The 114,760-nt window shown below is 71.2% G+C and carries 98 protein-coding genes and 1 pseudogene; 41 read left to right on the top strand and 58 right to left on the bottom strand.

All coding sequences use genetic code 11. The features are described from left to right. Positions 1 to 64: 64 nt before the first annotated feature. Complete coding sequence (gene gcvT / locus AC1DE0_RS09685; protein ID WP_478099772.1) at positions 65 to 1,183, bottom strand: glycine cleavage system aminomethyltransferase GcvT; 1,119 nt, start codon at positions 1,181 to 1,183, stop codon at positions 65 to 67. Between the two features lie 167 nt (positions 1,184 to 1,350). Here gcvT and AC1DE0_RS09680 point away from each other — a divergent pair, with 167 nt between their 5' ends. Beyond that, complete coding sequence (locus AC1DE0_RS09680; protein ID WP_478099770.1) at positions 1,351 to 2,820, top strand: leucyl aminopeptidase; 1,470 nt, start codon at positions 1,351 to 1,353, stop codon at positions 2,818 to 2,820. Between the two features lie 138 nt (positions 2,821 to 2,958). Here the strand turns inward: AC1DE0_RS09680 and AC1DE0_RS09675 are convergent, their stop codons facing one another. Next, positions 2,959 to 3,147 carry a DUF5302 domain-containing protein gene (locus AC1DE0_RS09675; protein ID WP_442292472.1) on the bottom strand — a complete coding sequence of 63 codons (189 nt, stop codon included), beginning with the start codon at positions 3,145 to 3,147 and terminating at the stop codon, positions 2,959 to 2,961. Between the two features lie 94 nt (positions 3,148 to 3,241). After that, entirely contained in the window at positions 3,242 to 3,589 is a 348-nt protein-coding gene (locus AC1DE0_RS09670; RefSeq protein WP_478099768.1) for a hypothetical protein, read from the bottom strand. Between the two features lie 186 nt (positions 3,590 to 3,775). Between AC1DE0_RS09670 and lpdA the strand changes: the two genes are divergently transcribed. From lpdA to AC1DE0_RS09655, 3 genes are read left to right on the top strand one after another with little or no spacing between them, the layout of a single operon-like run. After that, positions 3,776 to 5,155: a dihydrolipoyl dehydrogenase gene (gene lpdA, locus AC1DE0_RS09665; protein ID WP_478099766.1), complete on the top strand. Its 1,380-nt coding sequence runs from the start codon at positions 3,776 to 3,778 to the stop codon at positions 5,153 to 5,155. Between the two features lie 31 nt (positions 5,156 to 5,186). Further along, a complete protein-coding gene (sucB, locus tag AC1DE0_RS09660) occupies positions 5,187 to 7,082 on the top strand; it encodes a 2-oxoglutarate dehydrogenase, E2 component, dihydrolipoamide succinyltransferase (RefSeq protein ID WP_478099764.1) in 1,896 nt (631 codons plus the stop codon). Between the two features lie 25 nt (positions 7,083 to 7,107). Continuing rightward, positions 7,108 to 8,016 (top strand): TIGR01777 family oxidoreductase, encoded by a 909-nt coding sequence (locus AC1DE0_RS09655; RefSeq protein ID WP_478099763.1) that lies wholly within the window; start codon positions 7,108 to 7,110, stop codon positions 8,014 to 8,016. Here the strand turns inward: AC1DE0_RS09655 and AC1DE0_RS09650 are convergent. Together AC1DE0_RS09650 and AC1DE0_RS09645 are read right to left on the bottom strand one after the other, a co-directional pair. Then, positions 7,994 to 9,631 carry a serine/threonine-protein kinase gene (locus AC1DE0_RS09650; RefSeq protein ID WP_478099761.1) on the bottom strand — a complete coding sequence of 546 codons (1,638 nt, stop codon included), beginning with the start codon at positions 9,629 to 9,631 and terminating at the stop codon, positions 7,994 to 7,996. The two genes, AC1DE0_RS09655 and AC1DE0_RS09650, sit on opposite strands and share 23 nt — an antisense overlap. Positions 9,632 to 9,686: 55 nt before the next feature. Next, positions 9,687 to 10,754 (bottom strand): Gfo/Idh/MocA family protein, encoded by a 1,068-nt coding sequence (locus AC1DE0_RS09645; protein WP_478099759.1) that lies wholly within the window; start codon positions 10,752 to 10,754, stop codon positions 9,687 to 9,689. A 36-nt stretch (positions 10,755 to 10,790) separates the two neighbouring features. Here AC1DE0_RS09645 and lipB point away from each other — a divergent pair, with 36 nt between their 5' ends. The 7 genes from lipB to AC1DE0_RS09610 all read left to right on the top strand — a co-directional run bounded on the left by lipB (position 10,791) and on the right by AC1DE0_RS09610 (position 17,157). Continuing rightward, complete coding sequence (gene lipB, locus AC1DE0_RS09640; RefSeq protein WP_478099757.1) at positions 10,791 to 11,450, top strand: lipoyl(octanoyl) transferase LipB; 660 nt, start codon at positions 10,791 to 10,793, stop codon at positions 11,448 to 11,450. A gap of 48 nt (positions 11,451 to 11,498) precedes the next feature. Further along, positions 11,499 to 12,476 (top strand): ABC transporter ATP-binding protein, encoded by a 978-nt coding sequence (locus tag AC1DE0_RS09635; RefSeq protein ID WP_478099755.1) that lies wholly within the window; start codon positions 11,499 to 11,501, stop codon positions 12,474 to 12,476. After that, the gene (locus AC1DE0_RS09630) at positions 12,473 to 13,561 is read left to right on the top strand and encodes an ABC transporter permease subunit (protein ID WP_478099753.1); all 1,089 of its coding nucleotides are present in this window, start codon (positions 12,473 to 12,475) and stop codon (positions 13,559 to 13,561) included. Before AC1DE0_RS09635 ends, AC1DE0_RS09630 begins: the two co-directional genes overlap by 4 nt. A 102-nt stretch (positions 13,562 to 13,663) precedes the next feature. Then, complete coding sequence (locus AC1DE0_RS09625) at positions 13,664 to 14,020, top strand: YciI family protein (protein ID WP_478099751.1); 357 nt, start codon at positions 13,664 to 13,666, stop codon at positions 14,018 to 14,020. A gap of 10 nt (positions 14,021 to 14,030) precedes the next feature. Beyond that, complete coding sequence (locus AC1DE0_RS09620; protein WP_478099749.1) at positions 14,031 to 15,302, top strand: RNA polymerase sigma factor; 1,272 nt, start codon at positions 14,031 to 14,033, stop codon at positions 15,300 to 15,302. An 89-nt stretch (positions 15,303 to 15,391) separates the two neighbouring features. Continuing rightward, the gene (gene lipA, locus AC1DE0_RS09615; RefSeq protein ID WP_478099747.1) at positions 15,392 to 16,417 is read left to right on the top strand and encodes a lipoyl synthase; all 1,026 of its coding nucleotides are present in this window, start codon (positions 15,392 to 15,394) and stop codon (positions 16,415 to 16,417) included. A 5-nt stretch (positions 16,418 to 16,422) separates the two neighbouring features. Beyond that, positions 16,423 to 17,157, top strand: coding sequence for a DUF4191 domain-containing protein (locus tag AC1DE0_RS09610; protein ID WP_478099745.1), 735 nt, complete (start codon positions 16,423 to 16,425; stop codon positions 17,155 to 17,157). A gap of 142 nt (positions 17,158 to 17,299) precedes the next feature. Here AC1DE0_RS09610 and AC1DE0_RS09605 read toward each other — a convergent pair whose 3' ends face one another. Then, positions 17,300 to 17,782: an RDD family protein gene (locus AC1DE0_RS09605; protein WP_478099743.1), complete on the bottom strand. Its 483-nt coding sequence runs from the start codon at positions 17,780 to 17,782 to the stop codon at positions 17,300 to 17,302. 200 nt (positions 17,783 to 17,982) lie between these two features. Here AC1DE0_RS09605 and glnA (AC1DE0_RS09600) point away from each other — a divergent pair, with 200 nt between their 5' ends. The 3 genes from glnA (AC1DE0_RS09600) (at position 17,983) to AC1DE0_RS09590 (ending at position 22,000) form a co-directional block, all read left to right on the top strand. Continuing rightward, complete coding sequence (glnA, locus tag AC1DE0_RS09600) at positions 17,983 to 19,407, top strand: type I glutamate--ammonia ligase (protein WP_478099741.1); 1,425 nt, start codon at positions 17,983 to 17,985, stop codon at positions 19,405 to 19,407. A 345-nt stretch (positions 19,408 to 19,752) separates the two neighbouring features. After that, positions 19,753 to 20,085 (top strand): DUF1810 domain-containing protein, encoded by a 333-nt coding sequence (locus AC1DE0_RS09595; protein WP_478099739.1) that lies wholly within the window; start codon positions 19,753 to 19,755, stop codon positions 20,083 to 20,085. A gap of 274 nt (positions 20,086 to 20,359) precedes the next feature. After that, a complete protein-coding gene (locus tag AC1DE0_RS09590; RefSeq protein ID WP_478099737.1) occupies positions 20,360 to 22,000 on the top strand; it encodes a Rieske 2Fe-2S domain-containing protein in 1,641 nt (546 codons plus the stop codon). Here the strand turns inward: AC1DE0_RS09590 and AC1DE0_RS09585 are convergent. The 16 genes from AC1DE0_RS09585 to AC1DE0_RS09510 all read right to left on the bottom strand — a co-directional run bounded on the left by AC1DE0_RS09585 (position 21,963) and on the right by AC1DE0_RS09510 (position 42,874). Then, on the bottom strand, positions 21,963 to 22,745 hold the full coding sequence (locus AC1DE0_RS09585) for a sugar transferase (RefSeq protein WP_478099735.1): 783 nt from the start codon (positions 22,743 to 22,745) through the stop codon (positions 21,963 to 21,965). The genes AC1DE0_RS09590 and AC1DE0_RS09585 overlap by 38 nt on opposite strands. 4 nt (positions 22,746 to 22,749) lie before the next feature. Beyond that, positions 22,750 to 23,808 (bottom strand): hypothetical protein, encoded by a 1,059-nt coding sequence (locus AC1DE0_RS09580; RefSeq protein WP_478099733.1) that lies wholly within the window; start codon positions 23,806 to 23,808, stop codon positions 22,750 to 22,752. Next, positions 23,805 to 25,088: a lipopolysaccharide biosynthesis protein gene (locus AC1DE0_RS09575; RefSeq protein WP_478099731.1), complete on the bottom strand. Its 1,284-nt coding sequence runs from the start codon at positions 25,086 to 25,088 to the stop codon at positions 23,805 to 23,807. Before AC1DE0_RS09575 ends, AC1DE0_RS09580 begins: the two co-directional genes overlap by 4 nt. Next, on the bottom strand, positions 25,085 to 26,434 hold the full coding sequence (locus AC1DE0_RS09570; RefSeq protein ID WP_478099729.1) for an O-antigen ligase family protein: 1,350 nt from the start codon (positions 26,432 to 26,434) through the stop codon (positions 25,085 to 25,087). Before AC1DE0_RS09570 ends, AC1DE0_RS09575 begins: the two co-directional genes overlap by 4 nt. Next, entirely contained in the window at positions 26,428 to 27,471 is a 1,044-nt protein-coding gene (locus AC1DE0_RS09565; protein WP_478099727.1) for a phosphotransferase family protein, read from the bottom strand. Before AC1DE0_RS09565 ends, AC1DE0_RS09570 begins: the two co-directional genes overlap by 7 nt. Next, entirely contained in the window at positions 27,468 to 27,905 is a 438-nt protein-coding gene (locus AC1DE0_RS09560; RefSeq protein WP_478099725.1) for a hypothetical protein, read from the bottom strand. The genes AC1DE0_RS09565 and AC1DE0_RS09560 overlap by 4 nt, the downstream gene beginning before the upstream one ends. Further along, the gene (locus tag AC1DE0_RS09555) at positions 27,902 to 29,077 is read right to left on the bottom strand and encodes a glycosyltransferase (RefSeq protein WP_478099723.1); all 1,176 of its coding nucleotides are present in this window, start codon (positions 29,075 to 29,077) and stop codon (positions 27,902 to 27,904) included. The genes AC1DE0_RS09560 and AC1DE0_RS09555 overlap by 4 nt, the downstream gene beginning before the upstream one ends. After that, positions 29,074 to 30,150, bottom strand: a complete 1,077-nt coding sequence (locus AC1DE0_RS09550) for a hypothetical protein (RefSeq protein ID WP_478099721.1) — start codon at positions 30,148 to 30,150, stop codon at positions 29,074 to 29,076. Before AC1DE0_RS09550 ends, AC1DE0_RS09555 begins: the two co-directional genes overlap by 4 nt. A gap of 8 nt (positions 30,151 to 30,158) precedes the next feature. Continuing rightward, a complete protein-coding gene (locus AC1DE0_RS09545) occupies positions 30,159 to 31,571 on the bottom strand; it encodes a YveK family protein (protein ID WP_478099720.1) in 1,413 nt (470 codons plus the stop codon). Positions 31,572 to 31,932: 361 nt separating this feature from the next. Continuing rightward, complete coding sequence (locus AC1DE0_RS09540) at positions 31,933 to 36,432, bottom strand: right-handed parallel beta-helix repeat-containing protein (protein ID WP_478099718.1); 4,500 nt, start codon at positions 36,430 to 36,432, stop codon at positions 31,933 to 31,935. Between the two features lie 60 nt (positions 36,433 to 36,492). After that, positions 36,493 to 37,965 (bottom strand): RtcB family protein, encoded by a 1,473-nt coding sequence (locus tag AC1DE0_RS09535; RefSeq protein WP_478099716.1) that lies wholly within the window; start codon positions 37,963 to 37,965, stop codon positions 36,493 to 36,495. 24 nt (positions 37,966 to 37,989) lie between these two features. Continuing rightward, positions 37,990 to 39,498: a polysaccharide biosynthesis protein gene (locus tag AC1DE0_RS09530; protein ID WP_478099714.1), complete on the bottom strand. Its 1,509-nt coding sequence runs from the start codon at positions 39,496 to 39,498 to the stop codon at positions 37,990 to 37,992. Further along, entirely contained in the window at positions 39,495 to 40,658 is a 1,164-nt protein-coding gene (locus AC1DE0_RS09525; protein WP_478099712.1) for a DegT/DnrJ/EryC1/StrS family aminotransferase, read from the bottom strand. The genes AC1DE0_RS09530 and AC1DE0_RS09525 overlap by 4 nt, the downstream gene beginning before the upstream one ends. A gap of 133 nt (positions 40,659 to 40,791) precedes the next feature. After that, entirely contained in the window at positions 40,792 to 41,433 is a 642-nt protein-coding gene (locus AC1DE0_RS09520; protein ID WP_478099710.1) for a LuxR C-terminal-related transcriptional regulator, read from the bottom strand. 111 nt (positions 41,434 to 41,544) lie between these two features. After that, positions 41,545 to 42,198, bottom strand: a complete 654-nt coding sequence (locus AC1DE0_RS09515; protein WP_478099708.1) for a response regulator — start codon at positions 42,196 to 42,198, stop codon at positions 41,545 to 41,547. 13 nt (positions 42,199 to 42,211) lie between these two features. After that, positions 42,212 to 42,874, bottom strand: a complete 663-nt coding sequence (locus tag AC1DE0_RS09510) for a sensor histidine kinase (protein WP_478099706.1) — start codon at positions 42,872 to 42,874, stop codon at positions 42,212 to 42,214. 467 nt (positions 42,875 to 43,341) lie between these two features. Here AC1DE0_RS09510 and AC1DE0_RS09505 point away from each other — a divergent pair, with 467 nt between their 5' ends. Beyond that, positions 43,342 to 44,340, top strand: coding sequence for a peptidoglycan-binding domain-containing protein (locus tag AC1DE0_RS09505; protein ID WP_478099704.1), 999 nt, complete (start codon positions 43,342 to 43,344; stop codon positions 44,338 to 44,340). A 57-nt stretch (positions 44,341 to 44,397) separates the two neighbouring features. Here AC1DE0_RS09505 and AC1DE0_RS09500 read toward each other — a convergent pair whose 3' ends face one another. The 4 genes from AC1DE0_RS09500 to AC1DE0_RS09485 all read right to left on the bottom strand — a co-directional run bounded on the left by AC1DE0_RS09500 (position 44,398) and on the right by AC1DE0_RS09485 (position 52,679). Further along, positions 44,398 to 45,666, bottom strand: coding sequence for an MFS transporter (locus tag AC1DE0_RS09500; protein ID WP_478099702.1), 1,269 nt, complete (start codon positions 45,664 to 45,666; stop codon positions 44,398 to 44,400). After that, positions 45,663 to 48,695, bottom strand: coding sequence for a bifunctional [glutamine synthetase] adenylyltransferase/[glutamine synthetase]-adenylyl-L-tyrosine phosphorylase (locus tag AC1DE0_RS09495; protein ID WP_478099700.1), 3,033 nt, complete (start codon positions 48,693 to 48,695; stop codon positions 45,663 to 45,665). The genes AC1DE0_RS09500 and AC1DE0_RS09495 overlap by 4 nt, the downstream gene beginning before the upstream one ends. Positions 48,696 to 48,709: 14 nt before the next feature. Further along, positions 48,710 to 50,047, bottom strand: a complete 1,338-nt coding sequence (gene glnA, locus AC1DE0_RS09490) for a type I glutamate--ammonia ligase (protein WP_442292510.1) — start codon at positions 50,045 to 50,047, stop codon at positions 48,710 to 48,712. 289 nt (positions 50,048 to 50,336) lie between these two features. Then, complete coding sequence (locus AC1DE0_RS09485) at positions 50,337 to 52,679, bottom strand: immune inhibitor A domain-containing protein (protein ID WP_478099698.1); 2,343 nt, start codon at positions 52,677 to 52,679, stop codon at positions 50,337 to 50,339. A 270-nt stretch (positions 52,680 to 52,949) separates the two neighbouring features. Here AC1DE0_RS09485 and panB point away from each other — a divergent pair, with 270 nt between their 5' ends. Then, positions 52,950 to 53,831 (top strand): 3-methyl-2-oxobutanoate hydroxymethyltransferase, encoded by an 882-nt coding sequence (gene panB / locus AC1DE0_RS09480; RefSeq protein ID WP_478099697.1) that lies wholly within the window; start codon positions 52,950 to 52,952, stop codon positions 53,829 to 53,831. Between the two features lie 55 nt (positions 53,832 to 53,886). Here the strand turns inward: panB and AC1DE0_RS09475 are convergent, their stop codons facing one another. Next, positions 53,887 to 54,102, bottom strand: coding sequence for a methionine aminopeptidase (locus AC1DE0_RS09475; protein WP_478099695.1), 216 nt, complete (start codon positions 54,100 to 54,102; stop codon positions 53,887 to 53,889). A gap of 110 nt (positions 54,103 to 54,212) precedes the next feature. Between AC1DE0_RS09475 and map the strand changes: the two genes are divergently transcribed. The 3 genes from map (at position 54,213) to AC1DE0_RS09460 (ending at position 57,638) form a co-directional block, all read left to right on the top strand. After that, positions 54,213 to 55,091 carry a type I methionyl aminopeptidase gene (gene map / locus AC1DE0_RS09470; RefSeq protein WP_478099693.1) on the top strand — a complete coding sequence of 293 codons (879 nt, stop codon included), beginning with the start codon at positions 54,213 to 54,215 and terminating at the stop codon, positions 55,089 to 55,091. Positions 55,092 to 55,182: 91 nt separating this feature from the next. After that, positions 55,183 to 55,941: a polyphosphate--glucose phosphotransferase gene (gene ppgK / locus AC1DE0_RS09465; RefSeq protein WP_478099691.1), complete on the top strand. Its 759-nt coding sequence runs from the start codon at positions 55,183 to 55,185 to the stop codon at positions 55,939 to 55,941. Between the two features lie 104 nt (positions 55,942 to 56,045). Next, positions 56,046 to 57,638, top strand: a complete 1,593-nt coding sequence (locus AC1DE0_RS09460) for a serine/threonine-protein kinase (protein WP_478099690.1) — start codon at positions 56,046 to 56,048, stop codon at positions 57,636 to 57,638. A 209-nt stretch (positions 57,639 to 57,847) separates the two neighbouring features. On the opposite strand, the gene AC1DE0_RS09455 is transcribed toward AC1DE0_RS09460, so the two are convergent. The 10 genes from AC1DE0_RS09455 to AC1DE0_RS09410 form a co-directional block, all read right to left on the bottom strand. Then, complete coding sequence (locus AC1DE0_RS09455) at positions 57,848 to 63,742, bottom strand: peroxidase family protein (protein WP_478099688.1); 5,895 nt, start codon at positions 63,740 to 63,742, stop codon at positions 57,848 to 57,850. Between the two features lie 100 nt (positions 63,743 to 63,842). Then, positions 63,843 to 64,919, bottom strand: coding sequence for an AfsR/SARP family transcriptional regulator (locus AC1DE0_RS09450; protein ID WP_478099686.1), 1,077 nt, complete (start codon positions 64,917 to 64,919; stop codon positions 63,843 to 63,845). A 494-nt stretch (positions 64,920 to 65,413) separates the two neighbouring features. Next, a complete protein-coding gene (locus AC1DE0_RS09445; RefSeq protein ID WP_478099683.1) occupies positions 65,414 to 66,925 on the bottom strand; it encodes a hypothetical protein in 1,512 nt (503 codons plus the stop codon). Between the two features lie 47 nt (positions 66,926 to 66,972). Continuing rightward, positions 66,973 to 67,767: an ABC transporter ATP-binding protein gene (locus AC1DE0_RS09440; protein ID WP_478099681.1), complete on the bottom strand. Its 795-nt coding sequence runs from the start codon at positions 67,765 to 67,767 to the stop codon at positions 66,973 to 66,975. Between the two features lie 31 nt (positions 67,768 to 67,798). Then, positions 67,799 to 68,452 carry an MBL fold metallo-hydrolase gene (locus AC1DE0_RS09435; RefSeq protein ID WP_478099680.1) on the bottom strand — a complete coding sequence of 218 codons (654 nt, stop codon included), beginning with the start codon at positions 68,450 to 68,452 and terminating at the stop codon, positions 67,799 to 67,801. Positions 68,453 to 68,810: 358 nt separating this feature from the next. After that, the gene (locus AC1DE0_RS09430; RefSeq protein WP_478099678.1) at positions 68,811 to 69,848 is read right to left on the bottom strand and encodes a YihY/virulence factor BrkB family protein; all 1,038 of its coding nucleotides are present in this window, start codon (positions 69,846 to 69,848) and stop codon (positions 68,811 to 68,813) included. 75 nt (positions 69,849 to 69,923) lie between these two features. After that, positions 69,924 to 70,106: a hypothetical protein gene (locus AC1DE0_RS09425; protein ID WP_478099676.1), complete on the bottom strand. Its 183-nt coding sequence runs from the start codon at positions 70,104 to 70,106 to the stop codon at positions 69,924 to 69,926. A gap of 821 nt (positions 70,107 to 70,927) precedes the next feature. Then, positions 70,928 to 72,562 carry a copper resistance CopC/CopD family protein gene (locus AC1DE0_RS09420; RefSeq protein WP_478099674.1) on the bottom strand — a complete coding sequence of 545 codons (1,635 nt, stop codon included), beginning with the start codon at positions 72,560 to 72,562 and terminating at the stop codon, positions 70,928 to 70,930. A 19-nt stretch (positions 72,563 to 72,581) separates the two neighbouring features. Then, positions 72,582 to 73,451, bottom strand: a complete 870-nt coding sequence (locus tag AC1DE0_RS09415; protein WP_478099671.1) for a YcnI family copper-binding membrane protein — start codon at positions 73,449 to 73,451, stop codon at positions 72,582 to 72,584. Positions 73,452 to 73,542: 91 nt separating this feature from the next. Continuing rightward, a complete protein-coding gene (locus AC1DE0_RS09410) occupies positions 73,543 to 74,190 on the bottom strand; it encodes a hypothetical protein (RefSeq protein ID WP_478099669.1) in 648 nt (215 codons plus the stop codon). A 337-nt stretch (positions 74,191 to 74,527) separates the two neighbouring features. Here AC1DE0_RS09410 and AC1DE0_RS09405 point away from each other — a divergent pair, with 337 nt between their 5' ends. The 4 genes from AC1DE0_RS09405 to AC1DE0_RS09390 all read left to right on the top strand — a co-directional run bounded on the left by AC1DE0_RS09405 (position 74,528) and on the right by AC1DE0_RS09390 (position 78,164). Further along, complete coding sequence (locus tag AC1DE0_RS09405; protein WP_478099668.1) at positions 74,528 to 75,358, top strand: ABC transporter substrate-binding protein; 831 nt, start codon at positions 74,528 to 74,530, stop codon at positions 75,356 to 75,358. Between the two features lie 38 nt (positions 75,359 to 75,396). Further along, the gene (locus AC1DE0_RS09400; protein WP_478099666.1) at positions 75,397 to 76,188 is read left to right on the top strand and encodes an amino acid ABC transporter permease; all 792 of its coding nucleotides are present in this window, start codon (positions 75,397 to 75,399) and stop codon (positions 76,186 to 76,188) included. Next, on the top strand, positions 76,185 to 76,961 hold the full coding sequence (locus AC1DE0_RS09395) for an amino acid ABC transporter ATP-binding protein (protein WP_478099664.1): 777 nt from the start codon (positions 76,185 to 76,187) through the stop codon (positions 76,959 to 76,961). The genes AC1DE0_RS09400 and AC1DE0_RS09395 overlap by 4 nt, the downstream gene beginning before the upstream one ends. 102 nt (positions 76,962 to 77,063) lie before the next feature. Next, complete coding sequence (locus AC1DE0_RS09390) at positions 77,064 to 78,164, top strand: DUF3800 domain-containing protein (protein ID WP_478099663.1); 1,101 nt, start codon at positions 77,064 to 77,066, stop codon at positions 78,162 to 78,164. A gap of 36 nt (positions 78,165 to 78,200) precedes the next feature. Here the strand turns inward: AC1DE0_RS09390 and AC1DE0_RS09385 are convergent, their stop codons facing one another. Next, a complete protein-coding gene (locus AC1DE0_RS09385) occupies positions 78,201 to 79,472 on the bottom strand; it encodes a sensor histidine kinase (protein ID WP_478099661.1) in 1,272 nt (423 codons plus the stop codon). Between the two features lie 68 nt (positions 79,473 to 79,540). Then, the gene (locus AC1DE0_RS09380) at positions 79,541 to 80,257 is read right to left on the bottom strand and encodes a response regulator transcription factor (protein ID WP_478099659.1); all 717 of its coding nucleotides are present in this window, start codon (positions 80,255 to 80,257) and stop codon (positions 79,541 to 79,543) included. Between the two features lie 61 nt (positions 80,258 to 80,318). Between AC1DE0_RS09380 and AC1DE0_RS09375 the strand changes: the two genes are divergently transcribed. From AC1DE0_RS09375 to AC1DE0_RS09360, 4 genes are all read left to right on the top strand, one after another. Continuing rightward, positions 80,319 to 81,785 (top strand): ferredoxin reductase family protein, encoded by a 1,467-nt coding sequence (locus AC1DE0_RS09375; protein ID WP_478099657.1) that lies wholly within the window; start codon positions 80,319 to 80,321, stop codon positions 81,783 to 81,785. Continuing rightward, complete coding sequence (locus AC1DE0_RS09370; protein ID WP_478099655.1) at positions 81,782 to 82,315, top strand: FMN-binding protein; 534 nt, start codon at positions 81,782 to 81,784, stop codon at positions 82,313 to 82,315. The genes AC1DE0_RS09375 and AC1DE0_RS09370 overlap by 4 nt, the downstream gene beginning before the upstream one ends. 136 nt (positions 82,316 to 82,451) lie before the next feature. Further along, positions 82,452 to 83,048: a phosphatase PAP2 family protein gene (locus tag AC1DE0_RS09365; protein WP_478099653.1), complete on the top strand. Its 597-nt coding sequence runs from the start codon at positions 82,452 to 82,454 to the stop codon at positions 83,046 to 83,048. Between the two features lie 103 nt (positions 83,049 to 83,151). Then, complete coding sequence (locus AC1DE0_RS09360) at positions 83,152 to 83,916, top strand: phosphodiesterase (protein ID WP_478099651.1); 765 nt, start codon at positions 83,152 to 83,154, stop codon at positions 83,914 to 83,916. Here AC1DE0_RS09360 and AC1DE0_RS09355 read toward each other — a convergent pair. The 3 genes from AC1DE0_RS09355 to AC1DE0_RS09345 form a co-directional block, all read right to left on the bottom strand. Then, a complete protein-coding gene (locus tag AC1DE0_RS09355) occupies positions 83,913 to 84,527 on the bottom strand; it encodes a flavodoxin family protein (protein ID WP_478099649.1) in 615 nt (204 codons plus the stop codon). The genes AC1DE0_RS09360 and AC1DE0_RS09355 overlap by 4 nt on opposite strands. Positions 84,528 to 84,619: 92 nt before the next feature. Beyond that, positions 84,620 to 85,051, bottom strand: coding sequence for a VOC family protein (locus tag AC1DE0_RS09350; protein ID WP_478099647.1), 432 nt, complete (start codon positions 85,049 to 85,051; stop codon positions 84,620 to 84,622). A gap of 181 nt (positions 85,052 to 85,232) precedes the next feature. Continuing rightward, positions 85,233 to 86,210: an SDR family NAD(P)-dependent oxidoreductase gene (locus AC1DE0_RS09345; RefSeq protein WP_478099645.1), complete on the bottom strand. Its 978-nt coding sequence runs from the start codon at positions 86,208 to 86,210 to the stop codon at positions 85,233 to 85,235. Between the two features lie 85 nt (positions 86,211 to 86,295). Here AC1DE0_RS09345 and AC1DE0_RS09340 point away from each other — a divergent pair, with 85 nt between their 5' ends. Beyond that, positions 86,296 to 87,477, top strand: a complete 1,182-nt coding sequence (locus AC1DE0_RS09340; RefSeq protein WP_478099643.1) for a zinc-dependent alcohol dehydrogenase — start codon at positions 86,296 to 86,298, stop codon at positions 87,475 to 87,477. A 73-nt stretch (positions 87,478 to 87,550) separates the two neighbouring features. After that, positions 87,551 to 87,925 carry a hypothetical protein gene (locus AC1DE0_RS09335; RefSeq protein WP_478099641.1) on the top strand — a complete coding sequence of 125 codons (375 nt, stop codon included), beginning with the start codon at positions 87,551 to 87,553 and terminating at the stop codon, positions 87,923 to 87,925. Between the two features lie 60 nt (positions 87,926 to 87,985). On the opposite strand, the gene AC1DE0_RS09330 is transcribed toward AC1DE0_RS09335, so the two are convergent. Further along, positions 87,986 to 88,888 (bottom strand): SDR family oxidoreductase, encoded by a 903-nt coding sequence (locus tag AC1DE0_RS09330; protein WP_478099639.1) that lies wholly within the window; start codon positions 88,886 to 88,888, stop codon positions 87,986 to 87,988. Between the two features lie 187 nt (positions 88,889 to 89,075). On the opposite strand from AC1DE0_RS09330, the gene AC1DE0_RS09325 reads away from it, so the two are divergent. After that, positions 89,076 to 89,924: a sigma-70 family RNA polymerase sigma factor gene (locus AC1DE0_RS09325; protein ID WP_478099637.1), complete on the top strand. Its 849-nt coding sequence runs from the start codon at positions 89,076 to 89,078 to the stop codon at positions 89,922 to 89,924. Between the two features lie 124 nt (positions 89,925 to 90,048). Here the strand turns inward: AC1DE0_RS09325 and AC1DE0_RS09320 are convergent, their stop codons facing one another. Next, the gene (locus AC1DE0_RS09320; protein WP_478099635.1) at positions 90,049 to 90,729 is read right to left on the bottom strand and encodes a DUF6766 family protein; all 681 of its coding nucleotides are present in this window, start codon (positions 90,727 to 90,729) and stop codon (positions 90,049 to 90,051) included. A gap of 81 nt (positions 90,730 to 90,810) precedes the next feature. Then, on the bottom strand, positions 90,811 to 91,044 hold the full coding sequence (locus tag AC1DE0_RS09315) for a hypothetical protein (RefSeq protein ID WP_478099633.1): 234 nt from the start codon (positions 91,042 to 91,044) through the stop codon (positions 90,811 to 90,813). 331 nt (positions 91,045 to 91,375) lie between these two features. Here AC1DE0_RS09315 and AC1DE0_RS09310 point away from each other — a divergent pair, with 331 nt between their 5' ends. Beyond that, positions 91,376 to 91,834, top strand: coding sequence for an SRPBCC family protein (locus AC1DE0_RS09310; protein ID WP_478099631.1), 459 nt, complete (start codon positions 91,376 to 91,378; stop codon positions 91,832 to 91,834). 38 nt (positions 91,835 to 91,872) lie between these two features. On the opposite strand, the gene AC1DE0_RS09305 is transcribed toward AC1DE0_RS09310, so the two are convergent. Beyond that, positions 91,873 to 92,319, bottom strand: a complete 447-nt coding sequence (locus tag AC1DE0_RS09305) for an SRPBCC family protein (protein ID WP_478099628.1) — start codon at positions 92,317 to 92,319, stop codon at positions 91,873 to 91,875. Then, positions 92,316 to 93,914: a phytoene desaturase family protein gene (locus AC1DE0_RS09300; RefSeq protein WP_478099626.1), complete on the bottom strand. Its 1,599-nt coding sequence runs from the start codon at positions 93,912 to 93,914 to the stop codon at positions 92,316 to 92,318. The genes AC1DE0_RS09305 and AC1DE0_RS09300 overlap by 4 nt, the downstream gene beginning before the upstream one ends. Positions 93,915 to 94,015: 101 nt before the next feature. On the opposite strand from AC1DE0_RS09300, the gene AC1DE0_RS09295 reads away from it, so the two are divergent. Continuing rightward, positions 94,016 to 95,026: an SDR family NAD(P)-dependent oxidoreductase gene (locus AC1DE0_RS09295; protein WP_478099624.1), complete on the top strand. Its 1,011-nt coding sequence runs from the start codon at positions 94,016 to 94,018 to the stop codon at positions 95,024 to 95,026. Here the strand turns inward: AC1DE0_RS09295 and AC1DE0_RS09290 are convergent. The 7 genes from AC1DE0_RS09290 to AC1DE0_RS09260 form a co-directional block, all read right to left on the bottom strand. Next, positions 94,992 to 95,474 (bottom strand): hypothetical protein, encoded by a 483-nt coding sequence (locus AC1DE0_RS09290; protein ID WP_478099622.1) that lies wholly within the window; start codon positions 95,472 to 95,474, stop codon positions 94,992 to 94,994. The two genes, AC1DE0_RS09295 and AC1DE0_RS09290, sit on opposite strands and share 35 nt — an antisense overlap. Further along, positions 95,471 to 97,900: a molybdopterin oxidoreductase family protein gene (locus AC1DE0_RS09285; protein ID WP_478099620.1), complete on the bottom strand. Its 2,430-nt coding sequence runs from the start codon at positions 97,898 to 97,900 to the stop codon at positions 95,471 to 95,473. Before AC1DE0_RS09285 ends, AC1DE0_RS09290 begins: the two co-directional genes overlap by 4 nt. A gap of 148 nt (positions 97,901 to 98,048) precedes the next feature. Further along, a complete protein-coding gene (locus AC1DE0_RS09280; protein WP_478099618.1) occupies positions 98,049 to 98,774 on the bottom strand; it encodes a GAF and ANTAR domain-containing protein in 726 nt (241 codons plus the stop codon). Between the two features lie 138 nt (positions 98,775 to 98,912). Further along, positions 98,913 to 99,422, bottom strand: coding sequence for a DUF4383 domain-containing protein (locus tag AC1DE0_RS09275; protein WP_478099616.1), 510 nt, complete (start codon positions 99,420 to 99,422; stop codon positions 98,913 to 98,915). Positions 99,423 to 99,495: 73 nt separating this feature from the next. After that, complete coding sequence (locus AC1DE0_RS09270; protein ID WP_478099613.1) at positions 99,496 to 100,188, bottom strand: DUF3618 domain-containing protein; 693 nt, start codon at positions 100,186 to 100,188, stop codon at positions 99,496 to 99,498. After that, the gene (locus AC1DE0_RS09265) at positions 100,185 to 100,673 is read right to left on the bottom strand and encodes a phage holin family protein (RefSeq protein WP_478099611.1); all 489 of its coding nucleotides are present in this window, start codon (positions 100,671 to 100,673) and stop codon (positions 100,185 to 100,187) included. Before AC1DE0_RS09265 ends, AC1DE0_RS09270 begins: the two co-directional genes overlap by 4 nt. Next, positions 100,670 to 101,569, bottom strand: coding sequence for a hypothetical protein (locus tag AC1DE0_RS09260; RefSeq protein WP_478099610.1), 900 nt, complete (start codon positions 101,567 to 101,569; stop codon positions 100,670 to 100,672). Before AC1DE0_RS09260 ends, AC1DE0_RS09265 begins: the two co-directional genes overlap by 4 nt. Positions 101,570 to 101,865: 296 nt before the next feature. Here AC1DE0_RS09260 and AC1DE0_RS09255 point away from each other — a divergent pair, with 296 nt between their 5' ends. The 4 genes and pseudogenes from AC1DE0_RS09255 (at position 101,866) to AC1DE0_RS09240 (ending at position 105,900) form a co-directional block, all read left to right on the top strand. Continuing rightward, the gene (locus AC1DE0_RS09255; protein WP_478099608.1) at positions 101,866 to 102,708 is read left to right on the top strand and encodes an MBL fold metallo-hydrolase; all 843 of its coding nucleotides are present in this window, start codon (positions 101,866 to 101,868) and stop codon (positions 102,706 to 102,708) included. A gap of 230 nt (positions 102,709 to 102,938) precedes the next feature. Then, positions 102,939 to 103,436, top strand: a complete 498-nt coding sequence (locus AC1DE0_RS09250; RefSeq protein WP_478099606.1) for a hemerythrin domain-containing protein — start codon at positions 102,939 to 102,941, stop codon at positions 103,434 to 103,436. 43 nt (positions 103,437 to 103,479) lie between these two features. Further along, on the top strand, positions 103,480 to 104,064 hold the full coding sequence (locus AC1DE0_RS09245) for a DUF2231 domain-containing protein (RefSeq protein WP_478099604.1): 585 nt from the start codon (positions 103,480 to 103,482) through the stop codon (positions 104,062 to 104,064). Beyond that, a pseudogene (locus AC1DE0_RS09240) lies at positions 104,028 to 105,900 on the top strand (catalase). Before AC1DE0_RS09245 ends, AC1DE0_RS09240 begins: the two are co-directional and overlap by 37 nt. Positions 105,901 to 105,910: 10 nt before the next feature. Here the strand turns inward: AC1DE0_RS09240 and AC1DE0_RS09235 are convergent. Next, positions 105,911 to 106,636 carry an ANTAR domain-containing protein gene (locus AC1DE0_RS09235; protein WP_478099602.1) on the bottom strand — a complete coding sequence of 242 codons (726 nt, stop codon included), beginning with the start codon at positions 106,634 to 106,636 and terminating at the stop codon, positions 105,911 to 105,913. A gap of 158 nt (positions 106,637 to 106,794) precedes the next feature. On the opposite strand from AC1DE0_RS09235, the gene AC1DE0_RS09230 reads away from it, so the two are divergent. The 4 genes from AC1DE0_RS09230 to AC1DE0_RS09215 all read left to right on the top strand — a co-directional run bounded on the left by AC1DE0_RS09230 (position 106,795) and on the right by AC1DE0_RS09215 (position 110,907). Further along, positions 106,795 to 107,892: a glycosyltransferase family protein gene (locus AC1DE0_RS09230; RefSeq protein WP_478099600.1), complete on the top strand. Its 1,098-nt coding sequence runs from the start codon at positions 106,795 to 106,797 to the stop codon at positions 107,890 to 107,892. After that, on the top strand, positions 107,880 to 108,959 hold the full coding sequence (locus tag AC1DE0_RS09225) for a glycosyltransferase (RefSeq protein WP_478099598.1): 1,080 nt from the start codon (positions 107,880 to 107,882) through the stop codon (positions 108,957 to 108,959). Before AC1DE0_RS09230 ends, AC1DE0_RS09225 begins: the two co-directional genes overlap by 13 nt. Positions 108,960 to 109,087: 128 nt before the next feature. After that, positions 109,088 to 110,047: a glycosyltransferase gene (locus AC1DE0_RS09220; protein WP_478099596.1), complete on the top strand. Its 960-nt coding sequence runs from the start codon at positions 109,088 to 109,090 to the stop codon at positions 110,045 to 110,047. Beyond that, on the top strand, positions 110,044 to 110,907 hold the full coding sequence (locus AC1DE0_RS09215; RefSeq protein ID WP_478099595.1) for a glycosyltransferase family 2 protein: 864 nt from the start codon (positions 110,044 to 110,046) through the stop codon (positions 110,905 to 110,907). The genes AC1DE0_RS09220 and AC1DE0_RS09215 overlap by 4 nt, the downstream gene beginning before the upstream one ends. A 201-nt stretch (positions 110,908 to 111,108) precedes the next feature. On the opposite strand, the gene AC1DE0_RS09210 is transcribed toward AC1DE0_RS09215, so the two are convergent. Beyond that, positions 111,109 to 112,347 carry an FUSC family protein gene (locus tag AC1DE0_RS09210; protein ID WP_478099593.1) on the bottom strand — a complete coding sequence of 413 codons (1,239 nt, stop codon included), beginning with the start codon at positions 112,345 to 112,347 and terminating at the stop codon, positions 111,109 to 111,111. A 281-nt stretch (positions 112,348 to 112,628) separates the two neighbouring features. Here AC1DE0_RS09210 and AC1DE0_RS09205 point away from each other — a divergent pair, with 281 nt between their 5' ends. Continuing rightward, on the top strand, positions 112,629 to 113,363 hold the full coding sequence (locus tag AC1DE0_RS09205; RefSeq protein WP_478099592.1) for a GAF and ANTAR domain-containing protein: 735 nt from the start codon (positions 112,629 to 112,631) through the stop codon (positions 113,361 to 113,363). Here AC1DE0_RS09205 and AC1DE0_RS09200 read toward each other — a convergent pair whose 3' ends face one another. Together AC1DE0_RS09200 and AC1DE0_RS09195 are read right to left on the bottom strand one after the other, a co-directional pair. Then, positions 113,364 to 114,023: a GPR1/FUN34/YaaH family transporter gene (locus AC1DE0_RS09200; protein WP_478099590.1), complete on the bottom strand. Its 660-nt coding sequence runs from the start codon at positions 114,021 to 114,023 to the stop codon at positions 113,364 to 113,366. Positions 114,024 to 114,247: 224 nt separating this feature from the next. Continuing rightward, positions 114,248 to 114,760 (bottom strand): FadR/GntR family transcriptional regulator (locus AC1DE0_RS09195; protein WP_478099589.1); only part of this gene is annotated, 513 nt, incomplete at its 5' end.

Below are 114,760 nucleotides of genomic sequence, written 5' to 3'. Positions count from 1 at the left end.
ATCGTCGAGAGGTCACGGGTGGGCGCAGAGGGCGCCCACCCGGCATACGTCTTGGGTCGGCGGCTCAGGCCTCGCGGACCTGCACCTGGACGAAGGGCGGCTTGACGACCGTCGCCTCGAGTGGGCGACCGCGCACGTCGATCGAGAGCGTCTCGCCGTCAGCGACGTCGGGGTGAAGGAGCGCCAGGGCGATGCCCTGCTTGAGGGTCGGCGAGAACGTGCCCGACGTGACCTCGCCGACCGCCTCACCGTCGCGCGAGACCGCGCAGTGCGCCCGAGGGATACCGCGTCCCGTCACGAGAAGGCCGCGCATGAGCCGGGTGGGGTTGGCCTTCTCGGCCGCGAGGGCCTCCTTGCCCCAGAAGGCGTCCTTCTTCCAGCCGACGGCCCAGCCGGCCCGAGCCTGGACCGGAGAGATGTCGAGCGAAAGGTCCTGTCCGTGAAGGGGATAGCCCATCTCGGTGCGCAGGGTGTCACGCGACCCGAGGCCGCACGGCTTGCCCTCGAACGGCTCCATGGCAGTGGCGAGCGCGTCCCAGAGCGCGGGGGCGTCGTCCCAGCGCGGGACGAGCTCGTAGCCACGCTCACCGGTGTAGCCGGTGCGGCAGACGATGACCGGGTGGCCCTGCCAGTCGGCCTCGACGAACGACATGTAGTCGTGGCCCGTCGGCAGCCCCAGCGACTCGAGCACCTCGTCGCTCCTGGTGCCCTGGACCGCGATGACGCCGTAGTCCTGGTGCAGGTTGGTCACGGTGATCCCCTCGGGTGCCGCCGCCTGGAGGCGACGCACGACCTCGGCGGTGTTGGCGGCGTTGGGGATGAGGAAGACGTCGTCGTCGGACTTGAGGTAGACGATGAGGTCGTCGACCACGCCACCCGACTCGTCGCAGCAGAGCGTGTACTGCGCCGAGCCCGGCTGGATGCGGCGCACGTCGTTGGTCAGGCAGGAGTTGACGAAGTCCGCCGCGCCGGGCCCCACGACCGACGCCTTGCCGAGGTGGCTCACGTCGAAGATGCCGACGCGCTCCCTCACCGCGGTGTGCTCGGCGACGACGCCGCCACCGGGGTACTCGATCGGCATGTCCCAGCCACCGAAGTCGGCCATCTTCGCGCCGAGGGCGACGTGGCGGTCGTGCAGGGGTGAGGTCAGCGGGGAGGCGGTCCCCGACGTCGCTGTCGTCATGGGCGCCAACCTACCGCTCGCCGGGTGGCGCCCTTGCGCTCGTTATCATCGAACGCCGCCACCAGCGGCAGCGTGGTGCGCACGACCCCGAGCGCACGCGCACGCCGACTCATCCTGAGGGCGCGACGTCATCGCGCGTCCTGATGCACACCGACAAAGGAGTCCTCGTGGCCAACCTGACCATCTCGAACCGCTCGGCCGCCGACACGCCCTGTGACGCGCTCGTCGTCGCGATCGTGCCGGGCGAGAGCGGCGCCGGCCTGGCTCCCGGGCACGGGCTGCCGCGCAAGACGGTCTCGCACCTCAAGTCGGTCGTCGCCGACCTCGAGCTCGCCGGCAAGGTGGGCGAGGTCACGACCCTTGCTGCCGTGCCGGAGGTGACGGCCAAGCTCGTGGTCCTCGCCGGCGTGGGCGCCCTGTCGTCCGCGCCCGCCGCTCTCGAGGAGGTGCGCAAGGGACTCGGCGCCGCCATCCGAGCCCTGGGCAAGAAGAAGAAGGTCGCGGTCGTCGTTCCGGGCACGTCGGTCGAGCTGGTCTCGGCCGTCGCCGAGGGTGTTGCCCTCGGGGCGTATGCGGTCTCGAAGGCCGGCACGACCAGCACCGACGTCGTCGCTGCGGTCGCGCTGGTCGGTCCGGCCGACGCGGCCTCACGCAAGGCGGTCAAGAGGGCGGCCGCGCTCGGTGACGCGGTCGCGTACACCCGCGACCTGGTGAACCTCCCGCCCAACCTGCTCTACCCCGAGACGTTCGTCGACTCCCTCGCCGAGCGCATCAAGGGCAGCAAGGTGAAGCTGAAGTCCTACGACATGAAGGCCCTTCGCGCCGGCGGCTTCGGCGGCACGGTCGGCGTCGGGCAGGGTTCGGCGAACGAGCCGCGCATCGCCGTCCTGAGCTACGCCCCCAGCCGCCCGAAGGCGTCGATCGCCTTCGTGGGCAAGGGCATCACGTTCGACTCCGGCGGCCTCTGCATCAAGCCGGCCAACGGCATGATCACGATGAAGTGCGACATGGCCGGTGCCGCAGCCGTCGCCGGGGCCGTCCTGGCCATCGCCGAGCTCGGCCTGCCGATCGCCGTCACCGGCTACCTCGGTCTCGCCGAGAACATGCCGAGCTCGACGGCCCAGCGGCCGAGCGACGTCGTGACGATGCGCGGCGGCAAGACGGTCGAGGTGCTCAACACCGACGCCGAGGGCCGCATGGTGCTCGGCGACTGCATCGCACTGGCCTCAGAGACCACCCCGGACGCGATCGTCGACGTCGCCACGCTGACCGGCGCCCAGGTCGTCGCCCTGGCCAACACGGCGGCCGTCATGTCGAACGACGACGCGTTCCGCGCTCGCGTGCTGGAGGCGGCTCAGACGGTCGGCGAGGCGATGTGGCCGATGCCCCTGCCGGCCGAGCTGCGCCCCGGTCTGGAGTCGATCAACGCCGACCTCGCCCACAAGGGCGGCCCCGAAGGTGGCATGCTCACGGCCGGCCTGTTCCTGCAGGAGTTCGTCGGCGAGGGCATCCCGTGGAGCCACCTCGACATCGCCGGGCCGGCGTTCAACGACAAGGCCCCCGCCGGCTACTGGCCCAAGGGCGGCACCGGCTTCGGCGTGCGCACCCTGGTCGGTGTCGCCGAGTCCTATCTCTGACAGCCACCACTACCGGCGAGAGGCCACTCGTGGCCCCCTCGTGACCGTCGAAAGGCCAGGACGCGCGGCGCGTCCTGGCCTTTCGACATCGGTGAGGCGGCACATCGTGGCCGCTCGCCGGTTGACGAGGTGGGGCCCTCAGCCGCCTGACTTGCGGCGGAACATCTGCTGCGCCTTGGCGGGCCCGTGCGCCCCGTGCACCTTCGAGCGGTCGTTGTCGTCGGAGACGTCCTTGCCGCCGTGCGCATGCTTCTTGTCGAGCGCCGCACGGAACTTGGCCTTCATCTCTTCGCTCGGGCCGCTCTCTGAGCCGTCCTGCTGGGACATCGGTGGACCTCCTGTGTGCTGTGGCGCCGGATCCGGCACGGACTGAACTCTTTTCACCCTGTCAGGCAGAGGCGGACGGGTCCACCCCTTTAGGTCACGCGTCGCCCTGACGGCGACGTTTGCTCCACTCGCGCATGCGGTTGGGGTAGCCGGTCTTGTTGACGTCGTAGACCGGGACACCCAGCTTCTGGCTGATCTCGAAGCCGTCCTTCGCGGAACCGACCGCACGACGGGTCCACTCGCCGTCCCAGGCGATGAGGACGATGGTCGTCGTGGTGACGCTGGTGGCCGGTTCGACGTACGCCTCCACGCCACGCTTGGACTCGACGAAGGCACGCAGGTGCACCTCGACCGCCTTGCGGTCGATCGCCATCTGCGGACCGTCCGAGCGGCCCTGACGGCCGTCGCCCTTACGGCTGCCGCGTCGCGAGAACCAGCCCATGGCGGCACTGTACGTGGTCTGACGGTGCGTACGAGCGGACCTCGCCGCGAGGCGTGACCTGCCTGTGACGTCCCAGACGATCAATGACAAGATGCTGTGTGCACGCCCACCCGTACGTCCATCCGCACGTCCCGGACTCCGCTGCACGACGGTCGGACCCGGCGATCCACCAGAAGGAGCCCATGCATGTCGGCTGATGCCGCAGGCGACTACGACGTCGTCATCCTCGGTGGGGGGTCGGGCGGCTACGCCTGTGCCCTCCGGTCGGCAGAGCTGGGCCTCTCGGTGGCCCTCGTCGAGAAGGGCCGGCTGGGCGGCACCTGCCTGCACCAGGGGTGCATCCCCACCAAGGCCCTGCTGCACGCCGCAGAGGTCGCCGATGTCGCTCGCGAGGGGTCGTCGTTCGGCGTCAAGACGACCTTCGAGTCCGTCGACATGTCCGGCGTCAACGCCTACAAGGACGGCGTCGTCGGCCGCCTCTACAAGGGCCTGCAGGGGCTCGTGAAGGCCGCCAAGATCGAGTACGTCGAGGGCGAGGGCGTCCTCGACGGCCCCCACACCGTCGTCGTCGGCGACCGCCGTGTCACCGGCCGCAACATCGTGCTCGCCACCGGCAGCTACGCGAAGTCGCTGCCCGGCCTCGAGATCGGCGGCCGCATCATGACGAGCGAGCAGGCGCTCGCGATCGACCACGTTCCGGCACGGGTGGTCGTGCTCGGCGGCGGGGTCATCGGCGTCGAGTTCGCCTCTGTCTTCAAGAGCTTCGGCTCCGAGGTGACGATCGTCGAGGCGCTGCCGCGTCTCGTGGCCGCCGAGGACGAAGCCATCAGCAAGCAGCTCGAGCGCTCCTTCCGCAAGCGCAAGATCGCCTTCAAGACGGGCGTCCGCTTCGCCGGCGCGACCCAGCACGGCGACGTCGTCACGGTGTCGCTCGAGTCGGGCGAGACCATCGACGCAGACCTGCTGCTCGTTGCCGTCGGGCGAGGCCCGGTCACCGAGGGCCTGGGCTATGAGGCCGCCGGCGTGAACGTCGACCGCGGGTTCGTGCCCACCGACGAGCGGCTGCGCACCGACGTCCCGGGCGTGTATGCCGTCGGCGACATCGTTCCCGGGCTCCAGCTCGCCCACCGGGGCTTCGCCCAGGGCATCTTCGTCGCCGAGGAGATCGCGGGCCTCGCACCCGCCGTCATCGACGAGTCGGGCATCCCGCGCGTCACCTACTGCGACCCCGAGATCGCCAGCGTCGGCCTCACCGAGGCCCAGGCGCGCGAGAAGCACGGCGACGTCTCGACCTACGAGTACAACCTCGGCGGCAACGGCAAGTCGCAGATCCTCGGCACCCAGGGCTTCGTCAAGCTGGTCCGCCAGGTCGACGGCCCCGTGGTCGGGGTCCACATGATCGGCGCCCGCATGGGCGAGCAGATCGGCGAGGCACAGCTCATCGTGAACTGGGAAGCGCACCCCGAGGACGTCGCCGGTCTCATCCACGCGCACCCCACACAGAACGAGGCGCTCGGCGAGGCACACTTGGCCTTGGCGGGGAAGCCCCTGCACGCACACGCTTGAGCCAGACACTGGGAAGAGGAGAAAACACGTCATGTCAGAACGCGTGACCATGCCGGCCCTGGGTGAGTCAGTCACCGAGGGGACCGTCACCCGCTGGCTGAAGAACGTCGGTGACCAGGTCGAGGTCGACGAGCCACTGCTCGAGGTCTCCACCGACAAGGTCGACACCGAGATCCCGTCTCCCGTGGCGGGAACGCTGCAGGAGATCCTGGCCCAGGAGGACGACACCGTCCCCGTGGGCGCCGACCTCGCAGTCATCGGCGACGGCGCTGCCCCCTCCGGCGGGGGCGATGCGCCAGCAGCCGAGTCGGCTCCCGAGCCCGAGGCAGCTCCCGCTCCGGCCGTCCCCGAGGCGCCCAGCACCGAGCAGGAGCCCCAGGCGGCGACGAGCGAGCCCGAGGCGGCGCAGGCGGAGCAGCCGCAGGCGAGTGCGTCGTCGTCCGAGGGTGGCGAGGGCCAGACGGTCACGATGCCGGCGCTCGGCGAGTCCGTCACCGAGGGCACCGTCACGCGATGGCTCAAGGCCGAGGGCGACGAGGTAGCCGTCGACGAGCCGCTGCTCGAGGTCTCGACCGACAAGGTCGACACCGAGATCCCCTCTCCCGTTGCCGGCACCCTGACCAAGATCCTCGTCCAGGAGGACGACACCGTCCCGGTCGGCGCCGACCTTGCCGTCATCGGCGGCGCCCCGGCGTCTGCCCCTGCCCAGGAGGCCCCGAAACAGGAGGCCCCGGAGCAGGAGGCCCCGGAGCAGGAGGCCCCCAAGCAGGAGGCCCCGAAGCAGGAGTCGGTTCCTCAGCAGTCAGCACCCGCGCAGGCAGCACCCGCGCAGGCAGCACCCGCGCAGGAGAAGGCCGAGGAGGCCAGCACTGCTGCCAGTGACGCGCCCGAGCCGGCCGGCAAGCCGGCGGACGCCGAGCGTCCCCCGGCACAGCAGTCGCCCGAGTCCGCGGCACCTGCCGGGGGCTCGTCGCGTGACGACGCTGCCGCGTACGTCACCCCCCTCGTGCGCAAGCTCGCCTCCCAGCACGGTGTCGACCTCGGCTCGATCACGGGCACCGGTGTCGGCGGGCGCATCCGCAAGCAGGACGTGCTCGACGCCGCCGAGGCCGCGAAGGCCGCCCAGGCACCAGCCGAGCCCGCCCCCGCAGCGGCCCCGGCTGCTGCTGCCCCTTCGGCCGCCCCGAGCGCTCCGGCAGCCGCGGCGTCGCAGGTCTCGCCCAAGCGCGGCACCCGCGAGAAGATGAGCCGGCTGCGCAAGGTCATCGCCACGCGCATGGTCGAGTCGCTCCAGGTGTCGGCACAGCTGACCACCGTGGTCGAGGTCGACCTCACCAAGGTGGCTCGCCTACGAGCCAAGGTCAAGAACGACTTCGAGGCCCGCGAGGGCACGAAGCTCAGCTTCCTGCCGTTCCTGGCCCTGGCCGCCACCGAGGCACTCAAGGCGCACCCGATGGTCAACGCGAGCATCGACGGCGACGAGATCGTCTACCACGGCACCGAGAACCTCTCGATCGCCGTCGACACGGAGAAGGGCCTGATCGTCCCCGTCGTCAAGAACGCCGGTGACCTCAACATCGCCGGGCTCGCCCGCGCGATCGCCGACGTCGCGGCGCGCACGCGCAGCAACAAGATCACGCCTGACGACCTCGCTGGTGGCACCTTCACCATCACCAACACCGGCAGCCGAGGCGCCTTGTTCGACACGCCGATCATCAACCAGCCGCAGGTCGCGATCCTCGGCACCGGTGCGATCGTCAAGCGTCCCGTGGTCGTCACCGACGCCGACGGCGGCGAGACGATCGCGATCCGCTCGATGATGTACCTCGCCCTGTCCTACGACCACCGCATCGTCGACGGTGCCGACGCCGCCCGCTTCCTCGGAACGATGAAGGCGCGGCTGGAAGAGGGTCGCTTCGAGGCCTGAGGCCCGATCGCATGAGGAGCACGCCATGACGAGGCGCGTCGCCATCACCGGTTCGTCCGGACTGATCGGCGGCGCGCTTCGCCGTCATCTCGAGGCTCGGGGCGACGAGGTGCTGCGCCTGGTGCGACGCCAGCCGAGCGGGCCCGGTGAGGTCGAATGGGACCCCGCGCACGGTCGGCTCGACGAGTCCGCCCTCGAGGGCATCGACGCCGTGGTCAACCTCGCCGGCGTCGGCATCGGCGACCGGCGCTGGAACGACGACCACAAGCGAGCGATCGGACAGTCCCGCACCGATGCCACCAGCACCGTGGCCCGCGCGCTCGTGGCCCACCGAGAGCGCACCGGCCGGTCCATCCGGCTCGTCAACGGGTCGGCGGTGGGCTACTACGGCGACCGCGGCGATGAGGTGCTCACCGAGAAGAGCCCACCGGGTCAGGACTTCCTCGCCGGCCTCGTGACCGGCTGGGAGCACGCGGCCCAGCCCGCCGTCGACGCCGGCATCCCGGTGGCCTACGTGCGCACCGGCCTGGTCATGGCGCCGGACGGCGGCGCGTTCAAGCCGGTGCTGCTGCTCGGCCGGCTCGGCCTGGGAGGCCCCATGGGCTCAGGTCGGGAGTGGTGGCCGTGGATCACCCTCGACGACGAGGCACGCGTGCTCACCCACCTCGTCGACCATCCCGAGCTGGTCGGGCCCTTCAACGCCGCCGCGCCGGGCGCCGCTCGGCAGAAGGAGATCGCGGCAACCATCGGTGCGGTGCTGTCACGACCTGCGATCCTGCCCGCTCCACGCTTCGCGCTGCGTGCCGTCATCGGTGAGTTCGCCGACTACGTCGTCGCGAGCCAGAGACTCGAGCCGGCGGCGCTGCTCGCCAGCGGCTTCACCTTCGAGCACCCCGACCTCTCGGAGGCCGTCAGGTGGCTGGTGCGCTCGTGATTCCCGTGAGCCGCCAGCCCTGAGGACCCCGGGCCAGGCCGAAGTCGAGCAGGCGGCCGGTGTCGGCCGGCCGGTGCGCACGCGCACCGTCGCCTGACACGACGACGTATGCCGTCCAGTCCACTCGGGCCCGGAGCACCGCGTGGGCGCCGTCACCCGAGACGTAGGTCGCCTCGGCCACCTCGAGGCGTAGGCCCTCCCACCGCACCCGGGACTCGCGCAGTCGCGTCAGCAGCGCCACATCGCTGGTGGCGCTCGCCGAGTGGGGCGCATGGACGGCGGCAAGTGCAGGCTCGTCGAGGCTGAGCAGCGCGCGCGCCCGTCGGTCGCTCAGCGCCTGGAGGAGGTCCTCGGGGTGCTGCTCGGGACTCGTGGGCTCGAGGACCAACCGGTCGGATGGACGCGGGGTCGGCTCCCCCGCTGGGCCTCGGGCGGCGCTCGTCGTGCGCGGGAGGGCCTGGGCAATGACGCCCGTCGCGGCTGCGGCCGCCGTTGCCGGGCGTGGCGGTGCGGGGGCCGTCGCCGGCGAGCTCGAGGGCCTCGGGGGCTGTTGCACCGTCGCGGGCGTCGTGACCACCACGTGGGGGGCGGCAGGCCCCTGCTGTCTGGCGGCCAGCGCCCACCCGGCGACGCCCAGAGCCGGAACGGCCACGAGCGCAGCAGCAAGGATGCGCTTGCGCCAACGCGCACCGACGGGGACGGCCACCGGCGGAGCGTCCCGCTCGGCCTCGGCGCGAAGTCGGTGGGTGAGGGCCGAGGCCTGGTCGGCTCCCACCACGACCTCGACCGGCTCGGCGGGCGCCGCCTCGTAGAACCGGATCGCGAGCTCGGCGGCGCCTGGACGACGCTCGGGTTCGGGGTCGATGGCCTGGGCGATGACCTCGGCCAGCTCGACACCCACGTGGCTCACGACCGTCTCGAGGTCGAGCCGGGCCATCGTGTCAGGGGCACCGTTGCCGGTCAGGCAGAACCACGCGACGGCCCCGAGCGCATAGACGTCTGCAGCGTCGCCCGGTTCGTCGCCGAGCAGCACCTCGGGTGCCACGAAGCCAGGAGTGCCGTGGACAGCGCCCGGCCCGCCGCCGGCGACGCGGGCCGCCCCGAGGTCGAGCAGGACGGGTCGGCCGGCCGGGGTGATGGTGATGTTGGAGGGCGAGATGTCGGAGTGGATGCCGCCGGCCGAGTGCAGGTGGGCCACTGCCTCGCAGACGGGAGTGAGGACGGTGACCACCTCGCCCGGGCGCAGGTGGCCGCGGCTGCCCACCATCCCTCGCAGCAGCGCGCCCCGAACGAGGTCGAACACGAGCGCCTCGCGCCCATCAGGCAGCGGGACGACCGAGCGCAGGGGCACGAGGTGCTCGTGGTGCACCGCCGTCAGGACCTGTTGCTCGACCAGGGCCTGGCGGGCGTCGACCTCGTCGCGGACCCGGTGCGGCACCTTGACGGCCACCGGGCGGCCGGTGGCATCGACGCCCGACCAGACGACGGCCGACGCTCCCGCTCCGATCACCGCGTCGAGGCGGTGACCCGGCACGTCGGGGACGTCCGGCACGTCACCCTTGTCAGCGATGTCGTCGTGCAGGTTCCGGGTCGCCTCTGACGCGCTCTCGATCACCCGCTCATGCAACCAGCGTCGGCGCCACCCGAGAGCGCGCCATCCACAGGGTCGCTCAGGGAGTCTGCCCGGGCGTGACCACGTCGACCACGCGCCGGTCGCGCGCGCTGATCCGGGCGGCGTCGATGATCGCGAGCACGTGGACGGCGTCACGCGGGTCGACCGGCATGGTCGCCTGGGGGTCGTGGTCGGCCAGGGCAGCGGCGACAGCCCGGTAGAAGTCGGCCTGGTCGGCGCCGGTCACGACCGGCCCCGGCTCACGCTCGTCACCCCTGACGACCCAGCCCACGTGGTCGCCGTCGTTCTCGAAGTCGCTGAACGAGCTCACCTCGTCGAACTGGCGGCCGATGACGTAGGCACCGCCCGACCCGCTCACTCGGGCACGCGGCCCCGGCGCACCGTTGACGGCGCTCGACATGATGTGGCTGACGACGCCAGAGGTGTGGCGGCAGGCGAGGAACGTGTCGTCCTCGGCCACCGTGGTGCGCGAGTCCACCTCGGCGTAGACGGACTCCACCTCACCGTGGAGCAGCACGGCCTGGTCGACGAGGTGGCTCTGCAGGTCGAGCATCACACCCCCGCCCTCGCTCGCGGGGATCTGGTCGCGCCAGACCTGCCTGGCCACGGGGCGCCAACGGTCCCAACGGTATTCGGCACGCCAGATCTCACCGACGAGCTCGCCGTCGCGGACAGCGCGCAGCGCGGCCAGCTCGGGGTCGAAGCGCCGGTTGTTGAACACGGTCAGCGGCACTCCGTGGTGAGCCGCCTGGTCGACGACGTCGAGCGCCGCGCTCGCTTCGACCGCCAGCGGCTTGTCGACGACGAGCGGCAGGCCCGCCTCGATGACCTGCTGGGCCTGCTCGGCGTGCACCCCGCTCGGCGACGCGAGCACGACGAGGTCGAGGCCGTCGACGCCGAGCAGCGTCTCGAGATCCGGCACGACGTCGGCATCGGGCAGCTCGGCCCGCACCTGGTCGGCCCGAGCCGCGTCGGACGTCGACACGGCCGCGACAGTGAGCCCGGCGCGCGAAAGAAGAGGGGCGTGGATGCGCCGGCCGGCCATGCCGTAGCCGACGAGCCCGACACGGAGGGTGGTGGACGGGGCCGGATCGACTGGAGGCATTCCGGCATCGTATGCCGCACGGCGTACCCTGACCGCATGCGTCTCGTGCACCTCGGCCTCGACCCCGACTTCGTCGACTACGAGCAGGCCTGGCAGGTGCAGCGCGACACGCACGCAAGGGTGGTCGCCGGCGAGGAGCCCGACACCGTCTACCTGCTCGAGCACCGCGCGGTCTACACGGCGGGCAAGCGCACCGAGCCCCAGGAACGGCCCAACGACGGCACCCCCGTCATCGACGTCGACCGCGGCGGCAAGATCACCTGGCACGGTCCGGGACAGATCACCGGCTATCCCATCGTGCGGCTCCCCGCGCCGATCGACGTCGTCGGCTACGTGCGCCACCTGGAGGAGATGATGATCCGGGTCTGCGCCGACTTCGGCGTCGAGGCCGGTCGTGTCCAGGGCGAGAGCGGCACGTGGATCGCCGAGGACGACCGCGGGCCGCGACGCAAGATCGGGGCCATCGGCATCCGCGTCAGCCGCCAGGTGGCGATGCACGGCTTCGCCTTCAACTGCAACCCCGACCTGTCGTGGGGCGAGGTGATCATCCCGTGCGGCATCGTCGGGGCGGGCGTCACCTCCCTGTCGTTCGAGCTGGGCCGTGACGTTCCGGTGACCGAGGTCCTCCCCCACGTCGAGAAGCACCTCACCGACATCCTGCCGACACTGCAGCCCAACCGCCGCGCACTCGCCTGAGCGACCCCTTATGGTGGCGACCACCAACCGGTCGAACCAGGGGGATCGATGGACGCCGCCGTCCGCACCGTCAACCTACGCAAGACGTACCTGTCCCGTGGCTCGCGGCGGGTCGCCGTCACCGGCCTGTCGATGGCGGTGCCGCTCGGAGGGGTGCACGGCTTCCTCGGGCCCAACGGGTCCGGCAAGACGACGACCATCCGGATGCTCCTCGGCCTCGTTCGGGCAGACTCCGGCACGGCCGAGCTCTTCGGTGAGCCGGTGCCGAGGCGACTCCCCCACGTCATCGACCGTGTCGGCGCCATCGTGGAGTCCCCGAAGTTCTTCCCCGCCTTCACCGCCCGGCAGAACCTCAATCTCCTCGCCGGCGCCATCGGAAGCCCCCGACAGCGCGTCGACGATGTGCTCGAGGCCACCCACCTCGGTGACCGCGGTCGAGACCGGTATGCCGGTTTCTCCCTCGGCATGAAGCAGCGCCTCGCGATCGCGGCGACTCTTCTCAAGGACCCCGACCTGCTCATCTTCGACGAGCCGACCAACGGGCTCGACCCAGCCGGCATCCGCGAGGTCCGAGACACCATGAAGTCGCTCGGGGCACAAGGCAAGACGGTTCTCGTCAGCTCGCACATCCTGGCCGAGGTCGAGCAGGTCGCCGACACCGTCTCGATCATCGGCCACGGCACCCTGCTGGCCGAGGGACACGTGGCCGACATCCTCGGCAGGCAGGGGCAGACGCAGGTGCGCGTCGGGGTGGCCTCCCCCGAGCGCGCCGCGCAGATCCTCCAGGCCGAAGGCTTCACCCTGACCCGTGACGGGCACGAGCTCCTCGTCGGCGCCGAGGACCCCTCCGCCATCACGCGGTCCCTCGCCGGCCACGGCCTGTACGTCAGCGCGCTCGTGCCGGTTCGCCCCGACCTCGAGTCGGCCTTCCTGGCCCTCACCGAGGACCAGGGGCTCGGGAGCCAAGCCGACCGGGCGGCGGGTGGCGCGACTGCGACCGCCGAGACGAGAGGCGGTGCGGCATGAGCGAGACCCTGCTCCCCTCGGACGAGCGACCGCGCACGCAGCGGCGGCCGGCCGGCACCTCTTTCGCCGGTCTCGTCGGGGTCGAGCTGCGACGGCTCTGGTGGCGGCGCCTGACCAAGGTGGCCGTCGTCGCGCTCGTGCTCTTCACCGGGGCCGCCGTCTACAACGCCTACAGCTCGAGCACGCCGGAGCGCCTCGCGCAGCAGATCGACGACTACAAGGCCCTCGTCGCGGACACCAAGCGCCAGCAGGCCGACTTCAAGGAGCAGCTGCCCCAGATGCTGGCCCAGTGCCGGCAGGACCAGGCGGCCGAACGGGAACGGTCGGGCGACCAGTCCATCGACTTCGGGTGCGACTCGATCACCGCGCCCACCGAGCCCACCCTCGAGCAGTTCGGCCTGGTGCCACCCGTGGCCGACGTCATCACGGCCGGCATCGCGACCTCCGCCGCCTACCTCGTCGCCTTCCTCGCGTTCGTGCTCGGTGCGAGTGCCATCGGGGCCGAGTTCACCACCGGCTCGATGGGCAACTGGCTGACCTTCCAGCCACGGCGCACCAAGGTCGCGCTGAGCAAGCTCTCCGCAGTCGCTCTCGGCGGAGCCGCCCTGGCCGTGGTGTTCGCGCTGCTCACCAACCTCGGCGCGCGCATGGTCGCGGTGGTCAACCGGCCGGGCGAGGAGCTCGTGCTGCCCGAGCCCGCCACCGTCACGGACTCGGTCCCCCAGCTGCTCCTGCGCGTCGTGGCGATCGCGGTCCTCGCCGGGGTCTGTGGCGCCGCCCTGGCGCTCGTGCTCCGCTACACCGCCGGTGTCGTCGGCGTGCTTCTCGCGTATGCCGTCGGCGTCGAGCTCATCGCGGCGCAGGCCTTCCTCCAGGGCCGGCTCAAGCCCTGGACCGTCAGCACGAACATCGAGGCCTTCCTGGGCAAGGGCTCGACGTACTTCGCCCAGACGTGCGAGGGCAGCACCTGCTCGTTCGCCCCGCAGCCGCTCTCGTACACCCATTCCTGGGTCTTCCTGCTGGTGGTCGGGGTCGCCCTCGCGGTCGTGGGCGTGCTCACGTTTCGCCGGCGCGACGTGGCCTGAGCGGAGCGAGATCGTCCTGCGGGACCTGTCGATGGCGGCGCGAGCCGTTCGTCGTTGGGGTAGCCGGACAGTCCGGCAGACACGAACCAAGGAGTGACCGACATGGCCAAGTACCTCGTCCTCATCTACGGCAGCGAGCAGGAGTGGGACGCCCAGACTCCCCCGGAGCTCGAGGCCAAGGAGGCGGGCCACATCGCCTTCTCCCGCGCTGCGGGCGCGGGGCGTCTCAGCGGTGAGGAGCTCGAGTCGGCGACGACCGCCACGACCCTGCGGGCGTCGGGCAACGGCACGCCGATCGTCACCGACGGGCCGTTCATGGAGACGAAAGAGGCGCTCGGCGGCTTCTACATCGTCGACGTGCCCGACCTCGACGCCGCCGTCACCCTCGCTCGGATGTTGCCCGAGCTGCGAGAGCAGCACGGGGCCGTCGAGGTGCGCCCCATCGTCGACCACGGCTGAACAGTCCGTCATGACGTCCGTGCCACCGCCCGAGGTCGCCGCCGCCGTGGCGCGCGCGCACCGGGACGAGTGGGCCCGGGTGCTCGCCTCGACCGCGAGGGTGACGCGCGACCTCGACCTCGCGGAGGAGTGCACCCAGGACGCCTTCGAGCGAGCGCTCGAGCGGTGGCCGACCGACGGCATACCCCGGCGGCCGGGGGGCTGGCTGACGACGGTCGCGGGCAACCGCGCCCGCGACGTCGTCCGCCGCGAGGCGCACGGGCGCCGCCTGCTCCCGATGCTCGTCGTCGACGAGCAGGACGAGGGAGCAACAGAGCCGTATGCCATGGGCGACCACCCGGTGCCGGACGACCGGCTGCGCCTGGTGTTCACCTGCTGCCATCCGGCGCTCGCGCCGGAGGCCCAGGTGGCACTCACCCTGCGCCTGGTCTGCGGCCTGTCGACGGCCGAGGTGGCTCGGGCATTCCTCGTGCAGGAGTCGACGATGGCCGCACGGATCACCCGTGCCAAGAAGAAGATCGCGGCCGCCCGCATCCCGTACCGCGTGCCTCCTCCCGACGAGCTGGCGGCCCGCCTCGGACCTGTCACGGACGTTCTCCACCTCGTGTTCACGACGGGTCACACTGCGCCGAGCGGCAGCCGCCTCGTGCGGCAGGACCTCGTGGACGTCGCGATCCGGATGGGGTGGATGCTGCACGGACTGTTGCCCGAGGCGACCGGCGTGACCGGCCTGCTCGCGCTCATGCTGCTCGCCGATGCCCGACGCGACACCCGGGTCGACCACCACGGGGCGCTCGTGCTGCTGGCCGACCAGGACCGGTCACGGTGGGACCGCGAGCTCGTCGCCGAGGGCGCCGCACTCGTCGGTGAGGCCCTCGCCGAGGGGCCGCCCGACCGGTTCACGGTCGAGGCGGCCATCGCCGCGGTCCACGCGGAGGCGCCGACCTGGGAGGAGACCGACTGGGCCGAGGTCGTCGGCCTCTACGACGTGCTCCTCGGCCTCTGGCCCTCCCCGGTCGTGGCGCTCGGCCGAGCCGCCGCGCTCGGTTTCCGCGACGGACCGGAGGCCGGGCTCGCGGCGCTCGCCCCGCTCCTCGACGACCCGACCGTGGCGACCTACCCCTACCTCAGCGCCACCCGGGCCGACCTGCTGCGCCGCCTCGGGGCCTGGTCGGATGCCGCGACCGCCTACGAGGAGGCGCTCGCCCTCGCGGGCAACGACGCCGAGCACGCGTTCCTGTCCGCGCGTCTCACCGAGGTGCGCGCGCACGGAGACTGCTGACCCGGCCCCACGGCATACGGGCGTGGTCGGGGGCGTTGTCGATCAGGCGTAACCTGTCCGGAGCAGCAAATCCCGACCAAGGAGCCCCTGTGTCTGTCGTTCCCGACGGCCGTCGTCTGCTGCGCGTCGAGGCGCGCAACGCCGAGACCCCCATCGAGCGCAAGCCCTCGTGGATCCGCACCACGGCGAAGATGGGCCCCGAGTACACCGCACTCCACTCGATGGTGAAGTCCGAGGGCCTGCACACGGTCTGCCAGGAGGCCGCCTGCCCCAACATCTTCGAGTGCTGGGAGGACAAGGAGGCCACCTTCCTCATCGGTGGCGACGTCTGCACCCGACGCTGCGACTTCTGCGACATCGCCACGGGGCGCCCGACCTCCCTCGACCTCGACGAGCCCCGCCGCGTGGCGGAGTCCGTGGCCCAGATGGGCCTGCGCTACTCGACCGTCACAGGCGTCGCCCGCGACGACCAGCCCGACGGCGCCGCCGGCCTCTACGCCGAGACGATCCGCCAGATCCACCTGCTCAACCCGAACACGGGCGTCGAGATCCTGCCGCCCGACTTCGGCGCCAAGCCCGAGCTCGTCGGCCAGGTCTTCGACGCGCGCCCGGAGGTGTTCGCGCACAACCTCGAGACGGTGCCGCGCATCTTCAAGCGCATCCGCCCCGCCTTCACCTACGAGAAGTCGCTCAAGGTGCTCTCGATGGCGCGCGAGGCGCAGCTCGTCACGAAGTCCAACCTCATCCTCGGCATGGGCGAGACCGACGTCGAGATCGAGGAGGCCATCCGCGACCTCCACGACGCCGGCTGCGACATCCTGACGATCACGCAGTACCTCCGGCCCTCGAAGCTGCACCACCCGATCGACCGGTGGGTCAAGCCCGAGGAGTTCGTGCACTGGTCCCAGGTCGCCGAGGAGATGGGCTTCAAGGGCGTCATGGCCGGACCGCTCGTCCGCTCGTCCTACCGCGCCGGCCGCCTCTGGGCGACTGCGATGCGCAAGTGGGGCCGCGAGATCCCGGCCCACCTGTCGCACCTCGCCGAGGCTGCCGAGTCCCCCGCCCGCCAGGAGGCGGCGTCGTTGGTGGCCCGCGCGCAGAGCGCCGTATCCTGAGCACCATGGCACGCAACAAGGACGGCGACGCGAGCAGCGCGCCCCAGGAGAAGAAGCAGGGACGGCTGTCCCAGATCCGTGACGTCTACCGGGTCTCCAAGCAGGCTGACCCGGTCATCGGCTGGTACATGCTGCTGACGTTCCTCGTCGTCTTCGGGGTGCTCCTCGTCGTCGGCTTCATCGTCAAGCTGCCCTGGATCTTCGGCATCTTCGGCGTGCTCTTCGGCGTCCTCGCCGCCACGATCATCATGAGCCGTCGTGCCGAACGCGCCGCCTACAGCCAGATCGAGGGCCAGGCCGGCGCCGCCGGCGCCGCGCTCACCTCGATCCGCCGCGGCTGGTACACCGACCGCGAGCCGGTCGCCGCCGACGTCGCCCGTGCGGGCGACATCAGCTCGGCCGCCATGGTCTACCGCGCACTGGGCCGCCCCGGCGTGGTGCTCGTGGGCGAGGGCCCCACCTCCCGCGTGCAGAAGCTGCTCGCTGCCGAGAAGAAGCGCGTCGAGCGCGTGGCCCCCGGCGTGCCGGTCACCACCCTGCGCGTGGGCTCCGGCGAGAACGAGGTGCCCCTGCCCAAGCTCGCGAGCAAGGTCCAGCGCCTCAAGCCGCAGATCACCAAGGACGAGATGGCCATGGTCAACAAGCGCCTCAAGGCGCTCGGCGGCATGCGCGCTCCCCTGCCGCCCGGCGTCGACCCGGCGCGCGCCCGGATGGACCGGAAGGCCCTGCGCGGCAAGTGAGTCCACCGGGCGGCATACGCAAGCCCACCCGGCTGGCGACTTCTCCCTGTTCATCGAGAAAGCGATCCGTCCGATCGGACGGATCGCTTTCTCGATGTTGGGTTGGGAAGCGGGGTATCGCATTCTCGATTCGTCCAGATGGTCAGCGGGTGCGGACCACGACGGTGCCCGGCACCTTGTCGTGCAGGCCCCGCCCGTCGCGGTCCCACACGATGGCCGGGATGAAGATGCCCAGCAGGATCGTGCGCACGATCGCCTGCACCGGCATCACCCGACCGGACGACAGCGAGCGCACCTGCAGCCCGGCGACGCGGTGACCGATGGTGTAGCCGAGGGTGCCGACGAGGAGCAGGTGCATGACGGCGAACACGCCGAGCACCACGAAGTTCTGACCACCCGTGGCGGGGGGCTGCGAGAACGGCAGCGGCACGGAGAAGAGGCCCCTCGCGATGAGGGAGGCGACGCCCCAGTCGATGAGCACCCCGACGAGGCGGATGCCGAAGCCGGCGACCGAGCCCGGGCCCTTCTGAGGGAGCCCGAGATCACGCCCCCGGAACTGCCCGTCGGTGCTCGTGCGCGCTCGGGGGCCCTCGAGCCAGGAGCCGAAATCCTTGCGGTCCACCACGGCACCAGCGTAACGAGACGCGAGCCGCGCCCTTTGCCCGGCCCTGTGCTTCCGTAACACCCGCGAAACATGCGGGTCACTGCCGAGAAATCGCCAGTCGCTAGTGTCGTCGACGACAGCACGGGGCCGTCCCTCGATCTCTGGCGCTCGAACGAGTGCCCGTGAGCCGGGTGGCGACCTCGCCCCACATAGGAGGTTGGATGTTCAGCTCAGCTGACGAGGTCCTCACGTTCATCAAGGACGAGGACGTCAAGTTCGTCGACATTCGGTTCTGCGATCTGCCCGGTGTCATGCAGCACTTCAACGTGCCGGCTGAGTCGGTCGACGAGGACTTCTTCACCGTTGGTCAGATGTTCGACGGGTCCTCGATCCGCGGCTTCCAGGCGATCCACGAGTCCGACATGAAGCTGGTGCCGGACCCGGCCACCGCGTTCATCGACCCGTACCGCGCCGAGAAGACGCTGGTCATGAACTTCTCGATCCTCGACCCGTTCACCGACGAGCGCTACAGCCGTGACCCGCGCAACATCGCGAGCAAGGCCGAGGAGTACCTCAAGTCGACGGGCATCGCCGACACCGCGTACTTCGGCGCCGAGGCCGAGTTCTACATCTTCGACGACGTGCGCTTCGAGACGAAGGCGAACGCGTCCTACTACTACCTCGACTCCGTCGAGGCCGCGTGGAACACCGGCCGCGTGGAAGAGGGCGGCAACCGGGGCTACAAGACGCGCTACAAGGGCGGCTACTTCCCCGTCTCCCCCGTCGACCACTTCGCCGACTTCCGCGACAAGATCTGCCTCGAGCTCAAGGAGGTCGGTCTCAACGTCGAGCGCAGCCACCACGAGGTCGGCACCGCGGGCCAGATGGAGATCAACTACCGCTTCAACACCCTGCTCCACTCCGGCGACGACCTGATGAAGTTCAAGTACGTCGTCAAGAACTCCGCCTGGGCGCAGGGCCACACCGCGACGTTCATGCCGAAGCCGCTCTTCGGTGACAACGGCTCGGGCATGCACACGCACCAGTCCCTCTGGAAGGACGGCGAGCCGCTCTTCTACGACGAGCGCGGCTACGGCGGCCTGTCGGACATCGCGCGCTGGTACATCGGTGGCCTGCTCAAGCACGCCCCGTCGCTGCTCGCGTTCACGAACCCGACGGTGAACTCCTACCACCGCCTGGTGCCCGGCTACGAGGCCCCGGTCAACCTGGTCTACTCGGCCCGCAACCGCTCGGCGTGCGTGCGCATCCCGATCACGGGCACGTCGCCGAAGGCCAAGCGCATCGAGTTCCGCGTGCCCGACCCGTCGGCCAACCCGTACCTCTGCTTCGCGGCGCAGCTGATGGCCGGCCTCGACGGCATCAAGAACCGCATCGAGCCCCCGGAGCCGGTCGACAAGGACCTCTACGAGCTGCCGCCCGAGGAGCACGCCGCGATCGAGCAGGTCCCGGGCTCGCTGCCCGAGGTCCTCGCCGCGCTCGAGGCCGACCACGACTACCTCCTGGAGGGCGACGTGTTCACGGCCGACCTCATCGAGGCCTGGGTCGAGTACAAGCGCAAGAACGAGGTCGACCCGATCCGCTTCCGCCCGCACCCGCACGAGTTCGAGATGTACTTCGACCTCTGAGCGGAGCGCAGCGGAGCCAGAGGTCGAACGAAGGTTCAGCGACCTCTGAGCGGAGCGCAGCGGAGCCAGAGGTCGAACGAAGGTTCAGCGACCTCTGAGCGGAGCGCAGCGCAGCCAGAGGTCGAACGAAGGTTCAGCGACCTCTGAGCGGAGCGCAGCGAACAGCATCGCAGCACATCCCGAGGGGCGGTCCACCACTGGTGGGCCGCCCTTCGGCGTCGGGTAGGAGGGAGGTATGAGCGACGACCCCTTCGACCTCGAACGCTTCGTGCAGGCGCAGGACCGTGGTGGCGCGTACGCCGCTGCCCTCGCCGAGCTGCGCGCCGGCCACAAGCGGGCCACTGGATGTGGTTCGTCCTCCCGCAGGTGGCCGGTCTGGGTCACAGCGACATGGCGAGGGCGTATGCCGTGTCGGGCCTTCCCGAGGCACGCGCCTACCTGCGCCACTCGCTGCTCGGGCCGCGGCTGCGTGAGTGCGTCGTGGCGCTGGACGCTCTGGAGACGACGAACCCGGTCGAGGTGCTGGGCGGCATCGACGCGACGAAGCTGCGCTCGTGCCTGACCCTGTTCGAGCGAGCGAGCACTGACGAGGCGGACAGCGAACTGTTCGGCCGGGTGCTCGACCACTTCTTCGACGGCCGTAGGGACGACGCGACGACAGGGATCCTGGGCTCGTGACGAGTGGAGGGACTCCGGCCCGGGTGGGGCCCGGAGGGCACTCCCGGAGTAGCGCCACGTCACTGTTGCGCGTGGTGGAGCAGTGACGTGCGAGTGGCGGGAGCCACCTTACGAGCGACCCTCGCGGCGGCTACGTCACTGCTGCGTGAGGTGGAACAGTGACGCGGTGATCCTTTGGCGTGGTCCTGGAGACCCCGTCCTACAGCACCTGCGGTAATCCGTCCTCGGCCCGGAGCGGGTCGTGCTCAACACGGCGCGATCAGACGATGGCGGGATGGAAGCACCGGTGGTCACGTCGCTCGGACACGCGGGGCTGCGCATCGAAGCCGCGCACCTGACGCTGCTCTGCGACCCGTGGATGTCGCCCCAGGGCGCCTTCCTCGGGTCGTGGTTCCCGTTCCCCGACAACTCGCACCTGCTGCGGCCCGATGTGCTCGACGCCGACTGGGTGACGATCTCGCACGAGCACCTCGACCACCTGGACCTCGATCTGCTCGCCATCCTGCCGACGCACGTGCGCATCGTGATCCCGCGCTATCCCGCGCCCGAGATGATCTCGCGCATCCGCGGCGCCGGGATCCGCAACGTCGTCATCGAGCTGGACCGCTGGGAGCGGCTCGCCCTGAACCGGCACGGCGACTGGATGACGGTCATCCAGGAGCAGTCGCCGATGTGCCACGACGCCGCCGTGCTCCTGTCGGTGGCCGGACACGCGATCCTCCACACGAACGACGCCCGGCTGACCCCGGCCCAGCTGCGCCGCGCCGTCGAGGAGGTGGGCCGGCCGATCGACCTCATGGGCGTCCAGATGTCCGGAGCGTCGTGGCACCCGATCTGCTACGAGTACCCCCCGGACGTGGTGGCCTCGATGAGCGCCGACAAGCGCCTCGGCAAGTTCAAGGCCGTCAGCCGGCTGCTGCGGGCGGCGCCCCCGAAGGTCGTCATGCCGTATGCCGGCCCGCCCTGCTTCCTGGACCCGACCCTGGCCCATCACAACGACCGCATCGCGCCACCCGGGATCTTCCCCGACACGGCTCAGGCGGCCGCCTACCTGCGATCACGCCTGCGCGACCAGGCAGTCGTCCGGCTGCTGCCCGGCGACCGCCTCGACGTCGGAACCGGCGCCGTCGAGCCGGACGCGCACTGGGACGGCTTCCGGCTGGCCGGCGACCACACCGACCTCGGGTCCGAGGGACGCCTGCCCGACGACCTGCACGCCTACCTCGACAACTACGCCGAGCGACGGGCGGCCGACGTCGCAGCCGTCTACGCGGCCTTCCCCGACCCACCCCGCGGCAGCGGCCTGGCCCAGCGCTTCGCGACGCACTTCGAGGAGCTCGGAGCCCTCTCCGACTACTTCCTGCACCGCATCGGCATGACGGTGCGCTTCGTCGTCGCGGGCGAGGACGGCGGCACGTGGGACGTCGAGCTCGGACCGACCCGGTGCAGCGTCGACCTGACCGGCAGCGCGCCTGCCCCCGGCTACCGCATCACCGTCGAGGCCCGCTGGCTGGACGCGGTGCTCACCGGCCGGGCGCGGTGGGAGGACCTCTTCCTGTCGCTGCGCATCTCCTGCTGGCGCGACCCCGACCGCTACAACGACTACCTCGTGGGGCTGCTCAAGCACGCCGACGCGGCGGCGCTGGACGAGGTGGAGCGCTACGAGACCGAGCGCGACCCCGACGACACGGTGACGCTCGCCGAGCGTTGCGCGGACGGCAGGCACGAGTGGGAGGTCAGCCGCTACTGCCCGCACGCCGGCGAGGACCTGGCACACGGGGCCGTGATTCGCGACGGTGTGCTGCGCTGCCTCGCCCACAACTTCGAGTTCGACCTCCGGACCGGCGAGTGCCTCAACGCCCGGTGCGACCCGCTCGTCAGCCGTCGAGCCGGATCACGGGCGGTCGCCCCGTGACGATGTAACGAGCGGTCCACGCCACGACCCGCAGGGTCGCCCAGAGCGTCGGCCGCCGAAGGAACGTCTGGTCCACCGCCACCCGCAGAGGCACGAGCTGCTCGACGTACCAGCGCTCCAGCGCCTCGGGATCGGGAGTCCCCGAAGAGACGGGCCCTTCGGGCACGGCCACGACGGAGACGTCGTCGCGAAGGCTGATCTGGGCGGGGCCTGTCAGCCCGGGCGTCTCGTCGAGCACCCAGGCGACGTCGGTCGGGTAGCGCTCGGCCAACGCCGGCGTCTCGGGACGCGGGCCGACGAGGGTCATCTGGCCGGCCAGGACGTTGACCAGCTGCGGCAGCTCGTCGAGGCTCGTCTTCCTCAGCAGTCGGCCGGGGGCGGTCACGCGCGGGTCTCCCCTGCCGGTCACCTCCGGTCCGTCGGTGCCGACTCGCATCGTGCGGAACTTGTACAGCGTGAAGGGCTTTCGGCCACGGGTGAGGCGGACCTGGCGGAAGATCACCGGTCCGGGGCTGGACACACGTACCGTGAAGGCCACGGCGACGAGGACCGGCGCGAGCACCGCGAGACCGACCAGCGCAACGGCCACGTCGAGCACTCGTCTCTGCCAGGAGATCGCGCCCACCGCTGGAACAGTCTCTGCTGCAAAGGATCTCGCGGCCCCCCGTGCCGTGTCGCCTGCGGCGGTGCCGTCGACACGTGCTCCCGGGGTGGTCGGTTCGGGGACGGCGTGGCTCGTCGTCATGGGATCACCCTGTTCCCGACGCGACCAGCACGCCGCTGAAGATCGACACCGCAGCAGCGACGTCCTGGTCGAGTCCGACTTGAAGCGACGACGGCGTCATGTGGGTCCAGAGCTCGACGCCCCGCCGGCGTCGGTCGAGCAGGGCCGCGGTGAGCGCGTTGGGCGCCAGCTTCGGGTCGGTCAACGTGTACGTGCCGCCCTTGTAGGGCTGGCTCCACGTCCAGATGTCGACGGCCCGCGCGCCGTGGGCGAGAGGCACGTCGACGTAGGTGTGCACGTCCGCCTCGGCCGACACCCGCGTGCCCTGGTAGGTGCCGGGGTGCGCCAAGGCCTTGCGCGCCTGGAGCCGCACCGTGCCGCCCCACCGTCGTGACGCCTCGTCCCAGGCGGCCGCCATGGCGTCGTCACGCGTGGTGCCCCATGCCGAGTACTCGGACTCCGTGCGCAGACCGGCGCTGAGGTCGACGATGTCGAGGCCGCCCTGGGCGACGTAGCGGTCGACGGCTGTGAGCGCGACCGCCGGGTCGGCGGTCGTCGCGTCGGAGCCGCAGGTGCCGCGGCTGGTCGCGGAGTCGGGACCCACGACCGAGGCGGGCACCCCGACCCAGCTGAGACAGCCGAGCTCGGGCACGATGAGGTCGACGGCGACCTTGCGGCCGGGCAGCCGCTGGTGGAGGGCACGTGTGGTTGCGCTGAGGAAGGCGAGGTCCGTCGTCGCGTCGGTGCCGTCCTGGTAGCCGAGCTCGTCGGCGATCTTGACGCCGGCCACCCCCTGCCGACCCGCCAGCGCCACGACCGAGTCCATGACCTTCGCGTAGCGGTCGGGGCCGGCGACCCAGGCCTTGATCAGGTCCGCCTCGACCCAGGGCTTCGCGCCGTGCGCAGCCACGGCTGCGGCGAGGGCGGCGTACTGCGGCCGCACGATCGCCGATGCGCTCGGTGGCGTGGACGGGGTCGCGGCGGACCCCTCGGTGCAGGCTGCCGCGCCGAGGACGACGGGCGCGACAAGGGCCACGAGCGCGGCGGCCGGGCGGGTCGGTCGTCCCGACCTGTGCCGGCTCACGTCGACCTCACTGAGATCCGACGCCACGCCCAGACGAGCAGGATGTCGGTGACGAGGTAGGCCACGGCGCTCGCCCACGCAGCACCGAGAGACCCGTGTCGTGGGATGAGGAGCAGGTCGAGGGCCAGTGTGACGAGGAAGCCGCCCCCCAGGATCAGAGAGCTGAGCCCCGGCCGGCCTGCACCGAGGAGGTAGCCCGACGCGACCCCGGCCGCTGGCTCGAGGACCAGACCGAGCGAGATCCAGACGGCGGGCCAGACAGCGTCACGGAACAGCTCGCCGTAGGCGAAGGGAAGCACGACGGCGGCGCTCGAGGCGACGACGACCGCGGCCACCGCACCGATGGCGACGAGGCGACCGACCCGCAGCCAGTCGTGGTGCCACGCTCCGCCCCGGCGCCCGGCGAACTTGGGGTAGGTGACCCAGGTGAGCGCGAGGCCGGGCAGGCGGAGCAGCTCGGCGTACTTGGAGGCGACGACGTAGACGCCCACCTGGGCCGGGCCGGTGAGGACGCCGAGGACGACGACGTCGAGACGCAGGTTGAGCAGGTTGAGGATGCCGCCGACCTGGCTGCGGGCACCGAACGCCGCCACGCGGCGGGACAGCGCGAGGTCGGGCCGACCGGCCAGACGGCCACCCTGCTCGTGGACGCGACGCCCGATCCTTACCCACGCGTACGCCGCGACGACGAGATCGGCGAGGAGCAGCGAGGTCACGAGCAAGGGTCCGCCGCGCGCGCCGAGCGCCCAGATCGCCACGAACGCCGGGACGAAGACAGCCTCCTCGGCTGCGGTCACGATGTTGGACCCGCGCGGGTCGCCGAGCGCCTGCAGACAGGACTTGCCCACGGCGACGGGCAGCTGCGTCGCGACTGTCGCACCGGTGGCCAGGACGGTGAGGGTGGTGGTGGTCGGCATGAGCCGGTCGTGCACGAGCGGCGTCAGCAGGAGCCAGACGCCGGTGCCGAGCGCCGCACCGAGCACCATCAACGAGATGATGGTCGGCCAGAGGCCGGGGTGCCGGGAGTCCGCCCCGGCGACGAAGTAGCCCATGGCACCGGGCAGGCCACAGGTGGCGACGACCCCAACCAGCCCAGGCAGCACCCGCATGAGCGCGAGCAGGCCGACGTCGCCGGCACCGCCCACGCGCGCCACGAGCACGGTCACGACGGCGACGGAGAGCAGCGCGACCACGCGAGCGCCGACGTTGCCGAGGACCGACCTGGCCGTCTCGCCGCGCAGGACGCTGGGTCGCACCTCGAGGGTGCGGGTCCGGATCATCGCCACCACGTCCGCGGCACGTGCAGGAGGCGGTCTCTCGTGGCGCCGGGGTCGATCCCGGCGACGAGTCCCAGGAAGGCCCAGACGTGCCGGAAGTGCAGCACCTCGTAGAACAGGGCGCCGACGGCGAGCGCGCAGCCGACACCGAGGAGCACCTCCGGGCGCGGCACGAGCTCACGGACCCACTTCGACTGCCGCCCGGTGACGAGGCGCCCGAGGCGTGCAGCCACGGCGAGGAGCAGGATGACGAGTCCGACCCCGCCCAGCGCGCCACGCTCGACGAGCGTCGCGAGGTAGTCGTCGTGGGCCTCCTTGACGTAGGCCGCACCTGCCCCCTTGAGCGCGGCCTTCGTCTGGCCCGGGCCGACGCCGACGAGGTCGCCCCCGAGGTAGAGGCCGATGGTCTCGGTGGCCAGCTGCTCCCGCGACCCGCTGGACTCCCCCGAGCGGCCCAGCGAGTCGCGGAGCACCTGCACGCTGTCGGACGCCATGGCGCCGACCCGGTTGACGTCGACGTGGGGCACCACGAGGGCCACGCCGGCCAGGAGGAGCAGTGCCGTCGAGGCCGCGGCGAGCACGCTGCGGCGACGGGCGAGCGAGACGATGAGGCCGACACACGTCATCGTGGCCAGGCCGACGGCCGCTCCGTTCGAGCCGGTGAAGACCAGGGCGAGGAGGAGGACGGCCACGGCGAGGATGCGGACGAACGTTCGACGCACGACCGAGGTGGCCACCAGGAGCCCGAGGCCCAGGAGGAAGTAGTTGGCTGCGAGGTTCGGGTCGGCGAAGGTAAGGGAGGCGCGGCCTCCGTCCTTGGCCGATGTTCCCGCCATCCAGCTGATCCCCGCGATGCGTCCCGTGCAGAGCACCGCCGCCCACAGGACGCTCGACCACACCCAGACGCGGAGGAGCCCCTCGAGGAGCCAGCGACGGCGGCGGATCGCATTGGCCAGGGCCGCACCCCAAGCGAGGAGGAAGAGGTCCTGCAGGACGGGCAGCAGTGCCACACCGACCTGCACGTGGTAGGCGGCCACGGCACCCGCGACCATGAGCAGGGTGACCGGCAGCACGTAGGGCACGAGCACCGGAACGCCCTCGCGCTTCAGCCAGACCACGACCGCGACGACGGCCATCACCATGCCGACGTCGGCGATGGCCGTGTTGCCCGGTCCGCTCGGCACGAGCAGCGGGAGTCCGGCCAGGGCCACCCCGAGCAGGTATGCGACGTGGCGGGGTCCGCGGGAGAAGTACGGGTCGCCGAGCGGATAGCGGTCAGCGGGGTGGGCTCCGCGCGCCGTGGTTGCTGCGCCGGCCGCCAGTATTCGTGGCCCCGTGGTCGTCAGCACGGGAGCAGCTCTCCCGCGAGCGCGAGGTGCCGGCGCGCGAAGGCGGGCTCGTCGGCGGTCGCGGCGACCTCCGCGGCCGCGAGGCCGAGCGCCTCACGCCAGTGGCCCGGGTCCCTGCCGGTCCGACGCAGGTGGCCGGAGACGACGGCCTGGACCAGCTCGGACAGCCAGCCGGCACCGGAGGCCGCGAAGCGGACCGGTTCGCCCCACGAGCCGGCGACGAGACCCGGGTGGCCGCTGACCCGGCGTCCCGGAGACGTGTGCCGGTCGAGGTAGAGCAGGTAGGCGAGCACGAAGCGGGTCACGTCGCGCAGCGCATCTCCGCCCACCTCCGCGTGCTCCCAGTCGACGACACCGGTCACGGGGCCGCCCGCGCGCAGCACGTTCCCGCACCAGAAGTCACCGTGCACCATGGTGCGGGGCAGGTCGGCCGGCAGGGCGAGCTCGTCCGCGACGGCCTCGACGGCAGCCTCGACCGTTCTCGCCTCCGCATCGCCCGGCCAGCGGGCAGCCAACCGCGCAGCCAGCGCGGCGGGGTCGGTCGGCACCCGGTCAGTGGGTCCACCGGTGACCTGCTCCGGCACCGGCACGCGTGCGAGCTGCTCCAGCCAGGAGACCGCGGCGTCGAGATCGCCCCGGACCGTGGCGGGCCGCGCCGTGTGTCGCCACCGGTGGTAGTCCACGGCCATCGGCACGCCGGGGACGACGGTCGTGACGAGGACGGCGCCCTCAGAGTCGTGACGGCAGTCGAGGACACGGGGCACGGTGCCTCCCACCAGGTCGGGTCCGAGCTGTGCCGCAGCGGTCAGTGCTGCCGTCTCAGCGAGCACGGCAGGCACCGCTCCTCGCACCAAGGCGACCTTGAGCGCGAGGCCCGGTCGTGCGTCGGGGGGCCGGAAGACGAGGACGGTCGCCTTGGGATGATCGTCGCGCGACAGCCCGACCACGAGCAGCCGCCTCGGGCCCGGACCCGCGTGGTCGCGCAGCGTCGCCCGAAGCAGGTCGGCCGCTCGACCCTCGACGACCGCGGTGGTCATGTCCGTGTCCCGATGACGAGTCGACCGGGCACCGCTGCCGCCACGACGAGCCGCACCGCGGCCGCACCGCCCGGGTGGGCGATCGCGCGCCGCGCCAGCCGGCTCATCCCATGGACCGCCGAGTGCCCGAGGGCGACACCGGGAGGAGGGGCCAGGAAGGTCTCGACCAGCCACGCGAGGGTTACGACGTCGTCGCTCATGACGAACGAGGCCAGCCGCCAGCTGGGCAGGACCACGAACTCGGCGTCGATGCGCACACCGAGCCGGGCAGCGGCCCGGCGCAGACGCCGTCGGCCACCGGGCCTGCGGTCGGCCAGCGCCACCACCGTGCCCGCGGGAGCCCGCCGGACGCGTACGCCGTCGGCGTGCTCGCACGGCCACGCGACCACGGCCCCGGTCGGCACGAGGAGACCTGCGGCTGGGGGCAGCGTCACGACGCCCGTCCCAGCTCGGCACGGACGAAGAGGTGGCTGCGGCGGCTCGGGGCCTGCGTGTAGACGTGGTCGAGGACCTCGCCGGCGGTGCGGGCGTCGTAGCGGGCGCCGAGGTGCTCACGGGCCCGAGCGGCCCACACCCGCGCCTCGTCTGGATGCGTCAGGGCATGGTCGAGCGCTGCTGCGAGCAGGTCGGGTCGGGCGGGCGGCACGAGCAGGCCCGTCTCCCCCGGGACCACGACGTCCGGCACGGCGTTGACGGCCGTGGCCACGACGGGGATGCCGCACTGCTGGGCCTCGACGATGACGCAGGGCAGACCTTCGTAGCGGCTGGCGAGGGCGAAGACGTCGAACGCCGGGAGCAGCTGGGCGACGTCGTTGCGGTTGCCGAGCAGGCGTACCCGGTCGTCGAGCCCGAGGCGGTGCACGTCGGAGGCCGTGCGCGCTGCCAGCTCGCCGTCGCCGACCCAGACGAGCAGCGCGCGTGAGCGCATGCGGGCCACGGCGTGCAGCAGGTGCTCGGGCGCCTTCTGGTGGTCGAGGCGACCGACGGTGCCCACGACCTGCGCGTCGGCCGGGATCCCGAGAACCGCACGCGCGCGCGCACGCGTCGCCGGGTCGAGGACGACCGTCGGGTCGTCGACGACCGGGCCCACCGTGTGCAGCTGCTCGGGCCGGGCGAGTCCCCGCCGGAGGGCCTCCACCGCCACCCCGGTTCCCACCGCGAGATAGACGTCGGTGATCCTCGAGAGCCGGCGCTCGACCGCGACGTAGGCCGCGTGCGGCGCCGGGTTCTGGAACTCGTGGAACGGGAAGCCGTGGAGCGTGTGGACGATGAGGCCGACACCGGCGCGGTGCGCGGCGAGCCGTCCCAGCACGCCGGCCTTGGCCGAGTGGGTGTGGACGACGTCGGGGGCGTGCGTGCGCACCAGTCCGAGGATCCGGCGCAGGGCGGCCGCGTCGTCCGAGGGGTTGATCTGGGGCACGAGCTCGGGCACGACGACGACCTCGACGCCGGCGGCGCGCGCCCGGTCGAGCAGCACGCCTTCCCGCGTGCCCGTGACGAGGATGCTCTCGTAGCGCTCGGGATCCAGCGCCGTGGCGCCGCGCACGACGACCCCACCAGCGCCCGCGACGCACCGGGTGACGATGTGCATGATGCGTCGTCTCATGGCCGCCAGGCCTCCTCGCCGGTCAGCACCGGCATCGCGCGTACGCGGGTGACGAGCTCCTCGAGGGTGAGACCGGGGCGGGAGGGCAGTCGGACCTCGTAGGCCGGCAGCCGCCGCGCGAGCAGGTCGGACACCTCGACGACCGGTGGGTGGGCCGGACCTCGCCCGGTGGCGAGGGCCAGGGTGGCGGCGAAGGCCCAGTAGCGGCGCAGCTCGCCCGCCGCATAGGTGCCGCCCACGAGCTCGCGGGCCGCCGCCTCGTGGTCGAGGTGGCGCACGGCGGTGTCGTCGGTGTCCCCGCGCCGCAGCACGAGGATCGCGTCCGGAACGACGGCGTCGCAGTGCCGGACCCAGCCGGACTCACGCCGTCCGTGCGGCATCCGCCGACCCGTGCCGAAGGTGGTGCGCGCCGGCTCGAGCAGGCCCTGCAGCTCGGTGCCGTCGGTCGTGCAGATGTTGTCGCTGACGGGTGCCCCGGTGGCGGCGTCGAGCGTAGCCACCAGGGTCGACTTGCCGACGCCGCCGGGACCCGCGAGCACCACGCCGTGTCCCGAGACGGTGGCCGCCGACACGTGCAGCGGAGCCCGGCCGTGCACACCCGCCCACCAGAGCGCGGGAAACTGCAGCAGGACCGCCCGGTGCAGCAGCAGCCGCCGGTCGGGCGCCGCGAGGCCGAGCGCCCGGTGTCGCCAGGCCGGCGCCGGGTGGACGACCACCTGGAGCCGCGTTCCGTGCGGGTGCAGGACGAGGTCCAGCCCGCTCGCGCAGGCGTCCTGCAGGATCACCTCGTGCCCGTCGGTCCACGCCCCACGCGTCACCAGCCGGTGCCGTCCGCTCGGGACGACCGGCTCGCCCTGCGCCACGGTGACGACGACGTCGACGGCCCGGGCCCGGGAGGAGGACTCCGGGCCGCCGTGTTCCTGGTTGCCGCGCCCTTGGCCGTCGAGGGACTGTCCGCCGGGCCCCTCGTCCTCGAGCTCCTGGCCGGCGCACGCTTCCCGCACCACGCGGGTCCACCGCGCCGCCGCGGGGCCGACGGCGGAGACCTCGACCGTGAGCCCGGCTGTACGCATCCGCACGCTCATCGGTGCAGCACCTCTCCCGGATCCGTCGCGTTCCAGTGGTCGCTGTGGTTGACGCCGTTCTGCGCGGTGCCGGCCGGCTTCGCGGTGCCGGCCGGCTTCGTGACGACGGGCATGGTGGGGACGACGGGTTCGGGCCGCGGGGTCTTCCAGGGGAGGACGGTCCACGGCAGTCCCGTCGCGACCGGCTGCTCGTGCTTCGCAGCGGCACGCTTCAGGGTTCGCCGTTGCCAGAACCAGCGGCGTGGGTAGCTGATCATCCCCACGACGGGCCAGCCCAGCGCGTCGACGAACGACATGGTGTCGACCAGGTCGCGCACCTTGACGTGGCGCGGTGTGAGCACCGCGACGACGGGTGAGGTGCCGGGCTCGACCCACCCGCGACCGACGACGGAGCAGGTGACCCGGTGCTGCGCCTTCTCGCCGTCGGGACCGAGCAGGGTGGCGACCGGCCTCGCCGCAGGCTCGTCCCGCGGGTCCACGAGGACGGCGAGGGTGTTGCTCGCGTCGTACCTCCGGGCCAGCAGGGCAAGCCGGTCGGCGATCGGGCCGGCCGCACTCGTGGTTCGGCGTGACAGGTCGAGTCGCGGCAGGTGCCCGACGAGCGGCACCTCGAGCGTGCGCGCGATGGAACGGCTCGAACGCAGGCGCGGACGAAGGGCCTCGAGCCCCGTTGCGAGCCCGCCGCCGACGAGCGCCCCGATGAGGGCGGCCAGCACAGCGCGCTGGGTGTCCTGCTTCGGCAGGGCCAGCTTCGGCACGCGCACCGGGTCGAGCAGGACGGCGTGCGTCGGAGAGGGTGCGGCCAGGTTGAGGTCGGACATCTGCCGCTCGAGCTCGGCCTGCGCCGTCGTCAGGGAGGTCAGCTGTGCCTGGATCGCCAGGACGGCGCCGGGGCCGGCCGTGTTGAGCAGACCGGCGAGCCTGCTGCGCTGGCGGGCGAGGGAGTCGAGCTGACGCTGCACACCCTGTCGCCGTTGGTTGCTCGTCGGCTGGTCGCCGACGTTGGAGACCTTGATGACGTCGTTGGTGATGGACCTCGCGATCGTCGCCGCGCGCGCCGGGCTCGTGTCCGACACCACGATCTCCATGACGGGCGAGACGCCCACCCGTCGCACGTCGATGTAGTGGGCTGCGAAGTCGTTGGCGTCGGCGCGCAGTCGGGCCTTGTCGAGCGCGGAGCGCACGACACCGGGGCTCGTCGCGATGCCGAGGACCCGTTGGCTCGTGGCGTCCGCCTGGACGTTGGAGGCGGCGAGCTCGGTGCCCATCTGGACCCGGGCCACCGCCTCGTACACGTCAGGCTCGCCGCGGCTCACGTACGACACCACGCCGTAGGGGGCCAGGATGCACAGGAGGATCAGCAGCCAGTGTCCCCTGATGACCCGGCCGAACGCGTCGTCGATCGTCAATGTCCCCACCCTCTCGAAACCGCACTGGTGTCTCTTTCGACGCTAGATGTGCCCTCCCGGAGGGTCATCGCGTGCCGAGGGGACAGCCGCCTACGTCGAACGACGGACCCCCGCTCGGCGGCGACCGGCGCTGCCGTCCCCGGCCCGCGTGGGCGCGGTCGGCCGACGTGCGCGCGGTCGGCCGACGTGTGCGACAGCACACCTGCCCATGGCGCGGCGGGGGCCGCGCCATGGGCGACGGGCGACCGGGGCGACGCTCCCACTGGGGGGTTGGGGAAGTGGTCGTCGCCCCGGCCGCGCTGGGGGCAGGCACCATCCGGGCTCGGCCCCCCGGGCGGGGTGCCGGCACGATCTCGGTGCGCTAGAGGCGGAGTTTCGCGGAGGCCGTGTCGCTCTGGCCGGTGTCGTCGGTCACCGTGACACGAGCCATGATGTTGTTCCCGCCGACGGCATACGTGCAGGTTGCGGTGCGTGCGGACGTGGGCCCGACGACCGTCCCGTTGCCGCACGTGTACGTGTACGTCAGCGCGTGCTGCTCGGGGTCGACGGACCCGGAGGCGTCCAGGGTGGCGACCGTGGGTGCCCGCGGCGCCGAAAGGGTCACGACGAGGCTCGCGACCGGCGGCTTGTTCGCCGCGACGGCCAGCGTCACCGTGGGACTCGTCGCCCTCTGCCCGGCGTCATCGGTCACCGTGACGCTCGCCTTGAACGAGCCGCCCGCGGGGTAGCTGCAGGTGGCCGTCGAGGAGCTCTGGGGCCCGACCGAGGTTCCGTTGCCGCAGGCGAAGGTGTAGGTGAGCGGCCGACCCTCCGGGTCACGAGACGCGGACGCGTCGAAGCGCGCTGTCGTCGGCGCCACGGGCCCAGGTGGCGACGCCACGGTCATGGCCGCCGTCGGTGGCTTGTTCGCCGCAGCAGTCACCGTCGTCGTGGCGGTCGCGGTGCGGCGGCTGACGCCGCTGAGCACGGTCACCGAGGCGGTGACGGTCCCTGCCTTCGCGTAGCTGCAGACGGCCGTGGGCGAGCTCTGGGGGGTGCCGGTGCCACCGGTGCTGCACACGAACGTATAGGTCAGGGTGCCCCCCTCGGGGTCGGTCGACGCAGCTGCCGACAGCGTCACGGTGAACGGCACGACACCCGACGGCGGTGAGGCCGACAGTGCGGCCGTCGGCGGCGCGAACGGAGGCGAGACCGGGACGGCCGTCGTAGCGGTGGAGTCGAGGCCCAGCTGGTCCACGACCCGCACCGAAGCGGCGTAGCTGCCTGCGACGGCATACGTGCACGAGGCCGTGGCCGCCGACTGCGGACCGACAGTCCCGCCGTTGCCGCAGGTGAACGTGTAGCTGGCGAGGGGGCTGTCGCCTTCGGTCGAGGAGGCGGCCGAGAGCTGGACGGTCAGGGGCGCGCGGCCCGTGGCCGGCGACGCGGACAGGGCAGCCGTGGGCCCGGTGGGCTGGAGCGAGCCGTGGTACTCGAGGGCGCCGCGGTCGCCGTACGCCGGTGTGCCCGCCCCGCTGTCAGGGATCAACGGCACGTCGACGGGCGCGATGCCGTCGTGGTCGGCCGGAGCAGCCCCCGGAACGCCGAGGTCGGCACTGTCGACGGCGGGCGACGTGAGCTTCAGCGCGAGGTTGCGGCCCGCCTGGTCCACGAACCGCGGTGCAGCACCGAGGTCCTTCCCGCCCTGGCCGCTGGCGGTCTGGAACGCGGCCACGGTCGAGTAGGGGGCCGAGCTCCATTCGTAGAGAGGCCCGCCCGCAGTCTGGTAGACGAGGTTGCTGTCGACTGTCGATCCTGGCGCCGAAGCCTCGTCGAGCCTGATGTCGCCGATGGTGCGCGTGCTGGCGACCGCGTTGTCGATGCTGACGTTGTCGGCGACGACCGACCCGGAGCAGCCGCCCTCGAGGTTGATCCCTGCGGTCGAGTTCCCGACGACGGTGTTGCCGACGACCCTGTCCCCGACCGAGCCGAGGCAGTCGAGGCCGTGGTCGCCGTTGTCGTAGGAGATGTTGCGCCGGACCGTCGCATTGTCGGAACCGGTGTAGATCTCGATGCCGGAGTCCTGGTTGGCATACGTGGTGTTGCGCTCGACGAGGGCACCGGTGGAGCCGAGGCTGACGTCGATGCCGTCGGCGAGGCGCTGGGTCGGCTGCACGTTGTCATGGGCGACGTTCCCGGAGACGGTCGCGCCGGTGCTCGACTGGATGCTGATGCCGTGGAAGCCGTTCGAGGACGCGACGTTGCCGGACACGAGGGCGTCGGGGCTCGTCGCGATGCGGATCCCGATGGAGCCGTTGTCCGATGTCGTCGCCCCCGAGACGGCCGTGCGGCTGGAGCGGTCGGAGGAGATGCCATAGCTCGACTCGAGCCTGGCGACGGCCGACGACACGACGACGTCCGACGAGTCCTGGATGCTGACGCCGGGGCCGTTCTGTCCCTGCGTCGTGAACCCGTCGACCACCACGGAGCGAGCGCTCCAGAGCTTGAAGCCATAGGTCCGGGTCGAGGCCTCCAGGGTCGCTCCGAGGGCCGGGTTGGCGCCGCCGGCGTCGACGTACAGCGTGCTCGCCGCGGCGTCGTAGAAGAAGGTGCCCGACGTCGTCGTGGTGCTGCTCGAGGCGGGCGTCAGCCGCGAGCCGTTGCGCAGGACCTGGGTGATCGGGGCGGAGCTCGCGACGGGGGCCTTCCAGGCGTTCGTGGACGTCGCGGTCCACAGCGTGCTGGCGGACAGGTCGCTGGACCCGAGGACGCGGACGACGCCGTGCGCCCGGAAGGTCAGCGGAGCCGTGGGCATGCCGGTGTGGGCCGGTGTCACCTGCTCCCGGTAGTCGCCGGGCTCGACGAGCACGGTGTCACCGGCCAGGGCGACGGAGGCAGCCCGGCCGATGGAGCAGAACGGTGGCGACGTGCCGCCGCCGGCGTCGGAGCAGGTGGGGTCGGCCCCGTCGACGTGGTAGACCACCCGGGGCCGGTCGGTCAGGGTGACCGTCATCTCCGAGGTTCCGGTCAGTCCTCCGACGTCGGTCACGGTGACGCGCACGACGTGCGTGCCCACCGTCGCGATGTCGTGCGACGCGACGGCCGAGGCCTGCGGCCCGATCACCGTCCCGTCACCGAAGTCGAACGTGTAGCTGGCGATCCCCTGCCCGTCGACGTCGCTCGAGCCACGGGCGTCGGCCGTCACGGGCACCGAGGGCGGCACCTGGCCGGTCGTGGCGGAGAGGACGAGGGCGGCGTGGGGTGCGTTCGTCGCCGAGTCCCCCGGCTGCGGAACGCGTTCGAACGCTCCGCGGTCCGCGTACGCGGGGGTCCCGGTTCCGCTGTCGACGACGGTGGGGTCGTCCACAGGGGCCTGTCCCGCGGCGTCGTTGCTCTCGAAGCCGAGGGCGGTCACGTCCGCCGAGTCGACGGCGGCCGACTGGGCGCCGAGGCGGAAGTCGTGGGCTGCCGCGTCCGCGAACACCGGGTCGCTGCCCAGACCTGCCGCCTCCATGCCCGTCGCGGCCCGCAGCTCGGAGACGGTCTGGTAGCGCGACAGCCCGATGCGCGCTGCCGGCACCCACTCGCTGTTCCACAGCAGGTCGCTGTCGGCCGTCAGGCCCGTGGCAGACGTCTGCTCGACGTAGAGGTCGTGGCGGCCGGTGGACAGGCCGTTGTCGACGCTGATGTTGTCGCGCAGCGTCGCGCCGGTGCTCTGGCCCTCGATCGAGATGCCGTCGTCGTGGTTGCCGTATGCCGTGTTGGACAGGTAGCGCACGTCCGTCGACCCGAGCGTGTCGAAACCGTGGTTCCCGTTGCCCCAGCTGACGTTTCGCAGCACGAGCGCCCGGGCGGAGGCGCTGTAGACCTGGAAGCCGCTGTCCTGGTTGCCGTGGGACACGTTGCCGCGCAGCACGGTGTCCGTCGAGCCCGAGCTGACGTCGACGCCTGCTGCGGTGGCGGTGCCGGACGTGACGGCGTTGTCGGCCGTCTCGGAGTACTGGACGACGTTGCCGGTCGACCCCTGCAGCGAGATGCCGTGGTTGCCCGACCCGGTGACCTTGGACCCGGAGATGGTCGAGGCCGTCGTCGCACTCAGCTTGATCCCGATGGAGGCCGACGAGGTCACGCTCGCCCCGGAGACCGTCACCGCCGAGCTCGACGCCTCGAGCAGGATGCCGTAGCTGGCACTGACGGCGCTCGAGTCGTCACGCAGCGTCACGGAGCTGCTGCCGCTGACGCGCAGCCCGACGCCGTTCTGGCCGGTCGTGGCGAAGCCGGCGATGGTGACGTCGGTGCGTCCAACCACGTTGAAGCCGTACGTCTGCGCGCCGGCCCGGATGGCGCGCCCGCTCGGCGTCGAGCCGCCGAGGTTGACGTGCAGCACCTTGGCCGCCGCGTCGTAGAAGAACGAACCGGCCGCCAGCGTGCTCGCGCCCGTGCCCGCCGCCAGGCGGGCGCCGTCGACGAACACCTGCTTGGGGACGCTCGGAGGTGCGTACGGCGTGCTGAACGTGCCTCCCGTGGTCGGCGTCCAGACTGCGGTCGAGAGGTCTCGCGTGCCGTCGACGACCACGCCCGGGGCCGCAGCCACGAAGGTGATCGGCACGCCGCCCGCCCCGGAGGCACCGACGGTGACCTGCTCCGGGTAGGTGCCGGGACGCACCGTGACCGTGTCTCCGGGTGTCACCGCCTTCGAGGCGGCTGCGGAGATCGTGCAGAACGGCGTCGTGGCGCTGCCGGGCCCGGTGTTGCTGCAGCCCGCCGCCGTGTTGTCGACCCACCAGGAGGTGGCTGCAGACGCGGACGGTGCCGCACTGAGCTGCAGGCTCAGCGCCAGGACGACGGCGGCTGGGCCAGCGAGCGCCACTCGACGGTGCATGGTCGGCTCCTCAAGGGGTGGTGGGGTGTGGCAGGTCGAGAGTCGAGGTCTGCGTCGAAGTCAGTGGAGGACTGCGAAGGGGCGCATCCGTGCGACGGGACGCACGATGCGGTGCCGGGTCAGCACCGACAGAGCCGCATCGACCCCGTGGTCGTCGAGGTGTGGTGTCTGGGCCGGAGCGGTGTCGCCGTAGCGGTAGCGCCGGGTCGTGTGTCCGGCGACGTGCAGCGTGGACCGCCCGTCGGCCTCGAACTGGTCGATCACCGTGCCGGCGCCGTGACACGCAGAGTGGAGGCTGTCGGCGGAGCGCTCGCCGGCGACGGCGAGGTAGGACGACGTCCGGTGCGTGCCCGGCAGGAGGACGGCCTGCCCGGTGGTCGCGAAGACCGAGCCCTCCGGCATACGTTCTGCCGGGAAGGCGCGGCAGGAGTTGTGCCGGTGCACGACCGCGACCCGGCCGTCGACCTGCTCCTCGTAGATCGAGTTGTGCGGTGAGTCGACGACGAGCTGCCCCGGCTCGCCGCCGAAGACGCGCAGCGCGATCGAGCGCAGCGCCGCATAGGTGGCCAGCCGGAAGGCGAAGCCGTAGTTCATCGCGGCGGCGTTGGCGAGCATGAGCCGCTGTCCCTCGTCGCTGCCGAGCTCGACGGGCACGCAACCACGGGCGAAGTAGAGGCGCATCCGCTCGCGCAGCTGCCCGGCGGAGCGGGCGGTGGCCAGGTGGAAGAGCGGCTTCTGCACGGCCATGGCTGCCTGCATCACACGAGCCGTGTCGCGCCGCCGCTGGAAGAGGTGCCCGATCTCGCCCGTCAGCACCCCTCCCCCCGCGTGGTACTGCAGGGTCACCTGCCCTTCCCGGATCCCGAGCAGCTCGGCCGCGGCGGGGTCAAGCACCTCCTCCACCTGCTGCAGCTCGATGAAGTGGTTCGTCGGCCCGACGGTGCCGAACCGCAGGCGCGCGAGCTGCCAGGTGAGGGCCGGCACCTCGCGGCGCAGCCGGGTGGACCCACCCCACTGTTCGAGATCGACGCGCCCCGACTCCTCGATACGCTCCAGCTCGGCCGGGTCGACCCCCCAGCGCTCGGCCGCGAACGCAGCGCCGTCGGTCGCCGCGGCGACCACCTCGGCGCCCGTCAGCTCGCGACCGCCACGGGTCGGGTAGGGGTAGCGCTCCCGCACGGCGCGGTAGAACTCGTCGACGGCCCGGGCGTCGGGACGGTCGGTGCCGAGCCCGATGAGCGCCATCCCGCAGTTGACCGACGAGCTCGTGAAGGTGGGGCGGATCGTGCCGCGAGTGGCCACCGCGATGCTCGACGGCATCTCCATCGTGCGCTTGTGGTGGAAGTCCGGCAGCACGACCGGTGGCGCCGCGAGGTCGAGCCCCGCGGCCCCCATCTCGAGGGAGTGCAGCGTCGCCTCGTCGGCCCGCAGACCGGGCGCATCGAGCACGGTCGCGGCGTTCGGTCGTCGCGCGGGACGGGGCGTCGCGGGGGCGGCGTCCGGCCCGGTGGCGGCGATGACGGTCAGATCCACGGTGTCCTCTTTCGTCGGAAGGTTTCAGAAGTCGTCCGGGTAGGGGGCCAAGGCGATGTGGGCCGTCGGGCCCGTGGCCTCCACGTAGTTGTCGAGCATCACGCCGAGGGCGGCCTTGACGTCGGTGACGGCGTTGCGCGAGGCCGCGTCGAACAGCTCGTCGAGGTGGACGTCGAAGTCGGGGTCGAGAGGCGCCGACGACGTGCTCGAGATGCGTGGGTGCGCCGTCGACTCCCTCGTCTCGCCGTCGGCGAACAGGGCCTCGTGGAGCTTCTCCCCCGGCCGCAGACCGGTGTAGAGGATGTCGACGTCGTCGATGCCGAGCTGGCGCGCGTAGCTCTCGACGAGGTCGACGATGCGGACCGGCTTGCCCATGTCGAGCACGAAGGTCTCGCCGCCGCGGGCGAGGTGGGCGGCCTCGAGCACCAGCCCGACCGCCTCCTCGATGGTCATGAAGAAGCGAGTGACGTCCGGGTGGGTGACCGTGAAGGGATCGTCGTTGCGGAGCTGCTCGGCGAGCACCGACAGCAGCGACCCGCGACTGCCGAGCACGTTGCCGAAACGGACCGCCGCGACGACGGTGCCGTCGCGGCCCGTCGCGGCATGCTTGGTCACTCGCTCCGCCAGCTGCTTGGTCGCCCCCAGCACCGACGCGGGGTCGGCGGCCTTGTCCGTCGAGATGAGGATGAAGCGTCCGACGCCGTGGCTGACGGCGGCGCGCACGACGTTGAGGGTCCCCAGCACATTGGACTTGACGCCCTCGCACGGGTGCCGCTCCAGCATCGGCAGGTGCTTGAGCGCCGCCGCGTGGAAGATGACGTCCGGCTGCACGTCGGCGATGACCTGGGTCACCCGGTGGGCGTCGCGGATATCGGCGACCACCAGGTCGTCGGTGTCGAGCAGGCCCGAGCCCGTCAGCTCGAGCTGGAGCCGGTGCAGGTTGGACTCGTCGTGGTCCAGCATCACGAGCCGCGCGGGTCCGAAACCGTTGACCTGGCGGCACAGCTCGCTGCCGATCGACCCTCCGGCGCCAGTCACCAGCACGCGCGCACCGCGGATGGTCCCCTCGACCTCCGGCGAGACCACGTGCATCTCCGGCCGTCCGATGAGGGCGCCGATCTCGAGTGAACGCAGGTCCGTCCCCACGACGTCGCGCTGCAGGAGGGAGACGAAGGAGGGCAGGTGGCGCACGCTCGCACCCACGCGGGCCGCCGTCGTCGCAAGCAGGCGGACCTGCGCCGCGGGGAGCCCGGGGATCGCGAGCAGCACGACGTCGACGCGCTGCACCGTGATCACGGCGAGCAGGTCGCTCAGCGCGCCCAGCACCGGCAGCCTGCGAACAACCCTCTTGGTCGTGTCGTCGTCGAGGAAGCCGATCGGCGCGAGCCCGAAGTCGGGCACACGCTCGAGGTCCCGGGCCAGGCCTCGGCCGGCCTGCCCCGCACCGACGATCAGCGTCCGCAGCCCCTTCTGCAGGGTCGGGATGAAGCCGATCTCTGCCGGTGTCCATGAGTAGTTCAGTGTCGTGCTCACCGCACATCTCCCCTCTGTGTGGCCTCCGCCAGTGCGGCGCAGACCAGGTCCACCTCGTCGTCGGTGACGACCCCATCCATCGGCAGCGAGAGGATGCGCTCGAACACCCCGTCCGCGCCCGGCAGCCCTCCTGCCGGAATCACGCAGTGCTGCCCGAACCAAGTCAGGCGGTGCAGCGGGATGAAATGGACCGACGTGCCGATCCCCTGCTGGCGCAGGCGAACGATGAGCGCGTCCCGGTCCATGCCGTAGTCCGCCTCGACGCGCACCGCGTAGAGGTGCCAGGCATGACGGCCGGCCGAGGGCCGCAGCGGACGACGGATGCCGGGCACGTTGGCCAGGGCCGCGTCGTAGCGTGCCGCGACGGACGCCCGCCGGGCCTGGTCGACGTCGAAACGACGCAGCTGCGCCCGTCCGATGGCGGCCTGGACGTCGGTCATGTTCGCCTTGAGCCCGTCGACGGCGACGTCGTAGCGCCAGCCGCCCCCTGGCAGGTAGCGCCGCCACGCATCGGCCGACATGCCGTGCAACCGGGTCTGCCGGATGCGGTCGGCCACGTCGTCGTCGTTCGTCGTCACCATGCCGCCCTCCCCGATGGCGAGGTTCTTCGTGGCGTAGAAGCTGAAGCAGGTGGCCCGCGAGATGGTGCCGACAGGCGCCTCCCCCACGACCGTGCCGAGCGCGTGTGCCGCGTCCTCGACGACGTGGTCCAGGTCGACTCCTGCCGCGGCCGCGAGCGCGACGACGTCGGTGGGCAGGCCGGCGAGGTGGACGACGACGAGCGCGTCGACGCCGCCGCACTCCGCTGCGGCCGCCGCGACGGTGCGCGGGCTCGGCATCGCCGTGAGGTCGTCGACGTCGGCCAGGACCGGGACGTGCCCGGCGTGCAGGATCGCCGAGGCGGCCCCGCAGAAGGTGACCGCCGACATCAGGACCTTCGACCCGGGTGGCAGTGCGAGCGCCCGAAGGGACAGCTCGATCGCGGCTGTGCACGAGCTCACGGCGACTGCGTGCCGGACGCCGAGGTGCTGCGCGAACTCACGCTCGAACGCCACCACCTGCTCTCCGGACGTCACCCAGCCGGAGGCGAGGACGTCGACGACGGCCTGCTGCGCCTCCGGGCAGATCCGCGCCCGGGTGAAGGGCACGACAAGCGGCATGACGGCCGCATGCGGGTTGTCCCCCGGGACCGACGTAGGCGGGGCGGCGACCGCGGGCAGCCCGGACGTGGCCCTGGCCGTCGGCCCGGGCGTGGGCTGTGGGCGACGACCCGCATGGGTCCGGCGCGCGACCTCAACCATGACGGGCGCTCGTCGCCAGCTCCACCGCGGCCGGGGCGGAGTGCACGTGCAGCTTGCGCAGGATGCGCCGTACGTAGGTGCGGACCGTGTTGTCGGAGAGGTTGAGCGCCGTCCCGATGTCGTGCCTGGTCATTCCCGCGGCGAGGCAGTCGAGGACTGCCGCCTCGCGACCTGTCAGCGACTCGGTCCTCAGAGGTGCAGACATGGGCGGCCGCACGAGGGTGGCCGCGACGAGCGACCGCACGGGCTCGGCGGGCAGGTGCGCGTCGCCCCCTGCCACCTCCTCGAGGGCCTCGAGGAGCTCCTTCACCCCGGACCGCCGCAGGACCCAGCCTCGGACGCCGCCCATCAGGGCCTCGAGCAGCAGGCGCTCTCCGTCGGGCCCGACCAGGGCGACCACGCCGACGTCCGGCGCGACGGCGCAGAGCCGCCCGATGTCCTCGATGCCGTTCCGCTCGTCGAGACCCAGGGCGATGACGTCGCACCCCCGGGTGAGTCCTCGGGCGACGGCAACGTCGACCGACGGGGCTGCGCCGGCGAACCTCAGTCGCCGATGCGCCTGGAGGACCAGCGCGAAAGCGTCGATGAACCCCTGGCGTGAGTCCACCAGGACGACGGCGGCATCCTGCTTCATGACACTCAGGGTGCCGTCGCTGCCCACCCACCGGACCCCCCGCCCGAGGGACCCGCGCCTACGTCAAACGGATTACGCCCGAACGGTTTCGGTGGCGGAATCGCAAGAGGGTCAGGCTCGCCGGACGTGCGGCGGCCAGTTGATGTCGGCGCTGTGGGCGGCGACGAGAGCCACGGCCTGGAGCCGGGAGTGCACGCCGATCTTCGTCAGGAGGTTCTGCACGTGGGTGCGCGCCGTGCTTCGACGGACGTTGAGGAACGCGGCGATCTCGTCGGTGCCCAGCCCGTCGGCGATGCAGCGGAGCACCTCCCACTCGCGGTCGGTGAGGAAGCTCAACGTCCAGAGGGGGTCGTCGGCCGCGTCCACCGTGCGCAGCGCCGCCTGGAGGGCACCGGGCTCCACCGCCAGGTGTCCCCCGATGGCGAGGTCGATCGCCTCGATGAGGTGCAGCAGTCCTCGGTCCTTGCGCACGTACCCGGACGCACCGAGCGCGATCGCGGTGCGCACCGCGCTGCTCGACGTGTCAGCCGAGAAGATGAGCACCTTGGTGCCCGGCGAGGCCTGTCGGATCAGGGGGAGGACGTCGAGGCCCGACCCGTCGGGATAGTTGACGTCCAACAGGCAGGCGTCGGGTTGGACCTCGCGCACGGCCTCGAGCCCTTCGGCCGGGCACTGGGTGGTGACCACGTCGTAGCCGAGTCCCGACAGGGCGGCGCCCAGCGTGTCGAGGATCAGCTCGTGGTCGTCGCACAGCACGAGCTTCATGACGGGCCGCCGCTCACAGGGCGACGGCGTCGGGTTCGGACCAGGACTGCAGCGCGATGTCCGCCGCAGCGCCGCCGTCGGGGCGCGCCGCCAGCCGGAACCGACCACGGCAGGCCGCGACCATGGCCCGCGTCGTCGCCAGTCCGATCGACGTACGGGGAGCCAGACGCCCGAGGCCCGGTCCGTCGTCGAGGACCCGGATGTGGAAGCCGTCGTCGCAGCTGCCCACCCAGATGAGGACGTGGCCCGCCGGACCGGCCGCCCGGACGGCGTTGTCGACCAGACAGCCGAGGGCTCGGGCCAGGGCGACCGGACGCGCCAGGACGCGCCCATCGCCGACGACCTCCACGTCGATCGTCGTGGTCGTCGACATCCGTGCCCGGCCCGCGACCTCGTTGGCGAGGGCCCGGGCGTCGATGTCGGCCGCATGGTCTCCGGCGGCGCCTTCGAGGCTGGCCGCGACCACCTCGGCGAGCCAGGAGGCCTGCTCCTGGATCGAGATCAGGCGCTCGCGCACATCTCCTTGCGACGTCTCCGAGAGCAGCAGGATCGCTGCGAGCGGCTCTCTCAGGTCGTGCAGCAGTGATCTGACCGGATCGGTGTCCGGACCTCGCCACGCCACGATGTCATTGGGTCCGACGACGTCGTCGACCATGTTCTCCCCACCCCCAGGCACCAAAGCCCTCCTAGCCAGGGGAGACCCAACCAGTTCTCCAGTGGTACTCCCCCCGACCGGTTTCCCCGCCCCCCGAGGCACGCACCGGTCGATGGCTTCAGGCTACGACTCGACCGCTCTGAAACAGGGGTTTAGGCCGGAACTCTCAGCCTTTTTCCATTTAGGCGCAATGCAATTCGTGTATCCGCGGCGTCTTGGGGGCAGATGACTGACATGTGACCGCCGAACCTGAGAGCCACCTGACAGCCGACAGAAGTCACCATCAGATCGCGGCGTGTCGGTCCCACGGTTTCGGCGATGACTGTGCGGTAACCGGACAAATGGGTTCTAATTGGCCCACCGGCGTTCGCGGCCCCTGACGGCCCTCTCCACGCAGCCGGGATCACAACACAACCAACACCCCTCGCGCCCTGCCGCCCTGCCTCGCGCTCGGGTGGATCCCGCACACCCTGTTTCGGAGACCCGTCATGAACCACGCCACCTTGTCACGACGCCGTTCGCGGCACGGCACCCTGAGCCTGCTGCTGGCAGTCGTCGCGGCCCTCGCCCTGTTCTGGTCCGCGGCTCCGGCAGCGACCGCCGGAGGAGCCCCAGCGCCACCCGTGCCAGCCACGCCCACCGGCCTGCCCAAGACCATCGAAGGACTCGCCCCGTACGTGCCCGGCGTGGCCTGCGACATGCGCAACCGCACCGGCACGATCAAGCTCGCGCAGCTCGTCAAGACCACGTACGGCAACACGTACGGACTCGTGCGGTCCTGCACCGCGGCGACGAAGCCGTCGGAGCACTACGACGGACGCGCCGTCGACACCTTCTTCAACGTGCGCGACACCACGCAGCGCGCCAATGCCAACGCCCTCATCTCGTGGCTGCTGGCCAAGGACGCCGCGGGCAACCCGTACGCGAACGCCCGTCGCCTCGGGGTCATGTACCTCATCTGGGACAACAAGATGTGGAGCTCCTACCGCACCGCCGAGGGCTGGCGTCCGTACAGCACCTGCGCGACGACGCAGACGACCGCCTACGACACGACGTGCCACCGCAACCACATCCACATCTCGCTGTCCTGGGAGGGTGCCCTGGGGCGGACCTCGTTCTGGAGCAAGCAGGTCGCACCCGTCGACTGGGGCCCCTGCCGCCTCCCCGACCTCAACTGGTCGATCGGCTGGGGAGCGCCCAATCCCACGCGCTGCCCGAGCTACCCCACGGTCACGGCGCCGACCGGGGCGAGCGCGCTGCTGAAGGAGATGGTTCCGCGCTCGGGAATGGTGCTGAGGCCCGGCATGTCCGGGCAGGCCGTCAAGACGCTCCAGAAGGTCATCGGAGTCTCGGCGACGGGCAACTTCCTCTCGACGACCGCGAGTCGCCTCAAGACGTGGCAGAGCGCCCACCACCTGCCGGCCACCGGCATCACGTGGCCGGCGACGTGGCGGGCCATGCTGGCCGCCAACGGTATGCACCGCTGACCCACCGACTCGCGCGTCCCGCGCGAGCGCGAACCTCTCGGCGACCTCCCGGGCAGCTCAGGCTGCGTGGGAGGTCGTCGGCGCGTACGCCCTGTCGACCGCAGTGCGCACCCGACGGTGCGGCCAGGTCGCGGCGATCACGGCAACGAGGGCCAGGCACACGGCCGCGCAGATCGTGACGCCCCAGTGGGGGTCGGGGTGCTGGCCGACCCACCCGGCTGCAAGGTAGGAGGCGCCGGCCGCAGCGATGGAGACCGAACCGGCCAGGCTGAAGATGCGACCACGCAGCTCGGGCTCCGTGACCAGCGCGAAGGTCGCCTGCAGCGGCACCATGAAGGCCTGGAGCATGCCGGAGCCGAAGAAGAGCGCGGCCACCACCCACGTCGGCGGGTGGAGCGCCGTGAGGAGCAGCGGCAGTGGCATGGCCAGCGCGAGCGGCACGATCGACCGGTTCTGCTGGTGCACGTCCCGGCGACCGATGAGCAGGATCCCGACCACGGCCCCGACGATCGGGGCTGCCATGAGCACCCCGCCCCAGCCGTTCTGGCCGGCGATCGGGATGGCCAGCGCCTCGGGCGCCGCGATGCCGAGACAGGCCACCGCGCTCAGCGTGACCAGCCGCGCCAGCACCGGGTGCCGGGCAAGGTCGCCGGCCGCGGTCGACAGGTCACGCACGAAGCCGCGGAGGCCTCGGCCGCGGTCGCCGCTCACGGGCCGCAGCGGCGCGACGAAGAGGATGACGATCGCAGCCACGACGAAGGTGACGAGGTCGAGGAGCAGGCCCGTCTCAGGACCGAGCAGTGCGGCCAGCGCGCCGCCGACGGCCAGCCCGATGGCCTGGTTGAACTGCTCGGACATGGCACCGAGGCCGACGGCCCTGGCGTAGAGGTGCCGGTCCTCGAACAGGTCGGTCACCAGCACCATGTTCGACGCCGACGAGGCGCCCCCGATGAGCTCGAGGGCGAAGAGGACGAGGAACATCCCCCAGAGGGCAGAGCCCTGCAGGACGAGCCACATCAACCCGAGCACGCACGCGGCGCGCATCAGGTGCGACCAGATGAGCACCCACTTGTAGGGGAACCGGTCGACGATCGGCCCGATCAGGCTGCGTCCGAAGAAGGTCGGCACGAGGCTCACGGCAAGGGTCGTCGCCGTGGCCAGCGGCGACGACGTGCGCTCGAAGACCACCGCCGCGATGGTGACGCGCGCGATGTAGTCGCCCCACATGGACAGGGCGTTGGCAAGGAAGATCGGCAGGAACCGCGGGACGCGGAGGACGGCGGCATACGTCGGCATGACGCTTCCCGTCCCCTGACTCGAACTCACGTGATGACGCTACCCCTAGGTGCGGAGTCGTAAAAGTTGAAATCAGTAGCGTGGCGGGAGCGGCGCGCCACGCGTCGCCACAGCTCGGCCAAGCCGGCCCCCTCGCCCGCCGGACGGCCCATGATCCGACCGATGCCGTCGAGGTCACGGACGTCGGACGGGACGCTGTCGATCGGCCTCCCCCGCCACAGCACACCGGCGTTGCGCATCAGCGAACCGAGGCGCCACGCTTCGCGCAGGTCCTTGACGTCCTCCGCCGACACCAGGCCTTCGGAGGCCAGCGCTGACAGCCCGGCCATCGTGCCGGTGACGCGAAGGGCGGGGCGGGCGTACGCGTGCTGGAGCTGGTGGAGCTGCACGACCCACTCGACGTCGCTCAGTCCACCGCGTCCCAGCTTGAGGTGCGTCCGCGGGTCCGCGCCCCGCGGAAGCCGCTCGCTCTCGACGCGGGCCTTCATGGTGCGGATGTCGCGCACCTGGCTCACGTCGATGCCCCCTTCGGGCCAGCGCAGCGGGTCGATGAGCTCGAGGAAGGCGTCGGCGAGCGACTGGGGCCCGGCGATCGGGGTGGCACGCAGCAGCGCCTGGAACTCCCACGTCAGGGCCCACCGCTCGTAGTACGTGCGGAACGAGTCGACGCTGCGCACGAGCGGGCCGGCCTTGCCCTCGGGTCGCAGGTCTGGGTCGAGGCCCAGCACGGGGTCGGGCCCAGACCCGGACAGCAGCTTGCGCAGCTCCTGCACCACGAGGGTGGCTCGGGCCTGGACGTCCTGCTCCTCGGATCCGGGGTGCGGCTGGTGGACGAACATGACGTCGGCGTCGGAGGCGTAGCCGAGCTCGCGCCCGCCCAGGCTCCCCATCCCGACGACGAGGACGTCGCCGCCGATGGGCTCGCCCTCGCGGCGTTCCACCTCCTTGACGGCCACGTCGAGCGCCACCTGGATGGTGGCGCCCGTGAGGTCGCTCAGCGCCGCGCCCACCCCGGGTAGGTCGGTGACGCCGACGAGGTCGCCCATCACGATGCGCAGCAGCTCGTGGCGGCGGATGGCCCGCACCGCGGCCGCGGCGTCAGCGGCGGACTCGCGACGACCGGCGGCCGACTGCATCGTCGAGGTGATCGCCTCGCGCGAGCGCGGGACCAGGCCGTTGTCGTCGCCGAGGATCGAGACGCTCTCGGGCGAGCGCACGAGGAGGTCTGCGGCATACCTGCTGCGGGCGAGACAGTGCGCCAGACGGTCTGCGGCGCGACCCTCGTCGCGGAGCATCTTGAGGTACCAGTGGGTCGTGCCCAGCTCGTCGGACACGCGGCGGAACGACAGCAGACCGGCATCGGGGTCGGCCTCGTCGGCGAACCACCCCAGCATGACCGGCAGCAGCGTGCGCTGGATCGCCGCGCGCCGGCTCACCCCGGTGGTCAGCGCCTCGATGTGGCGCAGCGCGCCGGCCGGGTCGCGGAAGCCGAGCGCGAGCAACCGCTGCTTGGCCGCCTCGGGGCTGAGGCGCGCCTCGGTGGGACTCAGCTTGGCGGCTGCGACGAGCAGCGGCCGGTAGAAGAGCCGCTCGTGGAGCCGCCGCACCTCGCGCGCCGACGCCTGCCGGTCGGCGACCACGGCCCGCTCGGGGTGGGTGCGGTGACCCATGGCCCGCCCCAACCGGCGCAGGTCCGCCTCGGCGACGGGCATGAGGTGGGTGCGGCGCAACCGGTGGAGCTGGATGCGGTGCTCGAGGCAGCGCAGGTGGCGGTAGGCGCGGTCGAGCGTGGCCGCGTCGTCACGACCGACGTAGCCACCCCTCGCCAGGGCGGAGAGCGCCTCGAGCGTGGTGGCGGAACGAAGGTTGGGGTCGGTGCGGCCGTGGACGAGCTGGAGCAGCTGGACGCTGAACTCGACGTCGCGCAGGCCACCCGGCCCGAGCTTGAGCTGACGCGCCGCCTCGTTGGCCGGCACGTGCTGCTCGACCCGGCGGCGCATGGCCTGGACGTCCTCGACGAAGTGGTCGCGGCCGGCGGCCTCCCACACCATCGGCGAGATCTCGGCCTTGTAGCGCAGCCCGATCTCCTTGTCGCCGGCGGAGACCCACGCCTTGAGGAGAGCTTGGAACTCCCACGTCTTGGCCCATCGCTCGTAGTACGCCTTGTGGCTGCTGATGGTGCGGACGAGCGGTCCCTGCTTGCCCTCTGGCCGGAGCGCCGCGTCGACGGGCCACAGGCTTCCTTCGGGCGTGGGCGTCGAGCAGGCCCGCATCGTGGCCGTGGCCAGCGCTGTGCCCACCTGGAGCGCGGTCTCCTCGTCGACGCCGTCGGCCGGCTCGGCGACGAAGATGACATCGACGTCGCTGACGTAGTTGAGCTCACCGCCGCCGGTCTTGCCCATGCCGATGATGGCGAGGCGGCAGGCCTCGTGGCCGTCGCCGTACTCCTCGCGTGCGATGGCCAGGGCGGCATCGAGGGCTGCCTCGGCGAGCTCGGCCAATGCCTCACCCACCGCGGGCATCTCGGCGAGGGGGTCCGCCGCGGTGACGTCGAGAGCCGCGATGCGGAGCAGGCCCCTCCGGTAGGCGATGCGCAGGGCGTCGAGCGGCGCGCGGTCACCCCGGCCCTCGGTCACCGCGTGCACGAGGTCGCTGCGCACCTGCTCCCCCGGCCGTCGCTCCGCGTTGACGCAGTCGACCCAGTGCTCGGGGTGGCGAACGAGCTCATCCACGAGGGCCGTCGAGGCGCCGAGCACACCGAGGACGCGCTTGCGGCCCACCCCAGCCGTCGAGAGCTCGCGGGCAAAAGCAGTGATACCCCAATCCGCTGGGTCACCCTGGGCCGCAAGGGATTCCGCCACCCTGACCAAGCCCAACAGTGCCTGGTCTGGATCGGCAGTGTCACCGACGACGGCGACGAGGTCGTCGAGCTGGCCCTCGGGAAAGGCGGCCCGAAGGGGCAGCAGCGCGTGGTCGTCGAGCAGCCCAGCCGCACGCTTCGGGTCGGCGAAGCCGAGACGCGCGAGGGCTCCCTCTGTGGTGCTGGTGCGTGATGACATGTGAGTCGGGCGCGTCAGAGCCTCGGGAGGTAGCGGTTCAGCTCGAACTGACTGATCTCGTGACGGTAGTCGAGCCACTCTTGTCGCTTGTTGCGCAGGAAGAAGTCGAACACGTGCTCACCGAGGACGTCGGCGACGAGCTCGCTCTCCTCCATCACCTCGAGCGCCCTGCCGAGAGAGGCGGGCAGCGGCTTGATCCCCATGGCGCGACGCTCTGCGTCGGTGAGGCTCCACACGTCGTCCTCGGTCTCGGGCGGCAGGTCGTAGCCCTCCTCGATGCCCTTGAGGCCGGCGCCGAGCATCACGGCGAAAGCGAGGTAGGGGTTGCAGGCGGCGTCGAGCGAGCGCACCTCGACCCGCGTCGACTGGCCCTTGTTGGGCTTGTGCATGGGCACACGCACCAGCGCCGAACGGTTGTTGTGGCCCCAGGTCAGGTGGGCCGGCGCCTCTCCCCCGCCCCACAGGCGCTTGTAGGAGTTGACCCACTGGTTCGTCACGGCCGCGGTCTCGGCGCCGTGGCGCAGCAGCCCCGCGATGAACTGCCGGCCCACCTTGCTCAGCTGGTAGGGCGCACCCGCCTCGTAGAACGCGTTTGAGTCGCCCTCGAAGAGCGAGAGGTGCGTGTGCATGCCCGAACCCGGGTGCTCGGAGAAGGGCTTGGGCATGAAGGTCGCGTAGATGCCCTGGGTCAGGGCGACCTCCTTGACCACAGTGCGGAAGGTCATGATGTTGTCGGCCGTGCTGAGGGCGTCGGCGTAGCGCAGGTCGATCTCGTTCTGGCCGGGCGCACCCTCGTGGTGGCTGAACTCGACCGAGATGCCCATGTTCTCGAGCATCGTGATCGCCGCGCGGCGGAAGTCGTGCCCGGTGCCGTGCGGCACGTGGTCGAAGTAGCCGGCGTCGTCGACCGGGACCGGGCGACCGTCGGGCCCGCGCCCCTGTTCGAGCAGGAAGAACTCGATCTCGGGGTGCGTGTAGAAGGTGAAGCCGAGGTCGGCCGCCTTGCCCAGGGCGCGCTGCAGCACGTGCCGCGGGTCGGCGAAGCTGGGCGTGCCGTCGGGCAGCTGCAGGTCGCAGAACATGCGGGCCGTGCCGGGCGGGTCACCGCGCCACGGGAGGATCTGGAACGTCGAGGGGTCGGGCTTCGCGAGCATGTCGGCCTCGAACACGCGCGCGAAGCCCTCGATCGCCGAACCGTCGAAGCCGATGCCCTCGGCAAAGGCGCCTTCGAGCTCGGCCGGCGCGACAGCCACCGACTTCAGGGTGCCGAGCACGTCGGTGAACCAGAGACGGACGAAGCGGATGTCGCGCTCTTCGATCGTGCGCAGCACGAACTCTTCCTGACGGTTCATGTGTCGATCCTGCCGCATCGCTGTTTCGTGCATGTGACGTGACACGTTTTGTGGACGCCGTTGCCCCCGTATGCCGTCCGCCCCCCCAACCGAAGCGAACGTCGTCGGGAACTGGGCACTCGATCCCACCGACCCGTCGAGTGCTCACTTCCCGACACCAAACCGTCGGGAACTGGGCGCTCGATCCCACCGACCAGTCGAGTGCTCAGTTTCCGACGTCGGTGGTCGCGGGTGGACGCGAAGAGCCCCCGGGAGTTGCCCCGGGGGCCCTCGCTTCATGGCCGAGAGGTCACTTGAACTTGACGTCGACCTGCAGCTCGTTGCCGCCCTGTCGGGTCTTGGCCACGGTCATCGTCGTGCCCGAGCCGGCCACCTTGGTGGACGCCCACGGGTTGTCGGCCGTCCAGTAGCGGTTCGGGTCACGGTCGTCGAACGTCGGGAGAGCCCTCTGCGACGGCACCTTGGTGGCGACGCCGTTGCGGTGGAAGGTCACCGCGTCAGTCTTCTCCTGGCCGAACGTGGCGTCGAACGGCTGGCGCCGGTTGCCCAGCATGGTGCGGGTGCCGTTCGCGTTGTTGAGCATGATCGGCGCCGGACGGGCGTCGACTGGCAGGATCTCACCGGCACCCGGGTGCGCCGACGTGTTGTTGTCGGTGTACTCGCCGTTGGCGAACCAGACGAGCATGCCGTTCTGGTACGGGAAGCGCTCCACCCAGTCGGGCTTCGTCGTGCCCCATCCGAAGTTGTACGGGCCGGTCTTCAGCGTCGCGTCGTAGCCGCTGTAGACGCGGTTCTCGGCGAAGTAGAAGTCGTTGACCCCCTTGGAGGTCGTGCCCGTGCTGACCGTGAAGCCCTTGGCGGTCCACGCACCGGCGCCGGACTCGACGTCGTCGACCGTGCCGGCCACGCCGTCCTTGGTCAGCGTGATGTCGTCGATGAACGCCTCGCTGGAGACGCCACCGTCGGTCATGACGTGGAAGCGGAACAGCACCTTCTGACCCGCGTACGCCGAGAGGTCCCAGGTCTTCGGCGACCAGGCGAACTTGCCGGTGTCCTCGGAGAGCTGCTTCCACGTGGTGCCGTTGTCGGTGGACACCTCGCCGTAGAGGAAGTCGTAGCCCGCCTCCAGGTTGCCCTGCACGTAGGCGCCGAGCGATGCGGACGTCGCGCCCGCCAGGTCGACCGTGCGGGTCAGCGTCGAGTTGAGGTTGTCACCGTAGCCACTCCACCACTCGGACGTGCCCGAGTGCGGGGTGTTGCGCTTCGTCGTCACCGTGCGCGCGGGGAGCGGGACCACGAGGGCCTGCACCGAGCCGCTCTTCGTGGCGAGGTCGGCCTGGCTCAGCTTGACCGTGGTGTTCTTGCCGTACGGCACGACGGTGTGGTCGAGCCAGCCGAGCTGCAGCTTCTCCCACGGGCCCATGTAGCCGGGGGTCGTGCCGATGGAGTCCTTGCCGTGGTTGAGCCACGAGCCGCCGCTCATGAGGGTCCAGAAGGCGGTGCTGTTGTCGCCGCCCTGGGTGTCGTAGAGGTCGGGCAGGCCGAGGTCGTGCCCGAACTCGTGGGCGAACACACCGAGGCCACCGTTCTCGGGCTCGGTGGTGTAGTCGCCGATCCAGATGCCGGTGTCGCCGATCTGGATGCCACCGAGCTTGTTGCCGTCGGGGCCGGCCTTGCCCTGCAGGTTGGAGTAGGCGTACCAGCGGTGCGACCAGATGGCGTCCTCACCTTCGGTGCCGCCGCCGGCCTCCTCGCCCTCACCGGCGTGGATGGCCTGGAAGTGGTCGATGTAGCCGTCGGGACGGTTGTAGACGCCGTCGCCTTTGGAGTCGTAGCGGTCGACCTTGTCGAACTGCTGCAGGTAGGTGCGGATCTCGGCCGTGGTCTTGCCGGACGCCTTCTGGGCGTTGAACCAGGCCTGAGCTGAGTCGTTGATGTAGCTCCAGTAGCCGTCGGCCTCGCTCGTTCCGTCGTCCTTGACGGGATTGTGGCCGTAGCGCGCCTCGTTGTAGGGCACGGTGACCCAGTCGGACACGTCGCCCTTGGCGAGGAAGCGGCCGTTGGACTGCTTCTGGTAAAAGTCCCGGAACGACTCGCCCTGCCCGAACATCATGTCGATGTAGTGCTGGCGGTTGAAGTCCTTGGTCCAGTACGTGGAGTTGTTGTCCGTGGCGTTGCCGTCCCACTTGCGGTCGGGCTGCGCGATCTGGTTGTGCACCGGACCGGCCGCGCCCCCGGTGGCCGGCATCGTCCTGTCGCCGAAGTCGGTGAGGATCGTGAAGATGTCCTCCTCACGGTTCACCGGGTAGTTGACGTACTTCGACTTCTTGGGCTTGCCCCTCTTGTCGGTGCCCTTGCTCTTGACCTCGATGACGCGGTTGCCGTTGATCGTCTTCGTGGTCGCCTCGCCCTTGAGAAGCTTCGAGACAGCGTCCTTGCGCTCGGCTGCCTGGGCGTCGGCGAGGGGGTTGGGCAGGTTGTCGTGCCGCGTGGCCTGGGCTGCCGCGGGGTCGCCGCTCACCGGTGCCTTCGCGACGGGCGTTGCCTGAGCCTGCATCGGGGCGGTGAGGCCGGTGACGACGAGCGCCCCCACGGCCAGCCCCGAGACAGCGCTCCAGTGGCGCTTGTTCAAAATGATCCTCCTGGTCACAGGCGCCGCACATGAGGCGCCTCGGGTATGACAACACAGACCTCGGACAATCTGGCCGCTAGGCGCCCAAATAATGAAAAAAGTTGTGCCACAGGGCGGTTCAGCCTAAAGAACGTAAAATCTTCGTAAAGAGCCGGGCTGGAACCCTTCCCAAGATGCCTCTGGGTCAGATACAGAACGCATCTGCCGCAGAGGGATCAGGGTGGACACACGCCGACCGGTCCCCAGAACCCCGCCGTTATGCTCCGGGTCATGAGCATTGACCCGCCCGAGGAGCAAAGTCCCTACGGCACGGGCAGCAGGGCCGACGAGCCGGCCGCCTCCGCACCGACGCCGCGACGCGTGCGCATCCCGCACCTGCAGGCGATGAAGACCGAGGGCCGCCGTTGGGCGATGCTCACGGCATACGACATGTACGCCGCCCAGATCTTCGACGAGGCCGGTATCCCGGTGCTGCTGGTCGGCGACTCCGCCGGCAACAACGTCTACGGCTACGAGACGACCGTTCCGGTCACGCTGGACGAGATGGTGCCTCTCGTGCGCGCCGTCTCGTCGGCGGCCCGTCGTGCCCTCGTCGTCGCTGACATGCCCTTCGGCTCATACGGCGCGTCGATCGAGCAGGGCTTCGCCAGCGCCGTGCGCCTCATGAAGGAGGGGCTGGCCCACGCCGTCAAGCTCGAGGGCGGCACCGCCATGGTCCCCCTGGTCAAGGCCCTCACCGACGCCGGCATCCCGGTCATGGCACACGTCGGGTTCACGCCGCAGAGCGAGCACCAGCTCGGCGGTTATCGCGTGCAGGGCCGCGGCGACGCCGCCGATGCGCTCGTCGACGAGGCCCGCGCGCTGCAGGAGGCGGGTGCCTTCGCCGTGGTGCTCGAGATGGTCCCCGCCCCCGTCGCGGCGCGCGTGACCGAGGTGCTCGCCATCCCGACGATCGGCATCGGCGCCGGCAACGGCACGGACGCCCAGGTGCTCGTGTGGAGCGACTTCGCCGGCCTCCGCAGTGGCAAGGCACCGCGCTTCGTCAAGAAGTACGCCGATCTCCGCGGCACGCTGCTCGACGCAGCCAGGGCGTATGCCGCCGACGTCGAGTCGGGTGCCTTCCCCGACGCCGAGCACTCGTTCGAGTCCTGAGCAGCGACTCGCCCGCCAGGTCACCGACCCGGCGGGCGAGACAGCGGCTGCGTCGTCAGGGCGTCGAGTCGTCACCCGTGCCCGAGCCGCCGGCACCGCGCTCGTTCCACTCGCGGTCCTCGGCATCCCAGCTCTCGGTCTTCTTGTGCGCCGTGTCGAGAGCGGCCCGCGCCTCTGCCTCCGACGCGTACGGCCCGAGCACCTGCTCGCCGCGGCTGCGGTTCTCGTCGGTCTCGACCTTGCCTGTGTCGACGTTGTACCAGAAGCTCACGTGCGCACTCCTTCTCTCGGGATCTCGTCACGGATGGCGGGCCGGACGAGGGGTCCGTCTCGTGAACGCCCGTCGTGGACGTCACCCGTGAACGACCTAGACTCCACCGTATGCCGTTGCTCCACCCGCGGGTGTCCCCGCACGCCGTCAGCCCGCGCCGAGCAGTGCCGGCAACGATCGAGCGCCCGCACTACGTCGACGTGGTCAACCCGCGCGAGGACGGCGACGTCCACGTCAAGGACGCCGAGCTGGTCGAGAAGATGCGGGTGGCCGGGCGCATCGCCGCCAACGCCATGGTCGAGGCATCCAGGGCGATCGCGCCGGGCGTGACGACCGACGAGCTCGACGCAGTGGCGCACGCCTATTTGCTCGACCACGGCGCCTACCCCTCGCCACTCGGCTACAAGGCCTTCCCCAAGTCGGTGTGCACGAGCGTCAACGAGGTGATCTGCCACGGCATCCCCGACGCCCGCCCCCTCGAGGACGGCGACATCGTCAACATCGACGTGACGGCATACGTCGACGGTGTGCACGGCGACACCGACGCCACCTACCTCGTAGGCGACGTCGACGAGGAGTCACGCCTGCTCGTCGAGCGCACGCACGAGGCGATGATGCGCGGCATCCGCGCCGCCCGCCCCGGACGCCAGCTCAACGTCGTCGGCCGCGTCATCGAGAGCTACGCGAAGCGCTTCGGCTACGGGGTCGTGCGCGACTTCACCGGCCACGGCATCGGCCTAGAGTTCCACTCGGGCCTCATCGTGCCGCACTACGACGCGGCACCCCACTACGACACCGTCATCGAGCCCGGCATGACCTTCACCATCGAGCCGATGCTCAACCTCGGCACGCACGAGTGGGACATGTGGGACGACAAGTGGACCGTCGTCACCCGCGACGGCTCCCGCTCGGCGCAGTTCGAGCACACGATCCTCATCACCGAGGACGGCAACGAGATCCTGACCCTCGCCGACGGAGCCCAGCCGTAGGTCCGTCCCCGACTGCCTTGACGCACAGTCGGACTCACGCACTCGCACCACCCCGAACGACCTCATCGTCCTCGACAAGGAAGCAGGGACCATGGCCAAGAAGGGCACGCCTCTCGGCATCGACATCGGCGGCAGCGGCATCAAGGGCGCACCCGTCGACCTCAAGAAGGGCGAGCTCGCCGGCAAGCGGCTGCGCATCGACACCCCGCTGCCGGCGACGCCTGACGCCGTGGCCGAGGTCGTCGACGAGATCGTCGACCACTTCGCCGACGTCACGGGCGACTCCCCCATCGGGGTCACGATTCCCGCCGTCGTCATCCGTGGCACCGTCCTGTCCGCCGCCAACATCGACCCGACGTGGATCGACACGGACGCCGAGGCGCTGATCAAGGAGCACACCGGCCGCGCCGTCACGGTGCTCAACGACGCCGACGCCGCGGGACTTGCCGAGTTGTACTACGGCGCCGCCAAGGGCGTGAAGGGCCTCGTCATCCTCACGACGCTGGGCACCGGCATCGGCTCCGCCCTCATCCACGACGGCCGGCTCGTGCCCAACTCCGAGCTCGGCCACCTCGAGATCGACGGCTACGACGCGGAGGACCGTGCCGCGTCGTCCCGCAAGGACATCGAGAAGCTGTCGTGGGACGAGTACGTCGAGCGCCTCCAGACCTACTACGACACGATCGAGAAGCTCTTCTCCCCCGACCTGATCGTCGTCGGCGGCGGCATCAGCAAGGACGGCGACGACTTCATCCCCAAGCTGAAGACGCGCTGCCCGATCGTCGCCGCCCAGCTGCGCAACCAGGCTGGCATCATCGGGGCTGCCCACCTCGCCGTCGACCTGGCCTGACCCGGCCAACAACAGGCCAACAACAGGCCACAACCGGCCAACAATTGACCACAGCCGCTCAGCGGCCCGACCGACCGTGTGCGAGGTGCTGACAGGAGGGCATCGTGACGGAGCAGCCTGACCTGGTCATCGCCGGGCGCTACCGCCTGCTCGATCGCATCGGGGCCGGCGGCATGGGACACGTCTGGCGCGCCCGCGACGAGCGGCTGGGCCGCACGGTGGCCGTCAAGCTCCTGCACTCGCCCGTCGGCCTTCCCGACGCGGAGGCCGACATGGCGCGGCAGCGTGCCATGCGCGAGGCACGCATCACCGCACGCCTCCATCACCCCAACGCCGTCCCCGTCTTCGACGTCGTCGACCACGAGGGACGCCCCTGCCTCGTCATGCAGTTCCTGCCCTCGCGCAGCCTCCAGGACGTGCTGGCCGAGACCGGCACGCTGCCCGTGGACGAGGCCGCCCGCCTCGGCAGCGAGGTCGCCGCCGGGCTCGCCGCCGCGCACGACGCCGGCATCGTGCACCGCGACGTCAAGCCGGGCAACATCCTCGTCGGCGACGACGGCACAGCCCGCATCACCGACTTCGGCATCTCGCACGCGCTCGGCGACGCCTCGCTCACCTCGACCGGGCTGGTGACGGGGACGCCCGCCTACCTCGCCCCCGAGGTCGCCCGCGGAGCCGCGTCGAGCTCTGCCTCCGACGTCTTCTCCCTCGGGTCGACGCTGTTCGCCGCCCTTGAAGGCGCGCCCCCCTTCGGCCAGGCCGACAACGCCATGGCACTGCTGCACCGGGTCGCCTCCGGCAGCGTCACCGAGCCGAGGGAGAGCGCGGTCTCACCCTTGCTGGCGCGCATGCTCGACCCCGATCCGAGCCAGCGGCCGCCGATGGACGAGGTGACCCGCTCGCTCGCAGCGGTCGCCGCCGGTCGCACGATCGTCTTCGAGGCCGCGCAGGAGCGCACCCGGATCCTGCCCGCGGCTCCTGCAGCAGCGTCGCACCCGCCGCTCGCAGCGACGCGTCCAGAGCCGGTCGCACCACCTCGGGACGTCGAGCCCCCGTCGCGCCAACCCCCTGCCCGTCCAAGCCCCGGGCCGGCAGCGGCTCGCCCGTCCGGCGAAAGTCGCTCCCGCACCTGGCTGCTCGCCGCTCTGATCGCCCTTTTGCTGGTGGCCGGCGGCGTCGCGTTCGTCCTCTCGCGCGACGGGGGCACCCCGACCGGCACGGCCGCGCCGGCGTCGTCCAGTTCGGTCGCCTCGTCGAAGCCGTCGCCGTCGGCCACGCGCGCCAGTTCCCGGCCGACGAGCGGCGCGGCCGCACAGACGACGCCGGCCCCACGCCCGACGACCACGACCACAACCCCAGTCGCGCCGCAGGCCACCGCGCAGGAGCTCGAGCGTGCGGTGCGCGACTACTACGCGCTGCTGCCGGATGGCCGGGACGCCGGCTGGGCGCGTCTCTCCCCGCGCTACCAGGAGACCACGGCCACGAATCGCCAGACGTACGAGGCGTTCTGGAGCTCCGTCGACAAGGTGAGCACCCACCAGGTCAGGGGCAGCTCACCCGACTCGGTCACCGCGACCGTGCGATACGACTTCAGCGACGGACGACGGGTCGAGGAGGTCACGTCCTACACCCTGGTGCGCCACGGTGACGCCCTCCTCATCGACACCTCGACGGTCCGGTCCAGCCGACCGGTCTGATCGGGAGCGAGTCTTCCCGAGGGTATCGAGGGCCGGTACTGCGGGACCGCAGGTACGGCATACGGCATACGACGTGCGGAGTTTGACTGCGGCACAGGGGTGCTCGCGCCACGCATACAGCCGGGTGCCCCGGGTCCGTGTGGACCCGGGGCACCCGGTCGTGCTGTGTCAGGCGGTGGGGGCTCTGGCGGGCAGGGCCCCCACCCGGCTCACCGGGCCGTCACGAGGTTGGACCTCGCGGAGGCCACGCTGTTGCCGGCGACGTTGACCGCCTGCACGCTGAACCGGTAGTTGCCGGAGGCCAGCGTCACTGCAGCGGTGCGGAGCGTCGACGCCACGGTCACCACGGTCGGCGCGCCGACCACCGTGACGCCGTCTGCTGCCATGCGGAACGCCGACACCCGGTAACCGGTGATCGGTGAGCCGCCCGTGGCGGCCGGAGCCGTCCAGTTGGCCGTCGCCGTGACGGCGCCACCCACAGCGCCCGAGGCAGCGGTGCCGATGACCGGTGCACCTGGCACCGTTCGCGGCGTGGCCGAGACCGCGGTCGAGAGTGCACCCGTTCCGAGGGCGTTGACCGCCCGAACGCGGAAGGTGTACAGCAACCCGTTCGAGATCCCGGTGACTGCGAACGACGTGGCAGTCGGAGCAGCCGTGACGGTGCCGACGTTGACCGTGCCGGCGTTACGCGTGATCACGATCTCGTACCGCAGGATGGCCGATCCTCCGTTGCTCGGAGCGACCCACCCCACCGTGACCACGTTCGGCCCCGGGGTGCCCGTGACGCCGGTGGGCGTGCCGGGCAGACCGCGCGGGGTGAGGGCGGCCGACGTGACCGCCGGACCCGCACCGGCCGCGTTGACCGCGTTGACCGACAGCGTGTACGTGTTGCCGTTCGACAGCCCGGTCTGCGTGCTGCTCGTGGCCGTGGGGGCGATCCCCGTGACCGTGCGCACCACGGTGGTGCCGACTCGGATCACGACGGTGTAGCTCGTGATCGGGCCGCTGCCGTTGGGCGCCGGAGCTGCCCAGTTGATCGTCGCTGCGCCAGTAGTCGTCGCACCTGACGTCGCCGACGCGGTCACGTTCGTCGGTGCGCCGGGCACGCCGCCGACCGGAGTGACCGTGTTGGAGGTCACGGCCGTCGAGGGCCCGAAGGCGTTCACCGTGGAGACCGTGAACGTGTGTGCAGCCCCGTTGGTGAGCCCGGTGGCCGTGAAGGTCCGCAGGGTTGCGGCGACCGTGTTCGTGCTCACCGTCGTGGCACCACGCCGGACGACGACGGTGTAACCCGTGATCGGCGAACCGCCATCAGCCGCGGGTGCGACCCAGTTGACCGTCGCCTGGGCGTTGCCGGCGGTTGCCGCCACTCCCGTGGGCGCTCCGGCGAGACCACGCGGCGTGACCGCGTTGGACGTGCCCTCGGGGCCGTTGCCGAGCGCGGTGACCGCGCTCACCGACAGCGTGACCGTCGTGCCGTTGGCCAGTCCGGTGACCACGCGGCTCGTCGCCGTCGCGGGGATGCCGGTGATCGTCTGGACCACGGTTGCGCCATTCCGCACGACCACGGTGAAGCTGGTGATCGGCGAGGCCGTCGCCGCCGGAGCGGTGAAGTTGACCGTGGCCGTACCAGTGGTGGTGGCGCCTGCGCTGGCCGTTGCCGTGACGTTCGTCGGCGCGTTCGGCACCGTGAGCGGCACCGTCCCGTCGGAGAACTTCAGCAGCTCGATGTTGCGCAGGGTGTCGATGCCGTCACTGACCTTCTGCCCGGCCACGTTCGCACCGGTCTGGGTGACCCGGATGCTCGCGAGCGTCGTGCCGGAGGCGGCGACGGACGTGATGCTGTAGTTGGACAGCGGCCCGCTGAACACGGCGGTGTCGCAGTTGACCGAGGTCGCCGTCGGAGCCGGCGCGGTGGCCGAGCAGTCCGGAGCGGCCGTGGCTGCGGTGATCTGACGGACGGCGACCAGGTTGCCCGGGTCGACAAGACCGGCGAAGACCGCCTGCTGCAGGGTCATGCCCGCGGTTCCCGGACCGAAGGTGCCGGTCTGGGCGGTGCGCTCCATGAGGTCGGTCGAACCGAGCTCGACGCCTGCGGCGTTGCGGACGCTGATCCTCACCGTGAGGGCCTTGTCGCCGTCGATGATGTCGTCGGCGCCGCGTCCCTCGAGGGTGTCGTTGCCGGCACCGCCGATGAGGATGTCGCCGTCGCCCCAGACCGGACCGGTCACCGGGCAGAACCCGGCGGCCGAGGCCGCGATGACCGGAGCCGCGTCACCCGTGAGGGCGGGCAGCAGCGGCTGGAGGCCGCTGATCCGGTTGAGGCCGGCCTGGTCGAGCACGTCGCAGCCCGCGAAGCCTGCGCCACCGATGGTGATCGGTGCCGTGCTCGTGCCCTTGATGACGTCGTTGAACGCGGAGCCGGAGTTGGCCTCCACCTCCTGCCAACGGTCACGGTTGACAACCACCTGGATCGGCACGCCGACGAGGTTGTTGTTGATCTCCATGTCGTCGTCCGCACCCACGGTGTCGTACTGGTGGGTCGCCCAGTCGAAGCCGGCTGCACCGGCGTTCCGGTCGACGGCCGCGTTCTGGGACATGATGTCGTCGCCACCCTCGGCGTCGTAGTCGTTCTCACCGACCTGACCGACGAAGATGTCGTTGCCCGGCGCGACCTGGCCCGGGTCGTCGAAGAACGGTGCGCCGTGGTCGCCCTGGAGCAGGTCCTGGCCCGAACCGCCCTGGATCCAGTCGTCGCCACCGTCACCGAAGACGGCGTCGGCACCCTGGCCGGCGATGATGAAGTCGTTGCCGGGACCGGCGAACGTCTCGTTGTCGTTGGCGCCGCCGTTGATGAAGTCCTGGCCGTCGCCACCCATGAAGATGTCGTCGCCGATTCCTCCGTCGATGGCGTCGTTGCCGGGACCGCCCTTGAGGACGTCAGCACCGCTCAGGTCGGTGATGATGTCGTTGCCGTCGCCGCCGAGCGCCACGTCGTCGCCGCCGTTGCCCTCGATGACGTCGTTGCCTGCGCCACCCCAGAAGGTGTCGTTGTCATTGCCGCCGTTGATGCGGTCGACGGCCGTGGTGCCGTTGTAGACGCTCTGGCCGTTGATGCCAGGTGGGTCGACAGCGTTGACGGAGCGGTACTGGATGGTGCCGTTCGGCTGCTTCAGCAGGAGCAGGTTCTCGTCACAGTCGGGTGTGTTCGGGTCGTCCACGACGGACCCCGCGCCGGTGATGCTGGCCGGGACGGTGGGAGTCGCCGCACGCACGAGCGTGTTCGGAGAGCTCGTCGGCAGGTTCAGGAACGACATCTGGAACTTGCAGTCGGCCGTGCCGAAGGCATCGGACTTGAGCGAGTTGGTGCCGTCCGTGTTGCGCTGGATCATCTCGGAGAAGCTGTTGCCCTCGAGCTGGGTGCGCAGGTTCATGCCCGGCGTGCGGTTGAGGTAGTACAGCCGGTCGAAGTCCTGCAGGTTCTCCATGGACGTCTGGAACACGTAGTTGTGCGTGCTCCCGAGCAGGCCACCGAAGAGGTTGGTCACCTCGGCGAGGCCACCGACCCACAGGTCGACGCTGTCGAGGCCCGTGGTCGTCACACCGCTGGCAGGCGTCGCCCACGCACCGGTGCTGAACATGAAGTCGGCTGCGTCGGCGGGCGGAACTGAGCCTGCCGGCGGGTCGACGATGAGCTGCGCCGCTGCCCGCTTCGCGGCCAGGGTGGTCACGTCGTCGGCGTTGCCCAGCACTCCGTCAGGACCCGAGTCGCGGATCGTCGGGTGCGTGCCGTAGGCGGCGACGAAGTTGACCAGGGACGCGTGGTGCTTCATGTGCTGCCCGTAGTCCGTCCAGCTGGTGTAGGGCGCCAGCTGGCCGTCGTTCGTCTGCGCGAAGATCTGACGCCGCACGTCGTTGAGCGGCGGGATGCCCTCGGACCGGGCGCGCGTCATGTTGATCGCGGCCAGGTCGAGCGGCAGCCCGAGCAGGTTGTTGCGCAGCGTCTCGGTGACGAACTCGTCGAGCTCGTTGCCGACCTGGTCGGCCGAGCCCATGATGATCTGTCCGGCCGCCTGCTGTGGTGTCAACGTGCCCGTGATGCCCTGACCGCCACCGTTGTAGTACTCCGGTGGGTTGAGGAAGGCCGTCAGCAGCGGAAGGCTGTTGTCCGCCCCGGTGAGGACGTTCGTGCGAGCAACCTGGTCGTCGAGCATGGAGTGACCGAAGCGGTAGACCGCGTGGGCGAACTCAGCCGGGATCGCCGCGTTCACGTCGGGGTTGTAGACGTGGAACGGACGGATGAGCGGCTGCATCTTGCGGCCGAACTCCTCGAAGACCAGGTGCTGGTACTCCATCTCGGTGACGAACCGGGCGGCCTGGAACAGGCGCTCGCCGTTCCACCCTGCGGCACCGGCGGCGGTCTTCCACTCGGCGAGCGCGGCGACGCCCGCGGGCGACGCGTCGTTCGTCAGGGTGTTCTTGATGTCGTCGACGAGGCGGTCGTGCTCCGAGTGGAAGATCTGGTGGATCGAGCTCAGCGCGATGTTCTCGTTGCAGCGACCGTCGCCACAGGAGAAGTGCATGTCGAGCATCTCGTCGTCGTACGTGCCGGCCGGCTGCGCGGCGAAGTTCGCCGAGGGCACCCCGTCGGCGTCCGGAACCGGCGCCACCGGCGGGGTGGCCGGGTTGTTGTCCGTGTCCACCGGGCTCGGGTCCGCGTTGTGCGCGATGTCCGTGAGGAACGGCGTGTCGAAATGGCGCGCGTTCGCCGGGACCGGCACGGGGGCCGCGATGTTGCCCTCGACCAGACCGGTGGCCGTGACGTACTGCGGCAGGCCACGGGCCGGGCCCGGGATGAACTTGCCGTAGGGGTCGGTGGCGAGCATCGGGATGTTCGTCACGTCGGCGTCGGTGAGCCGGAGGCCCAGCATCGCAGCAGCCTGCTGCTTGACCGACTTCCACGTGCCGATGCCCTCGCGCCCGTCGGGCGAGCCGGCGTACTGCTCACCGGCCGCGAGCCCGCCGAGGAGCTTGCCGGTCGAGACGGGACGTCCGACGTTGTTGAGCACGTACTCGCGCAGGAAGACCTGGTGCGAGGGGTGCGAGGTGTAGGTCTGGCTCTGGTCGACCCAGGGCGAGTCCGTGTTGTTGGCGTCCTGGACGTCGTCGGACGTGCCGAGCACGCCGTCAGGGCCGGGCTGGTTCTGGCCTCGGGTCAGCACCATGAAGGCCTGGCTCGCGGGCACCTCGTCACCGGTGCCGGCCTTGCCGTCCGGGCCGAGGGTGCGCAGCGGGTCGTCTGCGCGGAGCGGCACGAAGACCGTGCCTCCGCTCTTGACCGTCTGGTCGACGCCGTGGTCGAAGAACTGGCCGAAGAAGGTGAACAGCGAGTTGTACGGCGGCGAGAGGCCGACGTCAGTCGTCACGTTCGGGATGAAGAGGGTCTTGTGCGACGGCGTGCAGCCGGCCGGCACCCCGACAACAGGCGGCACCGCCGCAGGGTCGGGGTCGGTGGTGCACGGCACGACACCCGCGTTGCCCTGGGTGCGCACGGGGAACCCGGCGGCCTGCACGGCTGCCGGGTTGGTCGACGTCTGGTCGACGATGAGGTTGCTGATGACACGCGGCTGCGTGTCGAACACGAGGTTGTTGTTGAGCTTCTGCGTGTAGCCGCCGTTCGCCGGGATGACACCGCTGCCGGGCCCGAAGAAGTTGTTCGGGCTGGCCTCGGCGTTCCGGAACTTCGCCGTGGTCAGCCGTGGGAACGGCTGGTCGGCTGCGGCGAAGGTCTCGCGGCCCGGGAAGAGGTTGTTGCACGAACCGTCGACGGTACGCAGGCCGTAGGCCGAGAGCCGGTCGGGGATCTGGTTGGGTCCCGGGCCGACGAGGGTGCCACAGGGGTTGGCCGCCGTGAGTGTGGCTGCGTGCTGCTCGGCGATCTTGATCTGCTTGAGGATGAACGCCAGGTCGGACGGCGTCACCGTGAAGCCCTGGCCGACGGGGGCCACCGCGGCGCTCGCCATGAGCGAGGCCGAGGGGGCGAGCATGGCCATCGGGATGGCCACGGCCGAGGCCGCGGCGACACGACGGAAACGCGTGGCCACCGTCGGATGCCACGCGGCGCCGACTTGTCGGCGCACACCCCAGAGGGACCGTGTCTTCGGCACTCCGGGTGACCTGCCAGTGATCCAGTTCATGGCATCCCTATCTCGTGAGAACTGCTGTTTGGCGTTGTGAGTTGTTGACAGGGGGCGCCGGTCGGCGCCCGCGGGTGAGGGGCCGCACGCGCGAGTCGGCGCGTGTCGGGGTGACGGCGTCGGCGCGGGACAGGCCCCGGAGCAACGCGTCGATGTTGCGGCGGGCGTCCTCGACGGAAGGACCGCCGGCGCCGGCGCCGGTCGGCAGGCCGGCAACCAGGGTGGGCGTCTCGCCCGCGATGGTGACGTAGAGACAGATGACCGACTCGATGAGCTGGGCCAGGTCCGGCGCCGTCTCGGACGGGCCCCCGAGCAGCCGGGTGTAGATCTCCTGGAGCCGCGGGCCCGGCTGGCAGCCGAGCTCGTCGGCAAGGTGTCGACGACACTGCTCGTAGGACCGCAGGCCGTCGGCGTGCCGGCCCTGGACCTCGGCGCTGCGCAGCAGGGCCCACCAGGCGCTCTCATCGAGCGGGTCGAGCTCGATCGCGGCACGCGCCCACGTGGCGGCATCCGCCGGTGCGACGTCGACGACCTTCTCGGCTGCGGCGACGAGCCAGGCGCGCAGCTGTCGCCCGTGGCGCCACCGTGCGTCCTCGAGCCAGGCCGCATCTCCCTCTCCGGGAAGGAACGGGCGCAGCAGTTGCGAGAGCGACGACCGCAGCTGCACCAGGGCCGCCTCGTTGTCGGCCTGCGACAACGCACGTTCGACGAGGCGACGGTGGCGATGCAGGTCGAGGTCGACGATGTCGGCGTCGAGCCGGTAGCACCCCGAGCCCGTCTCGATCGGGCTCCATCGCGGAGAGCCAGCCGGACGTAGCCGCTTGCGCAAGAGGCAGATGTACGTCTCCAACGTTGCGCCGCAAGCAGATCCACGCTCACCCGGCCACAGCATGGAGATCAGGTCGTCCTTCGGGACCGGCACACCGTCCGCGAACAGCAGGGCGAGCAGCAGGTGCCGGACCTTGGTGCCACCGATGTCGCGGGGGCCCATCTCGCGGTCGTCCACGCGCACGCTCACCCCGCCCAGGAGCTGGACAGCGATCGCTTCGTGCACGGCGATCGCGTCGCTCACCACTGCGCTCATCGGCCCTCCCCGCCCATGTCGCCCGGACTACGTCGCCCGGTTCCCCGCCGGGGTGGCCGAGCTCGTCGGCTACCCCTCGGCCCGGATGGTGCACGGAGCACCACCCAAGACCCTCGGCGGGAGACGTTCGGAGCGGTGTGTCGCGTGCGTTGGCGGCAGTGCCGGGCACTGGCAGACCATCTGCGCACAACCCCTCAGGCTGTTCCTGGAGGAACGGCATGGCATGACCCATCGTCCGCGCGCCTACGTGTCCCCCACGGCTGCTTGCGGTCTGGGTGTCGCCCCCGCGACTCGTTCCCCCAGGGAGCCAAAGGCCCCTCTGTCCCCCGCTTCCTTCCTTGCTGTTGTCTGATCTGCAGTGTGCTCTCAGTCACATCACAGCCGACGCAAAACAAGAAAATTGCTTCGCGTGAGCTGCGCCGGATCGATTGCGACAGTGAACAATTCGGACATTACGGCTCAACTCGTACGTCGGGTGCGGCCGACCAGGCCCGTCAGGTGCGGCGGAGAGAGGACAGCAGCTCCGGCGCCCGGCGGTCGTAGATGCGGGCTCCCACCCCGGTTCCCACCACGGCCACCACGGACCCGAGGGCGAGGCCCACCAGCGCTGTCCCCCACGAGGCCCAGCCCGGGCCCCCACTGCCATCATCCCAGGCGGTACCGGCGAGGAGCAGCGCCGGGGACGAGAGCACCAGCGTCGCGATGCTCGCGAGCGACTGCGCCACGATCGCGATGCCGGCCGCCCCCGGCGGCGTGCCGAAGGGACTCGCTCCCGGCTCGGGAACCGGGTAGGGCAGCGCGACGCTCATGACGCTCGAGACGGCGATCCCGGCACCCAGCAACGCCGCGGACACGCCGAAGGCCGCGGGAGCCAGCCCCCAGTGGCCGGTGACGCCCACTCCGACAAGGGTGTACGCGGGGACCAGGACGAGCGCCAGGAGCAGGTCGGGGACGGCCCGGCCCCGGCGGTCGTCCGTGCCCGTCGTGCCGGCGACGACGTGCAGCCACAGGGCGTCGGAGTCGTAGGACACGGCGTTGTGTCCGCTCCACCCGATGAGGAAGGCCAGGAGCGGTCCCATCAGCAGGGGCGGCCACGTCATGTCGCTCGTGAAGAACGGGATGAGGAGGGTCAGGGGAAGCACCGGTGTCATCGCCATGCTGGTCTGGTAGCGCGGGTCGCGCGTCCACGAGGTCAGGACGCGCGCGGCCACAGCACCCCACGCAGTTCCCGGGAGGCGGACGAGCAGCCCGAGGTCGTCGCCGGCGGAGGCGCCGGAGTCGGAGCGCGAGACTGCTCTTGGGTTCTCGACCTGCGCACGCAGGACCCTCGACCACAAGGCGACGACGACGGCGAGCAGAGCCACGGCAAGGGCGAACCGGACGGCGCCGATGAGCGGTCGGCCCACGGCCACGTCACCCGGTGCCGCCCACGCCCAGCCGAGCGGCGACCACGCGACCACCCCGGACACCGTGCCCGCGGCCTGCCCGAGTCCGCCTCCGAGGTTCGTGAGGATCCTGATCGCCGGCGCGGCAAACCCGAAGAGGACGAGGCCCAGCACCCCGATGACGTCACGCCCGCGGCGGCTCGATAGGGCGTTCGTCAGCAGCGCGCAGACCCACCGGCTCGTGGTGATGGCCGTGAGCAGCCCGACCGCGGTCGAGGCGACGGCGACGAGGGTCGACGCGAGCGTGTGCGACCAGGCGAAGACGACTCCCGCGGCCAGCACGATCGACGCGATCGACGGGAGGCTCACCAGCGCCGCGACGATCAGGCCCACGACGAGGTCGCGGTGCGGCACCGAGTAGGTGGCGAACCGACCGGGGTCGAGCGTCGGGTCGGAGCCGAACGAGAACAGCGGGAGCACGGTCCAGAGCACGGTGCCGGCCGCCCCAGCCAGCGGGATCACCACCTGCGCAGCGCCGAGGGAGCCACGGAAGGACCCGACGATCACCGCGAGGCCGGCCACGAGAATCGAGAAGTAGACGATGCCCACGACGGCGCCCATCGCCTGGGTTCTGCTGCGGCGGAACATGTTTCGCAGCAGCGCCAGCTTCAGTCGGACGAGATGCCCAACCACGACAGACCCACCACCTCGGTTGGGCCGCCCACGAGGTCGACGAACCGCTCCTCCAGTGACCGACTCTCACGCACCGTGTCGAGCTCACCGGCCGCGAGCACGACCCCGTCCGAGATCACCGCCACGTGCGTGCACGTGCGCTCGACGAGATCCATGACGTGGCTCGACAGCACGACGGTGCCGCCGGACTCGACGTAGCCAGAGAGGATCCGGCGGATCGTGGCAGCCGAGATGGGGTCGACGGCCTCGAACGGCTCGTCGAGGACCAGCACCCTGGGAGCGTGGACGAGGGCCGAGGCGAGCGCCAGCTTCTTGGTCATCCCCGCCGAGTAGTCGACGACGAGCTTGCCCTGCGCCTCCGTCAGCCCGAGGGCGGCCACGAGCTCGGTGGCCCGCTCGGACGCGAGCTGGCGCGGCATGCCGCGCAACAGTCCGGCATACGTGATCAGCTGGAGACCGGTGAGGCGGTCGAAGAGCCTGAGCCCGTCGGGCAGGACCCCGATCAGCCGCTTGGCGGCGACGGGGTCGTCCCACACGTCTCGGCCCAGCACGTACGCGTGCCCTGCGTCGGGCCGCAGCAGGCCCGTGACCATCGACAGCGTGGTGGTCTTGCCGGCCCCGTTGGGGCCGACGAGTCCGAAGAACGAGCCTCGCGGGACGTCGAGGTCGATGCCCCTGACCGCGACGAGATCGCCGAAGCGCTTGCCGAGCCCGCGCATGGCAATGGCCGGACCTTCGGTCGGGCCGCCTTGCGGCGCAGGCAGGTCCATGGCGTCACTCAATGCAGGCCCCTGAGTGCAGTCAGAACGTTGCGGACTCTTCGTCGCGGAGCGGGGTGTACGTCAGGCCCTCGACACCGGCGAACTGCTCGATGTGACCGGAGTACATCCGGTGCCCCACGTCGCTGAGCAGGGCGTCGTGGATGGGGATGAAGACCTTGGGTGCGATGCGACTGACGAACGCGATCGAGTCGCGGCTCGCAGCCCACGGGGCGCTGAGCGGGTGGGCCAGCACGTCGACGTGGCCGGGCTCGGCGTCGTAGGCGTCACCGGGGTGGAACAGGGACGGCTCCCCGTCGGCACGCAGCACCACGCCGATGTTGGGGATGCGCGGCATGTCGGGGTGGTTGAACGCGTGGAGCTCACCGACCGGGCTCACCCGTACGTCGCCGACGGCGAAGTCCTCGCCCTGCGTCGAGGGGACCGCCGAGAGTCCCTCGTCACGGAGCTTCCGGGCCGTGAGGGGGTCGGTGTGGACGGTGGCCGACGGGTTGGCTCGCACGAGGGCCGCCGCCCGGTCGGCGTCGAAGTGGTCGGCGTGGTTGTGCGTCACCAGGATCGCGTCGAGGTCGGTGAGCTGCTCGAAGCCGGTCGAGAAGCTGCCCGGATCGATGAGGATGCGCCGATCGGCGAGCTCGACGAGGAGGCAGGCATGTCCGAGATGAGTCACGCGCATGTGAACACCTAACCATGACGCCCCGGCCGAACCCGGGCGACGAGCAACAGCGCGCCGGCCGCGTCAGGCGGTCGGCCGCGGCCGGTGGCGGCGACCACCGTCGACGGGACGGCACACGGCACGCCTCAGCTGGCGGCGTCGCGCGCGTCCCGACCTCGACGAGCCGGCCAGCCGCCGGTCGAGCTCGGCGGCCGGCCACGTCCAGCAGGAGCATTCGGGGTCGCGCCCAGCCGCCGTGCACCTGTCGCCATCTCCCATCGGACGCCTCCCGCCGTCGCCGCCTGTCCGGACAACGACGGCCAACCCGTCCGGGTCACGGGCCCGTCGGGCCCTCTCGCCGAGAGTGCGGTCAACTGGGTCAGTTGGGTCGGTGCTGTCGGCGCTGCTCCGCCTCCGCCACGGCCTGCTTGTCGAGGTCGGTCATCGAACGGGTGTCGCGGGGCTCCGCGAACGGCTCGAGGTCCTCCGGCACACCCGCCGCGATGGCGCGACCGCGGTCCAGCTCGGCGTTGACCTCCGCGCCGAGCAGGATGGCGATGTTGGTGAGCCACAGCCAGACGAGGAAGACGACGACACCCGCGAGTGAGCCGTACGTCTTGTTGTAGGACGAGAAGTAGGCGACGTACACCGCGAAGAGACCCGACACGACGAGCCAGATGAGCACCGCGATGATGCCACCGGGGCTGATCCACTTCACACCCCCCTGTCGGGCGTTTGGGCTTGCCCAGAAGAGCACCGCGAACAGCACCGAGACGAGCAGCAGCAGCACGGGCCACTTGAGGACGTTCCAGAGCAGCAGCCCGGTGTCGCCGGCGCCGACGAGCTGGCCGATCTGCCGTGCCACCGGACCGCTCACGACGACGATGACGGCGCTGACCACCATGACGACGACGGCGAAGACGGTCACCCCCACCCGGATCGGGACCGTCTTCCAGATCGGGCGGCCTTCCGGGATGTCGTAGATGACGTTGGAGGCGCGCATGAAGGCCGACACGTAGCCGGATGCCGACCACAGTGCGACGAGCAGACCGATGACGGCGCCGAGCCCGGCGCCGGTCCGGTTGGCCTGGGCCTGCCCGATGAGGGTGCGGACGAACTCGGCACTCGATCCGGGCGCCACCGCCTGGACCTGGTCGATCACCTGCGCCGTGGCGTCGCGGCCGAGCAGGCCGAGCGCGGCGACGAGGACCACGAGGGCCGGCGCGATGGACAGCAGCCCGTAGTACGTGAGGGAAGCCGCGAGGTCGGTCAGGTTGTCGCGTTTGAACTCGCGGCGGGCGCGCTTGACGACGGCGAGCAGGGACGGCTTGGACAGGTCGGCCGGGGAGTCCGGCTCAGACTCAGGTTCGGTGTTGGTCGGGCGCTGGCGGCTGTCGCCGCTGAGGGTCGGTGACATACCGGTGGCGTACCCGGTGGGACGACCGCGTCACCGTCAGACGCGGAACCAGCCCGCGTAGGTCATCAACAGCAGCTACTGGCAGCGCCACATGCCCGACGAGCGGCCGGTCTGGCTGGCCTGGTTCCGGCGGCTGCGCACGGGGGCCACCACGCTGGTGGCGCACGCCTGGGTCAGGCGCTCGATCATCGCTGCACGCTCACTGCCGGTCATCGCGGTCACGGCGGTGTCGTCGGCAACCAGCGTCCGTGCGCTCATGCGAGATCTCCTGATCGAGTCGGCCGGCGCGGGGGCTCGCCGGTGCTGGTGCAAGGTGTACCAGCCGAAATGGGGCGTTGGTCACGAATGCCGGAATTGGTGCAAGAAAGTCCCAAGAAATGTGCAAGTGGCCCGATCGGGGTTTGCGCGAATGTCCCGCCCGGGGCGGGGCGGCGTGGCACCGTTGTCCTGTGCCTCCGCACCCCGAGACGGGCGTGAGGACCACCGGATGAGGGCGCTGCGGGCAGCGACCGCGCCCCGACGGTGGAGGTGGGCGTTGCCGACTCCAGGGGCAGGGAGTCGGCAGCGCTGCCCGCCGTCGGCGTACGTCCGGGCCCCGATCACCTGCTGAGGGTGACCCGGTCGACCCGAGTGCCTCCTACCGTGCCTGTATGAGGTTCGGTCCGCTCGTGCCTGCCGCGCTCCTGACGGTCGCCGTCGCCTCCCTCGGGGCCTGCACGTATCAGCCCGACCCCGTGCAGGCCAGGATCACCAACCCCGCTCGAGGCACGAGCGTCAACGCCGAGGCGGGACGCATCCGCCTGCTCGCCACCCGTATCGATGCCCCTGAGGACCGCAAGCTTCTCGGCGGCACGAACACCGGCCTCTTCACGACGCTCGCCAACGACGGCGACCAGCCCGACCGGCTCGTGGCGGTCAGCACGGTGCACGCACAGCGGGTCGTCATGCGACAGGGCACCGACGGGGCGGAGCCCCGGTCGCCGTCGCCGTTCCGGCCGGCGTCGGGGTCGGGGATCGCAAGCCCAACCGCACGCGTACGCGTCCGCCTCGCCCACGCGTACGCGTACGCGTCCGCCGCGTCACGGCACGATGTCGACGTCGCCGCCGGCGACCACCGCCCTGAGGCTCGGGTCCTCGACGGTCAGCGTCGCCTTCCACGTGCCGCTCAGGGGGAACGTGTAGCGCGCCTCCCAGAGCCCGTCCTTCAGCACGAGCGGAACCGGGATGGCACCCACCCCCCGCTTCGGGTTGCCCAGCTTGAGCTCGACGCGCTTGACGGCAGCCGGCGCGCCCGTGCTGGTCGTCACGAGGACCCGCAGCGTGCTGCCCCGCGTCGTGGCGGGCAGGACGGCGAGCAGGGCCGTGCGGCCGTCGCCGAGGGAGACCTTGACCTGCCGGTTGGCGTCGACCGGGGCCGGCGCGCCCTGCTGCCCGCTGCTGGTCGCGGCGGCGACCGTCGGTGGTGGTGTCGTCGTGCCGAGGGCGGCCGTGACCACGAGAACACAGACGGTGAGCAGCGCCTCGGCCCGCACCGAGAGGAGGGGGGTCGCGCTGCGGCCGACCTGCCGCCGTGACACGGCAGCGGCGCCGAGGGCGCTCGCCACGAGCGCCAGCTTGCCCAGCAGGAGCAGCCCGTAGCGCGTCAGGAAGAGCTGCTCGACCGCATGCACGTGCTGGAGCGAGTTGAGCACGCCCGTCGCGACCAGCGTCAGGACGGAGATCATGGCCAACCGTGAGAAGGCGAGCAGCGCCCGTCGTTCGACGGAGCGTCCCACAACGACGAGGACAGCAAGCCCACCGACCCACGTTGCCGCCGTCAGGGCGTGGACGGCGACGACCGCCAGGTCGACGGGCGCGCCGGAGGCCGCCCCATGACCCGATGCGGCGATCGTCACCGCGACCCCGGCCGTGACGACGGGGACGAGGCGCCGCCGCGCCCCGTCGGTGATGGCCGGCAGCCGCCAGGCCAGGGTCGCCAGGAGGCCGTACAGGGCAACCCTCCACAGGGTGGCCAGCCCGAACGAGGTGCCCAGGGTGGCCCGCACCAGCTGCGGGTCGAGGAGGTCGGCGAGCGGCCGCCCCGCCGCATAGGGTCCCTGGACGAGCAGGCTCGCCAGGGCGAACACCGCGCCGCCGACCATCCCCGCGCGCGCCATCCGCTCGAGGGCGGGGTCGTGACGCGCGCTGGCTCCGCACCACAGCAGGAAGGCTGCCACACCCGCGAACGCGGCGAGCGACAGGTGGCCGCCCAGCCGGGCCATCACGACGTAGACCGGCGCGGTCGAGGCCTGACCCGAGGACGAGGCGCCGACGGCGTCCGGGAGCGCAGGCGGGGCGGCACCGACGCCGAAGGTGAAGGCGCCGTCGATGGGGTGGCCGTCCGAAGAGACGACGCGCCACGTCACGACGTAGGCCCCCTTCGCCAGGGATGACGGCATCGGCCAGGTGACCGTGTGACCAGAGGTGACGGGCTCCGGCGTGGCGAGCGTCGACCCGGTGCCGTCGAGCAGGCGCAGGCCGCCGTCGACGAGGTCGACCGACTCGGTGAACGTCAGCTCGACCGACCGGGGCGCCACCTCGAGGCGCGTCCCGTTCGCGGGCGTGCTGCTGACCAGCTCGGCGTGGGCCCAGGCCGGTGTTGCCAGGGCGACTCCCGAGAAGGTCAGCGCGAGAGCGACCAGGACCAGCCGCAACAGTCGTCGTGTGCGTCTCATGGGACGTCCTCCTCGCGGATCAGGGCCGCGCGTCCTCCGACGCTCGCTCTGGTGCGCTCCCGGTCGCCCGCTCCGAGGAGTGGCTCGGCGCCGTCATCGGCGTTGCGGTGACGGGCCCCGTGGCACGGCCCCGGCGCCAGGCGAAGGCAGCCGCGAGGAGCGAGACGACCAGGGCGGCACCCGAGAGGGCGAGCGAGGCGGTGCCGTTCCCTGAAGCAGTCGCGGCGGGAGCGCTGCTGGCCGCCGTGACCCCGGTCGCGTCGGACGTGACGTTCGTGCCTGAGCCGGTGGCGGAGCCGGTCGGAGCGGGCGTGGCCGTCGCGCCGGCCTCCGGGGTGAGTTGCAGGACCGGGGCCGGGTGCTCCGGCTCGGTCGTCTTGTCGGCGCTCACCTCGTTCCAGCTGATGGTCTGGCCGCCGGAGTACGTCTGCACCGCGGAGAAGACGAGCTCGCCCGACTCGGGCAGGGGCCCGAGGCTGAGGTTGAAGTCCTTGTACTGGCCTGGGCGGATGCCCACGCCGTCCGTGGACGTCCAGGTGACCTGCGAGACGACCGTGTCGACCTTGCGGCCGAAGACGTCGATGGGCGTGGCCAGCTTGCGGGTGGCGGTGGTCGCCTTCCACCCCGGCATCTCGGTGGTGCGCACCGAGCCGATGGGGTTGTCGGAGGGCAGGACGAGGCGCAGCTGGGTCGTGCTCGCGTCGTCCCGCTCGTTGGGCACGCGGACGGCGATGACGGCGCCCTCGCCTCCTTCCACGGTCCCGGGCTGGATGCTCACGTGGGCCGAGGCGATGCCCGGCAGGGCAAAGGTGGCGGCAAGGGCGATGCCCGCGCCCGCTCCGATGCGGGTGACGTTGCGGCGCAGGGTGACTCGTGACTTCTGGAACATGACAAGGCTCGATTCTGGCGAAGGTCCGAAAGGGTTCGTTGCGGAATGGCGTTCCACCACGCCCCCTTCGACACGCCAAGATGCGACGGGCCTAGAGGGAGCGGGCGAAGCCACCCGTCGGCGGACCCCGCCGCCTGTTGCCGGACCGGGCCGAGTCCATCGCGAGTGGCACGACCACAGCGGCCCACGTCCTGCGGCGCGGCCGTGCACGGACCAACGGGGTGGCGAGCGATGCACGCAGGGCCCGGCGCAGCCGCAGCCAGGCGGTCGCCATCGTGCGAGCCGCCAAGGTGGCCAGCGACCAGAGTGCGCGCTCACCCGCAGCCAGCCACACGCCGACGAGCAGGGCGGCGCCGAGGTGGGCCACCACCATCCGGGCGTCGGCGCTCCATCCCGTGAGCGCCCGCAGTGCCGTCACGGCCGTGTCGGCGTGCGGGTGGAAGGCAGTGCTTCCGGCAGGGTGCCCAGGTGTGCCCGTCACCGTCTGCACGGGGAGCAGCTGGAGGGCACCGTGCAGCGCTGTCTGCCCCGTCAGGAGCAGCGTCGCGGACCACCACCACGACAACGGTCGACGGAGCAGGGCTGCCGACGAGAGAGTCACCAGCGCGCACACGGGCAGGAGCATGGAGAGATCGGGGAGCTCTCCCCCGCCCGCGACGTGGGCAGCGAGCGTGCTCGTCACGACGAGCAGCGACAGCACCGCGGCACGCACCCAGCGCACCGACGTCAGGTTCCCCACCGGCTCCACCCCCTCGAAGCGGCCCGACGGGATCGACGGTACGGCGGCAACCTTGAGTCTTTCTTGAGGCCGTCGTGCCGAGGGGTGGACCGGTTATCACTCGGCGTTTGGCTTCCTATAACGTGAGGTTCGCGAAAGGCGCTCGCGAGCCGAACCTCCCGCAGCGCCCCTCGGGCGGCTGCCTGCCGCATCCCGAGTCGGGACGCGGGTCGACCGCGACACCAGCCCGACGCGCCACCCGCTCCCGCCGCGCACCGCTGCCGGCGGGCAGGCCAGAGCCGCGCCCCTGTCCCAGCGCGCTCCGCCCTGCCGTGCCCCGATCCCAGAAGGAACTCGCATGAACCTGTCCCGCCGGACGCTGACCGCCTCCGCCATCGCCCTCGCCGCCCTGTCCCTCGCCGCGTGCGGCGGCGGTTCGTCGGCGGGCGCGAGCTCCGCCGACAACCCCTACGAGCTCCAGCAGCCCGGCGTCCTGCGCGCCGGCACGCTGACGGACGCCCCGCCGAACGTCTTCCTCAAGAACGGCACGTTCACCGGCTTCGACAACGACCTCCTGACCGCGGTCGCGGGCAAGCTCGGCCTCAAGGTCGAGTTCGTGGGCACCGAGTTCAGCTCGCTGCTCGCGCAGGTCAAGACGCGCAAGTTCGACGTCGGGTCCTCGTCGATCAGCATCACCGAGGCCCGCAAGAAGACCGTCGACTTCACCAACAAGTACGACTTCGGCTTCCTCGGCCTCGACGTGCCGAAGGGCTCCACCATCACCTCGTTCGACCAGCTCGCGGGCAAGCGCGTGGCTGTCGTGCAGGGCACCGTCCAGGACGACTACGCCACGCGGTCGAACCTCAACCCGGTGCGCGTCCCCGACTACAACGCAGCCCTCAACCAGCTGAAGGCCGGAACCGCCGACGCCTGGATCACGCCCGCCGAGATCGGCGAGAAGACCGCCGCCGACTCGGGTGGCAAGGTCCTCTCGGTGGCCAAGCAGCTCGACCCGGGCGGCATGGCGTATGCCGTTGCGCCGGGCAACGACAAGCTGCGCGCCGCGCTGGACAGGGCGATCGACGAGGTCGTCGCCGACGGCACGTGGGCCAAGCTGCAGAAGCAGTACTACCCGGGCCGTGAGATCCCGGCGGACTTCAAGCCCGGCAGCGGCACCGCCGCCGAGTAACGACCGACTGCACCTGACAACCCCGGGAGGAGGGCCGGATGGATGCCCTGAACACCGTGTGGGAGACGTTCTTCGACGTTGAGGCGATGCGCGCAGCACTGCCTGACATGCTGCGCGTCGGCCTGCCCAACACGCTCGTCCTGGCCCTCTTCTCGGCACTCATCGGCACCGTGCTCGGCATGGTGCTCGCCGTCTGCGGGCTCTCGCAGCGCCGATGGCTCCGGTGGCCGGCACGAGTCTTCACCGACGTCTTCCGTGGGCTGCCCGCGGCCGTGACCATCCTGCTCATCGGCGTCGGGCTCGCGCCGTTGGGCCTCGGGATCTGGGGGCCGAACCCCTACCCCCTCGGCATCCTCGCCCTGTCGCTCATCGCGAGCGCGTACATCGGCGAGATCTTCCGTTCGGGCATCCAGAGCGTCGACACCGGGCAGCTGGAGGCCGCACGAGCCCTCGGCTTCAGCCGACCGTCGGGCATGCGGCTCGTCGTCATCCCACAGGGTGTGCGACGGGTCCTGCCGGCCCTGGTCAACCAGTTCATCGCCCTGATCAAGGAGTCGTCCCTGGTCTACTTCCTGGGCCTGCTCGCCAGCCAGCGCGACCTGTTCCGCATCGGTCAGGACGCTGCGGCCAACACCGGCAACCAGTCGGCGCTCGTGCTCGCCGGGCTCTTCTACCTGCTCATCACCGTGCCCCTGACCCACGTCGTCAACGCCATCGACCGGCGCCTGCGCGACGGACGCAGGGCTGACGGCGCGGCAGCCGAGGGACCCGACGGCGCAACCGATCTCGCGCCCAGCGGCCCGCTCGCGATCAGCCAGGAGACCCGATGACCCGGCAGACCCGAGAGACCGACGTGTCGCGCACCGGCACGCCCACGAGCGGTGTCGGCGTCGCCACCCGCGACATCCACCTCTCGTTCGGTTCCAACCACGTGCTGCGTGGCGTCGACCTCGACGTCCCTGCGGCCTCGACCGCCTGCGTGATCGGCCCCTCGGGCTCGGGCAAGTCAACCTTGCTCCGGGTCGTCAACCGGCTGCTCGAACCCGACAGCGGCGACGTGCTGCTCGACGGACGCAGCGTCCTCGCGGACGACCCGGACGTGCTGCGACAGCGGGTCGGCATGGTGTTCCAGCACTTCAACCTCTTTCCGCACAAGACGGTTCGCGCCAACATCACCCTCGGGCTGACGCGCCTCAAGGGCCTGACGAAGGACGAGGCAGCCGCGCGCGCCCTCGTCCACCTCGACCGCGTCGGCCTCGCGCACAAGGCGGACGTTCGTCCCGGGAACCTCTCCGGTGGCCAGCAGCAGCGGGTCGCCATCGCCCGCGCCCTCGCGATGGAGCCCGAGGTGATGCTCTTCGATGAGGCCACCTCGGCCCTCGACCCCGAGCTCGTCAAGGGGGTGCTCGCGACGATGGCCGACCTCGCCGTCGAGGGCATGACGATGATCGTGGTCACCCACGAGATGGGCTTCGCACGGTCCGTCGCCCAGCAGGTGTTGTTCATGGACCACGGCCGCGTGGTCGAGTCCGGCGAGCCGGGTGCCGTCTTCGAGGCGCCGCGCACCGAACGCCTGCAGCGCTTCCTCTCACAGGTGCTCTAGCCGAGTCGCCGCGCTCTTGCCGAGCACGATGCGCATGCCGCCGGGTCCGGTCGGGGCGAAAAGTCCTTGGTGCACAGCACCAGTGCGGGTGAGCATGGGCGCGTGGACCTGCACGCACGGCTGCCCCTGCAGGGCGGGCTGCCACCCAGCCCGGCGGCTGGTGCCTCGCACCTGCCCGTCGTCGAGGTCGCCTGCGACGAGTCCGGATTCTCGGGAACGAACCTTCTCGATGCCGCCACCCCGGTGTTCACCCACGCGAGCGTCGATCTCGGGCTCGGCGAGGCTGCCGTCCTGATCGATGAGCTGAGGTCCGGGTTCCCTTGGCCCTCGAGCGAGTTCAAGTCCGGCCAGCTGCTGCGGGGCCCCCGGGGCCGCGACTCCCTCGAGTCGTTGCTGGCCGCGCTGTCTGGCCGGGCACACGTGCAGGTGGTCGACAAGGAGTACTTCCTCGTGACCCGGGTGGTCGACCTCTTCCTGGCCGAACCGTCCTACGCCGCGGGCACGAGCCTGAGCCAGCACCTGCGCCCTGCGGCACTCACGCTGCACCGGGCGGGACGGGCTCGCGGCGCGGACTGGGACGCCTTTTTGGCCGCCTTCGTCGACCTCGTGCGCACCAAGAGGAGACGGCAGCCGGGGCGGCGCGTCGTGGACGACTTCTTCCGGGCGCGTGATGCGCTCGCGGAGGGCCTCGACCCCGAGGCCGCGGCGGTGCTGGCGCGGTTGACGCGAACTCGCACCCGCGCGGTCCTGCGCCGACTGGACAACGACGACGTGTCCATTCCCCCACCGCTCGAGCCGCTGCTGCCGGCGCTCGCCGAGACCGTGCTCTTCTGGAGCGGTGGTCACCGGCAGGTGCTCGTGGTGCACGACGAGCAGAGTGCCTTGACTGCCACTCGCCTCCGGCGTCTCCAGCAGGCGCTGGCCCACGACCCCGCGTGGGCCCGGCGTCACGCCCAGCCGAGCACTCCTGCCCTACTGCCCGGCACCGCCGGCGAACAGGTGTCGCCGCTGGCCGGCGTCGTCACCGTCGACTCAAGGGACGACCCGCGGGTGCAGGTCGCCGACGTCCTCGCCGGCATCGCCAGGCGGTCGCCCGACCTCGAGAGCGACCCGCTGCTGCGGCCCTTCGTCTCCCCCACCTCGCTGCGGGACGCCGGCCGCCGGGAAGCTTTCGGCTCCGCCGCTCCGGACTCTCAGCCCTGACGGCTGTCGCCCGCGGGCGTCCTTGGCGTCGTGGCGTCAGCGGTCCGTCGATGCCGGCAGCGCGAGGGTGAACGTGGCCCCGCCGCCGTCGGTCGGGGTCACCTCGAGGGAGCCGCCGTGGTGTCGGACGGTCTGCGTCACGAGGGCGAGACCCAGCCCGAACCGGCGGTCAGGAGTGTCGCGCCGTGCCCGCGCGAACCGGCGTGTCAGGGCCTCCAGCTCGTCAGCCGCCACCCCCGGACCGTGGTCCACCACCTCGAGCCGCACCATGCCTTCGCCGGTGTGCGCGGCGAGCTCGACCGCCGCACCCGGGTCGGAGTGGGCAACGGCGTTGTCGACGAGAGCGAGGATCGCGCGCCGCAGGCTCGTCGACACGCCCTCGACCAGGGCCTCGCACGTGTCGCCGTCAGCACCGCAGCCCTGGCCGTGCGCGCTGTCCCCGGCGGGGTGTCTCCCGACCACGACGCCGCGCCACTCGAGCGCCACTCCGGACTCGGCGGCATACGGCCGCAGGGAGACGACGACCTCGCGGGCCAAGCCGGCCACGTCGACGAGGTCGCGTGGCGCCTCGCCCGCATCGAGCTGTGCAGACAGCAGCAGGTCGGACAGGACCTCTCCCATCGCCTTGGTGTCGTCGACGAGCTGGTCCACCTCGCGCGCCATGGCATCGCCGGCGGCGCTGCTGTCGGTCGCAGCCCGTTGGACGCGAATGCTTCGGCGCAGCAGCTGGGCCCGCGTGCTGATCACCGCGAGCGGAGTGCGCAGCTCGTGGCTGGCATCTGCGATGAACTCGCGCTGCAGGTCGAGCGCCTCGGCCAGGGGCCGCACCGCGCGACGCCCGGCGAGCAGCCCGGTGAGCGCCGACAAGACGACGCCGAGGAGGCCGGCAACACCCATGGCCACGAGGAGGCTGCGCTCCTGCGTGGCGTGCAGCCGCACATCGTAGACGGCGGCAAAGAGTCGGTCGTCACGCTTGACACCCGCCGCGGGCCAGTCCCGCCCGTCGGCGGCGACGACGAGGGGGAAGGACTGGTTCTGGCCCGTCGCATCCGGCGTGCCCTCGGTGCCCGACGGGACGGAGCGAAGCGCCGCCGCGGTGGCGGCCACCACCGCGGCCGGTGTGCCTGTCGTCGACCGCACCCCGTCCGGCGCGACCTGCACGAGCCACATGCCGACAGGAGCGTCGACCACGTCGTCGACCGTGGCAGCCGAGGCATCGACCTGTCGCCGGATGTCGGCGGCCTGCTGGCGGTCGAAGAGGCACCCGGCCCCGATGATCGCCACGAGCACGACGACGGCCGTTGTCACGCCCACCCGCGCCGCGATCGAGTGGGCCGCTCGCCTGACCGGGTCCGCAGGTGCGCCGGCCCGTCTGGTCACGAGGGCCCCAGCCGGTAGCCGACCCCGTGGACCGTCTCCACGACGCCTCGCCCCAGCTTGCGCCGGAGGTAGTAGACGTACGTGTCGACCGCGCCGAGGGTGTCGGCCCGGGTGAAGGCGGCGTCGAGCAGCTCGTCGCGCGTGAAGACCCGCGTCGGCCGACGGGCGAGGACCTCGAGCACCGCCGCCTCTCTCGTCGATAGCAGCACGTCCTCCCCGGGCCCGACGACACGGTGCTCCCCGACAACGAAGCGTCGAGCCCCGACCGCCAGCTCCTCGGCCAGGGCCCCCGTCGGGCGGAGCAGCGCCCGCAGTCGGGCGAGCAGCTCGTCGACGTCGAACGGTTTTACGAGGTAGTCCTGGGCACCTGCATCGAGTCCCTCCACCCGGTCGGCCACCGTGCCACGCGCCGTGAGGAAGAGCACGGGCGCCGCGAGGCCCCTCCTCCGCAGCCGGGTCACGAGGTCGAGCCCGTCGATGCCGGGTAGGCCACGGTCGACGACGAGGACGTCCCAGTCCGCCACGAGGCCCTGATGGAGCCCGGCCTGCCCGTCACGCGCTGCGGTGACGGCATACCCCTCCTCGGCGAGCAGGCGCGTCAGCATCGACGACAGCTCTCGATCGTCCTCGACGAGGAGGAGCCTCGGTGCCGAGAGGTCGGCCGAGAGATCGGCCGCCGGTGCGTCGGCGCCGCCGGCGGGGTCCTCGGTCATGCGCCCACCCTCGTCCCTGCGTCTCATATGTTTCTGAGATCCAGTGCGGATCATCAGCTGCGTGAGCAACACCATGACATCCCACCCGCCGACGCGTCCGGGCACGAGCGAGCGTGTCCGGGGTGCCCTGGGTCGCGGCATGGCCTTCCGGCGCTGGCGGCATCGCGTCGCCGACCTCCTCGAGGCGCTCGCCGTGGCAGCGCTCCTGTCCGTCGTCGCCCAGTTCCTCATCGGTGGCGGCAGTCACGACCTGCTGACCGGGGGGGCCGGAGCACGGCTCACGGCGGTCGGCCGACTGACCGGACTGGTGGCCATGGACCTGCTCCTCGTGCAGCTCGTCCTCGCCGCCCGGGTGCCGTGGGTCGACCGTGTCTACGGCATGGACCGCGCGCTCAAGGCGCACCGTGTGCTCGGTCGCGTCACCGTCCCCCTCGTGCTCGTCCACGTCGGGACGATCGTCGTGGGTGCCGCCATCGGCGACGGCCGGACCGGTGTGGGTGGTGTCCTGCTCGAGCTGCTCTCCATGGTGACGGGCGGCGACGACCTGCTGATGGCCGGGCTGGCCACCCTTCTCCTCGTCGTCATCGCCGTCACGTCCGTGCAGATCGCGCGTCGACGCCTCGCGTACGAGGCCTGGCACCTCGTCCACGTCACTGCGTATGCCGCCGCCGTCCTCTCGATCCCGCACGAGCTGTCGATGGGCTCCGACTTCACCGCGTCGGCCTGGACGCGCGCCTACTGGTGGTCGCTCTGGCTGCTCGTCGGAGGCAGCGTCCTCCTGTGGCGCGTCGCCCTGCCCGTCCTGCGCAGCGCGCGACACGGCATGCGCGTCGACCACGTCGCGGAGGAGTCCGACGGTGTCTGGTCGGTGGTCATGCGTGGCAGGAACCTCGACCGGCTGGGCGTGCGGGCCGGGCAGTTCCTCAACTGGCGTTTCGTCACTCCCGGGCTGCTCCTGTCGGCTCACCCGTGGTCGCTGTCGGCTGCCCCGAACGGTCGGTCCCTTCGCATCACCGTGCGCGGGCTCGGTGACCACTCGGCCGCCGTCCGAGACCTGAAGCCCGGCACGTTCGTGCTCGCCGAAGGTCCGTACGGCGCCTTCACGACGCAGGCGCGGGTGCGTCACCAGGTGCTGCTCATCGCCGCCGGGATCGGTGTGACGCCGGTCCGCGCCCTCCTCGAGGAGCTCGTCACCGAAGGGCACGCCCTACCGGGTGACGTCCACGTGCTCTACCGCGCGGACGCTCCCGACCAGCTGCCGCTCCACGACGAGATCGAGCGGCTCACCGACCTGGCCGGCCACCGGCTCCAGACCCTCGTGGGCCCGCCGGTCCGGGGCTCGATGCTGCCGATCGGTGCCGGCGGGGCCGGTTCGGACGCGGAGCGCCTGGGTCGGCTGGTGCCGGGGCTCGCCGACCACGAGGTCTACCTGTGTGGGCCCCCCGTCTGGATGGCGCTGGTGCACAAGGCAGTTCATCGTGCAGGCGTTCCCACGACCCACATCCACGACGAGAGGTTCGGCTGGTGAGAAAGGCGACATCAATCATCGTCGGCGTCGCGAGCGTCACTGCCATCGGCGCGTCCTGGGCAGCCGGGCTCGCGCCGAAGCACGACTCCGTCGGCGGGGTCACCCTGTCCGCACCACCCTCGGCCGGCAGGTCTACCACCGACGCACCACGCAGCGCGAGTGGGGCCAAGCCTGCGGCCCACGCGCCGCGGCGCGCCCAGTCGGGCACGACGGGCACCACCGGCACGGCGAGTGCGACCCCGGAGGCCTCGTCCCGCACCGTCGACGGCGGTGTCGCGCACACCGAGTACGGCGACGTGCAGGTGCGCATCACCGTCGTCGGTCGGCGGATCACCGACGTCACGGCGCTGCACCTGACCGACAGCTCGCGCCACTCGGTGCGCATCAGCGCGCAGGCCGCTCCGGTGCTTCGCTCCGAGGCGCTCGACAAGCAGTCCGCCCAGATCGACATGGTGAGCGGGGCGACCTACACGAGCGACGCCTACCAGCAGAGCCTCCAGTCGGCCATCGACGCCGCCCACCTGGCCTGAGGCGCCGCCGCCGCCGGGGCACCGCCGCCGCCGTCACATTCGCTACGGCTCCCAGCGGGCCGGGAGGATCCTCCCAGCGTCGTGCTCGAGGCTTGCCCTTCACGCCACTCCCCTCCCCCAGAACCAAGGACCCTCGGTGAACCAGCTGACCGACCTGAGTGACGCCCTGTTCCTGGGCGTCAACGACTTCGCCCGCGACACGACGTGGCTCCACGGGCCGGCGACGGCATATGCGAAGTACGGCCTGGTCCTGTTCGCAGGGCTGCTCCTCCTCGGCGTCTGGCGGCGCCGGGGCGCGAGCGACACCGAGCTCGCCGCAGCCCTCTGGGCGGGACTCGCGACCCTGATCGCCGTCGGCGCCAACCAGCCGGTCGCCGCACTGATGGCCGAGCGGCGTCCGTATGCCGTCCACCCCGCTGCGCTCGTCCTCGTGGACCGGACCACCGACTGGTCCTTTCCCTCGGACCACGCCGTCATGGCCGGAGCGGCAGCCGTCGGGCTGCTCCTCGTGTCACGCCGGCTCGGCGCGGCGGCCCTCGCCCCAGCCGTGCTGATGGCCGCCACGAGGGTCTACGTCGGTGCCCACTACCCCCATGACGTCGTCGCCGGGCTCTGTCTGGGCGGCGCCGTTGCGGGGTTGGGCTGGCTGGTCGTGCGGAAGCCGCTGGCCCTGCTCGTTCGGGCGGCCCGCTCACTTCCCGTGATCGACCGGCTGCTCGCTCCGACGACATAGGCGTCCTCCTCGGGTCGGCGCTCGGTGGCCAAGGTCGGCACGTCGCGGGCGATCCTCCCCGACTACGGCGAAGCAGGTGCGTGGGCTTGGGTAGGTGTACCCCGTGACCGCTCGCCTCACTCCCGCCGGGCCCGCGCGCCCGCACCGTGACCCCGACCCCCCGACCCACGGCACCGGCTCGGTGGAGCTGCCGGACACTCCTCCTCGAGCAGTGGGAATCGTGCTCGCGGGCGCCCTTGGCGCGGTGGCCGCGATCGCGCGACGCAAGCCGCTGCACGCCGTCGGCACGACGTGGGAGGCCGAGCTGCGGATCGACTCCCCCCTGCCGGACCTCGGGGTCGCGGTGTTCGAGGACCGGGGCGCGCACGCGTGCACGGTGCGTGTCTCGCGGGCGCTCGGGACTCCGAACGGGTGCTGGGACGTCGGCGGGCTGGCCATGCGACTTCCCGGTGCCGGATCGTTGGGAGGACCCGCCGACCTGTTGTTCGCGACGACCGGCACGGGACGTGCGACGCGGCACCTGCTCCGGCCGGTCCGCCATGCCACGGAGCGACCGCTGACGACGCTGCTGCCCACCACGGCCGGAGGCCGCTCGGTCGTGCTCATGGTGCGCCCGACGAGCCGCGACCACGAGCCTCGGCAGTACGAGCTGGCCGTGGGAGCCGATGGTGGTGCCTGGCGGCCGGTCGGACTTCTGGACCTGCTTCAGGAGCGGACGGACGCTCCGACGCGGTTCGACCCCATCGTCAACGAGCTGTCCGGCACCACGCCTCCGTCCTGGGTGGTCGCGGTTCGCGAGCCGGCGTACCGTTGGGCCCGGCGCCTCGGTCGCCGTGACTCGCGCGAGCCCGCGACGCCGTCCCTCTAGTCATCGGACGATGGCGGGTAGGCCTTGTCGGCTAGCAGTGCTGCAAGGTGGGTCGCGTTCGCAGCCAAGGTCTTCGTAGTGCTTGCCACGGTGTCCGGCGTCTCCGCGAGATCCTTGAAGTCGGTGCCGTGCATGGCCTCGCCGTTCCAGTAGGTGACACCCCCCGCGGGGATGGTGAACCCGACGTCGTTGAGGGCCTGGAAGCACACGGCGCTGATGTGGTGTGCGCCGTCCTCGTTGCCCACCACCACCACGACCGCCACCTTCCCGTACGTCTTCAGACGGCCCTGCTCGTCCTTCTCCGAGAGCTCCGCGTCAAGGCGCTCGAGGACCCGCTGACACACGCTGCTGTGCTGTCCGAGCCACGTGGGGGTGGCAAGGACCAGGATGTCGCTCGCCACCACCTGCTCGCGGATGCCCGGCCACGCGTCTCCCTCCCCCATGTCGAGCTCAACACCCGGGCGCACGTCATGGTCCACCACGCGCACCATCGAGCCGGTGACGTGGTGCTCGGCCAAGGCATCCAGCACCTGCTGCGCCAGCAGCTCGGTGCTCGACTCCGCCGGTGACGGGTTCAGCGTGCAGTTGAGGGCAACGGCGGTCAGGGGCATCGGGAACCTCTCGGTCGGTCCTGCGACGGCGTTCGTCTCGTGCTGCGTACCCGGCAGGAACACCCCGCAACAGCCATGCGACGCCGGCGCTGCTACTGCCGTCCGTGATGGCCTCTCCTCGACCCCGTCGTGTCGAACGACATCCTCGGGTCAGGCACGCGCGACAGGCCGTGGACGAGGCAGAACGGGTGGCCCGCCGGGTCCAGGAAGACCCGGTAGCCCGACTCGGGGGCCCCCGGGGCGCGCGTCGCGCCGAGCTCGATCACGCGGGTGTGGGCGACGTCCACGTCATCGACCCGGATGTCGAGGTGCAGCTGTTGCGGAAAGGCCGGGTCCGGCCACCGCGGCGGCACCCACGGCTCGACGCGCTGGAACGCGAGCTCACGCATACCGGGCTCACGACCGAGCACCACCCAGTCGGGCGCGTCCTCGATGACCCGCATGCTCAGAAGGCGCGCGTAGAACTGCGCCAGCCGTCGGGGATCAGGACAGTCGACGACCGTTTTCTCCAGTTGGGCCCGCACTGGTCAGTGGAGGCGCAGGGCCGGGACGAGGTCCTTGTCGGTCATCGTCGACCGGCCCCTGAGGCTGGTGTCGGGTCCTTGCGCAGCATGGCGCCTCCTTCGAGTTCGACGTCCCGGTCGGCGCTTACCCGGCGCGGCGCCAAACCATGCAGGGCGGCCGGCCCCCTCGACCACCCAACGCTCACTCGTGGTTGCGTCGAGCGGCGTCGTCCCCGAGCCGGGTCAGGCTCTTCACGAGCCGGGAGCCCACCCCGGCGCGGGCCTCTCGGCCCTCGACCGTGCCAGCGCCTCCTCGGGACGGCGGGCCCGGAAGCAGCCGCCCGGCCAGGCCCATGACCCGCGTGGTCGTCGCGGGAGCCAGGCCACGCACCCGGATGCCCAGCCACGCCAGTGGCGTGAGCACGACCATCGGTTTCCCGGCGAGCACCGCGTCGACGATCCTCCGGGCGGCACGATCCGCGTCGACCGACAGCAGCGGCAGGGAAGCCGCCGGCGCGAACCACGAGTACTCGGCGGCCGCGTTGCCCCCGAATCTGGCGTGCTCGTGTCCCCCCGTTCGCATGAGCCCCGGCACGACCGTCGTCGCGGTGACCCCGGTGCCGCTCAGGGCGGCCGCGAGACCGTCGGAGAATCCCACGGCCGCAAACTTCGCCGTGGCGTACGGGAGCAGGTGCGGGGGCGAGACCATGCCACCGATGGAGGTGACCGTCCCGATCCGCCCGCGACCGCGTCGACGCATGTGCGGCAGCACCGTCATCGCGGCATTGATCGGACCCCACGCCATGGTGTCGATGGCGTCCTCGAACTCGTGCAGCACCAATGACTCCGCGGGCGCGGCCTGGATGATCCCGGCCACCGTGACGAGCACTTCGATGGGGCCCAGCGTGTGCTCCACCCGACCCACGAGATCCCCGACGTCGTGCCGGTTGCGGACGTCGCACGTCTCCCCGGTCACGTCACCACGTCCACTCAGGTCGGTGACGGCCTCCCCGACCTCCGCCTGGTCGCGGGCGGCCACGACGACGTGGTGACCACGGTCGACCAGCTCGCGGGCGACCAGGAAGCCGAGGCCGCGCGACGCCCCCAGGACGACGGCCACCGGCCGGTGCACGCTCGTGGTGTCGCTGTGGGCATCGGCCCCGGTGGGCTGCTCGTTCATACCTGCCTCCTCGGCGTTGTCGCGGCGACTCCTCGTCCAGGCCTGTGGCGTTTCCGTCGCTCGGCACGTGGGTAGGGGGCCCGACGTGAGAGCACTGACCTGGCAAGGCATCGAGGACGTCCGTGTGACCGACGTACCCGACCCACGGATCATCGACACCACCGACGCGATCGTGCGGGTGACCTCGACGGCCATCTGCGGCTCGGACCTGCACCTCTACAAGGTGCTGGCCCCCTACCTGGAGCCCGGCGACATCCTCGGTCACGAGTTCATGGGCATCGTCGAGGAGGTGGGTCCAGACGTCGCGACCCTCACAGTGGGCGACCGCGTCGTCGTGCCCTTCAACATCGCGTGCGGTCGGTGCTGGATGTGCCAGCGTGGCCTCTTCGCCCAGTGCGAGACCACCCAGAACACGGCTGCTGGCAAGGGCGCGAGCCTCTTCGGCTACACCAGCCTCTACGGCTCGGTGCCGGGCGGCCAGGCGCAGTTTGTCCGCGTCCCCCACGCGGACTTCGGCCCGATCGAGCTGCCGCAGGAAGGTCCGGACGAGCGCTACCTCTACCTGTCCGACATCCTGCCCACCGCATGGCAGGCGGTCGACTACGCCGACGTCAACGGCAGCGACACGCTCGCGGTCCTCGGGCTCGGCCCGGTCGGCCAGCTCGCCGTGAGAAGTGCACTGCACCGAGGCGTCGGCCGGGTCGTCGGCGTCGACCTGGTCCCCGACCGTCTGGACCTCGCGCGACGCACCGGCGCCGAGGTGATCGACGCCTCCGACGCCGATGTGGCTCAGGCCCTGCTCGACCTGACCGAAGGACGCGGGCCCGACGCCGTCATCGATGCGGTCGGGATGGAGGCTCACGGGAACCCGTTCGCGGAGAGGGCGATCGGCGCGACCAGCCACATGCCCAAGCCCGTGGCGCGAGGTGCCATCGAGCGTTTCGGCATCGACCGACTTGCTGCGCTGCACACCGCTGTCGCAGCGGTGCGGCGAGGCGGCACGCTGTCGATCAGCGGCGTCTACGGCGGCATGGCCGACCCCATGCCGATGATGGAGCTCTTCGACAAGGGTCTGACCGTCAGGATGGGCCAGTGCCATGTGCGCCGCTGGAGTGACGAGCTGCTCGACATCGTCCGCGGTGACGAGGACGTCTTCGGGCTCGAGTCGTTCGCGACCCACCACGCCTCGCTCGAGGACGCTCCGGCGCTCTACAAGCTCTTCCAGGAGAAGCAGGACGGCTGCCTCAAGGTCGTCCTCTCGCCCTGACCCGTGACCGCGGCCGCGATGAGCGGCTCTGTGTCGCCACCACCTGATGAAAGCAGTGCAGAAGGAGCAAACCATGAGCGTCACGAGTTTCCAGGACCTGCCACTCGCCGACCGAGACCGCGAGTGGGACGGCGATGCGGCCGAGAAGCGGGTGCGCAGCTGGGCCGGCGTCGACGACGAGCCGAATGAGAAGTACCGCGACGCGCACGTCTGGTACGACGCCGAAAAGAAGGACAACTTCACCGCGTACAAGCTGCTCGTCGCCGACGTCATCAACGGCCGGCTCACCGCAATCCCGCGTGGAGTCATGGCGGCGGCCGCGGTCATGCAGGGCTCGCGAGGCGGAGTCGACCTGCCCGAGAAGGACCGCGACCGGGTGCGCAGCCATCTCTCGAAGTACTACGCCAAGATGGACGAGACCCCGCCGTGGGACCGCGACGACAGCTGACCGCGTGCGTCACGTGAGGGCGCCGACTCCGACCGTCGGCGCCCTCACGTCACTCGAGGCTCAGAACACAGCGCCGCCGCCCGTGACGCCGACGACCGTCCCGGAGACGTAGCTCGCGTCGGACGGCGAGGCGAGGAAGACGTACGCCGGGGCGACCTCTCCGGGCTGACCGGCTCGACCCAGCGGGGTGTCCGACCCGAAGGTCTCGATCTTCTTCTTGTCGCGGGTCGCCGGCTGGAGTGGCGTCCAGATGGGACCGGGAGCGACGGCGTTGACGCGGATTCCCTTGGGGCCCAGTGCCTGTGCGAGGTTGACGGTCAGGTTGTTGAGAGCCGCCTTGGTCGCTGCGTAGTCGAGCAGGGCCGGTGACGGGTCGTAGGCCTGGATGGAGGTGGTGTTGATGATCGAGGACCCGGGGCCGAGGTGCGGCAGCGCCGCCTGACAGAGCCAGATCACCGCGTGGAGGTTCGTGCGCAGAACCCGCTCGACGTGCTCTGGCTGCAGGCCTTCGAGACCGCTGGGGCCGCGGTCCCAGTGGTAGCCGGCGTTGTTCACCAGCACGTCGAGGCCACCGAGACCGCGCACCGCGTCCGCCACGACCTGAAGACACGCCTGGCGCTCCACGAGGTCGGTGGGAAGCAGCACACACCGATGTCCGGCCTCCTCGACTAGGCGGGCCGTGTCCTCGGCATCCGACTGCTCGGGCGGCAGGTAGCTGATCGCGACGTCCGCACCCTCACGGGCGTACGCGATGGCGATGGCCCGCCCGATGCCGGAGTCCCCTCCCGTCACGAGGGCCCGGAGCCCCTCGAGCCGCCCGTGGCCGACATAGGTCTCCTCGCCGTGATCAGGCACGGGGTCCATCTCGCTCGTGAGGCCGGGTGGCTGCTGCTGCTGGGCGGGGAACCCGCCCTTGTCGTCATGGCGCACGAGCTGCTCGGCGCGGTCGGCGATCTCGGACACGGCGCGTCCTTCCTGCTGAGGTCCTCAGGTGGTCTCCGACACCCGTACCCACCGGCATACGGCCCATTCGGACACCACGGCGCGCATCGTCGCCATTGCGCCGATCCCGATGTCGTGACAGGCTCGGGGTGGCCGAGCGGTCCAACACCAGCGCCGACTTCGTCGCCCATTCGATGGGAGATGAGTCATGGCGTCCCCAGGCTCAACCGACCCCGCCCACCTGCGTCCCTCGTTCGCCGAGCGTGACGCCGAGACCACCACCTTGTTCCAGCGCCTCTCCGTTGCTTCGGAGCACGAGGCCGAGCACGTGGTGGAAGAGATCACCCTGCTCTACCTCGACCTGTGCACCCGCATGGCCGCCCGCTACGACGGTCGCGGCATCGAGCACGACGACCTCGTGCAGGTCGCCAGACTGGCCCTCGTCAAGGCGATCCGGCGCTATGAGCCCGGGCACGCCCCGTCTTTCGCCGCCTACGCGGTTCCCACCATCAGCGGCGAGCTGAAGCGGTGGTTCCGTGACCGCGGCTGGGTCGTCCGGCCGCCCCGTCGGCTGCAGGAGCTCCGGGCCGAGGTCAACGCCACGCGGGCCGTCCTGGAGCAGGCGTCCGGCGGCACCCCGACCGACGCGGAGGTCGCTGACGCCGTCGGTGCGTCCGTGGAGCAGGTACGTGAGGTCGACGTGGCCGCGACGGGCTTCAGCCCCCTGTCGCTCGACTGCACCCCTGCGGACGAGGACCGTCCCGGGCTCGAGGCCTTTCTGGCGTGCGACGACCACGCGCTGGAGAGTGCCGACGACCGCGTCTGCCTCACGGAGGCCCTCACCGAGCTCGACGACGGGGAGCGCGAGCTGCTGCTGATGCGTTACGTGGAGGGCATGACCCAACGCGAGATCGGCGACGCCCGCGGCATCAGCCAGATGCAGGTCTCACGCACGCTGCGCCGCATCACGGTGCGGCTGCACGACCACCTCGTCGACGACACGATGACCGACGAGGAAGACCGGCCGCTCGAACCGCCACTGACCACCGCGTCCTGACCGGGACCGGCCCGGGTCAGTCGTCGTGGGGGAGTCGGCGCAGTCGCGCCGACTCCCCCACCCGCAGGTCGCCGTGCCCGGGCCCCCGCTGGCCTGGCGGCTGTTCCTCACTCGTCGGCGGTCGTCACGTCGTGGGGCATGCCGACCGGCTTCGACTCCGGTGACCCCCGTTCGCCAGGTAGATCGCGAAGACCGCCATCGAGCCGATGGCGAGCATCTCGGACTGCCAGTTCTGCAGGGTGCGCGACCAGAAGTCAGAGCTGGCCAGGTAGCCGCCGAGCGACACCGGGTCGAGAAGGTCCCGCATGCGCTGCTCGTTCTCGGCGACCCGGCCGGTGACTGCCTGTGCGGACCACGAGAGCAGGAACACCACGGTCATGACGAGGACCAGCGAGTGCGAGTAGACGCCCCGGCGCCAGCCGGCCACCTGCGCCCAGCGGGGCGAGTCGGGCCCGGCGAAGCGTCCGACGAGCTGCTGCTCGTCGCTTTCCCTGCCGGTCTCCCCCGGCTTCTTGGACTCGGAGGAGCCTCGCTGCACAATCCAGATCGTCAGCAGGATGTAGAGGGTGAACTGGAGGTACTCCGACTGCCAGTTCTCGACCAGGTCGACGAGGAAGGACGACGACGCCACGTAGCGGGCGAACGAGATCTGCTGAACGCCGTCGATGCGGGCGGTCTCGTTGTACTGCGCCGTGCCCGCCACCGCCTGCCCCACCACGAAGAGCAGCAGGAGCAGTCCGAAGACGATGGTGAGGCTGTTGTGGCGCCAGGCGCCACGCGTTCCGGTCGCGTGCCGCCTGTTCATCGGCTCGCCAACCCGATCGCGAAGGCAGCGACGAGTCCCGCAGCGATCACCACGACGTAGAACACGAACATCACCTTCATGTCAGGCCCCCTTCACCGTGCAGTCGTAGGGCACGGCGTCGTCGGAGACTTCACGGGTGCAGCCCGCCGCCAGCACCTTCCAGCCGGCATCGAAGCGGGCGAGGAAGATGACCTGACCGGCCATCACCACCTGCGCGCCGTTGATGGCGATCGACACCGAGGTGACCTCGCCGGGCGCCTCGGGAGAGTCGGACTTCAAGCCCCGGGCACAGTTACCGTCGCCGTCCTCGGTCACCTGCTGCAGGGTGCGGGGGGCGAGCAGGGAGCAGGCCGCGCCCGGGTTTGCGGTGGCCAGACGTGCGTAGTCTGTGGCGACGCGTCTCGCCTCCGGTTCGTCGACGGACGAGCACGCCGTCAGAGTAAGAGCAACGGCTAGAGCCGCTGCGGTGCGCGAGGTCGTGGTCACGACGCGTTGTTACCCGCCGGGCCGCACCCCAAAACGGCTCTCGGGACGTGGCGGCCAGCCCGGCCCCCCTGAAGGGGTAGAAGTCACGGAGTCTGAACGCGCCTGTGTTGGGTATCCCGGTTGTGCAGAAGCGCCCGGATGCGACCGAGATCGGAGAGCCATGATCACCACCCGTCGGACCGTCGTGGTCCCTGCACCCCGCGACCGCGTCGCGCCATATCTCAGCGACTTCTCGACGACGGAGCGTTGGGACCCGCACACCGCCCGCTGCACTCGGCTCCAGGACGAGGCGGTCCACGTCGGGGCCAAGTTTCGCAGCGTGCAGAAGATCGGACCATTTCGGACGACCCTTCTCTACCGGGTCGAGCGCCACGAGGTCGAACAGCTGATCACGTTGAGGGCCGAGACCCGGTCGCTCGTGTCGACGGACACGCTGGAATTCGCCGAGCGGGCAGACGAAGGCGGCGGGCTCGAGACGGTCGTCACGTACACGGCCGTGCTGGAGCCGAAGGGCGCCGTGCGCCTGCTGGAGCCGGTGCTCGAACGGATGATGGAACGTTTCGCCGACGACGGAGCGATTGGGCTGCGCACCACGATGGCGCGCGACCTCGTGCACTGACTGAAGTCTCCTCGCCGTTCCCGAGCCGGCTCCCCCGACTAGGGGACGTCGGCTCCGGCGCGTTCGACGAGGATGGCGAGTCTGGCCAGCGCCTCGCGGTTGCGCTGGTCGAGGGCGAGGTCGCGCAGGACCCGCGGGATGAGCAGCGCCGGCCCCTTCTTCGCGTCCTCCTGCATCGTCACCTCGGTGTCCTCACCCTGCGGGCGACAGGTGACCAGCACGACGCCCTCGCCCGACGGCCAGGCACGCACCGTGAGCTCGAGCAGGTGGGGCCGCTCGGAGCGCACGACCGTGGTGAGGTCGTTGATGAGGAGGGGCCAGGCCCCCACGGAGTGGTGGATCTCCGCGCCCTCGCCGGGCCAGTCCGGCGTGACGTCGCGCACGCGCGACGCCCCGACGACCCACTGGCTGTAGCTCCACCCGTTGGCCAGGACCTCGAAGACCCGGTCGGGTGAGGCGTGGATGATGCGTCTGGTCGTGCTCACGTTCGCCTCCATGGTGTGTGAAGTCGGTGGTGCCACAGGGCTGCTCGTGCGGCGTTGGCTCCGCATGCCCCGTGCACGCCGCCTCCCGGGTGGGCCGACGCCGAGGCCAGGTAGAGACTGCTGACGGGCGTTTCCGCCCTGCCCGCCCCCGCGACGGGGCGGAAGACGAGCTGCTGGTGGAGTCCGGCCGTGCCGCCGTTGATGGCACCACCGACGAGGTTGCGGTCCATGGCCTCCAGCTGCTTCGGCCCCAGCACGCGTCGTTCCGTGATCCGATCGCGGAAGCCCGGAGCTCGGCTCTCGATGCGCGCCTCGATACGCTCGGCCATCGCGTCCAGGTCGCTGTCGTCCCACGAGCCGTGGATGGTGGGGACGCCGGCGTTGTCCGCTGCGGCGTCACCGCGGACCCGTTGTGGCACATGGGTGTAGGCCCAGAGCGCCTCACCTCCCGGTGGGACGCGCGTCGGGTCGGCGACGCCCATCTGGCCGACGAGCAGGAACGGCTTGTCGGGAACGAGGCCGGCGGCGACCTGTCCACCCGTGAGCGAGAGCTGGTCGAGCGAGTCGGCCACGTGCACGGTGCCCGGAGCGTTGTCCGGCGCGCCCTCCCACGGGACGGGCCCGTCGAGCGCCCAGTCGACCTTGACCGTGGAGGGGTCCCACTCGAAGCGCTGCATGCGGTGACGCAGCCGGGCGGGCAAGGCGTCCCACCCCACCAGGCCACCGTAGAGCGCGGGGGCCGACACGTCGGCAAGCACCGCTCGTCGTGCTGCGATCTCGCGGGACGCGGTGCGCACCGCGACCGCTCGACCGTCGAGCACGCGTACGCCGACAGCAGGCTCGCCCAGGCACAGCTCGCCGCCTCTCTGCCGCAGCCGGCGAACCATGGCGCCGGAGAAGCCGGCGGCGCCCCCGCGGGGCACGGGGAAGCCCACGCTCTGGCCGAGCAGGACCAGGAGCAGGCCCATGGCTGCCGACCCCGGCGCCTCGAGCCCGATGTCCGCGTGGGCGGCATTGCCCGCGACGAGCAGGCGGGCCGCGTCGCCCCGGAACAGCTTCTCGACGAGGCTGCGTGCGGGCATGAGCATCTCGCGCACCAGCTCGAACCCGCCCGGCCGGAGGACCTGGCGGGCGACGCCGGCGCCTCCACGGACGGGTGGGAAGGGAGTCAGCAGGCAGCGGATGAGATCATCGCCGACGCGGTCCCAGGTCGCGCAGAGCGCGAGCCACGCGTCGCCGTCTCCGCAGCTGTCGGCCTCCAAGGCTGCAGCCGTGTCGTGCCGGTCGCGGTGCAGCACCCCCCACCGGCCGTCCGGGAACGAGTGCCCGACGACCGCCGGCGCCTGGACCCACTCGAGGCCGTGCTGCTCGAGCTGCAGGCCGCGGATCGTGGGAGAGCCCGCTGCGAGCGGGTAGAACGAGCTGAAGGTGTCGTGGATGTGGCCGGGCGCAACCGTCTCGTCACTCCAGACGGCCCCGCCCGGTCTTTCCTGCTCCTCGAGTACGACCACTGACCACCCTGCGTCGACAAGCAGGTTGGCGGCCACGAGGCCGTTGGGCCCGCTGCCGATCACCACGGCATCCGTCGTCGTCACGTCGTCCTCTCGTCAGCCGGTGCGCTGCCGTCGGTTCCCTACCCCGACCACCGGACGGCCAAACGGGTTTGGATCCCATGGGCAGCGGGCACGCAACTGGCGTGAACACACCCCCGCCGTCCGGTTCGGTTGTCCACCCGGTCGTCCTCGTCACCGGCGCCTCGAGTGGCGTCGGGCTCGCCACCGCGCACCGGCTCGCGCGGCGCGGTCGGCGCCTCGCTCTCCTCGCCCGCGGTGAGGGCCCCCTCGAGAGCGCCGCAGACGCCTGCCGGTCCCTCGGGGCACCGTGGGTGGGCACGTTCGCCGTCGACGTGCGCGACGACCATGCCGTCGGCGCGGCCGTTGAAGGGCTGCTCGCGTCGCAGGGCCGGCTGGACGGCGTTGTCTCCAGCGCCGGCGTCGTGGCGTACGGCCGTCTGGACGAGCTGCCGGCCCACCTGTTCGACGCAGTGGTCGCCACCAACCTGCTCGGATCGGCAAACGTGCTCCGGCACGTGTTGGCCCCCATGCGCGCCGGCGGCGCGGGCTCGATCGTGCTCATCGGCTCCATGATCGGCCACATCGCCGTCCCCTCCATGAGCGCCTACACCGTGAGCAAGTGGGGGGTGCGCGCGCTGGCCCGGCAGGCAGCGCTCGAGAACCGTGACGTGCCGGGCCTGCACGTCTCGTACGTCTCGCTCCCCGGCGTCGACACGCCCATCTACCGGCAGGCCGCGTACACCGGCGGGCCGGCCGGGCAGCCCCCTCCCCTCGTCTGGTCGGCGGACAAGGCAGCGCGTGTGGTCGTTCGCGTGCTCGAGCGTCCCCGTCCGGTGACTCACGGGGGGGGCGTTCGACGCGGCCACGCGGTTCGGGTTCACCGCGCTCCCCCGGGTCTACGACGACTGGGTCGGCCCACTCTTCGAGCGTCTAGCCTCCGACCGTTCGACGCGCATTCCGGCTCAGGAGGGGAACGTCACGCGCAGTGCACCCGCGGGCAACCGGCTCGGCGGCGGGCACGGGTCGGGGCTGCGAGCCGCGTTGGCGACGTTCGCCCGTTTGGTGACCGGCCGAGCGTGACGAGATCCCGCGTGCTGCTCAGACGACGAGTGCCTGCGTCGAGACCTCTTTGATCTTGGCGTTCGCCCACGTCATCTGACGCTTCGTCTCGGCCTGGCACCGGGTCGCGAGCTCCACGAGCTCGTCGTGCACGATCGCCTGGGCAGCCTGACCGACCATCTCCCAGTCGGTGAGCACACCCGAGGCGCGCAGGTAGACGCCCTTGAGGTCTCGCACCATGACCAGCTCGGCGTCCTTGGCGCGGCCCACCCGCTCCGATGCCCAGCGGCGGGCCTGGTCGACGAGGGCCGGGGTGCCGTCTGGTGCGGGCTCGAGGTTCTCACCGAACTGGGTTGCGATGGAGGCGATCTCACGCACGTGACGCATCGACCAGTCGGCGAGGTCGTATCCGAGGTGCTGGATCTCATGGTCGACGTGGTGCTCGTCGGCCAGTCGCGCGAAGGCCTTCGCCAGCTCTGCCTCGTCGTGGTGCAGGTCCCGCAGGACGATCCCGATCTTCATCGCGGTCCACCTCCGACAGCGCCGGTCGCGGCGGCCGGCTGGGACGTCACAGGGGTGGACGCGAGCCCGACCGGCGCCGGGGAGAGCCCGCCGTCGCCGTCGGCCACCTTGACCACCGTGCACGCGGCGGTCTTGAAGATCGGCTGCTTGGAAGCAGCGTCCCAGTCCGTCCGGGTGAGCTCGTTGGCCGCACGGCCGTGCTCCCCCGGACGCCAGCCCTCCGGGGTGTCCCAGTAGCCGTAGTGGAACGGCAGGAAGAGCACTCCCGGCCGTATGCCGCTCACCCGCACCTTCGCCCGCACCTCACCCCGGGCAGTCCGGACCTCGGCGAGGTCGCCTTCGGCGAGCCCGAAGGTTGCTGCATCGTGGGCCGACACCTCCATCCAGACCTCTGGCGCCGCAGCCTGCAGCTCAGGCGCGCGAGCCGTGCGCGTCCTCGTGTGGAAGTGGTACACCGTGCGCCCGGTGATGAGCTGCAGCGGGTAATCGTCATCGGGCATCTCGTGCGGCGGCCGGTAGTCGGCCGCCTTGATCACCGCGCGACCGAACGGGTTGAGCGCGCGGTAGTCCTTGGCCTCCAGCGGCGCTCCGGTCTCGAGATCACGACCGTAGGTCTCGCAGTCCTCGGGCGCGGCCCAGAAGACGCCACCGGCATACAGCCTCTCGGTACCATCGGGGGCGGCGTCGGTGCAGGGCCACTGCACACCACCGCCTCGCAGCTTCTCGTAGCTGAGGGCGCTGTAGTCACACGGCCTACCGCGGCTGCAATCGCGCCACGCGTCGAACGCCTCCTCCGGGGTGGCCCACTTGACCAAGGGCTGACCGTCCTTGTCGCGCAAGCCCATCCGGTCGGCGAAGTCGACGAAGATCTCCAGGTCCGAACGCGCCTCCCCCGGCGGCTCGACAGCCTTCTCCGAGAGGTGGACCGTGCGGTCGACGTTGGTGAAGGCTCCCGTCTTCTCGCCCCATGCCGCTGCCGGCAGCACGACGTCGGCCAGCTGCGCGGTCTCGGTGAGGAAGATGTCCTGCACGACGAGGAAGAGCCTGTCCTGCGAAAGGATCTCGCGCATCCTCCCAAGCTCCGGCATCGAGACCACCGGGTTGGTCCCCGAGACCCACAGCAACCGGATCGACCCGTCCTCGACGTAGCGCATGATCTGCATCGCGTGGGTGGGCGGGGTCGCGTGTGGGATCTGCTTCGGCTCGATGTTCCAGACCTTCGCGAGGTCGGCCACGTGGTCTGGGTTGCTCCAGTTGCGGAAGCCCGCCATGTCACCGTCGGCGCCGCACTCGCGGGTGTTCTGCGCCGTGGGCTGTCCGTTCATCTGGAGGATGCCGCAGCCGGCACGCCCGATCATGCCTCGCAGCAGGTGGACGTTGTTGACCTGCACGGCCGCGGCCGTGGACTGATGCGACTGGTAGAAGCCCTGGAGCACCGTCGAGACGAGGGCCTCGGCGCCGCCCAGCAGACGCGCGGCCGCCCGGATCTGGTCGGCCGGCACGTCGCATATCTCGCTGACGACCTCGGGCGTGTAGCGCTCGACGACCTTGCAGAGGTCGTCATAGCCGACCGTGTGGCTCTTCACCCACTGCTCGTCGACCGCTCCGTCGGCGACCAGCTCGTGGAGCAGTGCGTTCATCAGGGCGACGTTGGTGCCGGGCCGGGGCGCGAGGTGGACCGTGGCTGCCTTGGCCACGGGTGTCGGGCGCGGATCGACGCACAGCAGCTGCGGCGGATCTTCGCCCGCCAGCCGGTCAAGGATGCGCATCCAGAGCACCGTCTGCGTCTCGGCGACGTTGTGGCCGAAGAGCGCGATGACGTCGGCGTGGTCGATGTCGGTGTAGGAGCCGGGCTGGCCGTCGCTGCCGAAGGACTCCTTGAGAGCCTCGGCGGCCGTCGCCGTGCACAGGCGCGTGTTCCCGTCGACGTGGTTGGTGCGGATGCCGCCGTGCGCGACGAGCGCGAGCGTGTAGTACTCCTCGAGGAAGAGCTGACCGGTCGTGTAGAAGCCGACGGCACTGGGGCCCTGTTCGTCCAGCAGGCTTCGCGTTCGCGCAACGATCGCCGCCATGGCCTCGTCCCAGCTCGCCTCGACGAGCATGCCGTCACGGCGTACCAGGGGGCGCGTCAGACGGTCGGGCGACTGGATGGCCTGCCACCCGAAGAGGTCCTTCGGTCCGAGACGGCCGTGGTTGACGCGGTCGTCGGGTCGACCGCGGACGCCGACCATCCGGCCAGCGCGGACGGCGACGTCGAACGCGTCCCCGTTGGAGTGCAGGGTGGAGGCGGTCTGCACCCAGCGCTCGACGTCATCCACGCGTACGCCGTCTGCCAGGTGCGTGTCCACGCGGACGGGCCAGCGCCCGCCCCTGGCGTACGGAGTCCGCTGACCCCAGACATCGACGATGCGGTCCTCGGCGGGCACGGGTGGTCCTCCTTGTCGTCGCGGCGGGCCGTCGGCGAACGGCTCACGCACGGACCGTGGCTAGTCCGTCAGCGCCTCCTTACCCCGCTGCGACCCGATCTGTCGCGATCACGGGGAACCGCTGCCCGGCGAGACGCAGGTGACCGACTCAGTCGGTGAGCTCGCGGGCGGAGCGCGGGAGGGCGCCCGTGCGCGCCACATCGTCGGCGACCGCCCTGAGCTTGACGTTCAGGTTCTGGCTCGTGGCCCGGAGGAGGGCGAACGCCTCGTCCTCCCCGATCTTGTGGATGTTCATGAGGATGCCCATGGCCATCCCGATGCGACGGTTCGTGGTCAGCGCCTCCTTGAGGTGGGCGGCCTGGTCGGCGTGACCCGCGTGCATCACGAGCACGCGTGCGTGGGCAGCAAACAGGGCGCCGGTCGTCAGTGACTCTCCCTCGAACGCGTGCGGCTGTCCCCCGTAGAGATTCAGCGCGGTGCGTTCCGGGTCGTCGCCCAGGTGGAAGGAGAGGATCGAGCGCACTGGGGTCCGCTGCACGGTGAGACGGCCGAAGCCGGGCCAGCGCACGTCGGTGGACAGGTCGGCAATGCGCACCGGCTCGTCCTCCTTCGCCGCAACCAGACAGGGTCCGTCACCGAGGGCATACTGCAGCTCGTCGACCGTCAGTGCGACGCGGTCGGTGGCCGCGAGGCTGCGCGGATTGCGCTGCACCGGCCAGGCCGTGATGCCGGCCCACTCGCACCCGGGCACCGAAGCGACCGCGAGCTTGACCAGCCGCTCGAGAGCGTCGGCACCGCCGCTGCCGTCACCGAGGTACTCGTTGAGGGCCACGAACTCCGAGGCCAGATCAGCTTGTTCCGTGAGGGGGTCCATCGCCGCCCTTTCCTGGGACACGACGAGAACGGGCACTCGAGGCATCGATGGTGTAGCCGGCTCTCGGTTCGAACCACCTCAACCCTAACGCAGGCCGGTGTCGGGCCCAGCATCCTCTCTCCGGCAGGTGAAGCGGCGTCAGTGCGGGTCGCCGCGCAGCTCGCCCCGACGCAGGGCGTCGTCGTGCCCCACGGCCACGCGGCGGTGGCGGCGAGCTAGGAGCACTCCGAGCGCGATCATGCCCAGACCGAGGAGCAGGTGCAGCCAGTCGTCTGCGGCGTTGACCGGGACGAAGTTGGCGCTCGACTCTTTGTCGACGAGCAGCCCGTAGAGCCAGAGGACGAGGTAGACGACACCGCCGCCGATGAGGAAGCCGCGCGCCCCCGACCACGTCCTCGACGCCGCCACGCCTACGATCCCGAAGAGCAGGTGCACGATGTTGTGCAGGACGGAGACCTGGAAGAGGCCGAGGAGCTTCGCATCCGAGTGGTGGCCGGCGAAGCTGAGATCGCCATAGTTCGTCGTGATTCCGGGGATGAAACCGGCGATGCCGACGAGCAGGAAGACGATGCCGACGGCGAGGGCCGCGCCCTGCAGGGTGGTGCGCCCGGTGCCTGTCCGGCGTGCGTGTGAGGTGCTGGTGTCCACGAGAGTTCCTGTCTGTGAAGGGACGGGACCGGGCGGCACGTCGCCGCCCGGTCCCGTCCTGTGTCGTGCGAGGTCAGCCCTGGGCCTGGTCCTTGACCGTGCCGGCCGACTCGGACGCACTGTCGCGCACGTCGCTGGCGGCCTGCTGGCCCTCCTGCTTGACGTCCTGAGCGGCGGACTGCGCCGTCTCCTTGACGGACTGCACCGCCTCCTGGGCCGGCGCCTTGAGGTGGCCGGCCGACTCACTGGCGACGTCCTTGACGGTGCTCTGGGCCTGCTCGAGCACCGGCTGCGCCTTCTCCTTGGCCGACTCGGCAAGCCGGCGCTCCTTCTCCGAGGCAGGGAGCAGCGAGCCGACGAGCCAGCCGGCCGCCAGAGCCACGAGGCCAGCTCCGATCGGGTTGCCCCGCGCCGTGCGCTCGACCTTGTGGCCGGCCTGCTGGGCGGTGTCGGCGACGCCGTGAACCATGCCGGAAGCCTGGTCGCCCGCGCCCTGAGCCACACCGGATGCCTTGTCGCCGGCGTTCGAGGCGGCGCCCATGACGTGGTCCCGGAGCCGGCCGGCCCGGCCCTTGACCTTCTCCGCCTGGCGGTGGGCGATGTGGCCGGGGCTCACCGACTCACCGAGGGCGTTGACGTCGCGGCTGAGTCCCGCCCGGGTGCGCTCGATGTCGGCGCGGATGGCGTCCGGGTCCTTCGTGCTCGGATCGGTGGTCGTCGGGTCGTTCGTCATCGGATTGTTCGTCATCGGATAGTTCGTGCTCATGAGGTCTCCTCGTTTCCCTTCAGCGCGTCGGGCACCCGCTTGGCGGTTTCCGCCGTGCGCGGTAGTCCCTGGATCTGCTTGGCGTTCTTACGGCCGACTGCGGCGAGCACCGCCGCGACGATCCCCCACACCGCCATGACGATCACGGCGGCCCAGCCCCGGCTGTCCAAGGCGCTCGAGAGGAACTCCCACACGGCGATGGACAAGAACAGCAGGGTCATCCACCCAGCAAGGGCCGCAGCACCGAACTGGCCCGCCGCCTTGCCGGCGCGCTTGGCAGAGTCGCGGACCTCGGCCTTGGCCAGCTCCACCTCCTGGCGCATCAAGGTGCTCAAGCCCTGTGAGATGTCGCCGACGAGCTCGCCGATGGAGGCTTGCTCCGCCTTCTCGTGCGCGCTCTCGCGGACGCCCTCGTAGGGGCCGGCGTAGGAGGCTCCCTGGGTGCCCAGGCCGCCGCCGAGCTCATCGCGGGGAACGGTGCTCATCCGCGAGCCTCGCTCTCCCCATCGACGTACAGGACGTCTGTCTGGTCGGTGACGTCGTCTGTGGTGACGCCGTCGGTGGCCGTGGTCATCGCGTGGGTGTCCGTTTCCCGGACCCCGATGGTGTACGGCTCGGAACGCACCGGGGACACATCGGGCGGGAGTCCGACGGTGCTGGCCCCGGCCGTGGCGGCGCCGGTCATGCCTGCTCCTGCCGTGCCCGTGGTGTACCCGGCGGCTGGGTAGGAGCCCGCAGTGCCGGTCGACGCCACGGGGTAGCCGGACGTACCGGACTGCTGCTGGCCCGCGCCGCTGCCCGTGAGACCACGGGTCATGCGTCCGCCCAGCACACCGATCGCGGCGGCACCGAGGAGGAAGGCACCCGGGCGTCGGCGCGCGAGCGAGCGCACCTCGTCGAGGATGTCTCCGGGCTGCTTGTTGTCGAGCCAGTCGGCGAACGACGACGCGTGGGAGGCGGCCTGGTGGGCGGCTTCTCCCGCGATGCCCTGCTGGTCCGAGCTCGACGCCATCTGGCGCAGCTCGTCGGCCAGCGAGCGCAGGCCACCGACCGCGCGCTGTCCCTGAGAGGACGCCTGGCCGTCCAGCTCGGTACGCAGCTGGTCGAAGAGCGTCCGCAGCTGGGTGGTGGCCTCGGACACGACGTCCTTGGCTCCCGATACCGCTGTCTCGGCGACCTGTCGGCCGCTGTCGGCCGCGTCGGACGCCACCGACTTCGCCTCCTCGCCGACGGCAGCTGCTGTCGACGACGAGGCCTGGCCACCCGTCGACGTGGAGCCGAGCGACGTGGTGCCGTTCGCGCCGGTCGCAAGCCCGGACGTCGTGGGGGTCCCGGAAGTCAGGTCATCCGGAACGGTTGTCTCATAAGGTCGTTCGGTCATGGATCCGTGTCCCTTCATCGGTCGCCCTCCGCGGGCCCCGTTCTCGAGCTCCGACGTGGCGGGCGTGCTGTCACGGGTTTGGGGTACCCACCCGGGTTGGGGATCAATCCCTCTTGAATCGCCTGATCTGAATTCGCCGACACCGGGTATGACAGCCGTCTCGCTGTGTGTGTGGCGCCACCCAGCCCCGCGTCGCGCGGCGCGCCCCGGCTCGCGACATCGCACAGATCGCATGGCGATTCACCGCTGAAGCGCTGGGTAGGCAATGGCCACCCGCTACCCGGAGGGAGCCGCGGATGGACGAGCCCACCAGCGCAGGTGATGCGCGTCCTGAGAAGGTCTTCGAGCCCCAGACGCGGGCCGCGCTGACGTTCGTCGGAACGGCGACGACGGTCCTGGAGCTCGGGTCATTCACGCTACTCACCGACCCGAACTTCCTGCACCGGGGGCAGCGCGCGTACCTCGGCAAGGGATTGTGGTCCACCCGCCTCACCGATCCCGCCGTGCGCGTCGATGAGCTACCTGCCATCGACCTGGTGGTGCTCTCACACCTGCACGGCGACCACTTCGACCGCGTTGCCCGTCGCGGTCTCGCCAGAGGCACCCGCGTCGTCACGACGCCGCAAGCCGCCCGACGCCTGGACCGCTGGGGCTTCGCCACCCGGGGACTGCGCACGTGGGAGCGGCTGGAGATCGCACGCGGAGACGAGGAGCTCTCCGTGACCGCCGTTCCGGCCATCCATGCCCGAGGCCTGATGGGGCTCGCGCTACCGCCCGTCATGGGTTCGGTCGTGGAGCACCGGGTCGCGGGCAGGCTGCGGCACCGGATCTACGTCAGCGGCGACACGCTCACCGGCGAGCACGTCGACGAGGTCCGCCTGCGCTTCCCCGAGATCGACACCGCCGTCGTGCACCTGGGCGGCACCCGCGTGCTGCTGCACACGGTGACGATGGACGCCGGGCAGGGCGTGGACTTCCTCCGTCGCGTCGAACCGCGCCTGACGGTGCCGGTGCACCACTCGGACTACGGCGTGTTCAGGTCGCGGCTCGACGACTTCCTCGGCGCCGCAGACGCGGCCGGCTTCCGCGACATACGGCCGATGTCACCCGGCGAGCGGATCGACCTCGCCGTCAGGTGAGGCACCGACGGGCGACGGAGCCGCCGCAGCCGCTCCCAGCCGAACAACTCGGTTGCGACGCGCTGCAGCTCGTCACGGGTCTTGTCAGGCACGGGCCTCACCTACCCGCCGTGGCTCGGTCGTCGGCGCCTCCACAGCATTCGGTCTCGGGGACGGACGTTGCCGGCGGGTGGGTAAGGACGCATCGGGCCCGGGAGCCGGGCCCCGAAGCCACAGCACCGAGGAGCGCCATGTCCAACGACGCCATCGTCTTGTTGAAGAACGACCACCAGCAGGTGCGCAAGCAGTTCCGCGCCTTCCGCAAGCCGGACCTGACGCCGGTCCAGAAGCAGACCATCGTCGACACGATCCTCGAGCTGCTGACCGTGCACACCTACGTCGAGAACGAAGTGATGTACCCCCGGGTCCGCGAGCTGCTGCCCGACCTCGAGGACGACGTGCTCGAGTCGTACGAGGAGCACCACGTCGCCGATGTGCTCTGCATGGAGCTCGCCGCGATGGACGCCACCGACGAGCGCTTCGACGCCAAGACCACGGTGCTCATCGAGAACGTCGAGCACCACATGGAAGAGGAGGAGCAGGAGTGGTTCCCCAAGGTGCGTGAGGGCCTCGGCCGCAAGCAGCTGCAGGAGCTCGGCGAGGAGCTGCTCGAGGCGAGGAAGCGCGCCCCGCGCCGTCCGGATCAGCCGAGCGCCATGAAGAAGGCGGTCGACGCGGTCATCTCCTGAGCCCGCGCCGTTCGAGCGTCGACCGACGGGGTAGGGGCCCGGCATGGAACCGTCACACGCCACGATCACGCCGAGCCCCGCCGTCGGTCTCGTCGAGCGGCTGGTCGAGGGGCGCCCGTCCCTCGACGGGCCGGCGACCGCCCTCGCCCCCCTCGCAGCCCACCTCCGCGGCACGGGCGCCTGGCGACGTCTCGTCACCGGTGAGGCCATGGGACACGCCGCCCACCCCTTCCTCACCGACCTGCCCATCGGCTTCTGGACCTCCTCCGCCCTGCTCGACCTCGTGGGAGGCCCGGGTGCCGCCGCGGCTTCCCGGCGCCTGGTGGGCGCCGGGCTCGTGTCGGCCCCGGCCGCCGCGCTCACCGGCGTGGTCGAGTACGCCGGCATCGGCCCCAGACCGCGTCGCGTCGCGGTTGTGCATGCCGGACTCAACGTGGTGTCGCTGGGGCTGTATGCCGCATCGTGGGCCACGCGGCCTCGCAACCGTGGCCGGGGGGTCGCGCTGGGACTCGCCGGCCTCTCGGTGGCCGGGCTGTCGGCATACCTCGGTGGGCATCTCGCCATCGGCGAGAAGGTCGGCACGACAACGGCATTGGCGCCCGGTCCCGACGACGTCGGCGTCATCTGACGCCAGCTCAGCCCACTGGCGCACCGGCGAACGCCCGCGCCCAGTCCGGCGCGTTCCTGACGACGAGCCTCGGCGCGCGTCTCCGCGACACCGACCACTCTCTCAAGGCCGGCGAGCGTGGGCCCACGCTCCTGCAGGACCACCACCTGCGTGAGAAGATCACGCACTTCGACCATGAGCGCATCCCCGAGCGCGTCGTGCACGCGCGCGGCTCAGGAGCCCACGGTGTCTTCCGCGGCTATGTCACCGCCGCGTCCATCTCGACGGCAGGCTTCCTCGCCGACGGGGTGGAGACCCCTGTCTTCGTGCGCTTCTCCACGGTGCTCGGCTCCCGCGGGTCGGCCGACACCGTGAGGGACACCAGGGGCTTCGCGGTGAAGTTCTACACCGACGAAGGCACGTTCGACCTCGTCGGCAACAACATCCCTGTGTTCTTCATCCAGGACGGCATCAAGTTCCCCGACGTCGTCCACGCCGCGAAGCCGCACCCCGACCGTGAGATCCCGCAGGCGCAGTCGGCCCACGACACGTTCTGGGACTTCGTGTCGCTGCACACCGAGGCCCAGCACCACACGATGTGGAACATGTCCGACCGCGGCATCCAGGCCTCGTATCGGATGATGGAGGGCTTCGGCGTGCACACCTTCCGCCTCGTCGACGCAGCGGGCGCCACAGCCCATCGGGCGGATGACGCTGACGGCCAACCCGACGAACTTCTTCGCCGAGACCGAGCAGGTCGCCTTCCACGTCGGCAACCTCGTGCCCGGCATCGACGTCACGAACGACGCCCTGCTCCAGGCCCGGCTCTTCTCCTATGTCGACACCCAGCTGACCCGCCTCGGCGGCCCGAACTTCAACCAGATCCCAGTCAACCGTCCGCAGGCGCCGGTCAACGACATGCTGCGCGACGGCTACCACCAGCACGGCGTGCACAGCGGCGTGGCTCCCTACCGGCCGAACTCGCTCGACGGCGGCTGCCCCTTCCACGCGGGAGCCGGTGACCGAGGCTTCGTCGAGGTGCCGGCGCTCGTGCAGGAGAGCGCCAAGGTACGCGCGCAGTCCCGGTCGTTCGACGACCACTTCTCGCAGGCCCGCCTCTTCTACCGATCGATGACCCCCGTGGAGCAGGACCACATCAAGGGCGCCTACGCCTTCGAGCTGGCCAAGTGCTACGAGCAGGCCGTCCGCGAGCGACAGCTCCAGTGCCTCGCCAACATCGACGAGGACCTGTGCGCGACAGTGGCGCTCGCGCTGGGCCTGCCGGCCCCGGAGCCGACGATCGAGGTGGACGACATCGAGCCGAGCCCTGCCCTCTCCCAGGTGGGAACGGCCTTCCCCGCAGACGGACGGAAGATTGGCATCGTCGTCGACGCGTCGACCGACGCGTCAGCGGTGGCCGAGGTCGTCGGAGCCGTGCGGGCCTACCGCATGGTCCCGTTCGTCATCGCCCCGAGCGGGGGGAAGATCGGGGACGTCCTCGTGGAACGGGTCTACGCGACGGCGCGGTCGTTCGAGTACGACGCGCTGATGGTCCTCGGTGCGGCTCCTGGAGACGACACCCTGCCCGGGCTGGACGCCCGCGCCGGTCAGCCGTCGAGGGCCGTGAGCGTGGACCCTCGGATCACCGTGCTGGCCGCGGAGATGTGGCGGCACAGCAAGGTGGTCGCGGCCCTCGGCCAGGGTGTCGAAGCGCTCGGCGCCTCCGGCATCCCCACCGACGGACGGGGCGTCGTGACCGGCACCGACGCATCGGCCCCCGCCGACGTCCTGGCCGAGCTCGCCGAGCTGCTGACCCTGCACCGCGTCTGGGACCGCTTCCCGCCGTCCGCAGCCTGACGGCGCGCGGTCAGTCGCGCGGGTGCGGGTCCCCGTCGCCAAGGCTCGCATACGTGTCGATGAGCGCGCGTGCGAGCACGGCGACGGGGACACCCGCCCGCGCGGCCGCATCCCGCAGACGCGCCTCGGCCTCGTTCGGGTCTGTGACCCCCTCGGCGATGAGCACCCCTACCGCCTGGTCGACGAGTCTCGCCTCGCGGAGGTTGCCGACGCTCAGAGTCGCCTGTTGCCGGGTGCGGAAGGCGAGGTCGGCGTTGTGGATCGCTCCCGGAGCCCAGGCTCCGAACAGCGCGGCAAGCTGCCCGACGTGCCCGCGGAACGAGGCGGGCCCCGAGCCGTAGAAGTTGGCGCCGCCCGTCACGATGCCGCTGCGGAGGAAGGGCAGCGACAGGCTGCTCCGGACACCGTGCGCGGCCGAAGCCTGCGCGAACAGCTGCCACCTCTGCTCGTCGAACAGGCTGTCCGCGGTGGTCTCGATGACGTCGCCCGTGTCGGCGGCGCTCACGCACGGGCCCGCGTCGAGGTACTGCACCGCGTCGAGGAGCCCGACGTCGGGGTCGCTGGCGACGTAGGTGAGCACGAGGTCCTCGACCACCAGGCCGAGGCTCATTCCCATGAGCTCGGGAACCACCTGCTGGGCCTCGCTGACGAGCTCGCGCAGCTCCCCTCTCAGGCCGACGTCGCCGTAGGTCTCGAGTTCTGTCAGTGCCGCGTCGGTCTCGGGAGTCGGCTCCATGCCGCTCCCTTACCCACGAAGGACCGCGACGCCGCGCAGCGTCCGAACGACCGCTGCTCTGGGTACTTCCCTTGGTGGAGGCCCCAGCCACGCGGCCCCCGTCCGCGCCGGCGCCCCCTCACACGGCGCGCGGTGTGCCTGTTCCGAAAGGCACTCGGTTGAGCCTAGTCATCGCCTCCATTCCCTCCAACCACGTCTACGTGCGTCACCTGAGCGCACCCGACGGCGATCCCACCGTCACGCGCCTGCCCGACCCCAGACCGCGGGCTGACGTGCCGGATGCCCAGTGGTGGCCGCCTCGGATGCTCGAGCCCGGATGGGTCCCCATCCATGCCGACGAGTTCGACCTCATGCACGTGCACTTCGGCTTTGACGCCGTCTCACCCGACGAGCTGGCAGAGCTCACCTCCGAGCTGCGGCGGCACGACCGACCGCTGGTCGTGACCGTCCACGACCTGCGCAACCCGCACCACGTGGAGCCCGCCCTGCACGACGCCCAGCTCGGAGTACTCGTGGAGGCGGCCGACGCCGTGCTGACGCTCACGCCCGGTGCCGCAGCGGAGATCCGTGAGCGCTGGGGGCGAGAGGCCCTGGTGGTTCCCCACCCGCACGTCGTGGAGCTGGAACGGGCTGCCCGACCGCGCACGCCGCATGACGGCTTCGTCATCGGGGTGCACGTCAAGAGCCTGCGCGCCGGCATGGACCCGCTGCCCGTCATCGACGAGGTGGTGGGGGTCCTGGGCGAGCTGCCGGGGGCCACGCTGAGGGTCGACGCCCACACGGACGTCATGACTCCCGGGCACGACCGTCACGCGATGGAGGTCGAGTCGCACCTGCGCCGGCTCGAGTCGGAAGGACTCGTGGAGCTGCACGTGCACGACTACTTCAGCGACGACGAGCTCTGGGACTACCTGCAGTCGCTCGACGTCTCGGTCCTGCCCTACCGTTTCGGCACGCACTCCGGCTGGCTCGAGGCGTGCCATGACCTCGGCACCGCCGTCGCTGCTCCCGACTGCGGGTACTACGCCGAGCAGCGGCCGTGCCTGACGTATGCCGCGCCGAGATCGGGGCGGGGCCAGTCGACCGCGCCGTCGCTCGCCGACGTCCTTCGCACCGCCTACGACGAACGCCCGCAGTGGCGGGCAGACCCCGCCGACCGCCGGCGTGAGCGCACCGAGATTGCGCGCACTCATGAGCAGGTCTACGTGGATGTCCTTGCGGCAGTGCGCAACAGAGGTGCCGCATGCACGTCGTGATCATTGCCGCGTCCGCCTACCCGATCGTCGAGCCCTTTGCCGGCGGGCTGGAGTCGCTGACGTGGCACCTGGCCAGTGGTCTTCGCGAACGTGACGTGGACGTGACCGTCTTCGCCGCCCCCGGCAGCGATCCGGGCCTCGATGTCACCCACCTCGACGTGCCACCCCTACGGCTCAGCGACGCAGCACGGGCGGATGTCGCGATGGTGCCCGAGTCGTGGCTGCGCACACACCACGCCTACCTGCAGGTCATGCTCTCGCTGCGGCAACGCCACGACGTGGACATCGTGCACAACAACAGCTTGCACCACCTTCCGGTCGCCATGGCCGACTCCTTGCCCATGCCCGTGCTGACCACCCTGCACACCCCGCCCACCCCGTGGTTGGAGCCCGCCGTCGACATCGCGACATCGAGGCCCGGTGGCTCCCGCAACCACTTCACAGCCGTCAGCTCCCACACGGCCGGCTCCTGGTCCCACGTCACGCCGGCCCGGGTGGTGCACAACGGGATCGACGTACGCCGGTGGACGCCGGGCGACGGCGGAACCGGTCTCGCCTGGGCGGGGCGCATCGTGCCCGAGAAGGCCCCGCACCGCGCCATCGCGATGGCTCGGGCGGCGGGTCGCCACCTGCGGATCGCCGGCCCGATCGGGGACCGTGACTACTTCGAGGCGCGAGTTGCCCCCCTCCTCGGCGGCGACGTCGAGCACGTGGGGCACCTCGCGACCCATGAGCTCGTCACCCTGTTCGGGTCAAGCGCTGCCACCCTCGTCACCCCGGAGTGGGACGAACCCTACGGTCTGGTGGCCGCCGAGTCCCTCGCCTGCGGGACGCCGGTCGTCGCCCTGAACCGTGGTGGGCTCGGCGAGTTCGTCCACCCTGGAGTCGGCGTCCTCCTGCCGCCGCACGTGGCCGACGATCGCGCCGCCGAGGCGGTCGAACGAGCGGTGGCGCTCGACCGGGGCACGTGCCGCGAGCACGCGGAGACCCGCTGCTCGGTGAGCCGCATGGTCGACGACTACCTCACCGTCTACTCGTCCCTCGTGCCAAAGGTCGGGGCAGCGTGATCGGCTACTACGTGCACCACCACGGCACCGGGCACCTGATGAGGTTCCTGTCAGTCGCCAGCGAGCTTCGTTCCCCGGTGACCGGCTTGAGCTCGCTGCCTCGCCCAACCGGCTGGAAGGGTCCGTGGGTGCAGCTCGAACGCGACGACAGCGCTTCTCGCGCGGACGTGCCGTCGCTCGACGTCACGGCGCGCGACACCCTGCACTGGGCGCCGCTCCACGACGATGGCTTGTCCGCGAGGGCGGCACGGCTCACGTCGTGGGTCACCAGCACCCGACCCTCTCTCGTCGTCGTCGACGTGTCGGTCGAGGTGTCCGTCCTGATGCGTCTTGCTGGGGTGCCGGTCGTGGTCGTGGCGATGCCGGGCGCGCGGTCGGACCGCCCGCACCGTCTCGCCTACGACCTGGCCGACGCGCTGCTCGCTCCGTGGCCCATGGGGGCGCACACCTCGGGTTGGCCGGATGCGTGGCGGCGCAAGCTCTGGGCCGTGGGCGGCATCTCCCGCTTCGACACGCGCAGCCGGTCGGACGACGAGCCGGAGGTAACGCCTGACGGCGCCGGGCCTCGGCGGGCCCTGCTCGTCTGGGGTGCCGGCGGCACCGACGTGACCGCCTCAGACGTGGCCGCCGCTCGCGCCGCCACCCCTGGTTGGGACTGGGTCGAACGCAGCCCACGCTCGCCCTCCCCCGACCTCTGGTCCGATCTTCGGGCTGCCGACGTCGTCGTCACCCATGCCGGACAGGGAGCCGTGGCCGACGTGGCCGCCGCACGACGCCCGGCAGTCGTCGTGCCCCAGCAGCGACCCTTCGACGAGCAGGGCGCGACGGCCGCTGCAGTGGCGCGGCTCGGTGCCGGGATCGGGTTGCGAGGCTGGCCCCGGGACGCCGCCGACTGGCCGGGGCTGCTCGACCGCGCTGTCGCGGCCGGTGGCGACGGTTGGGCCCGGTGGTCCTCCGGGCACGGCGCGTCCGTAGCGGCACGACGAATCGACGCGCTCGCTGGAACGTCTCCCGCTGCGGGTGAGACCACTGCAGGTGGCACAGGCGAACCGCACCTGCGAGCCGACGCGACGCGAGCAGCCTCGTGACCGGTGACGTCGCGGTGGTGACCATCGTCCACCGGCGGCACGACCATCTGCTTCGGCTCCTCTGGGGGCTCGGGTCGCAGTCGCGGCTGCCAGACCTCCTCGTCGCCGTCGCCATCGACGACGCCGGGGTCGAGACGGTGGTGCACGAGAGCGCGCTCGCGCACCGCGGCGTCGCCGTCGCGGTGCCCTCCATCGGCCGCGTCGGCGAGAAGCTGCCCCTGGCGGCTGCCCGCAACCTCGGCGTGGCCACGGCGATGCGCACCGGTGCCACCCGCGTGGTCGTGCTCGACGTCGACTGCATCCCCTCACCGCGCCTGGTCGAGCGCTACGGCGCCGTCATGGACACCCACGAGGGCGGCCGGCCGCACGTCTGGACGGGTGAGGTGGCGTACCTGCCACCCGCCCCAGCCGGTCGCGACTACCGGGACCTCGACCTCGACGCTCTTGCTGCTCCCCACGGCGCGCGCCCGGTGCTCGCGCCTGAGGAAACCCTTCCGGCGGACGACCTGCGGCTCTTCTGGTCCCTCTCCTTCGCGATGACCACCCGGGGCTGGACCGACATCGGCGGGTTCGACGAGGCGTACGTGGGCTACGGCGGCGAGGACACCGACTTCGGGCAGCGGCTGGCACGGCAGGGCGGGGCGATGACCTGGGTGGGCGGCGCCCGCGCCTACCACCAGCACCACCCGACCCTCGACCCGCCCACCCAACACCTGCATGACATCGTCACGAACGCGAACCGCTTTGCCGAGCGCTGGGGATGGTGGCCGATGGAGGGCTGGCTCGACGCGTTCGAGCGACTCGGTCTGGCGCGACGTGAGCCCGACGGGACGTGGAAGGCCACGCGCAGCGCCGCCTGAACCGCGGCCACAAGGGAAGGGTGGACGAGCCTCTTGCGCCGGGTGACCGGCCGGGGGACGATGTGCGCGCCACCGCCTGTGCCGCTTGGTTGGAGCCAGGCGGTGGCGCTGTTGGCGCCCGTACCCACACTCGCGAGACGCTCACAGAGTCCCGACACCGGATCGACACCGGGCGACCACGCAACAGTATGGGGACGGACCTCACGCGGGCCCGCGCCGGTTGTCCTCCCCACCACCGCCGTCGGGCGCCGCTCCAGGGACGCGGCGCCGGCCCGCCCTCCGATCGACCCGGAGGGCGCCCGTGTCGGTCGGCACGGAGGCGACGTCGTACGACAGCTGGAGCTCGCGCACGGCCCGCAGCGAGTCGCTGATGAGCGAGCCGTAGACCGGCCACGCGTCTGGGTCGCGCAGGGGTGTGGTGCGCACCTCCTCCCGCAGCTCCTCCAGCACCTCGAGCGCTTCCCGGGTGGCTCCGGCGAAGGCGCGGTCGGCCGCGTCGTCGTGCCGGCCCAGCTGCTCGACGGCGACGGCCATCGCCCCCAGGGCGTCCGCGTAGCGGTGCAGGAACGTCGGTGACGGCGCCGGCTGATGGCTATGCTCCTCCCCGGCGTCCACCAGCGTGCGGGCGATCCCGGTCACCTGCCACAGCATCCGGCGCAGGGTGTTGACGGTGTGCTCGTAGCCCTCCCAGTCAACCTGGATCGGACGCAAGTTGTCGCGTGGGTTGAAGCGAGTGCTCTCGCGGCCGGTGTGGATGTCCTCGAGGACGCCCGGAGCGCGGTCGGCGACGTCGTTGCCGCGGTGGTACCACCGTTGGGCCAGGTCGTGGTCCCAGTCGTCATGCAACCCGTCGGACATCTCGACGAGGAGGTCGTGCACCTGCCGCGACAGGGCACTGACCCGCTGGCGGGGCTTCATCACGTGCAGTGGAGCGAGGACCACCGCGTTGACGGCCACGCCGATGACACCGCCGGCCACGGTCTCGACGATGGTGAGGTAGGTGAACTGCTCGCTCGTCCCCCGCACCGTGATGAGCGACAGCAGCACCATCGACGGCACCTGGATCCCGTGGTCGCCCAACCGCGCCCACCGGCCGATGACGAGCGCCGCGAGCAGCACGGCGAACATCGACCACCAGCTCACCCCGACGAGCACGGCGGCGCCCCAGGCGAAGGCGAGGCCGAGCACCACTGCTGCGATGCGCTGGGCACTCGCCGAGATCGAACGCACCATGGTGCGGTCGACGACGAGGAGTGCTGCCATGGGGGCGTAGAAGGGCACCGGGCTGTTCAGCACGTGCACCGCGAAGAGCCACGCCACCACGGCCGCGATCGCGGCCTTGACCAGGAGCAGAAGAGCATCGCGTTCCGGCCCGGGTTCGCGCCAGGCCCGCCCGAACGCCCGCACACGCCCGCGCAGGTCGTCGCGCCAGGCGCTCACGTGTCACGCCCCGGCAGCGGGAACCGGCACTGTCTCGTGATCCCATGCGGTTGCACGGTGACCTCCTTCACGAGCGGGGTAGAGGGATGACCCGCTCCGAGGTCCCGTACCCCGTGCACGGGACCGACGCGCGGCATACGCGGTGTCGTGTCGGTTGCGCCGGAGTCCCGGTGGGCGTCGCCGAGTCCTTGACGGATGAGGAGATGCAGCAGCTCGCAACCGAGTCGAAGGAGCCGGACCCGGAACCGCCCGCCGGCCCTTCCTGGTGAGATGATGTGCGCATGACCGACCTGACCTCGTCGTCGGCCTACGAGCTTGCTTCCCTCGCACGCAGTCTCGTCGAAGTGGAAGGGTTCGCGCCGACGCTCCGGAAGATCGTGGACAACGCCGTCGAGCTGGTGCCCTGCCAGTGGGCGGCCATCGCCGTGAGCCCCCACCTGAAGGACCATCCGGCAAGACACTCGACCGCCTCCGACGAGGAGTTCGGCGCGGCCGTGGCCCGGATCGCCGGTCAGGCAGGAGAAAGCCCCGGCATCTCTGCGTTCACGAACGGCGGCATCGTCCACTGTCCCGACCTTGTGCTCGATGCGCGCTTCGCCGAGTACCGCGAGGGCATGCTTCGCGAGACGATGGTCCGTTCCGTCCTGTCGATCGCCATTCGCGTGCACGACACCATCGTCGGAGTCCTGACCATGTATGCCGATGAACCGCACGCATTCGACGGGGACGTCCTGGACCGAGCGCGACTGCTGGTCCAGCACGCTGCGCTTGCCATCGCGGCCGAACTCAGCGACGACCGCGCCCAGAACCTCGAGATCGCGCTCGCGCACAGCCGCACCATCGGGGCCGCCATCGGGATCCTCACCGAGCGCTACCGCATCCCACCCGCGCACGCGTTCGAGCGTCTCCGTCACGCGAGCCAGCAGGGCAACCGCAAGGTCAGCGCCATCGCGGTCGAGCTCGTGGAGACGGGCACCCTGGCGGGCGCGCTCGGAGACGTGCTGCGTACGCCCTGACTACAGCTGCTTGCGCACGCCCGCTTCGTGGGCCACTGTGGCCACTTCGCCGGGGGCTGATGCCGTCATGGTGTCGGCGCCCGCGGCTCGACGGCCCACGGGGAGCGCCTCTGCGTGGCGGGCGTCCTCGAGAAGGAAGGCGAGGGCGGCATACGCCGCCACGATCCCGAGCGCCAGGCCTACCCAGCCGGCGACTGTCAACCAGTTGGGCGACGCGGTGAGCTGTCCTACTCCGGTGACGGCAAACCTCAGCGCGCTGAGTCCCATGACCGCCATGGCCGCGACCTTCGTGGTCGCCGCCGCGGTGGGCACGCACATGGCGACTGCGGAACAAAGCAGCAGCACGCCCAGCGCCGACGACGTCGCGCCCGGCGGCGAGAGCAGCAGTGACAGACCGACCGCGGCCCACGTTCCCGCCAGGATCCCCATCCCCGTGCCTGCCACAGGGTCGCGGGCAAGGAAGCCCAGGACACAGGCGATGAGCTGCAGCGGCACGGTCAACCCCAGGATGCCGAGCGCGAGCACGTGCCCCTGATCCGGGTCGACCACGTGCAGCTGCACCATGGCAAGGCCAACGGTCGCCACCATCAGGGCGAGGAACCCAAGGGGCAGAGGGTTGCCCATGGGCCTCACGACGACGCGCACGTCCGGGGAGGTCACGACACGAGTGCCCTCATCGGCGCTCCCTGGTGCTCCCCTGTCACGTCTGCCTCTCGGGTCGTCATGACCTCCAGTTACCCGGCCCGGCCGCTGACGAACAGCTGGCCTCGCCCACCGGGGCGTTCTCGGTCGACGCCGGACCCACTCCCGGCGGCTCGCCTTCCTGCGGCACGGGTTCCGGAGGCGCTGACCCGTCGATCGGGAGAGGGCAGCGCCTGGACTCCTCACCGTGGGGCTCTCGGCGTGCCGCCGCAGCCGGCAAGCGATCCGGCCGCTACGGCGGCCGCGAGGCTGTCGCCCGACTGGACCGCCTCGGCCACGTCGCCGTGCAGTCGCACCGCGACCGGGTACGGCGTGCTCGGCATCAGGTCGTGGTGCGTGCGGCCGGCGAGCACCTCACCGACGACGTCACCGAGCGCGGCGAGCATCTCGTTGCCCGAGGCCGCCAGCAGGGTCGCGTGGAAGAGCTGGTCGGCCCGCAGGTACGCCTCGAGGTCACTCGACTTGGCGTGCACCGCCATCTGCACCACCGCCCCGACCAGCACCCCGCACTGCTCCGGGCTCGCGTGCGCGGCCGCGAGCTCGGCGGCGACCGGCTCGATCCCGCGCCGCACGTCACCGAGCGAGAGCAGCTGCTGCTCGCGGCCCGGACCGTCCAGACGCCAGCGGATCACCCGCGGGTCGAACACGTTCCACGACGAGCTCGGCAGCACGCGGACGCCCACACGCTTGCGCGC

It is taken from the genome of Terrabacter sp. 05T424, assembly GCF_056396225.1.
This window is presented reverse-complemented; position numbering and strand designations above follow the sequence as displayed.

Bases quoted from the DNA above. Each gene is read 5' to 3' on its own strand.
- gcvT (WP_478099772.1), bottom strand. From the start codon at position 1,183: ATGACGACAGCGACGTCGGGGACCGCCTCCCCGCTGACCTCACCCCTG.
- AC1DE0_RS09675 (WP_442292472.1), bottom strand. From the start codon at position 3,147: ATGTCCCAGCAGGACGGCTCAGAGAGCGGCCCGAGCGAAGAGATGAAG.
- AC1DE0_RS09670 (WP_478099768.1), bottom strand. From the start codon at position 3,589: ATGGGCTGGTTCTCGCGACGCGGCAGCCGTAAGGGCGACGGCCGTCAG.
- lpdA (WP_478099766.1), top strand. From the start codon at position 3,776: ATGTCGGCTGATGCCGCAGGCGACTACGACGTCGTCATCCTCGGTGGG.
- sucB (WP_478099764.1), top strand. From the start codon at position 5,187: ATGTCAGAACGCGTGACCATGCCGGCCCTGGGTGAGTCAGTCACCGAG.
- AC1DE0_RS09655 (WP_478099763.1), top strand. From the start codon at position 7,108: ATGACGAGGCGCGTCGCCATCACCGGTTCGTCCGGACTGATCGGCGGC.
- AC1DE0_RS09645 (WP_478099759.1), bottom strand. From the start codon at position 10,754: ATGCCTCCAGTCGATCCGGCCCCGTCCACCACCCTCCGTGTCGGGCTC.
- lipB (WP_478099757.1), top strand. From the start codon at position 10,791: ATGCGTCTCGTGCACCTCGGCCTCGACCCCGACTTCGTCGACTACGAG.
- AC1DE0_RS09635 (WP_478099755.1), top strand. From the start codon at position 11,499: ATGGACGCCGCCGTCCGCACCGTCAACCTACGCAAGACGTACCTGTCC.
- AC1DE0_RS09630 (WP_478099753.1), top strand. From the start codon at position 12,473: ATGAGCGAGACCCTGCTCCCCTCGGACGAGCGACCGCGCACGCAGCGG.
- AC1DE0_RS09625 (WP_478099751.1), top strand. From the start codon at position 13,664: ATGGCCAAGTACCTCGTCCTCATCTACGGCAGCGAGCAGGAGTGGGAC.
- AC1DE0_RS09620 (WP_478099749.1), top strand. From the start codon at position 14,031: ATGACGTCCGTGCCACCGCCCGAGGTCGCCGCCGCCGTGGCGCGCGCG.
- AC1DE0_RS09610 (WP_478099745.1), top strand. From the start codon at position 16,423: ATGGCACGCAACAAGGACGGCGACGCGAGCAGCGCGCCCCAGGAGAAG.
- glnA (WP_478099741.1), top strand. From the start codon at position 17,983: ATGTTCAGCTCAGCTGACGAGGTCCTCACGTTCATCAAGGACGAGGAC.
- AC1DE0_RS09595 (WP_478099739.1), top strand. From the start codon at position 19,753: ATGTGGTTCGTCCTCCCGCAGGTGGCCGGTCTGGGTCACAGCGACATG.
- AC1DE0_RS09590 (WP_478099737.1), top strand. From the start codon at position 20,360: ATGGAAGCACCGGTGGTCACGTCGCTCGGACACGCGGGGCTGCGCATC.
- AC1DE0_RS09585 (WP_478099735.1), bottom strand. From the start codon at position 22,745: ATGACGACGAGCCACGCCGTCCCCGAACCGACCACCCCGGGAGCACGT.
- AC1DE0_RS09575 (WP_478099731.1), bottom strand. From the start codon at position 25,088: ATGATCCGGACCCGCACCCTCGAGGTGCGACCCAGCGTCCTGCGCGGC.
- AC1DE0_RS09565 (WP_478099727.1), bottom strand. From the start codon at position 27,471: ATGACCACCGCGGTCGTCGAGGGTCGAGCGGCCGACCTGCTTCGGGCG.
- AC1DE0_RS09555 (WP_478099723.1), bottom strand. From the start codon at position 29,077: ATGAGACGACGCATCATGCACATCGTCACCCGGTGCGTCGCGGGCGCT.
- AC1DE0_RS09550 (WP_478099721.1), bottom strand. From the start codon at position 30,150: ATGCGTACAGCCGGGCTCACGGTCGAGGTCTCCGCCGTCGGCCCCGCG.
- AC1DE0_RS09540 (WP_478099718.1), bottom strand. From the start codon at position 36,432: ATGCACCGTCGAGTGGCGCTCGCTGGCCCAGCCGCCGTCGTCCTGGCG.
- AC1DE0_RS09525 (WP_478099712.1), bottom strand. From the start codon at position 40,658: ATGCCGCTTGTCGTGCCCTTCACCCGGGCGCGGATCTGCCCGGAGGCG.
- AC1DE0_RS09520 (WP_478099710.1), bottom strand. From the start codon at position 41,433: ATGAAGCAGGATGCCGCCGTCGTCCTGGTGGACTCACGCCAGGGGTTC.
- AC1DE0_RS09515 (WP_478099708.1), bottom strand. From the start codon at position 42,198: ATGAAGCTCGTGCTGTGCGACGACCACGAGCTGATCCTCGACACGCTG.
- AC1DE0_RS09505 (WP_478099704.1), top strand. From the start codon at position 43,342: ATGAACCACGCCACCTTGTCACGACGCCGTTCGCGGCACGGCACCCTG.
- AC1DE0_RS09495 (WP_478099700.1), bottom strand. From the start codon at position 48,695: ATGTCATCACGCACCAGCACCACAGAGGGAGCCCTCGCGCGTCTCGGC.
- glnA (WP_442292510.1), bottom strand. From the start codon at position 50,047: ATGAACCGTCAGGAAGAGTTCGTGCTGCGCACGATCGAAGAGCGCGAC.
- panB (WP_478099697.1), top strand. From the start codon at position 52,950: ATGAGCATTGACCCGCCCGAGGAGCAAAGTCCCTACGGCACGGGCAGC.
- map (WP_478099693.1), top strand. From the start codon at position 54,213: ATGCCGTTGCTCCACCCGCGGGTGTCCCCGCACGCCGTCAGCCCGCGC.
- ppgK (WP_478099691.1), top strand. From the start codon at position 55,183: ATGGCCAAGAAGGGCACGCCTCTCGGCATCGACATCGGCGGCAGCGGC.
- AC1DE0_RS09450 (WP_478099686.1), bottom strand. From the start codon at position 64,919: ATGAGCGCAGTGGTGAGCGACGCGATCGCCGTGCACGAAGCGATCGCT.
- AC1DE0_RS09445 (WP_478099683.1), bottom strand. From the start codon at position 66,925: ATGGGCGCCGTCGTGGGCATCGTCTACTTCTCGATTCTCGTGGCCGGC.
- AC1DE0_RS09440 (WP_478099681.1), bottom strand. From the start codon at position 67,767: ATGGACCTGCCTGCGCCGCAAGGCGGCCCGACCGAAGGTCCGGCCATT.
- AC1DE0_RS09435 (WP_478099680.1), bottom strand. From the start codon at position 68,452: ATGCGCGTGACTCATCTCGGACATGCCTGCCTCCTCGTCGAGCTCGCC.
- AC1DE0_RS09430 (WP_478099678.1), bottom strand. From the start codon at position 69,848: ATGTCACCGACCCTCAGCGGCGACAGCCGCCAGCGCCCGACCAACACC.
- AC1DE0_RS09425 (WP_478099676.1), bottom strand. From the start codon at position 70,106: ATGAGCGCACGGACGCTGGTTGCCGACGACACCGCCGTGACCGCGATG.
- AC1DE0_RS09420 (WP_478099674.1), bottom strand. From the start codon at position 72,562: ATGAGACGCACACGACGACTGTTGCGGCTGGTCCTGGTCGCTCTCGCG.
- AC1DE0_RS09415 (WP_478099671.1), bottom strand. From the start codon at position 73,451: ATGTTCCAGAAGTCACGAGTCACCCTGCGCCGCAACGTCACCCGCATC.
- AC1DE0_RS09405 (WP_478099668.1), top strand. From the start codon at position 74,528: ATGAACCTGTCCCGCCGGACGCTGACCGCCTCCGCCATCGCCCTCGCC.
- AC1DE0_RS09400 (WP_478099666.1), top strand. From the start codon at position 75,397: ATGGATGCCCTGAACACCGTGTGGGAGACGTTCTTCGACGTTGAGGCG.
- AC1DE0_RS09395 (WP_478099664.1), top strand. From the start codon at position 76,185: ATGACCCGGCAGACCCGAGAGACCGACGTGTCGCGCACCGGCACGCCC.
- AC1DE0_RS09380 (WP_478099659.1), bottom strand. From the start codon at position 80,257: ATGACCGAGGACCCCGCCGGCGGCGCCGACGCACCGGCGGCCGATCTC.
- AC1DE0_RS09355 (WP_478099649.1), bottom strand. From the start codon at position 84,527: ATGCCCCTGACCGCCGTTGCCCTCAACTGCACGCTGAACCCGTCACCG.
- AC1DE0_RS09345 (WP_478099645.1), bottom strand. From the start codon at position 86,210: ATGAACGAGCAGCCCACCGGGGCCGATGCCCACAGCGACACCACGAGC.
- AC1DE0_RS09335 (WP_478099641.1), top strand. From the start codon at position 87,551: ATGAGCGTCACGAGTTTCCAGGACCTGCCACTCGCCGACCGAGACCGC.
- AC1DE0_RS09325 (WP_478099637.1), top strand. From the start codon at position 89,076: ATGGCGTCCCCAGGCTCAACCGACCCCGCCCACCTGCGTCCCTCGTTC.
- AC1DE0_RS09320 (WP_478099635.1), bottom strand. From the start codon at position 90,729: ATGAACAGGCGGCACGCGACCGGAACGCGTGGCGCCTGGCGCCACAAC.
- AC1DE0_RS09310 (WP_478099631.1), top strand. From the start codon at position 91,376: ATGATCACCACCCGTCGGACCGTCGTGGTCCCTGCACCCCGCGACCGC.
- AC1DE0_RS09290 (WP_478099622.1), bottom strand. From the start codon at position 95,474: ATGAAGATCGGGATCGTCCTGCGGGACCTGCACCACGACGAGGCAGAG.
- AC1DE0_RS09280 (WP_478099618.1), bottom strand. From the start codon at position 98,774: ATGGACCCCCTCACGGAACAAGCTGATCTGGCCTCGGAGTTCGTGGCC.
- AC1DE0_RS09270 (WP_478099613.1), bottom strand. From the start codon at position 100,188: ATGAGCACGAACTATCCGATGACGAACAATCCGATGACGAACGACCCG.
- AC1DE0_RS09265 (WP_478099611.1), bottom strand. From the start codon at position 100,673: ATGAGCACCGTTCCCCGCGATGAGCTCGGCGGCGGCCTGGGCACCCAG.
- AC1DE0_RS09260 (WP_478099610.1), bottom strand. From the start codon at position 101,569: ATGACCGAACGACCTTATGAGACAACCGTTCCGGATGACCTGACTTCC.
- AC1DE0_RS09255 (WP_478099608.1), top strand. From the start codon at position 101,866: ATGGACGAGCCCACCAGCGCAGGTGATGCGCGTCCTGAGAAGGTCTTC.
- AC1DE0_RS09250 (WP_478099606.1), top strand. From the start codon at position 102,939: ATGTCCAACGACGCCATCGTCTTGTTGAAGAACGACCACCAGCAGGTG.
- AC1DE0_RS09245 (WP_478099604.1), top strand. From the start codon at position 103,480: ATGGAACCGTCACACGCCACGATCACGCCGAGCCCCGCCGTCGGTCTC.
- AC1DE0_RS09235 (WP_478099602.1), bottom strand. From the start codon at position 106,636: ATGGAGCCGACTCCCGAGACCGACGCGGCACTGACAGAACTCGAGACC.
- AC1DE0_RS09225 (WP_478099598.1), top strand. From the start codon at position 107,880: ATGCACGTCGTGATCATTGCCGCGTCCGCCTACCCGATCGTCGAGCCC.
- AC1DE0_RS09205 (WP_478099592.1), top strand. From the start codon at position 112,629: ATGACCGACCTGACCTCGTCGTCGGCCTACGAGCTTGCTTCCCTCGCA.